We start from the raw sequence: 112,399 nt of genomic DNA on the forward strand, positions 1-112,399 counted from the left end.
GGTGGGAACCGCCGGTCAGCAGGAGATCAACTACCGCTTCGACACGATGGTCCACGCGGCGGACGACATCCTCAAGTTCAAGTACATCGTCAAGAACACCGCCCAGGAGTGGGGCAAGGTCGCGACCTTCATGCCGAAGCCCCTCTACGGCGACAACGGCTCGGGTATGCACACGCACCAGTCGCTGTGGAACGGCGGCGAGCCGCTGTTCTACGACGAGGCCGGCTACGGTCAGCTCAGCGACATCGCGCGCTGGTACATCGGCGGCATCCTGGCACACGCGCCGGCGCTGCTCGCGTTCACCAACCCGACCCTGAACAGCTACCACCGTCTGGTCAAGGGCTTCGAGGCTCCGGTCAACCTGGTCTACTCGGCCGGCAACCGTTCCGCCGCGATCCGCATCCCGATCACGGGCTCCAACCCGAAGGCCAAGCGCATCGAGTTCCGCGCCCCTGACGCCTCGGGCAACCCCTACCTCGCCTTCGCCGCACAGCTGATGGCGGGCCTCGACGGAATCAAGAACCGCATCGAGCCGCACGAGCCCGTCGACAAGGACCTCTACGAGCTCCCGCCCGAGGAGGCCAAGGACATCCCGCAGGTCCCGAACTCCCTGCTCGACTCGCTCGACGCGCTGGCGGCGGACCACCAGTTCCTCCTCGAGGGCGGCGTGTTCACCAAGGAACTCATCGAGACCTGGATCTCGTACAAGTACGAGAACGAGATCCTGCCGATGGCACAGCGCCCGCACCCGTTCGAGTACGAGCTGTACTTCGGGGTCTGACCACCTCGGAACGGCACGGAGAGGGCCCTACCGTCGCGACTGCGGCGGTAGGGCCCTTCGCGTCTCTGAAACCCGCTGCTCGTTGCGCCGTGGCGCGCTTGACCGCGTGGCATCCGGGTGATCAACTTGTGAGTCTGAGCGTCGACCGGGGGAACCATGCGCCGTAGAAGAATGACCGTGAAGACCGAGCTGCGCGCGCCGGCGGAAGACACCGCGACACAGCGATCGAACGCCGTCAGCGCGTATGCGCGGACGAACCCGTTCAAGTTCGGCCTGCTCGGCGCACTCGGTGTGCTCGTGGCGCTGGCGATCGGCGGCGTGATCGGTCAGCTCGCCACCGTGCTCGTGTACATCGGAGTGGCGGTGTTCCTCGCGCTCGGCCTCGACCCGATCGTCACGTTCATCGAACGGAGACTCCCCCGACCGGCAGCCGTCACGATCGTCGTAGCGGGCGTGATCCTCGCTTTCGCGGGCATCATCCTCGCCATCATCCCGCTCCTCGTCGAGCAGATCAGCAACCTGATCAAGGACGGCCCGCAGATGGTCGAGGACTTCATGGCCAGCGCCTGGTACAAGGACGTCAGCGGCCAGTTCGGCTCCACCATCACGGACGCCGTCCAGGGCGTTCTCGACTTCGTCCAGGACCCGGACAACTTCCTCGACATCGGAGGTGGTGTCTTCGCCGTCGGAGCGGGCATCGCGGGCGGGGTGACCGGCGTCACGATCGTCCTGATCCTGACCCTGTACTTCATGGCTTCGCTGCGGAGCATGAAGCACGTGGCCGCCCGCTTCGTGCCGGCCTACCAGCGCGACACCTTCAGCGGACTCCTCGAAGACGTCTCCGGCGCCGTCGGCCGCTATGTGATCGGCCAAGCGAGCCTGGCGCTCATCAACGGCATCCTGAGCCTGATCTTCCTCAGCATCATCGGCGCGCCCGTTCCTGCGCTGCTCGCCCTGATCGCCTTCATCGGGTCCCTGATCCCCTTGGTGGGAACGCTGACCGCGTCGATCATCAACTCGTTGATCTGCCTCTTCGCGTCACCTCTGACTGCCCTGATCGCGATCATCTACTACCTGGTCTATATGCAGATCGAGGCATACGTGCTCTCCCCCCGCATCATGAGCAGAGCCGTTGCGGTGCCGGGAGCGCTGGTGGTGATCGCCGCCGTGGCCGGTGGAACGCTGGGCGGCATCCTCGGCGCGCTCGTCGCGATCCCGGTCGCCGCGAGCATCATCATCATCGTGCAGAAGGTGACGTTCCCTGCGCAGGACCGGAAGATCGTTCCCCCGGCGACGTCGCACTGATCGGACTCCGCCGCCGTTCGCGCAAGCGGAGGGCCTAGCGGACGAGCAGAGCGCCGGGCTCCACGCGCACCTCGAAGGCGGAGACTTCCCCCATCTCCTCGCCATCGATCTCGAACATGAGCGGCGTCGCCAACTCGACGTCGATGCGCTCGACGGGAAGGTGGCGCGTGGAATCCGTGCTGACGGCTTCGTCGGTGGCGCCGAACAGACGTCGGATGCCGTTGTCCCAGACGAAGGACCGCAGCGTGTCGAGCCACTGCAGCGCCCCGTCTGCACTGACCATGAGCACATCGAGCTTGCCGTCGTCGAGCACGGCGTCCGGCAGCAGTCTGATCCCGCCCTGCACCATCCCACAGTTGCCGATCAGCATGGTGTGCCCGCGCAGGGCGACCGCCTTCTCCCCGTCGATGGCGAGAGTGATCTCGGTCATCTCGGTGCCGGCGAGGGCGCGGCCCATCGCTTCGACATAGGCGAGCCATCCGGCCTTCGACTTGAGGTCGTCGTCGGTCTCGACCAACATCTGCGCGTCGATACCAAAGCCGACCATCACGGCGAACGCATGCTCGGTTCCGTCGTACGACACCCATCCCAGGTCGATGCGACGTGCCTCGGCATCACGGATGCGTTCCAGCGCGGCGGTCACATCGTTCAGCGGGACCTCGAGGTTGCGAGCGAGAAGGTTGCCCGTCCCCTGCGGCACGATCCCGAGTGCCGTCTCCGAGCCCGCCAGCGCCTCTGCGACCGCGCGGACGGTGCCGTCGCCGCCGACCGCGATCACCAGGTCCCTGGCGTCAGCACGCGCCTCCCGAGCCATGCCGCGACCGGGGTCCTCCGGAGTCGTCTCCCACCAACGGACGTCATACGAATCGTCGAAGACGCCGGCTACCGCATCGTGCAGATCCGCCTGCTCGACCTTCGAAGGATTCCAGACGATGCCGATGCGCGCGTGAGTCATATCGTCAGCTTGGGACACGCGCCCCGATACTGCAAACTCGCGGCGCGGATTCAGCCGTAGAACAGGTCCTCGAAGGTCTTGCGTGCACGCCGTGTGACACCCAGGTAGTCCTCCTCGAGCTCGGTCGCCGACCGGTCGGGATAGCCCAGAAGGCGACCGATGGCATCCAGCTGTCGTCGATCCACCGGAAGCAGATCGCTCGTCTTGCCCGTCAGGAGGGTGATCGCCGAGCGGAGCCTGCTCGACAGTCGCCACGCCTCGCGCAGCCGCTCGGCGTCGTCTTCGGTCACGAGCCCCGCTTCGACGGCGGCATCAAGCGCGCCCAACGTCGAGGTCGTGCGCAGACCGGGAATCGCATGAGCGTGCTGGAGCTGCAGCATCTGCACCAGCCATTCGACATCGCTGAGCGTTCCGGGGCCGAGCTTCAGATGCCGCCTGGGGTCCGCGCCCTGCGGCAGTCGCTCGCCCTCGACCCTGGCCTTGATGCGCTTGATCTCGCGCGTGCTCTGGAGGTCGACCGCCTCGGGATAGCGGATCGTGTCCGCCAGCGCGGTGAACTTCTCGATCAGCTTCGTGCTCCCGGCCACGCCTCGTGCGCGCAGCAGCGCCTGCGCCTCCCACGACAACGACCAGCGACGGTAGTACTCGGTGTACGCCTCGATGGATCGAACGACGGGACCGTTGCGCCCCTCCGGACGGAGATCGGCATCGAGGTCGAGCGGGAGCCTGTGGTCGGTGACGTGCTCGCGGAGTCCGGCGACGATCTGCGTGGCGAGCTTCTGCGCGCGCTGCGGGTCGACGCCGTTCGCGTCGTACACGTAGAGGATGTCGGCATCCGAACCGAAACCGAGTTCGGCTCCTCCGAAACGCCCCATCGCGATGACGGCGAAGTCCAGATCCTCGTCCTCTGCGGGGACCACCTCGCGGAGCACGGCGCGCAGGGCGGCCTGGATGGTCGCCTCGGTGATGTCCGTGAGCGCCGTCGCCACCTCTTCGATGGTGAGTACTCCGAGGACCGCCCCCATCGCCGTACGGAGGAGCTCCCGGCGACGCAGCGCGCGCACGGCACGCAGGGCGTCGCCGATGGTCTCGTGACGCGTCTGGATCGCCCGCGCCTCCTCATCCAACGCCGCGGCTCCGCGGGGGCGCAGCCGTCCGGAGCTGTCCAGCCACGCGACCGACTCGGGGATCCACTCCAACAGCTCACCGATGTACCGCGAGGAGGAGAGCAAGCGTGTCAGGCTCTCGGCAGCGCCGGAGGAGTCCCGCAGCATCCGGAGGAACCAGGGGGTGTCGCCGAGGCGCTCGCTGATCCGCCGGAAGGCGAGGAGGGCATAGTCGGGGTCGCTCCCGTCGGCGAACCAGCGCACCATGATGGGCATCAGATGACGCTGGATGGTGGCCTTGCGAGAGATCCCGCTCGTGAGAGCGCCGATGTGACGGAGGGCTCCCGCGGGGTCGCGGAACCCGATCGCCGCCAGTCGGTCATGTGCCTGCGCAGCCGAGAGCGTGCGCTCCTCTTCGGGGAGTCCGGCGACCGCGCTGAGAAGCGGCCGGTAGAACAGCCGTGTGTGGATCTCCCGCACCTCACGCCGCACGCTCTCCCAGCGGGACCAGACCGCGCCACCGCTCTCGGCCAATCCGGTGGCACGAGCGAGCACCCGCAGCCCCGCGGGGGTTCGGGGCATGAGGTGGGTCCGGCTGAGCTCGCGCAGCTGCAGACGGTGCTCCATCAGGCGCAACACCCGGTAGTCGTCGGCGAAGGTGGCCGCGTCCGTGCGCCCGATGTATCCGCCGGCGACCAGTGCATCGAGGCTCTCGAGCGTGCCGCGCGTACGCAGCGTCTCGTCGGTGAGGCCGTGGACGAGCTGCAGAAGCTGGACCGTGAACTCGATGTCCCGGAGTCCACCGGCGCCGAGCTTGAGCTGATAGGGCACGTCTTCGGGGTCGATGTACTCCATCACCCGCTCACGCATCCGCTGGACGCTCTCGACGAAGTCCTGCCTGGCCGCGCTCGACCAGATCTTCGGTTGCACGGCAGCGATGTACTCCGCACCGAGCTCGGGGTCCCCTGCGAGGGGGCGCGCTTTGAGCAGGGCTTGGAACTCCCAGCTCTTGGCCCAGCGATCGTAGTACGCCAGATGGGAGGCGACGGAACGGACCAGTGCTCCTTGCTTGCCCTCCGGTCGGAGCGCGGCGTCCACCTCCCACAGCGGCGGCTCGATTTCGATGCCGCTCAGATTCCGCATGGTCTCGCGCGCGAGTCGGGTGGCGATGTCCATCGCCTTCGCTTCGCTCACGACGTCTTCGTCTCTGGTGCCGCCGACGAAGATCACGTCCACGTCGCTGACGTAGTTCAGTTCCCTGGCACCGGCTTTGCCCATACCGATCACGGCGAGGCGCGTGGCGGCGACCTCGTCCGTGCTCAACGACTCCTGGAGGCGCGTCCTGGCGACGGCGAGCGACGCTTCGAGTGCGGCGCCGGCGAGATCAGCGAGTGCGGCCGACACCTCGGCGACGATGGTCGCGGGCGACGGGTGCGTGAGGTCGTATGCCGCAATGGCGGCGAGGCTGCGACGGTACGCGACCCTGATCGCGACCACGGCGTCGTCATCACCCGTCTGCGCGAATCCGTCTCGCGCGCCCACCGACGCGAGCAAACGCTCTTGCATCTCCTGCGAGGTCGGCAGACCGCTGACCGAGCCTTCGAGGACCGAGAGCTGCTCGGGGTGACGGAGGAAGAAGTCGGCGAGCCCTTCCGACGCACCGAACACGCGCCACACCTGTCGACGGGTCACCTCGTCGTCGAGAAGCGCCCGCAGGGGTCCCGCATCCCGGCGCGCCACTCGGAGGAGCCCGCGCACGGCGGCATCGGGGTCCGCGGCGTCGTCTGCTTCGAGCAGCACGCCGTGCGGTCGGTCGAGGATCTCGGCGAGTTCCGTGAGGGAAGCCGCGGCCTCGCTCAGTTCCGCGAAGCCGAGCCGGGCCAGCGCCGAGAGCGAGACGGAGTCGTCCGGACGGACCATGCGCGACTCAGAGCAGCTCGAGGTTGTTCTTCAGCTCCAGCGGGGTCACCTGCCCCCGGTACGCCTCCCACTCCTTGCGCTTGTTGAGCAGTACGTAGTTGAAGACCTGCTCGCCGAGCGTCTCGGCGACGAGCTCCGACTCCTCCATGTACTCGAGGGCGTGGTCGAGGCTCGCCGGCAGAGCCGAGTAGCCCAGCGCACGTCGCTCGGCGTCGCTGAGCGCCCACACGTTGTCCTCAGCCTCGGGCGGGAGCTCGTAGCCCTCTTCGATGCCCTTCAGCCCAGCAGCGAGCATGAGCGCGTAGGCGAGGTACGGGTTCGCCGCGGAATCGAGCGCACGGTACTCGACTCGTGACGACTGCCCCTTGTTCGGCTTGTACATGGGCACCCGCACGAGCGCGGAGCGGTTGTTGTGTCCCCAGGTGATGAAGCTCGGGGCCTCGTCGCCGCCCCAGAGCCGCTTGTAGGAGTTGACGAACTGGTTCGTGACCGCGGAGATCTCGTTGGCGTGCTTCAGCAGGCCCGCGATGAAGTGGCGCCCGGTCTTGGAGAGCTGGTACTTGGCGCCCTCTTCGTAGAAGGCGTTCTGGTCGCCTTCGAAGAGCGACATGTGGGTGTGCATCCCACTCCCCGGCTGCCCGCTGAGCGGCTTCGGCATGAACGTCGCGTAGACGCCCTGCTCGATCGCCACCTCCTTGATCACGGTGCGGAAGGTCATCACGTTGTCGGCCGTCGTCAGCGCATCGGCGTACCGCAGGTCGATCTCGTTCTGTCCGGGACCGCCCTCGTGGTGGCTGAACTCGACGGAGATGCCGAGGTCTTCCAGCATGCGCACCGAACGGCGGCGGAAGTCGTGCGCCGTGCCACCGGGGACGTTGTCGAAGTAGCCGGCCGAGTCCACGGGGACGGGTCCCTCGGGCCCGAACGACGACGACTTGAGCAGGTAGAACTCGATCTCGGGGTGCGTGTAGAAGGTGAAGCCCGCGTCCGCGGCCTTCGCGAGCGTGCGCTTGAGCACATGCCGCGGGTCGGCGACGGCCGGCTGACCGTCGGGCGTCGTCAGGTCGCAGAACATGCGCGCCGTCGGATCGATCTCGCCGCGCCACGGCAGCGTCTGGAACGTGGTCGGATCAGGCTGGGCCAGCAGGTCGGACTCCTGCGTACGGGTCAGTCCTTCGATGGCGGAGCCGTCGAAGCCGATCCCCTCCGCGAACGCGCCCTCGACCTCGGCCGGGGCGATCGCCACCGACTTGAGCGTGCCGATGACGTCCGTGAACCACAGGCGCACGAACTTGACGCCGCGCTCTTCGATCGTCCGCAGGACGAAGTCCCTCTGCTTGTCCATTGCTACTCCGTGCCCTGGCCCTTTGTGTCGCCCTTGACGTCCCAGCCCTGCTCGACGGCCTCTTCCTCCGCCCAGGCGCGGGAACGCTCGCGGAGCACCTCGGGCGCGCGGCGGGCTTCCGCTTCCGTGTCGAACGGACCGATGCGATCGATGGAGGGCGAGATCATCCCGAACTCGACCTCGCCGGTCTCCGAGTTGTACCAGTACTTGTGGTCACCGTCAGTCATGGCTGCCCCTTCTTCACGTGATGTCATCGATCCTACTGGCGTGCACGGCGGTCGCTAAGCTATCCCCCATGGCAAAAGCGATCGGCGTCGACATCGGCGGCACGGGAATCAAAGCGGGAATCGTCGACCTCGAGCACGGTGTCATGGCATCCGATCGGGTGCGGGTCCCCACTCCGGCGGGCGCATCGCCGCAGGACGTGCTCGTGGCCGTGCAGACGGTCCTGAAGACCCTTGACGTGCATGAATCCACGCTTCCGCTCGGCGTGGCGTTCCCGGCGATCGTCAAGCGTGGCAAGACGCTCTCCGCTGCCAACGTGTCCAAGGAATGGATCGACTTCGACGCCGAGCGGTTCTTCCGCGACGGCCTCGGCCGCAACATCGTGTTCGTGAACGATGCGGACGCGGCCGGCGTCGCCGAGGCCCGACACGGCGCGGCCAGGGATGTGCGTGGCTTCACCCTGCTCACGACACTCGGCACAGGCATCGGTTCCGCTTTCCTCTACGACGGCATCCTGTTGCCGAACACCGAGCTCGGACACCTCAACTTCCGCGAGTACGAGTCGGTCGAGACCTACGCCGCGACGTCGGCGCGCGAACGCGAAGGCCTCACCTGGGCCGAGTGGGCGGAGCGCCTCCAGGCGTTCTACTCGCATATCGAGTTCCTGTTCAGCCCCGACCTGTTCGTGGTCGGCGGTGGCGTGTCGAAGAACGCCGGCGACTTCCTCCCGCTGCTCGACCTGAAGACGCCGATCGTCCCGGCGATCCACCGGAACAACTCGGGCATCATCGGTGCGGCGTCTCTGGCCGGCGACTGATCCCGTCCCTCCAGACACAGTGAAGGCTCCGACGACGCGGTCGTCGGAGCCTTCATCCGTCCCGCGCGGACTCAGGCGCTGGATGTCAGGCCGTGGAGCATCTTCTGGATCTGCTGCTGCACCTGCGCATCTTCGACATCGAACATCGCGTAGCTGATGCCGGCCGACTGGAGAGGTCGGTTCGGATACTTCTGATAGCTGGGAAGAACGCTCAGCAGTCGCGCTGCCATCTGCGGCGCCTGCCACGTCTTCTCCGCGAAACTCGTCATGAAGATGTCGTACCGCTCCTGCGGATCCTGCCAGAGATCGAAGAGCTCGGGCACGATCGCTGTGTAGGACGAAGGCCCGCGCCACTGATCCCGGACGTTCCAGATCGCCTTCCACTTACCGACGCGCACGGCTCCGGGGATCATCTCGGTCTCCGTCATGTAGAGCCAATGGTCTCGCGTGGAGCCGCCCTCGCCCTTCAGAAGCGCCGATTGGTCGTAACTGTCGAAGATCGTCGGCTCCCCTTCACGATCCTCGGTGGGGAGGTCCACTCCCGCCAGACTCGCGAACGTCGCCATCAGGTCGAGCGATCCGACGATCTCCGAGTTGCGACGACCGGCTTCGATGGTTCCGGGCCACCAGGCGATCGCGGGGACCCGACTGCCGCCCTCGTAGTCCGTACCCTTGGTGCCGCGGTACGGCGTGTATCCGCAGTCCGGATACACGTCCTGCCAGGCACCGTTGTCGGTGGTCCACACGACGAGGGTGTCTTCGGCGATCCCGAGTTCGCGGATCTTGTCGATGACGGCCCCCACACGGTGATCGAGCTCGACGAGTGAGTCGAGGAACTTCGACTTGCCCATCGAAGCCCCCTCGAAGTCCGGGTGCGGGATGTTGGGCTGGTGCAGCTTGGCGGTGTTCAGGTAGAGGAAGAACGGCTCATCGGCATTCGCATGGGCTTCGATGTAGTCGATCGCGCGATCCGTCGACTTCTCGTCGATGAACGGGATGTTCTCGGAACTCAGCTTCTCCACCTCGGTCGGTTCCTCCCCGGCCTTCCCGTCGAGCGCTCCGATGACGTTGCCCCACATCTTCATGGTCGCCTCGTCGTCGAACGGGAAGTCGGGGTTGAACGCCTTGTCGGTGTAGGTGTACGCGTTCAGGTGATAGAGAGTCGTGTTGTACATCTCGTCGAAGCCGTGCGCAGTCGGCATCGCGTAGTCCGCTTCACCCAGATGCCATTTCCCGATGTGGCACGTGGCGTAGTCGGCCTTCTTCAGCACGCTCGCCAGCGTCCACTCCGGGGCCGGCAGCCCTCCCCCGTCTCCGGGGAACGCGACCGTCGTCATCCCGCTGCGGATCGGGAGGCGGCCCGTCAGAGCGGCAGCGCGTCCGGGCGTGCAGCTCGGCTGTCCGTAGAAGGACATGAACTGCAGTCCCTCTGCGGCGAGTCGGTCGAGGTTCGGCGTCGGAGCACCGCGGTTCTCGCCGCCTCCGTAGCATCCGAGGTCGCCCCACCCGACGTCGTCGGACATGAAAAGAATGATGTTGGGCTTCTTCGCCATGAGCTCTCCTCCGTCGTTTCGTGCGTGATGGAGGCGAACGTAGCAAGCGGCTCCTCGTGCGGGAACCGCCGCTCACCCTTTCGGGAGGAGACGATCGATACAAGCGGTGCGAATGGGCCGACCTGTACGCCGGGTTCTGTTCCGGGGTTCTTCGCCCCTTCGACGGTCATCTCTCTCGGCGACACGTTGCCGTGGCACTCTAGCGGTCTACCCGAGGACTCGGCGAGCCGCGTCAACATCCTCTGTCTGACCTTGCTCCGGACGAGGTTTACCTGGCGGGCCATGTCACCATGTCCCCCGGTGGTCTCTTACACCACCCTTTCACCCTTACCCCTTGCGGGGCGGTCTACTCTCTGTGGCACTTTCTCGCGGATTGCTCCGGGTGGGTGTTACCCACCGCCCTGCCCTGTGGAGCCCGGACGTTCCTCGGTGCGGTTCCCCGCAACGCGACCGTCCAGTCGACCCATTCGCATACCCAGTCTACTTTCTCCCCGCGCACGCTCCCGCTACTTCTCGGCGGACTCGGCGATGCGCAGATCGAGGGGCACATCGATCGGGAAAGAGCCGAAGAGACGGGTGGTGGCGACGGACGCGGCTTCCCGGACCGCCTCAGCCGCGGTCTCCGCATGCTCCTGCGGGACGTGCAGGATCACCTCGTCGTGCAGGAAGAAGGCGAGGTGCGGCACCCGCGCGAACGGACCGGAGGCCGCGGCCGCCGTGGAAACCTCCGGGATCAGCTGCAGGCGATGACGAATCTCGGCGAGCCAGATGAGCGACCATTCCGCAGCGGTTCCCTGCACCACGAAGTTGCGCGTGAAGCGTCCCCAATCGCGTGCCCTGCGTCGGGCGAGCGCCACCACCGCCGGCTCGGCATCGGCCCCCGTCGCATCCGACTGCAGACGCATCCACTCCGTCGACGGCCGCGGCGACGAACGGCCGAGCCACGTGGACACGATTCCTCCGTCCTCACCGGTGCGTGCCGCCGCGTCGACCAACGCCATCGCGCGCGGGTACACCTTGCGCAGGCGCGGCACCAATCGTCCGCTGTCTCCCGTCGTGGCGCCGTACATCGCTCCCAGCACCGCGTACTTCGCCTCCTCCCGCGTCGCGACCGCACCGGAGTCGACGACGCCGGCGTAGAGGTCGCTCCCCCGCGCCGCGAGCGCCATCGCCTCGTCCGAAGCCATCGCGGCGAGCATGCGGGGCTCCAGCTGCGCCACGTCGGCGACGACGAGGGTCCATCCGGGATCGGCACGCACCGCAGGACGAAGGCTGCGAGGCAACTGCAGCGCTCCCCCGCCGGCCGACGCCCATCGTCCAGTGACCACGCCCCCGGGGATGTACACCGGACGGAACCGCCCGTCATGCACCCACTCGGCGAGCCAGGCCCAGCCATTGGCGCTCAGGAGCCGGGACAACTTCTTGTACGCGAGCAGCGGTTCGACGACCGGGTGATCGTGTTCAGCGAGCTCCCACCGACTCGTGGACTCGACCTGCACCCCCACGCGGTGCAACGCGCGGAGCAGCTTCTGCTGGCTGTCGAGGTGAAGGGATGCGTCCCCCAAGAGGTCTCGCACGCGATCACCGAGCTCGACCATCCGGCTCGGCACGCCTCCGGCGACCGGACGGGTGCCCAGGGTCTCGGTCAGGATCGCATCGTGCACGTCCTCATCCCAGGGAAGGCCCGCGACCCGCATCTCCTCCGCGATGAGACCGCCTGCCGACTCCGCGGCGCACAGCAGAGTGAGGCGTCCGTCCGGCGCGCCAGCGATCACCCGGCGCTGCGCACGGTATTGATCGAGCGTCGAGGCGATCGGATCGTCGCCTCGCTCATCGTCGAACACATCGAACAGCGAGGGCAACGCCACGGTGGGCTCGCGACGCTCCCATTCCGGGGAGGACGGCAGCGGAGTCTCCACCGAGGACGTGTCCCGGAGGATCGCGTGGCAGAGTACCAGATCATGACTGCGCGCGATCCGCACCCCGTCGGCGAGCAGAAGCGCGTACGTCTCCACGGCCGAACGCATGATCCATCGCGGAGCGTCGGCGGCCTCGACGGACTGCACCCACGTCGCGAGATCGTCTGAGCGCAGTGGCGTGCGGCTCTGCTCTTCGTCGTCGGCATCGAGCTCGATGGCGACGTGGTCCTGCGGCCCCAGCGAGATCAGCGCGATCCGCCGTTCGACGCCCGACGCCGGCACCGTCATGAGCGGTGCGTGCGGGCACCGCTCATGCGAGCCCGGACTCCTCGGTACGAACCAGGATGCAGCCGCACTCGGGGCACGACACGACGAGGTCGTCCGCCGCACGACGGATGTCGTTCAGGTCGGTGCTGGGGAGCAGGATGCGGCAGCCTTCACAGGTTCCCCGGGTGAGCAACGCCGCGCCCGCACTGTTCGCTGCGCGGCGCGAGTACTCGGCGAGCAACTGCGGCGGCACGCTCTCGGCGACAGCCGCACGGTCGCGGGCGAGCTGACTCCCCAGATCGGTCGCCGCCGCGACGTCGGCCTTCGCCTGGGCCGTGAGCGACGTGCCTTCGGCCGTCGTCGTCTCCAGCAGCGCCTGCTGCGCGGCGACGGAGGCCTCCGCCTCTTCGAGTCGTCCCATCACGTCGAGCTGCGCGTCTTCGAGATCGCTCTGCCGCTTGGCGAGGCTCGCCAGTTCGTGCTCGAGGGCCTGTGCGTCCTTCGGGTTCGTGGCCGTGGCGAGGCGCTCGGCATCGCGGTTCCGACGCGCCGCGACGACCGCGACGTCGGATTCGAGCCGTGTCAGTTCGGTGCGCACGTCATCGCGGGCACCGGTGAGAGCGGTCAGCTCACGGAGCTGCTCCTGACGGATGGCGACGAGTTCGGTGATGCGGCCCGCCTGACTCGGCTTCGTTCGTGCACGCTCTGCCTGCGCGATGCGCCGATCCAGGTCGGCGATGTCGAGCAGGGTGCGCTGGTTCTCGGGGCTGGCGTTCACGCTCTCAAATCTAGTCGCTACAGCGACATCCGCCCATCAGCGGACGTCTCCGTCGACGTAGAGCCACTGTCGGTCCTCGCGCACGAAGCGGCTGCGCTCGTGCAAGGAACCGCGCTCCGCACCCTGGCGCCAGAAGGCCTCGAACTCCACGACGCCCTCCCGATCGAACGGACCACCCGCCCCGCGATCCAGGACGATCAGACGCCGCCAGTGCAGCTCCGGGTCGAACTCGATGGCGTGGGGCCTCGTCGTCGGGTGCCAGGTCCGCAACAGATGCGCGGCATCGCCGAGGCGGAACGCGGTGTAGCGGGAGCGCATGAGACGCTCCGCGGTCGGGGCCGGTGCGCCTCGCAGCAACGGTGCGCAGCACCGTCCGAACACGTCTCCGGAGGAGCACGGGCACCGCGACGACTCGACAGCCGAAGCGTCATCCAGCGCCGTGTCCGCGTCCTTTGTCATCCCTCCAGCGTACGCTCGGGAGAAACGCCCAGAAGGAGAATCGTGACCACTCGACCCGTCGTCCCCTCGTTCACCGCGCACAACGGCTTCGCCCTTCCGGCCATCGGCCTCGGCACCTATCGACTGAACGGCGATAGCGGAGCGGATGCCGTCGCCGGGGGCATCGGGGCGGGCTACCGGCTCATCGACACGGCTTTCAACTACGAGAATGAGGGCTCGGTCGGCCGGGGGGTCGCCGCCGCAGAGGTGGATCGCTCGGAGATCGTCGTCACGACGAAGCTCCCCGGCCGCCACCACCCGTCCGAGAGAGCGCGCGACAGCATCGAGGAGAGCCGCTCGCGCCTGGGACTCGACGTGACGGATCTGCACCTCATCCACTGGCCGAACCCCAGCCAGGGCGAGTACGTCCAGGCGTGGGCCGCTCTGGTCGATGCACAGTCCCGTGGCGTCGTGCGGCAGATCGGCGTCTCGAACTTCCTCCCGGAACATGTGGAGCGCATCGAAGCCGAGACCGGTATCCGTCCGGTCGTCAACCAGATCGAGGTGCACCCCTACTTCCCCCAGGAGGAGCAGCTCACGTACCACCGGGAGAAAGGAATCCTCACGGAAGCCTGGAGCCCCCTCGGTCGCGCGAAGGCGCTGCTCGACGAGGCGGTGATCCGCGAGGTCGCCGCAGCGCACGCGATCTCTCCTGCCCAGGTCGTGCTCGCCTGGCACGTGGCACGGGGGACGGTGTCGATTCCCAAGGCCTCGACGCTGGAGCACCAGGTCGCGAACCTCGCCGCCGCAGAAGTCGTGCTCGACGAAGGCGAGGTCACGGCCATCACCGCGCTCGGACGTCCGGACGGACGACTGTTCGACGCGGATCCCCGGACGCACGAGGAGTCCTGACCCGGTATCGCGTCAGACGCGCTGCGTGCCGAGCACGCGAAGGAACTCGAGCTTGCCCGCCGATTCGCTCCCGGGTGCGGCGGTGAGGACGATCAGCGCCTGCGATTCGTCCTCACTGAACAGCGCCTGGCAGTCGACCTCGATCTCCCCCAGCTCCGGGTGCACCATCACTTTGTGCTGCTCGAACCGTCGGCTCACCACGTGCGCCTCCCACAGCTCCACGAATTCCGGGCTCCGGGCTGACAGCGCCTCGACGATCTCCCCCGCCCGCGACCGGGGACCCATCACCCCGTGTGCAGCGCGCAGAGCGCCGACGAGGGCACGAGCCTGTCGCGGGTGATCGACCTCGCGATATCGCCGCCGCTCGACGTCGGGATGGGCGAACCAGCGGTAGATGCCGCTCCGGTCGAGCCCGGTGAGTGCGGTCGAATCGCCCACGAGAGCGCGGGAGGCATCGTTCTGCACGAGAACTTCATCGAGGAGCGAGACGACGAATGCCGGGGTGTCGTGCAGCCGGTCGAGCACGCGGAGGATGCCGGGACGCACGTACTCGGTGAGGGGGGCGCGGTCCGGGGCACTGTGTCCGCAGAGCCGGAAGAGGTAGTCGCGCTCGTCCTCGGTCAGGCGCAGAGCACGTGCCAGGGAGGAGAGGATCTGCACGCTGGGCTGGGGTCCCCGCCGCTGCTCCAGGCGCGTGTAGTAGTCCGTCGACATGGTCGCCAGCTGTGCCACCTCTTCTCTGCGCAACCCGGAGGTCCGGCGTCGAGGTCCGGCCGGAAGTCCCACGTCGGCAGGCCGCAGTGCCTCACGTCGCCGGAGCAGGAACTCGGCCAGCGCATCACGATCCACCTCTGAAGTATCCCCCGACGTCCGCGCAGGTTCCAGGGACCGGTGATCCCTGGATGACCGCTCTCTGGAGGGACGGTTCCGGGACGCCGAGGCTGATCGTATGAACATCACCGGAAACACCATCTTCATCCCGGGCGCGACGAGCGGCATCGGCCTCGCCCTCGCCGTGCGTCTGCATGCCCGCGGCAACACCGTGATCGTGGGAGGACGCCGCGAAGACCGGCTCACAGCCATCGCCGGCGAGCATCCCGGTATCCACACGGTGCGGATCGACACGACCGACGCCGACAGCATCCATGCGGCCTCCCGAGCTGTCCTCGCAGAGCACCCCGCCCTGAACGTGCTGATCACGATGGCCGGTGTCATGCGGGCCGAGGACTGGACCACGCCCACAGGATTCCTCTCCACCGCCGAGGAGACCGTCGAGACGAACATCCTCGGGCCGATCCGGCTGATCGCCGCTTTCGTCGAGCATCTGCGCGCGCAGCCGGAAGCGACGATCATGACGGTCTCGTCCGGCCTCGCCTTCGCCCCGCTCCGCGCGACGCCGAGCTACAACGCCAGCAAGGCCGCGATCCACATGCTCAGCGAATCCCTGCGCCTGCAGCTCGAAGGGAGCAGTGTGTCGGTGCTCGAGCTGGAACCGCCGGCGGTGCGCACGCCTCTCATGCCCGGACATGAGGAGAACGAGTCCGCTATGCCGCTCAACGAGTTCATCGACGAAGTGATGGAGCTGATCGAGTCGCGGCCGAACGCCACCGAGATCCAGGTGGAACGCGTGAAATTCCTCCGCTACGGAGAGGCCCGCGGTGACTACGACCGGGTCGTCGCCACGCTGAACGCCACCGACCCGCACGGGCGCTGAGCCGACGCGGGGTGCCGGTCGCGCACCGGCGCCCCGCTCACGGGTGCAGAGACGCCGCAGCCGCCGTCAACGCGTCGGCGGACTGCCGCAGCAGCGCGAGCTCGTGGTCGGAGAACGACGTGTTGCGGATCGGGACAGCGCCCGTCGCACTGACGATCGAAGGCACCGACAGCGCGACTCCGTCGACACCGTGGAAGTCGCGCAACACCGTGCTCACGGGCATGACGGCGTGCTCGTCGTGAAGGATGGCCTCGACGATTCGCGCACTCGACAGCCCGATGGCGTAGTTCGTCGCCCCCTTGCCGAGGATGACCTTGTAGGCGGCATCGCGCACGTCGACGGCGATCTCCTGCAACTCCTCGAGGGTGAACCGGGGGTGTCCCGGCGTCTCCCACTCGAGGATCGGCACGGTGCCGATGGTCGCCCGAGACCACAACGGGAACTCCGTGTCACCGTGCTCGCCGACGATATGGGCGTGGACACTGGCCGTCGACACGCCCGCCCTCTCGGCAAGCTTCCAGCGCAGCCGCGAGGTGTCGAGCACCGTACCGGACGCGAAGATCCGCTCCGGCGGGAGTCCGGTCTCCTCCTGAGCGATCACGGTGAGCACGTCGCACGGGTTGGTGACGATCACGTACACCGCGTTCGGTGCGACCTCGAGCAGTTCGGGCATCATGCGGCGGATGATCCCCGCATTGACCTCAGCGAGCTCGATCCGGGTCTGTCCCGGCTTCTGCTTGGCTCCCGCCGTGATCACGACGACGTGCGAACCCGCGGCCACCGAGATGTCGCTGCCACCGACGATGTCGCTCGAACCCGTGAACTGCGTTCCGTGCGCGAGGTCGAGGACCTCCGCCTCGACCTTCTCGGTGGCGATGTCGTAGAGCGCGACATGACGCGCAGATCCGCGGATCAGTGCGGCGTAGGCGACGCTGGATCCCACGCTTCCCGCGCCGACGACCGTGAGCTTCGAGTTCTCGATGATCTCCATGCGCTCAGTCTCGCAGTGCAGTGCGCCTCTCCGGCAGGGGGAACGCCGTCGGAAATGCTCACAGCGCGGCGGCGACCGCCTGAGCGACCGTCGGATGAGCGAACTCGAAGCCCCCGCGCTCCAGAACCCGCGGCCGCACATCGGCGTCCGGAAGGAGCAGCGAGTCCGCTGCGTCGCCGAGGGCGAGGCGCAGAGCCCAGGCCGGCGCGGGGAGCCAGAACGGTCTGTGCATGCGCGCAGCGAGCTCCCGGCCGATGTCGTTCGCAGACGCGGGGGTCGGCCCCGTGAGGTTGACCGGTCCGGCGAGCTTCGTGTCCAGGACGTGCCGGATCCCCCGGACCTCATCGTCGAGCGAGATCCAGGGCCAGACCTGTGTTCCGCGTCCGAGAGGACCGGAGACGCCGAAGCGGGTCAGCTGGATGAGCGGCTTGAGCACTCCGCGACGATGGATCACGGGGGCGGTGCGGAGCAGCGCGACCCTGGTGTGGTCCTCGGCGCGTCGAGCCTCGGCCTCCCAGCGCACGGTCAGATCGGCGAGAAAGGTCTCACCGGCTGCGGACTCCTCCGTGAGGACTTCGCCGGGAGCGGACCCGTAGTACCCGACAGCGGACGCCGAGACCAGTGCCGGCGCATCCGAGCGCAGGGCACGCAGGGCCGTCGTCATGGTGCGGGTCGTCTGCAAGCGCGAATCGACGAGTTCCGCACGGTAGCGGCGTGTCCAGGGCAGACGGCCGACGCTGGCGCCGCCGAGCGCGACGACGGCTTCCGCACCGGCGAGCACGTCCGGATCGAGCGGACGCTCCCCCGGTGCCCATTGCGCCTCACCCGCTCCGTGCGGCGCACGACGGACCAGAACGGTGACGTCGATCCCGTCGGCGCGCAGGGAGGAGACGAGGGCTGAACCGATCAGGCCCGAGGCCCCGCTCACGACGATGCGTCGCGCCATGTGCTGCAGCTTCCTGTCCGTCGGTCGTCGAATCGTATGGTTCACCAGCGTACGCGCCGTCCCGGCGATGCCCCTAGCCGAGGTCAGTCGGCGCGACGGTAGTGCAGGGCTACCGCACCGCTACGGAACGGTGTCGACGAGACCAGCGCCAGGCGTCGAGTGGCGGGGAGCCCCCGCTCGTACAGCGTGGGACCGTGGCCCGCGATCCGCGGATGCACCAGGAACCGGTACTCGTCGATCAGGTCCAACCGGTCGAGTTCGGTCGCGAGCATGCCGCTTCCCACGAGGACCCCGTCGCGCGTCTCATCCTTGAGTCTCTGCACTCCGGCGCGCAGATCGCCGTGGATCCGGTGGCTGTTCGTCCACGGGAAATCCTGGCGTGTGGCGGAGACCACGTACTTGGGTGTGGCTTCCAGGGCGACAGCCCAGTCGCGCAGCGCCGGCGGGGCGTCCGTCTCTCCTCGCGCGACGGCGGGCCAGGCATCCTCCATCATCTCGTAGGTGGTGCGCCCCCAGAGCATCGCGCCGGATTCTTCGAGGAGACGGGTGTAATACGCGTGTGTCTCGTCGTCGGCGATGCCCACTTCGTGATCGATGCAGCCGTCGAGGGTGACGTTGATGCTGAAGGTCAGGAGTCCCATGCCGGGAGCCTAGGTCCGTGGCCGCGTGACCGCCAGAGTCCGCAGGCGTGCGGTGGGCATCGCCGGGAGATGACTCACGCGCTCCCGTCAGAGTCCGTCTTGTCGCTCGACGACGAGCTCAAGGCGTACTCGCGCACGCGGTCAGTGATGTAGGAGACCACGGTTCCCGATGTGATGCCGATGATGACGATGCCGCCCAGCATCAGGAGCACGGCGAAGAACCGTCCCGCGACGGTCACGGGGTACATGTCGCCGTAGCCGACCGTCGTCAGGGTCACGAACGCCCACCACACGGCATCGCCGAAGCTGTCGATGGTCGCATCCGGCGCGGACCGCTCCACGCTCAGCGTCGAGAGAGCGAGGAAGTAGACGAAGGTCACCGAGTATGCGGCGGAGTAGATGATCAGCTCGGTCCTCACCACGCTGCCGGTGCGGGCATGGAAGAACGGCAGTTGACGAGCGAGGTCGACCACGCGCACGGCCCGGAACACCGGAAGCAGGACCGCGAGGAGCTCCACGGGGTGACGCACGACATAGCGCCACCTGGTGCCCTTCCGAGTGAGGCACACACGGACGATGTAGTCCACGGCGAAGATGAACCACGTCAGGATCGTCGTGTTGCCGGTGACCGTCCGCACGAGCGGCGGCAGATCGGGAGCGATGACGAAGACGGAGAAGCCGATGATGAAGATGACCCCGGCGAACACGAGCGGCACACGCGCGAAGCGATCCCAGCGATCGAAAGACGAACGTGACGAATCCATGCGCCCATCTAACACGAGCGTCGCGCGCGAGGTGGGCCCTGCCGGGATCGAACCGACGACATCCACGGTGTAAACGTGGCGCTCTACCAGCTGAGCTAAAGGCCCTGGTGCCGTCAGTCTATCGGGAGGCCGATGCGCACCCGTGTCGTGGAAGAGGGATAGGCTGAATCCGGCGCGCGTTGTGCACAGCTGACAAGGCTGCCCGTGTCGCTTCCCGTTTCCTTGGCATGACCTGCCAGCTTGACGAAAGGTTCCCCCGTGACCGTGCACGACCAGGATCCGTACTCCCAGGGCCCCCTCGACAGCGATCCGGAGGAGACCGGCGAGTGGCAGCAGTCCCTCGATGAGCTGGTGGATGCCAAGGGCCACGGCCGCGGCCGCGAGATCATGCTCAGCCTGCTCAAGCGTTCCAAGGAACTGCACCTGGGCGTGCCGATGGTCCCGACGACGGACTACATCAACACGATCGCCCCGGAGAACGAGCCCGAGTTCCCGGGTGACGAAGAGGTCGAGCGCCGCTATCGGGCCTGGATCCGCTGGAACGCTGCGATCACGGTGCACCGCGCACAGCGCCCCGGCATCGGCGTCGGCGGTCACATCTCGACGTATGCCTCGTCGGCCGCTCTCTACGAGGTCGGCTTCAACCACTTCTTCAAGGGCGCTGACAACCCCGGCGGGGCCGACCAGATCTTCATCCAGGGTCACGCCTCCCCCGGCACCTACGCACGGTCGTTCCTCGAGGGACGCCTGAGCGAGGACCAGCTCGACGGTTTCCGTCAGGAGAAGTCGCACGCGCCGTACGGCATCCCCTCCTACCCGCATCCGCGTCTGATGCCGGAGTACTGGCAGTTCCCGACCGTGTCGATGGGCCTCGGCCCCATCAATGCGATCTACCAGGCGATGTCGAACAAGTACCTCGAGAATCGCGGCATCAAGGACACCTCCCAGTCGCACGTCTGGGCGTTCCTCGGCGACGGTGAGATGGACGAGGTCGAGAGCCGCGGTCAGCTCCAGGTGGCAGCGAACGAGGGACTCGACAACCTGACCTTCGTCGTGAACTGCAACCTGCAGCGTCTCGACGGTCCGGTGCGCGGCAACGGCAAGATCGTCCAGGAGCTCGAGTCGTTCTTCCGCGGCGCGGGCTGGAACGTCATCAAGGTCGTCTGGGGCCGCGAGTGGGACGATCTGCTCGCGCGCGACACCGAGGGTGCGCTGCTCAACCTGATGAACGTCACCCCCGACGGTGACTACCAGACCTACAAGGCCGAGTCCGGCGCGTACATCCGCGAGCACTTCTTCGGACGCGACGAGCGTGCCGCCGCCCTCGTCAAGGATTACTCCGACGACGACATCTGGAACCTGAAGCGCGGAGGCCACGACTACCGCAAGGTCTACGCCGCGTTCAAGGCCGCGACCGAGCACAAGGGCAAGCCCACCGTCATCCTCGCGAAGACCGTCAAGGGCTACGGCCTCGGTCCGCACTTCGAGGGGCGCAACGCGACCCACCAGATGAAGAAGATGACGCTGGACAACCTCAAGACGTTCCGCGACGCGATGCACATCCCGATCACGGACGCGCAGCTCGAGGAGAACCCCTACCTGCCGCCCTACTATAACCCGGGGCCCCAGGACGAGACGATCCAGTACATGCTCGAGCGCCGTCAGGCTCTCGGCGGATTCCTCCCCGAGCGCCGGTCGACCCATGTGGGTCTCTCGCTGCCGGACGACGCCGCGTACGCGCTTCCCAAGAAGGGCTCCGGCACCCAGGAGATCGCCACGACCATGGCTTTCGTCCGTCTGCTGAAGGATCTCCTCCGCACGAAGGACTTCGGCCACCGCATCGTGCCGATCATCCCCGACGAGGCACGCACGTTCGGTATGGACGCGTACTTCCCGACCGCGAAGATCTACAACCCGAACGGCCAGCACTACACCTCGGTCGACCGCGAGCTGCTCCTCGCCTACAAGGAGAGCCCGCAGGGGCAGATCGTGCACGTCGGCATCAACGAGGCGGGCGCGGTCGCGGCATTCACGGCTGCGGGAACCTCGTACGCCACCCATGGCGAGCCGCTCATCCCGATCTACATCTTCTACTCGATGTTCGGCTTCCAGCGCACGGGCGACGCCCAGTGGGCGGCGGGCGACCAGATGGCCCGCGGGTTCATCATGGGCGCGACGGCGGGTCGCACCACCCTCACGGGTGAAGGCCTGCAGCACGCCGATGGTCACTCGCACCTGCTGGCGGCCACCAACCCGGCGACGCTCTCGTACGACCCGGCCTACGGCTACGAGATCGCGCACATCGTGCGATCCGGCATCGACCGCATGTACGGCGGCGAGCACGAGGACCCGAACGTGATGTACTACATCACGCTCTACAACGAGCCCCTCGTGCAGCCGGCTGAGCCGGAGAACGTGGACGTGGACGGCATCGTGCGAGGCATCCACCGCGTGTCGGTCGGCGAGGGCGACGGCCCCCGCGCCCAGCTCTTCGCGTCGGGCGTCGGCCTGCCGTGGGCGCTCGAGGCGCAGGAACTCCTGAAGAACGACTGGGGTGTGATCGCCGATGTCTGGTCGGTCACCTCCTGGACCGAGCTGCGTCGTGACGGCCTCGCCGCCGACGAGCACAACTTCCTGCACCCCGAGGCCGAGCCGCGCACCGCGTACCTCACCGAGAAGCTGCAGGGCGCCGAGGGTCCGGTCGTCGCCGTGAGCGACTTCATGCACGCCGTGCAGGATCAGATCCGCCCGTGGGTTCCGAACCGCTTCGCCACGCTCGGCGCCGACGGCTTCGGTTTCTCCGACACCCGTGCCGCGGCACGACGGTTCTTCAAGATCGACGGACCGTCCATCGTGGTCCGGACGCTGCAGTCGCTCGCCGAAGAGGGGACGATCGACCGTTCGCTCGCGGCACAGGCGATCCAGAAGTACAGCCTGCACGACGTGAACGCGGGAACCAGCGGCAACGCGGGCGGCGAAAGCTGAGCCCTCGGTGACAGGATCCTCTCCTTCCGGCATGGACAAGGCCGCGACGCTCACCTGGCTGCGCCGGATCTCCGGTGACATCGCCTCGGTGACGATCAAGCGCCTGGAGGACACCCTTCCGTGGTACGCCGACATGCCACCAGCCCGCCGCTCCGCGGTCGGGCTGGTGGCCCAGGCGGGCATCACGTCGTTCATCCAGTGGTACGAGGATCCGACCTCCACCCCGTGGATCGCGGCCGACATCTTCGCCGCCGCTCCCCGGGAGCTGTTGCGCAGCGTCAGCCTCCAGCAGACGCTGCAACTCATCCGCGTGACGGTGGAAGTCACCGAGGAGCGCGTCGCCGGGCGCGGGAACGACCTGCGCGAGGCGATCCTGCTCTACTCCCGCGATGTCGCGTTCGCTGCGGCCGACGTCTACGCCAGGGCCGCGGAGGCCCGAGGGCTCTGGGACGCACGTCTCGAGGCCCTCGTCGTCGACTCGATCCTCACCGGAGAGGCCGACGAAGAGCTTCCGAGCCGCATCGCGGCGCTCGGGTGGCACGGTCACGGCGAGGTCGCTGTCCTCGTCGGTACGACACCGCCGCAGTTCGACGTGGACCTGGTCCGCCGAACTGCCAGGAAGCTCGCCGTCGATGTCCTCATCGGCGTGCAGGGATCCCGTCTCGTGCTCGTCCTCGGACGCGCGCGCGTGGACGGCCAGGAGAACGAGGAGGAGGAACTCGGGTTCCAGGAGATCGCCTCCCGCCTCGAGCCGTCCTTCGGGCCGGGCTACGTCGTCCTCGGACCCCCCGTGGCCGCGCTCGTCGATGCGAGCCAGAGCGCTCGGGCCGCCCTCGCCGGGTTCGCGGTCGCGCGTGCCTGGCGCGGTGCTCCACGCCCCGTCGAAGCCGATGATCTGCTGCCTGAGCGGGCGCTCGCCGGAGATCCGCTCGCGAAGCAGACCCTGATCGAGCGGATCTTCCGTCCCTTGCAGGCGCATTCGACCGATCTGGTCACCACGCTCTGGAGCTACCTCGACAACGGACGCTCCCTCGAGGCGACCGCGCGCGAGCTCTTCGTGCACCCCAACACGGTGCGCTATCGCCTCAAGCGCGTGAGCGAAGTCATCGGTTGGGACGCCACGGGGCCCCGCGAGGCGCTCATCCTGCAGACCGCCCTCATCCTCGGATCCATCGGCGCCGCCGAGCAGGTGCGCAAGCGGGCGCCGCTGCGACGCCCGCAGCGCTGAGCCCGTCCGCCGCCGTTCTGTACGCCACACACAAGGGTTTTTCGGAATCTTGTGATGGATCATCCACCGCTCTGCCGCAATCGTTGGCAGACTGGGTGGGTGATTGTCGTCGTATGCCCTGGTCAGGGCTCGCAGACCCCCGGTTTCCTCGCTCCTTGGCTCGAGCTCGACGGAGTGGCCGAACGCCTCGCCGCGTACTCGGACGCCGCGGAGGTCGATCTTCGCGAACACGGCACGGTGTCCGACGCCGACACGATCCGCGACACGCGTATCGCGCAGCCGCTGATCGTCGCGGCTTCGCTGATCGCCGGTGACGCACTGGTCCAGCGAGCGGGCCGACGCGCCGACGGCATCGCCGGACACTCCGTCGGTGAGATCGCCGCTCTCGTCGGCAGCAACGTCATCGACGCCGACACCGGGATGCGCCTCGTCGGCATCCGGGGCCGCGCGATGGCCGACGCCGCAGCGCAGGAGCAGACCGGCATGAGCGCTGTGCTCGGCGGCGATGAAGAAGCCCTCCTGGCGCGACTCGCCGAACTCCACCTCTCCCCCGCGAACTACAACGGCGGCGGCCAGATCGTGGTCGCCGGCGCGCTTCCGGCTCTCGCCGCTCTCGCCGAGGAACCGCTCAAGGGAACCCGCGTGGTTCCGCTGCAGGTCGCCGGCGCGTTCCATACCCGGTACATGGCCTCCGCGGTCTCCGTCCTCCGCGACGCGGTCGCCGACGTCACCCCCGCGAACCCCGACATCACGCTCTGGACCAACCGTGACGGTTCTGCCGTCACGGATGGCACCCAGGCGCTGAGCTTCCTGGTCGACCAGGTCTCGTCGCCGGTGCGCTGGGACCTCTGCATGACATCCTTCGCAGACGCCGGCGTCACCGGTGTCATCGAGCTCGCGCCCGCCGGTGCGCTGGTCGGCCTCGCCAAGCGCGGCCTCCGAGGCGTGCCGACGGTCGCCGTGAAGACCCCCGAAGACCTCGATGCAGCCGTCGCGCTGCTGAACGGAGAAGCCGCATGAGCCCCACCCTCGCCCAGGTGACCGGACCGGCATACACGCGTATCTACTCCTACGGCGCCGCGCGCGGCGAGAACGCCGTGCCGAACGAAGATCTGATCGGCCCGATCGACTCCAGCGACGAGTGGATCCGCCAGCGCACCGGCATCATCACCCGCGTCCGCGCCGACAAGAACACGGATGCGATCGACCTCGCTGCGGAGGCGGCGTCCGAAGCCATCGAGAAGTCGGGCGTGCCGGCCGATCAGGTCGACCTGGTCATCGTCGCGACCATCAGCAACCCGAAGCAGACCCCTTCCGTCTCGGCCATCGTCGCCGACCGCGTGGGCGCGAACCCCGCCGCGGCGTACGACATCAATGCCGCCTGCGCCGGCTACGCCTACGCGATCGCCCAGGCCGATGCACTGATCAAGGCCGGCGCCGCGCGCTACGCCCTGGTGATCGGCACCGAGAAGCTCTCCGACGTCGTCGACCCGACCGATCGCAGCATCTCCTTCCTCCTCGGCGATGGTGCGGGCGCAGCGCTCCTCGGCCCGAGCGACACGCCGGGGATCGCACCCGCCGTCTGGGGCTCCGACGGCTCGAAGGCCGATGCCGTGGGCATGAACGCCACGCTCACGGACTTCCGCGACGGTGTCGCGCCCTGGCCGACACTCCGTCAGGAGGGGCAGACCGTCTTCCGCTGGGCGGTGTGGGAGATGGCCAAGGTCGCCCGAGAGGCACTCGACAAGGCGGGTGTGGAGCCCACCGACATCGCCGCGTTCATCCCGCACCAGGCCAACATGCGCATCATCGACGAGTTCGCCAAGCAGCTGAAGCTCCCCGAGTCGACGGTGATCGCCCGCGACATCGAGACCACGGGCAACACCTCGGCCGCGTCGATCCCGCTCGCGAGCCACCGGCTGATGGCCGAGCACCCCGAGCTCTCGGGCGGGCTCGCCCTGCAGATCGGGTTCGGAGCAGGACTGGTGTTCGCCGCGCAGGTCGTCGTCCTTCCCTGAGAATGCGCTGACCTTCTCTAGACTGTTCCACGGTTCCGAATACAACCCGTAAGAAAGAGGAAGACCACATGGCTTTCACCAACGATGAGGTCCTCGCGGGCCTCGCAGAGCTCATCACCGACGAGACCGGCATCAACGCCTCCGAGGTCGCCCCGGAAAAGTCGTTCACCGACGACCTCGACATCGACTCCATCTCGATGATGACGATCGTCGTCAACGCCGAAGAGAAGTTCGGTGTCACGATCCCCGACGACGAGGTCAAGAACCTCAAGACCGTCGGCGACGCCGTCAACTTCATCGTCGCGGGCCAGGAGTAATCCCGGCAGGATGCCACCCCCGCACCTCGCGGGGAGTGGCATCCTCCGCCTTGCCCTCTCACCCGTTCGACTTCGTTTCGATAAGGAACCACACCCCATGACCAAGCGCATCGTCGTCACCGGCATCGGCGCCACCTCCGCCATCGGCGGAACGGCCCCGGAGAACTGGACGAACCTGCTGGCCGGCATGTCCGGCACCCGCACGCTCGAACACGACTGGGTCCAGCAGTACGAGCTGCCCGTCACCTTCGCCGCCGAGGCGATCGTCCGCCCGGAAGAGGTTCTCCCCCGCCATGAGGCGAAGCGCCTCGACCCGTCCTCGCAGTTCGCCCTGATCGCAGCACGCGAGGCGTGGGCGGATGCAGGCACCCCCGAGGTCGCCCCCGAGCGCCTCGGTATCGACTTCGCCACCGGCATCGGCGGACTCTGGACTCTCCTCGACGCCTGGGACACGCTGCGCGAGAAGGGCCCCCGTCGGGTCATGCCGCTCACGGTCCCGATGCTCATGCCCAATGCGGCCGCCGGCAACCTCTCCCTGCAGTTCGAGGCCCGCGCCTACGCGCAGACCGTCGTCAGCGCGTGCGCCTCGAGCACCGAATCGATCATCCACGCATACCACCATCTGCAGGACGGCCTCGCCGACGTCGTGATCGCCGGCGGTACCGAATCCGCGATCCACCCGATCACGATGGCTTCCTTCGCTTCGGCGCAGGCGCTGTCTCGTCGGAACGACGACCCGGCCCACGCTTCCCGCCCCGGCGCGATCGACCGTGACGGCTTCGTCATGGGCGAGGGCGCCGCGGCGCTGATCCTCGAGACCGAAGAGCACGCCAAGGCTCGCGGCGCCAAGATCTACGGCTACGTTCTGGGCGGCGGAGTCACCGCCGACGCGTACCACATCACCGGCAACGACCCCGAGGGCAACGGCGCGGCCCGTGCCGTAACGCAGGCGCTCGAAGAGGCCGGCATCACCGCTGATCAGGTCACGCACATCAACGCGCACGCGACGTCCACTCCGGTCGGCGACCCCAACGAGTACGTCGCGCTCAAGAAGGTCTTCGGAGACCGGATCGATGAGATCCCCGTCTCCGCCACGAAGGCCTCCACAGGGCACCTGCTCGGCGGCACCGGCGCACTGGAGGCCATCTTCTCGATCCTCGCGCTCCGTGACCGTGTCGCACCCCCGACGATCAACATGACCGAGCCGGACCCCGCCGTGCCGTTCCGCCTCTCGGGCGCACCCACGGCGCTCGGCGACGGTCCGCAGATCGCCATCAGCAACTCGTTCGGCTTCGGCGGACACAACGCGGTCCTCGTGGTCGCCAGCGCCGACTGACGCCACCGTGCAGCGAGAGGCCCTCCGGGATTCCGGAGGGCCTCTCTTCGCATATGCATGAGAATCCGACGGATGTCTGGCCTCCTCCTGGCGCTCGGTCATGCAGGCGTGCGCGGATCATGCACGTGTCGAGCGCACTTCGGCCCGGAAGACTCGGGACGGATCCGGGAAGAGCCCGGACGGATGTGGATGCCGCTCAGGCTGGGCGCAGTGTTCCGAGTCGCCGCGAACGAGCCTCACGCCATCGGGTGAGATACGGGAGGAAGACCCCGATCAACGGGCCGACCCCGAACGCGAAAAGCACCGTACCGACGCCCACAGGGCCTCCGAGGATGAAGCCGATCACCAGGACGCTGCCCTCGATCAGGGTGCGCACCACCCAGACGGCCCATCCGGTGCGCCGAACCAAACCGGTCATCAGCCCATCACGCGGACCGGGACCGAAGTCCGCGGCGATGTAGAGGCCGGTCGCGAAGGCCAACAGCACCAGCCCGAAGACGAACATCGGAGCCCCGATCCAGACGGACGGAGGCTGCGGGATCAGGAGCAGCGCGAGATCAGCGCTCGGCCCGACCAGGAGCGCGTTCAACACGGTTCCGAGGCCCACACGCTGACGTAGCGGGATCCACAGCAACAGGACGACGACCGAGACGATCACGGTCATGGCGCCGTAACCGACACCCGTCTGGCCGGCCAGTCCGAGCGCTAGGACGTCCCACGGCGCCACCCCGATGCCGCCGCGCACCATGAACCCGAGCGCGACGCCGTAGAGGAACAGGCCGAACACGAGCTGCAGGAGACGCTCGACGAGGTCCTTGCGGGAGGACGCCTGGATGGGGAGCAGCACGGCACGGAGGAACATGATTCCACTCTGGCTCCCGCATACAGCGCGATGCCGAGGCCACTGGCGACAAGTGGCCTGCCGATGCGAGTCCAGTTTGCGCCATGCTGGACTCATGGGATCACGACTCGTCGAACAGCTCGGGGCGCACAACGTGGCCGGTACCGCCGCGAGCGTGCTGGCCGATCGCATCCGCGCCTTGGTCCTCGACGGCCGGTTGACCGTCGGCGAACGCCTGCCCAGCGAACGCGCCCTCGCGCGGGAGCTGCGGCGGTCTCGCTCGACCATCACCCGCGCCTACGGCCTGCTGGAGGATGACGGCTACGTCACCCGGCTGCACGGGGGCAGCACGCGCGTCGCCCTCCCCCACGATCACGCAGCCCCCGGTCTCGACGCCGACGACACGGCCATCGACCTCTCCATCGCCTCCATGGACTCCACCCCCGGACTGTACGACGCCACCGTGCGGTCGCTCCCGCGGCTGGCCGCACTGCGCGGCACGAGCGGGTACTCGCTGCAAGGACTGCCGGAACTCCGAGACGCGGTCGCGCAGCGGTTCCGTGAGCGCGGAGCTCCGACATCCGCGGAGGAGATCATCATCACCTCCGGGGCGCTCAACGCGGTCAACCTGATCCTCACGGCGATCGGCCGACGGGGCGAGAGAGCGCTCGTCGAGCAACCGACCTTCCCCCACGCGCTCGAGGCTCTGCACCGCCACGGGTACCGATTGGTCCCCACGCCGGTCGACGTGGAGGGGTGGGATACACGGCACCTCAACGAGACGCTGCTCAGCGCGCGTCCTCACGTCGCCTATCTGATCCCCGACTTCCACAACCCGACCGGGGCCACCCTGCCGGACGAGGACCGCCAGCGGATCGTGACGACCTCGCGCAACGTGGGCACGCATCTGATCGTCGACGAGACGACCACGGAGTTGGACATCGACCGAGGGTGGTCGCCCACGCCGATGGCCGCCAGCGGACCCAACGTCATCACCGTCGGATCGATGTCCAAGATCGCCTGGGGAGGAATGCGGATCGGATGGATCCGTGCCGAACGCTCCGTCGTCGCGCGGCTGCTCGCGGTACGGCCTTCCTTCGAGCTCGGTACCGCACTGCTGGAGCAGTGCATCGCGATCGAGCTGCTCACGGAGATGCCCGCCCTCACCTCGCACGTGGGCCGACGTCTGCGCGCAGGACGCGCTGCCGTCGAAGCCGGCGTCGCCGGGATCCCCGGCTGGCACATGCCTCGCACACCGGGTGGGCTCTCGGCCTGGGTCGACATCGGCGGCCCGCTCTCCACCGCGCTGTCACTGGCCGCGCGTGAACGGCAGCTCATCCTGCCGCCGGGCCCACGTTTCACCACCGGTGGCGTCCTGGAACGACGGTTGCGTCTGCCCATCACCCTCCCGCCCGACCGCACCGCGGAGGCGATGACACGGTTGGCGCTGGCCTGGGAAGACGTGCGCAGGGGCACCGCATCCCGTGCCGACGACCTCGAGCACGCCGCCGTGATCTGATCCAGACGACGAGGACCCCGCCTCGTCTCCGGGGCGGGGTCCTCATCGTGCGGGGTGGGGATACGTCTTCTCAGCGTCCGGGATGATTCACCGGCATCCGATACTCACGCCTCCCCGCTCCCAGTCTCTGGAGTCGGGACTACCCGACCTTGTGAAGCCAGACGACCCTGGCGTCGTCGCTGGCGTGCCTGAAGGGCTCGAGCTCCTCGTCCCACGCGGACCCGAGGGCGATGTCGAGTTCGCGCTGCAGTTCCACCGCGCTGCCCGCGGCGATCTCCATCGCGTAGCGGATCCGGTCTTCACCGATGACGATGTTCCCGGCCGCATCGGTCTGTGCGTAGTGGATGCCGAGGTCGGGCGTGTGCAACCAGCGTCCGCCGTCGCTGCGCGGTGTCGGGTCCTCGGTGACCTCGAAGCGGAGGTGCTCCCAGCCGCGGATCGAGGTGGCGAGGGCAGCTCCGGTGCCGACCGGACCGTCCCAGTAGAACTCGGCGCGTCGCGCGCCGTTCAGCACGGGCTGCTCGGTCCAATCGAAGTTCACTGCACGCCCGATAGCGCGACCCACCGCCCATTCGAGGTGCGGGCAGAGCGCGCGAGGCGCAGAGTGGATGAACACCACTCCGCGTGCGTAAGCCGTCGCCATGATCTCTCCGTTTCATCAGGTGCGTCTTCCCCAACGACCTGAACCACGAAGTGGCGAGAATATGCGGTTGTGCGCCCATTCTCGCCGAGTTCGCCCAAAATCACAAGCATGTTATTCATGACGAAGGCCCCGGTCACCGGGACCGGGGCCTTCGGACCGCAGTCGGTCCGGAGTCTGACGAGATCAGGCCTCGCTCATGGCCTGCTTCACCTGCTGGCCCTTCGCGGCATAGTAGGCCGCGCGAGCGGCGTCCTTGCGAGCCTGCTCGGCGTACCCGAACTCGAGCGTCTCCTGGTCGACCTCGTAGTTGGGCACGTCGTCGGTGCCGTGGTACTTCTCGATGTAGGCGTCGAGCTCGGGGCCCGAGGTCCACGACGTGATGAGGCAGTAGCGCGGCTCGGTGCCGTTGTGGGTCGCCGCGTGCCACAGGCGCTGCGTGTCGACGATGAGCTGCGCTCCGGCCGGGAGCGCGATGCGGTACTCGATGCTCGGGTCCGTGCGGTTCTCGCGCAGGACGAAGTAGCTGTCCTTGTCATCGGTCAGGTTGAAGAATCCGCGCACGACCCAGCCGGTGCCGTCGGGGTTCAGACGGTTGTTGTCGTCCTGGTGGAGGTTGTAGAGGCAGTCGCCGTACGGGGTCGGCTGCAGCTCGATGACGCGGCAGCGTCCGACGTTGGCGCCCGGCTCCTGCGCGCGACGCGTCAGGTTCGGGGCCTTCTCGGTCTGCGAGTCGATCCAGACGCCGTCCTTGTCGGTGCGCGGCGGCTTGTGGTTCCAGAAACCGTTGCACTCGATGTCACCGAAAGCGCTCGCGAGCGGAGCGAAGCGGGTGTCACCCGACGACTTCCAGTCGTTGTACTCGATGTCGAGCCACTCCTTGGGGTCGAGCTCCTGGTTGTAGCTGTCGAGGACGACGAATCCCTTGTCCTCGAGGGCAGCGGACTTGATGTAACCCATGATCGAGTCATGTTCCTTTCATCGGGGGCCAGCACGTTTTAACAGGCCCTGATAAGGCAAGCCTAACAGCGAAGCCTGCGCCCCCTTCGGAGGTCGGCCGTGCATAACCGAATAGACTGATCGGGGTGCCCGGCGAAGTCTCGGCACCCGTCGCTACGGGAGGACGAGACACCAGCATGAGCACCGCGACCAACGTCGAGGCGACAGCAGTCAACACGATCGAATGGCTCGCGGCGGACACGTCGACGATCGTGGTGCCGGTGTACCAGCGCCAGTACCGGTGGGACATCGGCGGCTGCGAACGGCTCCTCTCCGACATCCGTGCTGTCGCGCGCGAAGACGACGCACACCGCCACTTCCTCGGGTCGATCCTGTCCGCGCAGGACGGCGCATCGAGGGAGTCCGACCTCATCCTCATCGACGGACAGCAGCGCATCACGACGCTCATGCTTCTCGTGGCGGCCCTGCACCATGCCATCCGCGACACCGACCCCGTGCTGGCGTCGTCGCTCGAACGCGTCCTGGTCCGCTCCGATGACCCAGGACGCACGAAGCTGCGCCCCCACGACGCCTGGGCCGAGCTCTACGAATCCGTCGTGCTCGACCGCCGCGACGACGCGGATCGCGAGTCGCGCTTCGACGACAACTACGCGTTCTTCCGCAGCCAGATCCACGTGGATGAGGTCCCCCTGATCTGGCGCGGGCTGCAGCGGCTCGAGCACGTGTCGATCACGCTCGGCGCCCGAGCGAACGCGCAGCAGATCTTCGAGAGCCTGAACTCGACCGGCGAGCCTCTGCGCGATCACGAGCTCATCCACAACTACATCCTGATGGGCCTCAGCCACGCGGAGCAGGTCGACGTCGAAGCCCGCTTCTGGGTGCCGATCGAGCACCACACGGGAGAGGCGATCGGCGCGTTCTGGCGGCACTACCTCGTCCTCGTGACGGGGCGTGAGGTCGCAGCGAACGGCGAGCACGGCGTGTACAGCGCCTTCCGGCAGTCCTTCCCCCGTGTCGACGTCGCGCATCTCCAGGCCGACGCCGAGGAGTGGCGACACCATGCAGAGATCTACGGCGTCCTGCTCGACCCGACGCGCGAGCCGGATCCGGAGATCGCGCGGCAGCTACGCCAGGTCACGACCTTCGGCCGCGCCTCCGCCCCGTTGGTGATGAGCGCCTACAGCGACCACCTCCGCGGTCTCATCGACCGCGCCGAACTCATCGAGACCCTGGAGTGGCTTCAGGCGCTGTATCTCCGTCGTGCACTGGTCAACCTGCCGTCCGAACGTCTCATCGCTCGCCTCTGCCGCGCGCGCCGCGACGGCCGTGACGCGCTCGCACGCGCGTTCGCCCGCATCACTCCGTCGGACGAGCGAGTGAGCGCAGTTCTGAAGTACAGCGAACTCCCCCGCCCCGCCTACGTCCTGGGGCGTGTGGAAGGCGTCGACGACCTCGACGCGTACGACATCGAGCACATCGCGCCGACCGTTCCGGGAGACGCCTGGTCCGGCGACGGTGAGCGCCCGTGGAGCGAATACACCGAGGATGAGCAGAACAGCCACCGGGCGCTCGCGCCGACCCTCGGCAATCTGACTCTTCTCGAGCAGCCGTTGGCGGAACGGGTGTTCGGTGCTTCCTTCTCGATCAAGCGCGTCGAGGCCTACGCCCGAAGTTCCGTGCCTGCGACGCGCGACCTCGCTGAGATCCCCTCCTGGGGCACGGCGGCCATCACCCAGCGCACCGTCGCCCTCACCGCCGAGCTGATCCGCATCTGGGCGCGCCCCGCCCTCCCGGAGATCGACGACGACGGACTCACACCGATCCTGGACGCCGTTCGGCGTCGCGGATGGCCCACCGGATGGGAGCGCGAGTTCGACTATGTCGAGTACCGCGGTGAGCGCTGGGAGGTCCCCGACGTCAAGTACCTGTTCAACCGGGTCTTCCGTCGCGCCTGGACCGACACGAGGGAGGCAGCCCTGGCTTATTGCGCGGCACACGGCGGACCGATCTACCGGGACATGGCGTGGAAGGGCCAGTGGGACCAGCTCGACGAGGGCCACTTCCTCTACATGGGCTGGGATTCCAATTACATGATGACCGCTGTGCAGGGCGTGCTCGAGGAGTCGGGCATCGCCTCAGAGGTCTTCGTCAAGTACTCCTACATCGGGAACGTGATGTGACCATGAGCACCACCGTCCGCCAGCTGCTCGACCTCACCGTCGAGGACCACACCCTCACCGTCCCCCTGGTCTGGGACGACGCCTCCGACCCCCGCACGATCGAGGTGTTCGCCCGTGTGGTCTCCCGCGCCGGCGGGGAGTCGCTCCCGTATCTGGTCTTCCTCCAGGGCGGTCCGGGCCACGAGGCGCCGCGTCCGTTCCACTCCTCGACCGCGCCCGCGTGGCTCGACGGCGCACTCGCGCACTATCGGGTGGTGCTCCTCGACCAGCGGGGTACCGGGCGCTCGACTCCGGTCGGAGATCACGACCTGGAGCGCGGTACGGACGCCGTGGCCGAGCACCTCACCCATCTGCGTGCGGACGCGATCGTGCGCGACTGCGAGGCCGTGCGCGAGCATCTGGGTGCCACCACCTGGAGCGTGCTCGGACAGTCGTTCGGCGGCTTCACCACCCTCGCGTATCTCTCCACCGACGCCTCTTCGCTCGACGACGTGTTCATCACCGGTGGCCTCAGCGCCGTCGGGCGCCACCCGGACGACGTGTATGCGCTCTGCTACGACAAGATGCGCGACGCCTCGGAGCGCTACTACCGCCGCTTCCCCGAGCATCGCGACGTGATGCGGCGCCTCGTCGAACGTGCGGATGCCGGAGACATCGTCCTGCCCGACGGAGAAGTCGTCTCACGCTCGCGGCTGCGGTCGCTGGGATCCGCTCTCGGCACCGACGACGGCTGGCAGACGGTGTGGTCGATTCTGGAACGCGACCCGTCCTCCAACGCCTTCCGGTACGACCTGATGCACGCGATGCCCTTCGACGGCCGCAACCCGCTCTACTTCGCCTTCCACGAGTCGAGCTACGCCGACGGACACGCCACGCGGTGGTCGGCTGAACGCACCGAGCCCTCCGACTTCCGCGACGACCCGACGCTGTTCACGGGCGAGCACATCCGTCGCGAGTGGACCGAGACGGTGCCCGCTTTCCAGCCGTGGCGCGATGTCACCCTCGCGCTCGCGGAGCACGAGTGGCCGAGCATCTACGATGCAGACGCGATCGCCTCATCCGGAGCGACGGGCGCCGCCGCGGTCTACGTCAACGACGTCTACGTCCCGATGGAGTTCTCCCTCGAGACGGCACGCCTGCTTCCCGACGTCACGCTGTGGGTGACGAACGAACACGAGCACAACGGACTCCGCTCCGGGCCGGTACTGTCGCGCCTGATCGACCTGGCCCACGGGCGCCGTCTGCGCTGAGCGACTCCTCCCCCTCGGGGCGGATGCCCTCGTTCCCGCTGCCGTCTACCCTGGAGGGCATGGAAGAAGGTGTGGGCGTGCTCGTCACGGTCGGCGTGCTGCTGCTCCTGCTTTCCGCCGTCATCGTCGCCATCGCGTTCGGCTTCTCGCGGATACCGATCGAGAAGAAGTACGAATCCGGCGGAGGGGGCCTCGGCGGCGCGTTCGATGCCGTCTGGTCGCCGTCTGCGCACGAGGCGGGTATCGAGCGCGACCGTCAGACGCAGCGGACCGCCCCGGCCCCATCCCCGGGCGATCCTCCGGACACGATCGACGACGGCCGGATCCGGCTCGACATCTGACGACCGGATCCGACACACACGGCCGGGCACGACGAAGGCCCCACGCTCCGAGGAGCATGGGGCCTTCGTCGTGGCAGTCGTTACTTGGACGAGCCGCCGAAGCCCTTGAAGCGCTGGTTGAACTTCTCGACGCGACCGGCCGAGTCCATGATGCGCTGCTTGCCCGTGTAGAACGGGTGCGATGCCGAGGAGATCTCGACGTCGATCACCGGGTACTCCACGCCGTCCAGCTCGATGGTCTTGTCGCTGGTGACGGTCGAACGGGTGAGGAACGTCTCGCCCGAGCCGAGGTCGCGGAACACGACTGCCTGGTAGTCGGGGTGAATGTCAGTCTTCATGGGATTCCTTAGTTGCTGCCCTGGATTGTGCCAGGGACGAGGGAAGTCTGCGGTGCAGAGAGCACCAAGGGTCGATTCTATCAGACGCTGGTCACGCAGCTGCGCGGGCGGCGTAGCGGCCGTCTTCGCTGCTGAGCACGATGGGCATGCCGAACGCCTCGGTCAGGGTCTCAGCCGTGAGCGTCTCGCCGATGGGGCCCGCCGCGACGACGGAACCCTCACGGATCAGCATCACGTGGGTGAAGCCCACGGGGATCTCCTCCACATGGTGCGTGACCATGAGCATCGCCGGGGTGGTCGGGGACGACGCGTATCCGCTGAGCAGCGCCAGAAGCTCCTCCCGCGAACCGAGGTCGAGGGATGCCGTCGGCTCGTCGAGCAGCAGCAGCTCCGGGTCGGTCATCACCGCACGCGCGATCTGCACACGCTTCTGTTCTCCGTCGCTGAGAGTGCCGAAGGTGCGGTCGGCCAGGTGGTCGAGACGCCAGTCGCCGAGAACGCGGAGGGCCCGACGCTCGTCGATGTCCTCGTAGTTCTCGTTCCAGCGGCCGAGCACCGAGTACGCAGCGGTGAGCACGGTGTTGAGGACCGTCTCGTCACGAGGGACACGCTTGGCCATCGCCGACGACGCGAATCCGATGCGCGGACGCACCTCGAACACGTCGGTGCGTCCCAGGGTCTCCCCGAGCACGGTCACGGTTCCCGACGTCGGGTGCATGAGCGTGTCGGCGAGCTGCAGCAGCGTCGTCTTGCCCGCGCCGTTCGGGCCGAGGATCACCCATCGCTGATCGTCGTCGACCTCCCAGGTCACGTGATCGATGATGTTGCGCCCCTCACGGCGCACGACGACGTCGGTGAATTCCAGAGCACTCGGCATGGTCCCAGCCTATCGGCTCAGGGCGTCAGCTCCGCGTAGAGCGCGCGCGTCGTCTCCGCGATAGATGCCCAGCTGAAGTCGCTGCGTGCACGCTCCCTCCCGGCCTCGCCGTAGGCCCGCGCCCGCTCCGGATCCATGGCCACTTCGGTGAGCACGGCGGCGAGATCGGCGACGAAGCGGTCCGGGTCGACCGGCGTGCCGGTACCGTCCTGCACCTGATCGATCGGCACGAGCCGTCCCGTGCGCCCATCCGCGACCACCTCGGGGATACCCCCGGTCGCGGTGCCGACGACGGCAGCTCCACAGGCCATCGCTTCGAGATTCACGATGCCCAGAGGCTCGTACACCGAGGGGCACACGAACGTCGTGGCGGCGGTGAGAATCGCGGAGAGTTCATCACGCGGCAGCATCCGCTCGATCCAGATCACTCCGTCGCGACTCTGTTGGAGCATCCGCACCCCCTCCTGCACCTCCGCCATGATCTCCGGGGTGTCCGGGGCCCCGGCGCACAGCACGAGCTGGACCTCAGGCGGGAGCAGCTGCGCGGCCCGGAGCAGATACGGCAACCCCTTCTGCCGAGTGATGCGCCCGACGAAGACGACGGACGGTCGCGAGGGATCCATCCCGATCGATCGCAGGAACGCCTCGTCCTGCACCGGCCGCCAGCGTTCGACATCGATGCCGTTGTGGATCACGCGCACTTTCGCGGGATCCACCTGGGGGTAGCTGCGCAGGATGTCCTCCCGCATGCCGGCGCTCACGGCGATCACGGCGGCGGCGTTCTCATAGGCGAGGCGTTCGACGCCGCTGGAGATGGCGTAGCCCCCTCCGAGCTGTTCGGCCTTCCACGGGCGCAGGGGCTCGAGGCTGTGGGCGGTGAGCACGTGCGGGATGCCGTGCAGCTGAGAGGCGAGGTGACCGGCGAAGTTCGCGTACCAGGTATGGCTGTGCACCAGGTCGGCGTCGGTGATCGCTGACACGATCTCGAGGTCCGTCCCCAGCGTCTGCAGCGCAGCGTTGGCATCAGCGAGCTCGACAGGCGTGCGATAGGCGAACGTACCCGCTTCTTCGCGCGGCTCGCCGAACGCACGCACCCGCACATCGACGTGCTCGCGGAGCGCAGCGACCAGTTCCGCGACGTGCACGCCGGCACCGCCGTAGACCGCGGGCGGGTACTCCTTCGTGATCATTTCGACTCGCATGTCTGAACGCTAGTACAGCAGCCGTGAACGCATCTATGGTGGAGCCATGTCCGCTCCAAAGAAGGTTTTCGGGATCATCCTCGCCGGCGGCGAGGGCAAGCGACTCATGCCTCTCACCGCGGATCGCGCGAAACCGGCGGTGCCGTTCGGCGGACAGTACAGACTCATCGATTTCGCGATCTCGAACCTCATCAATTCCGGTCTGCGACAGATCGTCGTGCTGACGCAGTACAAGTCCCACAGCCTCGATCGCCACATCTCTCAGACCTGGCGCATGTCGGCCCTCCTCGACTCCTACGTCACCTCGGTCCCCGCGCAGCAGCGCCTCGGCAAGCGCTGGTTCTCCGGCTCCGCCGACGCGATCCTGCAGAGCATGAACCTGATCAACGACGAGAAGCCCGACATCGTCGTGGTCATCGGCGCCGACCACGTGTACAGGATGGACTTCCGGCAGATGCTCGAGGCCCATGTCGCGTCCGGGGCGAAGGCGACTGTCGCGGGTATCCGCCAGCCGCTCGCCCTCGCCTCGCAGTTCGGCGTGATCGATGCGGACGCGGAGTCGGGAAGGATCAAGCAGTTCCTCGAGAAGCCGACCGACATCGCCGGTCTCGAGGACTCGCCGCACGAGGTGCTCGCCTCGATGGGCAACTACATCTTCGATGCCGATGCCCTCATCGCGGCCGTCGAGGCCGACGGTGAATCACCCACCTCGGGCCACGACATGGGCGGCGACATCGTCCCCTACTTCGTCGACCGGGGCGAGGCCGGGTACTACGACATGAAGCAGAACGAGGTTCCCGGGTCCTCCCCGCGTGACCGCTCGTACTGGCGCGATGTCGGAACCATCGACTCCTTCTTCGACGCGCACCGTGACCTGATCTCGACGCTGCCCGTGTTCAACCTCTACAACATGGAGTGGCCCATCCACTCGCAGGCGGTCAATTCGCCTCCGGCGAAGTTCGTGCGCGACTCCGTCGGGCGGATCGGCAACGCGATCGACTCGATCGTGTCGCTCGGCTCCGTGCTCTCGGGGACCCATCTCGAACGCAGCGTCGTCGGACCGTGGACGCTCGCCGGTGGCGGGTCGACCATCACCGACTCTGTCGTGTTCGACCACGTCCAGGTGGGTCAAGGAGCCCGCGTGCATCGTGCGATCCTCGACAAGAACGTGGTGCTGGCCGACGGCGCGACGGTGGGCGTGGATCGGGAGCGCGACCTCGCTCGTGGCTTCACGGTGACGGAATCAGGCATCACGGTGGTCGGCAAGGGCGTCTTCATCGAACGCTGAAGACGTCACGCGGCGCGTCGACCCACCGGGTGATGGATAGGCTCGACGAGTGACTGCTGCACGATTCCTCGTCGTCCTCGATGCCGATTCCACCCTCATCCGCAATGAGGTGATCGAACTGCTCGCCGACGAGGCCGGACGGCGCGACGAGGTGCAGGCTGCCACGGAGGCGGCGATGCGCGGCGAGGTCGACTTCGCGACGAGCCTGCGTTCCCGGGTCGCCGCGCTGAAGGGCGTTCCGGTGTCGGCATTCGAGCGTGTGCGCGCGCGGATCGAACCCACCCCGGGCGTGCGCGAACTCACCGCCGCCGTCCGCGCCCGCGGCGGTGTCGTCGGCGTCGTCTCCGGAGGCTTCCACGAGATCCTCGACGTGGTGGCGCCCGACCTGGGCGTGGACCGCTGGCGGGCGAACCGGCTCGAGGTGGTCGACGGCTCGCTGTCCGGTCACGTCGACGGAGACATCGTCGACGGGGCGGCGAAGGCGCGCTCCCTCCAGGAGTGGGCGGCCGATCTCGGGGTCGCGCCACACGCCACGATCGCGATCGGTGACGGTGCCAACGACCTGGCGATGATGGCCGTCGCCGGGCTCGGTTTGGCCTTCAACGCGAAGCCCGCGGTCCGTGAGGCGGCCAGCCTCGTGATCGGCCCGCAGGACCTTTCCGAGGTCATCGCGCTGCTTCCGTAGGAGAACTCCTGGCGATTGTCCGAACCCGCCACTAGCGTCGGCTCATGGACATCATCCTCATTCCCGGACTCTGACTCGACGCATCCAGCTGGGACGACGTGATCCCGGCGCTGGAGGAGGCAGGTCATCGGGTGCACCCGCTCAGCATGCCCGGACTCGGCGAAGACGCATCCGTCTCCTCCGAGATCGGCATCGCCGAGTGGATCGCTGCCGCCGCCTCCGCCGTCGATGCCGTCGACGGCGACGTCGTGGTCGTCGGGCACAGCGGCGGCGGCAATGTCGCCTGGGGTGTCGCAGACGCTCGCCCCGACCGGGTGCGCCGCGTGATCTTCGTCGACACGGCGCCGCCCGCGGACGGACACGGGATCAGCGAGTTCGACGTCGTCGACGGGGTCGTGCCGTTCCCGGGATGGGATCACTTCCCCGATGAAGACGTCAACGACCTCGATGAGGCCACGCGCGCACGGACCGCACCGCTCACGCACAGCGTCCCTGCACGGGTGCCGACGGACGGCATCGCGCTCCGCGATCCGGCGCGCTACCGTGTGCCGGTGACCCTGCTGATGGGCGACCTCGATCAGTCCGCGTTCGAGAAGGTGATCGAGCAGTGGGGCCCGTTCGCCGACGAGTTCCACGCGATCGAGTCAGCCGAAGTCGTCCGCATCGGATCCGGCCACTGGCCGCAGTTCTCCGTGCCGGAGCGGCTGGGCGGGCTCCTCAACGCCGCGATCGCGCGGTGATGCTCTCGGAATGCGTCAGTGCCCCATCCCGAGACCGCCGTCGACGGGGATGACCGCACCGGAGATGTAGCCGGCATCGTCGCCGGCGAGCCACGTCACCACCCCGGCGACCTCGTCCGGCGTGGCGAAACGGGCAGCCGGGATGTTCGCCTTGTACTGCTTCTGCGTCTCCTCCGGGAGCTCCGCGGTCATGTCGGTCTCGATGAACCCGGGAGCGACGACGTTCGCCGTGATGCCGCGAGCACCGAGCTCGCGCGTGATCGAGCGGGCGAAGCCGACCAGTGCGCTCTTGGACGCGGAGTAGTTGACCTGCCCCGCGGAGCCGTACAGACCCACGACGCTGGAGATCAGGATGATCCGGCCGAAGCGAGCCCGAAGCATCCCCTTCGAGGCGCGCTTGACCACGCGGAACGTCCCGCCCAGGTTGGTGGCCACGACGCTGTCGAAGTCGTCCTCGCTCATGCGCAGCAACAACGTGTCCTTCGTGATCCCCGCGTTCGCGACGACGATCTCGATCGGACCGAGCTGCTGCTCCACCTCGGTGAACGCGGCGTCGATCGCTGCGGCGTCGGTCACGTCCGCACGGACCGTGAGGGTGCCTTCAGGGCCCTCGCCGCTGCGCGCGGTGACGGCGACGCGGTATCCCTCGCGCACGAAGCGCTCTGCGATCGCGCGGCCGATGCCGCGATTGCCGCCGGTGACGAGGACGACGCGCTCAGCGCTCATGGGGACACTCCTGATCTGGGCAGGTGGCGCGGGGTTCCGGGCCGTCATCGATCCTACCGATGTTGCCGACGCCGGCCGCGGCACCGCGTTGACAGACACTCTGCATGCTGGGAATCTGAAATCGACGAAAGGCTTCCTCGTGAGCGACAACCGCACCCCCTCTCCCGGAGACGAGACGCCGGACAGCCCGCCGCCACCGCCCGCTCCGCCCGCACCGTCCGCGCCGCCGCCGCAGCCGGGGTACGCCCCGCCCGCGCAGCCGGGATACGGCGTCGCTCCGTCGCAACCCGGATGGGGAGCGGCACCCGTCCAGCCCGGTTACAGCCCTCCTTCGGCGCCCGGGTACCCCGTCGTCGTGTCGCGCCCCACCAGCCCGCTGGCGGTCACCTCGTTGGTCTGCGGCCTCGCCGGCATCGTGCTCTTCTGGGCGGTCATCCCGCTCCTGGCATCCGTCGCGGCGGTCATCACCGGTCACATGGCGCTCGGACAGACCAAGCGCAATCCGGGAATCGGTGGCCGAGGAATGGCGATCGCCGGACTGATCCTCGGCTATGCGGTGGTGGGCGTGGGCGTGTTCGTCCTGGTCAGCACGATCATCAGCTTCCTGTTCCTCGGGGCTTTCAGCCTGCCGTTCATCTTCGCCGGCTGAGTCCCCGAAGGGCATCCGAGGGGTCTGCATCGGCGTAGGCTGGATGCATCGTGAAGAACGCGCGTCAAGTCCCGGCCGTCACCTCACTGCCGCAGTCTCCGCGGGATGAGGCAGACCATCGTGTGCGCCGCTATGCCTTGACGATGACGATCCGCATCGTGTGCTTCGGGCTCATGGTGCTGGTCCAGCCGTACGGGTGGTACACCTGGGTCTTCGGCATCTCCGCCGCTGTCCTGCCCTACATCGCCGTGGTGTTCGCGAACGCCGGGAGCGACAGCACCGAGACCACCGCGGAATCCCCCCTGCGGGAGATCGATGCCCCGCGGCCCACGCCGCTCGACTCCGAACCATCGGCTCCGCAGATCTTCACGATCCACGAAGGCCCCAAAGAACCATGAACGACTTCGAGTGCTCGCGTGCCGGTTGCCGGAGCGCGGCGACCCGCCAGGTGGTGTGGCGCAATCCCCGTATCCATGCCGCCGATCGCGAGAAGATCTGGTTGGCGTGCGATGCACATGTCGATTTCCTCCGCGACTACCTGGCGGCGCGCGACTTCCCGGTGACCGTTCGTGATGGGGTTCCCGCATGAGCCGGCGCCTGACCCGCTGGAGCGTGTACGTGCTCATCGCGATCGGCTTCGCGATCGCTTGCGTCTTCCTCTCGAACTGGCAGTTCGAGAGGAACGAGACGCGCGCCGCGCAGATCGAGCTCGTCGAGCAGAACTACGACGCGGCTCCCGTCCCGCTGTCCGCGGTGATAGGCGAGGACGGTGCGCTCGATCCCGACGACGAGTGGCGGCCCGTCACGCTGCAGGGTGAGTATCTGGCCGATCAGGAGCTGCTGGTGCGCAACCGTCCGCACGGCGGGACGAGCGCCTTCGAGGTCTTGGTCCCGTTCCGTGACGCCGATGGGCGCATCTTCATCGTGGACCGCGGCTGGGTACCTCCGGGCGAGGGCGCCGAGCCGGACTCGGTGCCGTCGCCACCGGAGGGAGAGGTCGAGGTGACCGTGCGTCTGCGCCCGGGCGAGCAGCTTCCCGCCTCGGGACGTGGCGCGCCCGAGGGGCAGGTGCCCACGATCAACCTGCCCTCGATCGCCGAGCAGGTCGACGGCGAGGTGATCACGGGGGCCTATGGTCGGGTGATCAGCGAAGATCCCGCAGGATCCGGGTCTCTGGGAGGCTTCGACTCCCCCACCGATGACCCCGGCCCGCACCTGTCGTACGCGATCCAGTGGATCCTGTTCGCCCTCATGGGATTCATCTTCATCGGGTACATCATCCGCACGGAGATCGTGAAACACCGGGAAGAGGTCGAAGGTGTTCCTGCGCCCGTGAAGAGTCCGCGTCGCCGTGATCACGACGCCGATGTCGAGGATGAGCTGCTCGACGTGCGGTGACGCCGGGACGGACGCTCAGTCCACCCAGGGCATCGGCCGCTCCGGCAGACGCGCGCTGTCATCCGGAAAGCGAGGCAACTCCTCGCCGGCGGCGCGGAGACAGAGCCAGCGCAGCTCCCCCGGGCTGTCCGGCCGTGCTCGCCAGGTGCGGGCGACGCCCTGACCGACGCGGATCACGGTTCCGGGTCCGACCTCGACGACGTCGTCGTCGAGACCCATCTGACCGCGCCCACCGAGGAACACGTACACCTCTTCGATCTTCCTGTGCACGTGCCAGTACCCGGCCTCCTCACCCGGTTCGAGCGCGTTCGCCGTCATCCCGATGTACTGCATGGTCAGCTCGTGATCCACGACCCTTCGGCCGTCGCGCGCCCGGGCGGCGTCAAAACCTCCGTGGTGGGCACGCCACTCGTCGAGCGCCCCGATCTCGACCACCTGATAGTCACTCATGCCTGCTCCTCGATGCTCCAACCGGCGTCGGTACGGTCATAGACGATTCGTGTGTGGTGCCGGTCGGGCGCACCCTGCCAGAACTCGACACGGGTCGCGAGGAGCCTCCAGAGGACCCACTCCCCGGGCGCCACAGCGGCACGGGCCTGGGCCGAACGCGCCGCGAGGTCGGCTGCGCTCTCCTCGACGGATGCCTCTTGAATCCGTCCGCGGACACGCACGGCACGCAGGACGGGCTGCCACCAGAAGTTCAGCGCGGCCACCGGGTGCGCGTCGAGCTGGGCGGCCTTGCGCGAGGAGCGGGAACCCGCGAAGGCCCATCCGCGCTCATCCACGTCTTTGAGGATCAGCGTCCGGGCGTCGGGTATGCCGTCGAGGTCGAGCGTCGCCAGGGTCATCGCGTGCGGCTCCGGCACTCCCGTCGCGGCCGCCGTCGTGATCCACTCCCGGAAGAGCGGTACCGGGTCATCGGGACGTTCGACGGCTTCACCCGGAGGTACTGCTCCCGTGAGCGAGGGCTGCACGCGCAACCACGCACTCATCTCGGAAGGACGGGATCGCGGCTCAGTCGACATGCTCCCGACTATGCCATGAGTCGCCGAGTGGATCCGTCATCGACCTGCACAGCAGGGCGAGCGCGGTCAGGCGAGCTCGATGAGGTCCTGATACTCCTGGCTCCAGATGTCCTCGACGCCGTCGGGCAGGATCAGCACGCGCTCGGGGTTGAGCGACTGCACGGCGCCGGGGTCGTGCGAGACGAGGACCACCGCGCCCTCGTAGTGCGCGAGCGCTCCGAGGATCTCCTCACGTGAGGCGGGGTCGAGGTTGTTGGTCGGCTCATCGAGCAGCAGCAGGTTGGCGGACGACACGACGAGCGTCGCGAGGGACAGGCGGGTCTTCTCCCCACCGGAGAGCACCCCCGCCGGCTTGAGCACATCGTCCCCGGTGAACAGGAAGGAGCCGAGCACCTTGCGCGCTTCGGTCTCGGTGATGTGGGGCGCAGCAGACACCATGTTCTCGAGCACCGAACGGCTGACGTCGAGATTCTCGTGCTCCTGCGCGTAGTACCCGACCTTCAGTCCGTGACCGGGCTCGAGCTGGCCGGTATCGGGCTGATCGACGCCTGCGAGCATCCGCAGCAGCGTGGTCTTTCCGGCACCGTTGAGGCCGAGCACGACGACCTTGGACCCGCGGTCGATCGCGAGGTCGACATCGGTGAAGATCTCGAGCGAACCGTAGGACTTCGAGAGGCCGCTCGCCATCATCGGGGTCTTGCCGCACGGTGCCGGCTTCGGGAAGCGCAGCTTGGCGACCCGGTCCTCCTGACGGACCTCGTCGAGACCGGCGAGCAGCTTCTCGGCGCGGGCGATCATCTGGTGGGCGGCCGCGGCCTTCGAGGCCTTCGCACCGAAACGGGCGGCCTGCAGCTGCAGCGTCGTCGCCTTCTTCTCGGCGTTCGCGCGCTCCTTCTTGCGGCGCTCCTCATCCGCCACCCGCTGACGCAGGTAGTTCTTCCAGTTCATGTTGTAGGTGTCGATGATCTGGCGGTTCGCGTCGAGGTAGAACACCCGGTTCACGGTCTCGCCGACCAGTTCGACATCGTGGCTGATCACGATCAGACCACCCTTGTAGCCCTTGAGGAACTCTCGCAGCCACACGACGCTGTCCGCGTCGAGGTGGTTGGTCGGCTCGTCGAGGATCATCGTCTGCGCGTCCGAGAAGAGAATGCGCGCGAGCTCGATGCGACGACGCTGCCCACCGGAAAGCGTCGACAGCGGCTGGTCGAGGATGCGGTCGGGAAGGGAGAGGTTGTTGGCGATCGAAGCCGCCTCCGCCTCCGCCGCATAGCCGCCCTGACCCTCGAACTGCTCGGTCAGACGCGCGTAGCGCTTCATCGCCTTGTCGGCCACGGCGGGATCATCCGATCCCATCGCGAGTGCCGCCTCGGTCATCCCGAGGTTCAGCTGGCCGAGACCACGAGCGTCGAGGATGCGGGTGCGGGCGAGGTCTTCAGGGTTGCCCGAACGGGGGTCCTGCGGCAGGTAGCCGAGCTCGCCCGAGCGGGTCACACTGCCGCCGGACGGCAGGACGTCACCGGCGAGCACCTTGGTGAGCGTCGTCTTCCCGGCCCCGTTGCGGCCGACGAGTCCGATCTTGTCTCCGTCGGCGACACGGAACGAGACGTTCTCCATCAGCAGGCGCGCGCCAACGCGGATCTCGAGGTCGTGCACGGCAAGCACAGCGGACGTCCGTTCTTTCGGGGAGGGTGGTCGGCCGATCGGCCAGCCTCCCAGTATATGCGTCGTAGCCGGGGGCCTCGCTCAGCAAGATCAATCCGGAGAGTGACGCAGGCGATACCGCGGAGGGATGCCCACCGCCGCACCCGCCGCATAACGTGCTCGAGTGGACATCCTCAACGAGCTCATCATGCAGGCCATCGCCTCCCCCTGGCTGTACCTGGTCCTCTTCGCGGTCACGGTCATCGATGGCTTCTTCCCACCCGTGCCCAGTGAGACCGTGCTCGTCGCCGCGGCGGCCGTCACCGCGTCGACGGGCGAGGGGAATCTCCTGCTCCTCGGTGCGGTCGCGGCGGTCGGTGCCGCGATCGGCGACAACCTCGCTTTCCTGATCGGGCGGGCGATCGGCACCACACGCTTCGCCTGGATGCGGCGCCCCAGGGTCGCCGCCACCTTCGCCTACGCCCAGCATGCGCTCGACCGACGCAGCGCCACTCTGATCCTCGGCGCCCGCTACATCCCGGTGGGTCGCGTCGCCGTCAACATGTCCGCCGGCGCTCTCGGCTTCCCCTGGCGGCGGTTCCTCCCGTTGAGCCTGATCGCCGGCACCAGCTGGAGTGTGTTCAGCCTCGCGATCGGCCTGCTCGCCGGTGCCTGGATCAAGGATCAGCCGCTGCTCAGCGCCGGCCTCGGGATCGTCCTCGCCCTCGTCGTCGGGCTCGTGATCGACCGGATCGCCGCAGCCCGTCGCCGCCGCGCCCCGGCCGCGCAACTGGCAGGATGACAGTCATGGCACGCCGACGCGAGCGCACACCTTTGCGCCAACGCATCAGCCGCCGCACCGCCGCCCTCGTGGCCTTGGGTGCGGCGGCCGCGGCGCTGTACGCGGTTCTGGTGTCGCTGCAGACCGTGTTGTACGGCACACCGCTGCCCCTGTCGTTCATCCTCGGTGCCGCTCTGTGCGCTTCGCCGCTGCTCGCACTCTCCCGCCCGGCGTTGGCCATCGGCCTCTTCACGGCGGCCGCCCTCACCCTGCCCCTCACGGTCGTCACCGAGATGGCGGTCGAGTCCCCGTGGCCGTGGTCCGTCCCCGCACTCCTGACGTTCGTGCTCTTCGTGGGCGTCGTCACCTTCGTCCACGGCGGACGACTCGGCGCGTTCGCCCTGCTCCTCGGTGCGATCGCGTCGCTTCTCGCGCCGGTCATCCGCCCCGACCTGGTGGCGCGGCCGGAGTCCTCGGCGAGTGCCACAGCCGACCTCATCGTCACGACGGCGGTCGCCGCCGCGATGTTCCTCATCGCGGCTCTGGTCGCCGGTCGCGTCCGGGTCGCCGCCGAGCTGACGCGCGAGAAGGAGCACAGCGCGCTCGAGGAAGCCAGGCGCGCCCTCGTCGAGGAGCGCACCCGGATCGCCCGCGAGCTGCATGACGTCGTCGCGCACAGCATGTCGGTGATCCAGGTCCAGGCGTCGACCGCGCGGTACCGCATCCCCGAGTTGGGCGACGTGGCGACGGCCGAGTTCGACGACATCGCCGCGACCGCGCGCAGCTCGCTCACCGAGATGCGACGGATGCTCGGTGTCCTCCGAACCGAGGATCAGGGTGCCGAGCTGGCCCCCCAGCAGGGCATCGACGACATCCCTGCCCTGGTCGACAGCATCCGGCGCGCCGGTGTCGAGGTCGGCCTCGTGCTCGAAGGCGGAGACACGACGAACGCCGAACCCGCCGTGCAGATCGCCGCGTTCCGTATCGTCCAGGAAGCACTGAGCAATGCGGTCCGCCACGCGCCCGGCGCGAGGATCGCGGTGCGGTTGCACGCGGACGCTCGCACCGTCCACATCCGTGTGCACAACGCCGCGCCGCCACACCGTCCTGATGGTCACGGAGGCGGCTACGGCCTGCGTGGCATGCGGGAACGCGCCGAGATCCTCGGCGGGAGCCTCTCCGCCGGCCCCGCGGAGGACGGCGGGTGGGATGTCGACGCCGTCCTTCCCGTCGCCCCCGGTAGCACCGCCTCTTCCCTCGACAAGGAGAATCCGTGACGATCAGCGTGCTCATCGCCGACGACCAGGCCATGGTCCGCGCCGGATTCGCCGCGCTCCTCGATGCCCACGAGGGGATCCGGGTGGCCGGACAGGCATCGACCGGGGACGAGGCCGTCACCCTCGCAGCACGTCTCGATCCCGACGTGATCCTGATGGACGTGCGCATGCCCGAGCTCGACGGGATCGAGGCGACCCGACGCATCCTCGGCCCGTCGTACCCGGCCGCGCATGTCCCCAGGATCCTCATGCTCACCACTTTCGACATCGACGACTACGTGTACGACGCGCTCGAGGCCGGGGCGAGCGGATTCCTGCTCAAGGACGCGTTGCCCGAAGAGCTCGTCCACGCCGTGCGGGTCGTCGCCGGTGGAGACGCCCTCCTCGCACCGAGCGTGACGCGGCGGATGATCGAGCAGTTCGCCGGCCGCCGCCCCCGCGCGCCACGCTCCGCGACCGCGCTCGCAGAACTCACCGATCGTGAACGCGAGGTGCTCGTCCTGATCGGCAGGGGCCGCTCGAACACCGAGATCGCCGCCGACCTCTTCATCGCCGAGCAGACGGTGAAGACACACGTCGGCAAGGTGCTCGCGAAGCTGAACCTGCGCGATCGCGTGCACGCCGTGATCCTGGCTTACGACACCGGTCTGGTCGAGCCGTCGTCCTGACTCACCCCCTCGTAGGGGGTCGCAACGGCACCCGGGGGTGATGCCGCTGCGGTCACCGCATCCATAGTCTCCTGGGACACCGCTCCCGAGGAGGACTCATGGCCATCGTCCAGACGCCGCACGCCGCCGTTTCCGCGCGTCCCCGGCGCCCAGCCCGCGACACCGGGATCGACTTCGTCCGGGCGCTCTGCGTGCTGGGCGTGGTGCTCCTGCATTCGATCATGGTGGGGGTCACGGTCGCCGACCAGGGCCCTGTCTTCACCAATGCCAGCGACGGCACCGCGTGGATCGCGCCGCTCAGCTGGTTGCTCCAGGTGATGCCTCTCTTCTTCGTGATCGGCGGCTTCTCCGGACTCCTCGCCTACCGGCGGACTCGGGAGCGCGGAGGCACGGCGATCGGATTCATCGCGGGTCGACTGCACCGCCTGCTGCGGCCCGCCGTCTTCACGATCGCGGCCGTCGGGGTGGGTCTGGCACTGCTCACGGTCGCCGGGGTCCCTGCCGACCTCATCGCGACCGCGGGATTCCGCTACGGCCAACCCCTGTGGTTCCTCGGCGTGTTCCTGCTCTGCCAGACCCTGCTCCCGCTGCTCGCCTCGGCGCACGAGCGGGCTCCGCATCGTACGATCACCGTGCTGGCCGCGGCGGCGATCGCCGTCGATGTGCTGCGCGCCGTGACCGGACTGGAAGGGCTCGGCTTCCTGAACCTCGCCTTCGTCTGGATGGCCCTGCAGCAACTCGGCTTCTTCCTCGCCGACGGACGCATCGACGCGCTCCGCAGGCGCACACGGGCGGCAGCCGGATTCGGTGCGTTGCTGGTGCTCGTCGCCACGTTCGCGTCCGGCCTCTACTCCTCCGACCTGATCGCGAACATCAATCCGCCGACCGGAGCGCTCCTCCTCGTGGGTGTCGCGCACACGAGCCTGCTGTCCTTGCACCGCGAGCGGCTCGAACGTTTCAGCCGGCGACCCCGCGTCGCAGCCTTCACCGGATTCGTGACCGTCCGCACCATGACGATCTACCTCTGGCACATGCCCGTGCTGCTCGTGATGGCGGGCGTCACCGCGGTCTCTGCGATGGCCGTCGGGGACACCCTTCCCGCACTCGACAGCGCGGGCTGGTGGGCCGGCCGTCCGCTCTGGCTCGTCACCGCCCTGGCACTCACCGCACTCGCCGCCGTCGCGTTCACTCGATTCGAGGCACAGCCCGCGCCGCAGGCGACGGCTTCGCGACCGCGGCTGGTGGTCGGTGTCCTGAGCGGTCTGATCGGCATCGTGCTGCTCCTGGTGCTCGGCACCTCGGTGGCCACCGCGCTGATCGCCGTCGCACTGCTCCTCAGCGCTCTCCGCCTCTGCTCGCAGGAGAAGACCTCGCCGTCACCGGTAACGGGTGTCCTCGTCCCGGCCTAGAGGTCAACCGATACCCCGGGCCGCCAGCGCGTCACCGACCTCGTCCGCATGACGCAGGGCCAGCACGAGCAGCGGGACGACCGTGCGCACCCCCAACCGCACGCCACGGGCGCGCTCCGCCTCCCGGAGGCGCTCGAGGAACCCGGCCATCACCGGGATCGTCGTGAGGGTGAGTGAGACGGTGAGGGCCGCGGCATCGGGATCCACCCCGAAACGGTGGAGCGGCCGCAGGAAGCGACGGAGCACAGCGAGGAGGTCGGACACTCGCGTCGTGAGCGTCAAGAGACTCGCAAGGAGGAGCACGGCGACGACTCGCCCCGTGTTGACCCAGGCGGCAGAAGGCGAGACGAAGACCGCCAGAGCGACGCCGAGCACGACGACGAGCCAGCGCAGACGCCAGATCTCGACGAACGGCACCCGGAGCGGGAGACCGCCGATGGCGTACAGCGCCAGCACGAGGGTCAGAGAGACGGCGATGCTGAGCGGGTCGTGCGGGTACAGCGACAGGACGAGGGATCCGAGCGCCAGGGCCGCCAGCTTGAACGTGACACGAGCCCGATGGAGGATGCCGTGCGCGGGAATGTACAGTGCGATCATGCGCACGCCCGACGGTAGGCCTCGATCACCGTCGCCGGCTCACCCACGGTACTGACCCGCCCCTCCTCGAACAGCACGACCGCCTCGCAGCGCGCGGCCAGTTCGAGATCGTGCGTCACGACCACCACCTGGGATGGCTGCGCGAGCAGGAGATCGCCGATGCGGCGCGCGTTGCGGAGATCGAGGAGAGTCGTCGGCTCATCGGCCACGATCAACTCAGGCTCGGTGATGAGCACGGAAGCGAGCGCGAGCATCTGCTTCTGTCCGCCGGACAGACTCGACGCCGGGACATCGGCGTGGCCCGCCAGACCATGCGCGTCGAGCGCCTCGCGCACCAGCGCGTCCGCCTCTGCTTTCGGACGCCCGCGCACCGAGAGCGCGAGATCTTCAGCCGGTGTCGGCATGAGGATCTGCGCGTCGGGATTGGTGAACACGAACCCCACACGCCTGCGGAGGTCCGCCCGATCCCGCTGCGGATCGATCCCGTGTACCGACACGTGACCGCGGCTCGGTGCCACCAGCCCGTTCAGAAGTCGCACGAACGTCGACTTCCCCGACCCGTTCGCTCCGATCACGGCGATCGTGGGGGCGCTCAGCTCCAGCGTGACGTCCTCGAGCACGGAGCGACCATCGAACTCCACCGACACCCCGTCGACCGCGATCACACCGTGTGCGACCTGGGTTCGTCCTGCCATCGTCATCGCTTCCTCCGCTGCCGCGCCAGTAAACCTGAACAGTGTTCACCTGAACGCCGTTCACTATAATGGGCGCATGACCCCCGACCCCAATCCGGCCCGACACGATCGAGACAGCGTCGCCCGCAACGCGCTCGAACTCCTGGATGAGGTCGGGCTCGCGGACCTCTCGATGCGGCGCATCGCCGGTCGGCTCGACGTCCAGCCGAGTGCCCTGTACTGGCACTTCGCGAGCAAACAGGAGCTGCTCGCCGAACTCGCCGATCGCATCACGGCGTCGATCCCCCTCCACGGCACCGACGTCTTGGAGACCGCACGCGGGATCCGCGACGCCCTGTTCGCCTATCGCGACGGCGCGGAACTGGTGCTCAGCACCTATGCCCTGCAGCTCGGCTCATCGCACGCCCAGTCTGCGCTGACACAGGCGCTGCGGGCCCAGGGAGCGATCGATGCCGACGAGCGTGGTGCCGCCCTCCTGCACTTCGTCCTCGGGCACGCCACCCTCGTCCAGCAGAGAATGCACGCCGACAGTCACGGAGCACTGCTCCCCACCCCGGAGCCCGATGTCACGGCCGGGCTCGACCGGGTCTTCGACCTCGGTGTCCGCGCCCTCGCCGGCGAACTCAGCGCGCGGGCGACTCCGACGCCTCCCCGAGGCTGAGTCCGGGATCCTCGGCTACCACAGTGAGCGGTGCCGCCCCGTGGAGCGACGACCACGTACGTCTCAGCGTCGGTCCAGGGGTCAGCGATCGACGAGCGCGGCGATGCGCTCGACTGCTTCGGTGAGAATCTCCGGACTCGTGCCGAAGTTCAACCGAACGTGCCCGGCGCCTTCGATCCCGAACGCGGGGCCGAAGTGCAGAGCGACTTTGGCGTCCCTCAGGATACGTCGTGCGGGGTTCTCCCCCCATCCCAGGGCGGAGAGGTCGATCCAGGCAAGGTATCCCGCCTCGGGTATGCGATAGCGCGCGCCGGGCAGATGCGAGGCGAGCAGGTCTTCGAGGAGGACGCGATTCTCGTCCAGGGTGCGCAGCAGACCGTCGAGCCACTCATCGCTCTCTTCCGAGAACGCGGCGACGGCAGCCAGGAGCCCGAACTGCCCCGTGCGCCACTCGACTTCCACCGGAAGACCCCGCACGACCGCGGTCGTCTCCTCATCGGCCGTGACCATCAGCGCGCACTTGAGCCCGGCGAGGTTGAACGCCTTGCTGGCGCTGACCACCGCGTATCCGACCCGTCGAGCGGCGTCGCTCGCGGCGAGGAAAGGAGTGAAACCCGTCCCGGGCTGTGCGAGCGGCGCATGGATCTCGTCCGAGATGACCGCGACGCCGAACTCCTCGGCCAGGTCCGCGAGAGCAGCCAGACTCTCCCGAGCGTGCACGGTTCCGGTCGGATTGTGCGGATTGCACAGCAGCATCGCCGTCGCGCCGTCTTCGAAGGCGCCGCGGATCCCAGCGAGGTCGAGCTCCCACCCGATCCCCGTGTCGCGCAGCGGCACCCTCTCGACCTCGGCACCGGACTCGGCGACCAGGTCGTAGAAGGGCGGATACACCGGCGGGGTCACGACGACTCGCTCGCCCGGCTGGGTCACCCGACGCAGGATCTCGACGAGGCCCATGCTGACATCCGCGGTGCTGCGCATGCGGGCGGGATCCGGGGACCACCCGTACCGGCGCGCCGCGAACGCCGCGAACGACTCGGCGAGGGGTGTCCGGGAGGCCACGTAACCGGTGTCGCCGACCGCCACCGCGCGCTGCAGCGCGGCGGAGACGGCAGGTGCGAGCGGGAAATCGGTCTCTGCGACGAAGAGCGGAAGCACGTCGGCCGGGTACTCGCGCCACTTCTCGCTGCTGCGCTCACGGAGTTCTGCCAGAGGCAGCGCCTTCACCTGAAGCATTCGTTCTCCCGAGATTCGACACACGCCATCGCGGTGTCCTCCGAACCGGCGCGCGTCGATGACGCCGACCGACGGTCCTCCGTGACGGTCAGATCGCGAAGCCGAGAGCGCGCATCATGTCACGCCCGTCGTCCGTGATCCGCTCCGGACCCCACGGCGGCATCCAGACCCAGTTGATCCGGAAGCGATCGACGACGCTGTCCAGAGCCTGAGCCGTCTGGTCCTCGAGGACATCGGTGAGCGGGCACCCGGCGCTGGTCAGCGTCATGTGGATGACGAGAGCATCGTTCTCGTCATCCCAGGCGAGGTCGTAGATGAGGCCGAGGTCGACGACGTTGATCCCGAGCTCGGGGTCCATGACGTCTTTGAGAGCCTCGGTGACCGCGTCGTACTTCTCGTCCGTGAGGGTCGCTGTCATGCGATCAGCCTACGCCTCGATAGGGGCTGCAGGGTCGAGGAAACGGTCGTATCCCTCGTTCTCCAGCCGGTCGGCGAGCTCCGGGCCGCCCTCTTCCACGATCTTGCCCGCGACGACCACGTGGACGAAGTCGGGACGGATGTAACGGAGGATGCGGGTGTAGTGGGTGATCAGCAGCACGCCGAGCCCGGTGGACTCCTTCGCACGGTTGACACCTTCGGAGACGATCTTCAGCGCGTCGACGTCGAGGCCGGAGTCGGTCTCGTCGAGGACCGCGAACTTCGGCTTGAGCACCTCGAGCTGCAGGATCTCGTGACGCTTCTTCTCACCGCCGGAGAAGCCCTCGTTGACATTGCGCTGCGCGAACTTCGGGTCCATGCGCAGGTTCGACATGGCGGCCTTGACGTCCTTGGTCCACCCGCGGATCGCCGGTGCTTCGCCGTCGAGCGCGGTCTTCGCAGTACGCAGGAAGTTCGTCACCGTGACGCCGGGGATCTCCACCGGGTACTGCATCGCGAGGAACAGTCCTGCGCGAGCGCGCTCGTCGACGCTCATCTCCAGGACGTCCTGGCCGTCGAAGGTGATCGAACCGGAGGTCACCGTGTACTTCGGGTGACCTGCGATCGTGTAGGCCAGGGTCGACTTGCCGGAGCCGTTGGGGCCCATGATGGCGTGGGTCTCACCGGTGTTCATGGTGAGGTTGATTCCGTTGAGGATCGGGGTGGTCCCCGCCTCGGTCTCGACCGTCACGTGCAGGTCGCGGATCTCGAGAACAGACATTCTTCAGACTTCCTTAATCACAGTCGGATCGATGAGCACGTCGTCGCCGTCGATCTGGACGACGTAGACCGGGACGGGCTCATATGCGGGGAGATTCTGGGGCTTGCCGGTGAGCAGCGAGAAGGCCGAGCCGTGCGCCCAGCACTCCACGGTGTCTCCCTCGACGAACCCCTCGGACAGCGAGATGTCGCCGTGGGTGCAGGTGTCGCCGATGGCGTGGATGACTCCGTCACCGTCCTTGATCACGGTGATGGGCACACCACCCGGGTCGACGCGCAGAGGCGTGTCCTGCTCGAGGTCGGCGACACCGCAGACGCGTTCGGCGGTCATGCACTCACCTCGGCGAGCTCCGCCTCGATCGCCGCCAGCAACTCGGTCTCGAGAGCGGGGATGCCGAGACGCTGCACGATGTCGGTGAGGAAGCCGAGCACGACGAGTCGTCGCGCTTCTTCTTCCGTGATACCGCGGGCCTGGAGGTAGAAGAGCTGCTCGTCGTCGAAACGACCGGTGGCGCTGGCATGGCCCGCACCGAGGATGTCGCCGGTCTCGATCTCGAGGTTCGGGATCGAGTCGGCGCGCGCGCCCTCGGTCAGCACCAGGTTGCGGTTCGCCTCGTAGGAGTCGGTGCCCGTCGCGTCTGCACCGATGAGCACGTCGCCGATCCAGACGCTGTGGGCGCTCTGTCCCTGCAATGCCCCCTTGTAGAGGACGTCGCCCTTCGTGTGCGGCCCCTTGTGGTGCAGATACACCTGGCTCTCCAGGTGCTGCCCGGCGTCCGCGTACGAGAGGCCATAGAGGTACCCCTCGGAGCCGGCGCCGGCGAGCTCGACACTCGGGTTGACCCGCACGACGCCGCCACCGAAGCTGACCACGAAATGCTTGAGGGTCGCATCCGCGCCCACCCTGGCCTGGTGCGCGGCGGCGTGCACGGCGTCATCGGCCCACTGCTGCAGGCTGATGACGGTGAGCTTCGCCCCGTCGCGGACGATGATCTCGACGTTCTGCGCGTACTGCGCTGAGCCAGTGTGCTGGAGGACGACCGTCGCCGCGCTGTGCTCGAGCGCTTCGATGACGATGTGCGCATCGGCCCGACGCTCAGCGCCCAGCCCCGTGATGGCGATGAAGATCGGCTCTGCGACCTCCTCTTCACGCGGGATGCGCACATGAAGGGCCTCGGAGCTGCCCTGCCAGGCGACGGCGGCCGTGATGTCCTCCGCGAGGAAGACCTCACCACGGGGCTCCGCGCCGACGGCGAGCGGGGCGGCGATGTACTGCTCCCCTGCGCTGTGCGCGTAGCTGACGCCGTCGTTCGGTGACGCGACCTCGAACAGCGGCGTGAGCTGCGCGATCGGGGTGTGCTTCCAGTTGACCTCGCGCCCGGTGGGGGCGCCGAAGTCGGAAGGTTCGAAGGAGTGCGGCCGCTCCGAGCGGGTCTGCACCGGGACGAATCCGGCTTCTGCGACCTGGGCCGCGGGGTCGATGTGCGCGTTCGTGTGCTGCGCCTCGGCAGGCGCTGTCGTAGCGGCGGTCACTAGCCGACCGATCCTTCCATGCCCATCTCGATGAGCTTGTTCAGTTCCATCGCGTATTCCATGGGCAGCTCGCGTGCGATCGGCTCGATGAAGCCGCGCACGATCATCGCCATCGCCTCGTCCTCGGGCATTCCGCGCGACTGCAGGTAGAACAGTTGCTCCTCGCTCACCTTCGAGACCGTGGCCTCGTGGCCGAGCTGCACGTCGTCGACACGGATGTCGATCGCCGGGTAGGTGTCGGAGCGTGACTTGGTGTCGACGAGCAGCGCGTCGCATCGCACGGTGTTCGCCGAGTGGTGCGCCGCGGCGTCCACGCGCACCTCGCCGCGATAGCCGGCGCGCCCGCCGCCACGCGCGATCGACTTCGAGACGATCGACGACTGGGTGTACGGCGCCATGTGGATCATCTTCGCGCCCGCGTCCTGGTGCTGACCGGGGCCGGCGAAGGCGACCGAGAGCGTCTCCCCCTTGGCGTGCTCGCCCATCAGATAGATCGACGGGTACTTCATCGTCACCTTGGAGCCGATGTTGCCGTCGACCCACTCCATGGTCGCTCCCTCGTGCGCCACGGCGCGCTTGGTGACCAGGTTGTAGACGTTGTTCGACCAGTTCTGGATCGTCGTGTAGCGCACGCGGGCGTTCTTCTTCACGATGATCTCGACGACGGCCGAGTGCAGGGAGTCCGACTTGTAGATCGGAGCCGTGCAGCCCTCGATGTAGTGGACGTAGCTGCCCTCGTCGGCGATGATCAGGGTCCGCTCGAACTGGCCCATGTTCTCGGTGTTGATCCGGAAGTACGCCTGCAGCGGGATCTCGACATGCACGCCCTTGGGGACGTAGACGAAGGAACCGCCCGACCACACGGCCGTGTTGAGCGCGGCGAACTTGTTGTCACCCGCGGGGATGACGGTGCCGAAGTACTCCTCGAAGAACTCCGGGTGCTCACGCAGAGCCGTGTCGGTGTCCATGAAGATCACGCCCTGCTGCTCCAGGTCCTCGCGGATCTGGTGGTACACGACCTCGGACTCGTACTGAGCGGCGACACCGGCGACCAGGCGCTGACGCTCGGCCTCGGGGATGCCGAGCTTCTCGTAGGTGTCCCGGATCTCGGCCGGAAGGTCTTCCCAGGACTGCGCCTGCTTCTCCGTGGAGCGGACGAAGTACTTGATGTTGTCGAAGTCGATCTCGCTGAGGTCTGCGCCCCACGTCGGCATCGGCTTGCGCCCGAAGAGCTGATATCCCTTGAGACGGGTCTTCAGCATCCACTCGGGCTCGTTCTTGAGGGCCGAGATGCCGCGGACGACCTCTTCCGAGATACCGCGTTTCGCGATGGCACCCGCAGCGTCCTCATCGTGCCAGCCGAACTCGTACACCCCCAGACCGTCAAGCTCCGGGCGGTCGATCAGTACATCCGACATCCAACACTCTCCTCACAGGTCCCAAACGGTGTCATCCGCCCCGACACACCTGATCCCCGTCGAGTCTGCGGGAGCGGGTGCCGTTGGTGGGCCCTCATCACCGGCGCTTCCATCGCGCCTAAACTGTTGACGATGCTTCAGCGCGGTCAGCGCTCATCGCAACAATCCGATTCTACAGGTTCCGCCTGACAGACGGGCCATGCCCGCCGCGTCGCGCGCGGTCCGGAGGACTTATGCCCGAGACGATGATCCCCGCCTCCCCGAAGACGGACACGGCACCGCCGCGTTCAGCGCTGTGGGGCCGTGCGTTGACGGTCTTCGCCTGGCTCTCCTTCCTCAGCGAGACCATCATCATCGGCACCGGTGGCGCCGTGCGCCTCACCGGTTCGGGACTGGGCTGCTCGGATTGGCCGCTGTGCACTCCCGAGTCCCTCGTCCCGGTCTTCGAGGTGCAGGGCATCCACGGCCTGATCGAGTTCGGCAACCGCCTGATGACCGGCGTCGTCGGGATCATCGCGCTCGTGGTCGTGCTCCTGGTCCTGCGTCGGTACAGCGGGAAGCGCGGCCTGGTCCGGGCATTGTGGTTCGCCGTCGGCGGCATCGTGGGAGCCGTTCTCACCTACTTCCTCGTGACCCTCGTCTCCGGCTTGTCCGGAGCGGAAGAGGCTCCTCTCGCGTTCCCCTTCGCGACGGGTGTCCTCCTCCTCGCGATCATCGCGGCCGCGGTCCACTCGGTGCGCACGACCGCCGCACGACGCGATCTCGTCACTCTGGCCTGGATCGTCCTGGCAGGCGTCGTGGCACAGGCGCTCGTCGGCGGCATCACGGTCCTCACCGGACTCAACCCGTTCATCGTGGGATTCCACTACGCGTCATCACTGCTGCTGGTGTGCGTCACGGCTGCCTTCCTGGTGCGTCTGAAGACCGCGCCGGGGCCGCGCGAGCGCTCGGTGCCGACCTGGTTCGCGATCGTCACCCACCTGACCGGCCTCGTCCTGGCCATGACGATCCTGTTCGGCGTCCTGACGACGGGTTCCGGTCCGCACTCCGGTGACGCCGACGTGCTGCGCCACGGCTTCGATGCGACAGTGCTCGCGCATGTGCACTCCTGGCCGGGATACATCCTCGCCGGCCTGGTGCTGTTCTTGACGATCGCTGCCTGGGTGCTCCGTCTGGAGCCCCGGCGCTGGCTGCTCGTGCTGGTCCTCGCGATCCTCGTGCAGGTCGGTGTCGGGGTGTGGCAGGCCCGCGAAGGACTCCCCCCGGTGCTGGTCGGCATCCACATGGTCCTTGCCGCACTCTCGGCCGCGACCTACACGGTGGTCGTGCTGCGCTTGCGGCGTCCGGTCCCTGCGGAAGACTGAGGTCGCACAGGCGATGCACAGGCGCCGCATCGCCGACTCATCAGCAGGTCGGCGATGATGGCCGCATGAACAAGTCACTCTCACGAAGCATCGGCTTCTGGCTCCTGCTCGTCGTCTCCCTCGCCGCGACCGCGGTGGGTGGATGGCTGATCTCCGGTCAGATCGCCACGATGACCAGCACGCTGCTCGATGGCACCGCCACCGGCATCGAGGTGTACGTCGGACAGTCGCTCGTCGTCGTGGGCGCCGGCGTGCTCGCCGCCGGCATCGTCGGCATCCTGCTGACGCTCGGACTTGTCGCCGCGCGTTCGCTCGTCCCCGTCCCTGCTCCGGCCGTCGTCGAGACGATCGACTGGACGGTGGAAGCGGAGGAGCCGTCGACTCCGGTCGCACCCGAGTCCACCGCGGTCCCGACCACCGAGGTTCCCGCGGACGGTGCCCCCGACACAGTCGAGCCGGCGGCCGACGAGAAGACCGAGGACGACCCCTCCGTCACCCGCTGATCACCCGAGCTGGAACACGACGGGGCGGCACCGAGAGATCGGTGCCGCCCCGTCGTGTTCGAGGAGTGGTCAGAAAGGCAGCAGCGGATCGACCGCGACCGCGACGAAGATCAACGTCAGATAGGTGATCGAAGCGTGGAACACGCGCATCGGGCGAGGCTCGGTACCGCGCACCGCACGGTTGTACAGGCGATGCGACTCGTAGATGAACCATCCGCCGAACACCGCGGCGGAGACCGTGTACACCAGCCCCATGTCCGCGATCGGCACGAGCAGGAGCGAGCAGGCGACCGTGGCCCAGGCGTACAGGATCACCTGGAGGCCGACCTGCGAGGCGTTGCGCGTGACCCCGAGCATCGGGACGTCGACGTCCTCGTAGTCGTCCTTGTACTTCATCGACAGCGGCCAGTAGTGCGGCGGGGTCCACAGGAACACGAGAAGGAAGAGGATGAACGCCGGCCAGTCGAGCGAGCCGGTCACGGCGGACCAGCCGATGAGCACCGGGAAGCACCCGGCGATGCCACCCCAGACGATGTTCTGCTCGGTGCGGCGCTTGAGGATCATCGTGTAGATCACGACGTAGAAGAAGATCGCCGTGGCGGAGAGCGTCGCCGTGAGCCAGTTGGTCGTGAGCAGCAGCCAGACGGTCGAGGTGATCGCGAGCGTCCACGAGAAGACGAGTGCGCCGCGCGCACTGACCTCGCCGGTCACCAGCGGCCGATTCTCGGTGCGATGCATGTGCGCATCGATGTCGCGGTCGAGGTACATGTTGAACGCCGCCGCCGAACCTGCGCTGAGGGATCCGCCGATGACGGTGGCCAGCACGAGCCAGAGGTCCGGCAGTCCGCCCTGCGCGAGGAACATCACCGGCACGGTCGACACGAGCAGCAGCTCGAGGACACGCGGCTTGGTGAGCGTCACGTACGCCTTCACCGTGCGACCGATGGACGACTTCCTCACGGTCTGATCAGACATCGTCGAGATCTCGATCGCCTCCTCCGCGCACGTAACCGGACAACCTCTCCAGTGTATGACACGGCGTGACGTCCTCTGCGCCGTCGATCCGCGTAGCACGACAGTCGTCTTCGCTATGCTGAAAGCACTCGCGCGCCCGGCGCTGCGCACTCCCCTCCACCCGTCCCCGCGACGGTGCAGGATGCGCCAGGGAAGTTGCGGATGCGCCAGGGAATACGGGCGCCCTCGAAACTGTCGGAAAGGGCATGAACGTGTCGGAATTGCAGTGGGATGAGATCGATCGACGTGCGGTGGACACCGCCCGGATCCTGGCGGCCGATGCCGTTGAGAAGGTCGGCAACGGGCACCCCGGCACGGCGATGAGCCTCGCTCCGGCCGCGTATCTCCTCTACCAGCGGGTGCTCCGCCACGATCCGACCGACACCGACTGGCTGGGCCGCGACCGCTTCATCCTGTCCGTGGGGCACTCCTCCCTCACCCAGTACGTGCAGCTATACCTCGGCGGTTTCGGGCTCGAGCTCGACGACCTGAAGGCGCTTCGCACGTGGGGCTCGCTGACCCCCGGACACCCGGAGTACGGGCACACCAAGGGCGTCGAGATCACGACCGGACCTCTCGGCCAGGGACTCGCCTCGGCCGTGGGCTTCGCCTACGCCGCCCGCTACGAACGCGGCCTGTTCGACCCCGAAGCCGCTGCGGGCACGAGTCCGTTCGACCACTTCGTGTACGTGATCGCCGGTGACGGCGACCTGCAGGAGGGCGTCACGAGCGAAGCCTCCTCTCTGGCCGGCCACCAGCAGCTCGGCAATCTGATCGCGATCTACGACTCCAACCAGATCTCGATCGAGGACGACACCAACGTCGCCTTCACCGAGGACGTCGCGAAGCGTTACGAGTCCTACGGCTGGCAGGTCCAGGTCGTCGACTGGAAGAAGACCGGCGAGTACGTCGAAGACGTCGCCGAGCTCAACGCGGCCATCGAGGCGGCTCAGGGCGAGACCTCGAAGCCGTCGCTCATCATCCTCAAGACGATCATCGGCTGGCCCTCGCCCGGCAAGCAGAACTCCGGCAAGATCCACGGCTCCGCCCTGGGTGCCGACGAGCTGGCCGCGACCAAGAAGGTCCTCGGCTTCGACCCCGACCAGAACTTCGTGGTCGCCGACGAGGTCATCGCGCACACGCGTGGTCTCGCCGCTCGCGCTGCCGAGGCACGTGCCGCGTGGCAGGAGTCGTTCGACGCCTGGGCATCAGCCAACCCGGAGAAGAAGGCCCTGCTCGACCGGCTCGAGGCCCAGGAGCTCCCGGCCGACATCACCGGCGCGCTGCCCGTGTTCGAGTCCGGCAAGGAGGTGTCGACCCGCGCCGCATCCGGCCAGGTCATCAACGCCCTCGCCGCCGAGCTCCCCGAGCTGTGGGGCGGATCGGCTGACCTCGCCGAGTCGAACCTCACGACCATCAAGGATGCGCCGTCGTTCATCCCCACCGAGTGGTCGACCCACGAGTGGTCGGGCAACCCCTACGGACGCGTGCTGCATTTCGGCATCCGCGAGCACGCCATGGGTGCGATCGTGAACGGCATCGTGCTGCACGGCCCGACCCGCGCGTTCGGCGGCACGTTCCTGATCTTCAGCGACTACATGCGGCCCGCGGTTCGCCTCGCGGCGCTCATGGACATCCCGTCCGTCTTCGTCTGGACGCACGACTCAGTCGCCCTCGGCGAGGACGGGCCCACCCACCAGCCGATCGAGCAGCTCGCCACCCTCCGCGCGATCCCGAACTTCACGGTCGTGCGCCCGGCGGACGCGAACGAGACCTCGGCCGCCTGGCTGGAGATCCTGCGTCGCCACGGGGGCCCCGCCGGCATCGCCCTCACGCGGCAGAACATCCCGGTGTTCGAGCGCGGCGACGGTGCGGCCTCGGGTGATGTGTTCGCCTCCGCCGACAACGCGTCCAAGGGCGCCTACGTCCTGGCCGAAGCACCGAACGGAACGCCAGACGTCATCATCATCGCGACCGGCTCGGAGGTGCAGCTCGCCGTGGGCGCCCGCGAGGCGCTGGCCGCGGAAGGTGTGAACGTTCGCGTCGTCTCCGCTCCTTCGCTGGAGTGGTTCCACGAGCAGGACGAGGCGTACCGTGAGAGCGTGCTCCCGGCTTCCGTCACGGCCCGCGTCTCCGTGGAGGCGGGATCGGTGCTCGGCTGGCGCGAGATCGTCGGCGACCGCGGTCGCTCGATCGGCATCGACCACTTCGGTGCCTCCGCGGACTACAAGACCCTGTTCGAAAAATTCGGAATCACGACCGAGGCCGTCATCGCGGCCGCACGCGAGACCATCGCCGCACACAGCACCAAGGAGAACGCATGAGCACCCCCACCGCACAGCTCGCCGCCGCAGGTGTCAGCATCTGGCTCGACGACCTCTCCCGCACCCGCATCTCCTCCGGCAACCTCGCCGAGCTGATCTCGTCGCGCGACATCGTCGGAGTCACCACGAACCCGACGATCTTCGCGAACGCGATCACGGATAAGAACGACACCTCGTACGACGCGCAGGTGACCGAGCTCGCGGCATCCGGGGCGAGCGCCGAGGAGGCGGTCTTCGCCGCCACCACGCAGGACGTGGCCGCGGCACTCGACGTCTTCCGTCCGGTCTGGGAAGCGTCAGACCACGTCGACGGTCGTGTCTCGATCGAGGTCTCCCCCGACCTCGCCCACGACACCGCGGGCACCGTGGCACAGGCCAAGGAGCTGTGGGCGAAGATCGACCGCCCCAACCTGCTCGTCAAGATCCCGGCGACCAAGGCGGGTCTCCCGGCGATCTCCGAGGCGATCGGTGCCGGGATCAGCGTCAACGTCACGCTGATCTTCAGCCTCGAGCGCTACGCCGAGGTCATCGACGCCTACCTCACCGGACTCGAGACCGCGAAGGCAGCCGGCATCGACCTGTCGACCATCCACTCGGTCGCCTCGTTCTTCGTCTCCCGGGTCGACACCGAGACGGACAAGCGTCTCAGCGCCATCGGGACCGACGCCGCGGAGGCGCTCAAGAGCAAGGCGGGCCTGGCGAACGCCCGCCTCGCCTACGAGCTCTTCGAGCAGAGCTTCGCCGGTGACCGCGCCAAGACCCTGCTCGATGCCGGAGCCAACCCGCAGCGTCCGCTGTGGGCTTCGACGGGCGTGAAGGATCCCGCACTCCCCGACACCCTCTACGTGACCGAGCTCGTCGCTCAGGGCGTCGTCAACACGATGCCGGAGAAGACCCTCGAGGCGACGTTCGACCACGGCGTCGTCACCGGCGACACGATCACGGGCGGCTACGAAGAGGCCCGCGCCGTCTTCGCCGGACTCGCCGAGGTCGGCATCGACTTCACCGATGTCACCCAGGTGCTCGAGGACGAGGGCGTCGCGAAGTTCATCGACTCGTGGCACGATCTGCTGACGCAGGTCGCCGAAGGTCTGGAGTCCCAGCGATGACGTTCTCCATCCACGCATCCGGAGCCGCGCGCGCCGCGATCGATGAGACGGTGCCGAGCCTCGTCCACGATCTCGTCGCTTCCCGCATCACCGGCGGAGATCCCACGCTCTGGGGTACCGCGGCAGAGGCGGAGGCGTCGATCCGGCTCGGATGGGTCGAGGCCGTCTCGGTCTCGCGCCCCCTCGTCGCCGAGATCGTCGCCCTGCGCGACGACCTCCACGCCAAAGGGGTCACGCGGGTCGTCCTGGCGGGCATGGGAGGCTCCTCGCTCGCTCCCGAGGTCATCGCACAGACCGCAGGGGTGCCGCTGACCATCCTCGACTCGACCGCTCCCGGCCAGGTGCTCGCCGCCCTGGATGAAGGGCTCGAGGGCACCGTTCTGGTCGTGTCGTCGAAGTCCGGGTCCACGGTCGAGACCGACTCGCAGCGTCGTACCTTCGAGGCCGCTTTCCGCGACCTCGGCATCGATCCCGTGGAACGCATCGTCGTCGTGACCGACCCCGGTTCCCCGCTCGATGCGTCGGCGCGCGAAGCAGGGTACCGCGTCTTCAACGCCGACCCGAACGTCGGAGGGCGCTACTCAGCGCTCACAGCGTTCGGACTGGTGCCGACAGGTCTCGCGGGCGTCGACATCGACGAGCTGCTGAACGAAGCCGAGGCCTCGTCGCTCGAGGTGGCCGTCGACTCCGCCGAGAACCCGGCGCTCCGCCTCGGTGCGGCCATCGCCGCGACGAACCCCCGTCGCGACAAGCTCGGTCTGATCACGGACGGCACGCACATCAAGGGTCTGCCGGACTGGATCGAGCAGCTCATCGCCGAGTCCACCGGCAAGGACGGTACCGGTATCCTCCCGGTCGTCCTCCTTCCGGTCTCGCCGGAGCTCGACCCGGTGCCCGCCGACCTGCAGATCGTGCGGCTCGTCGACGACGCGAACGAGTTCCACCTGCACGAACGCTACGAGGGCGAGATCCTCGTCAGCGGGACGCTCGGCGCGCAGCTCATCGTCTGGGAGTACGCGACCGCGATCGCGGGCCACCTGCTGCACATCAACCCCTTCGATCAGCCCGATGTCGAATCGGCCAAGGTCGCTGCCCGTGGCCTTCTCGACGCACGCCCCGAGCCGACCGCCCCGGCCTTCGTCGAGAACGGCGTCGAGGTGCGTGTGTCCGACCCGGCACTCGCGGCCTCCGGCACCGTCGAGGGCGTCCTGGACGCACTCTGGGCGCAGCTCCCCGCCGACGGCTACGTGTCGATCCAGGCCTACGTCAACCGGCTCGAGGTGCCTCAGCTCCAGGGGCTGCGCGAACTGGTGGCCGCCGACTCCGGACGACCGACCACCTTCGGATGGGGTCCGCGGTTCCTGCACTCGACCGGCCAGTATCACAAGGGCGGTCCCGCGCAGGGGGTGTTCCTGCAGATCCTCGAGCGCACGGACGTCGATCTCGAGATCCCGGATCGTCCCTTCACCTTCGGGCAGCTCATCCAGGCCCAGGCCGCCGGTGACGCCGCTGTGCTCGCCGAGCACGGACGTCCCGTCGTCACGCTGACGATCACCGAGTCCTCGGACGACGTGCTCGCCCTCTTCGAAGCCGCACAGAAGTAACAGCAGGAGAATCCCCCACTGATGTCTGTTCCCCTCTCGCGCGGGCACAACCCGCTGCGTGACCCCGATGACCGCCGCCTCAATCGGATCGCGGGGCCCAGCGCCCTCGTGATCTTCGGCGTCACCGGTGACCTCTCACGCAAGAAGCTGATGCCCGCGGTCTACGATCTCGCCAACCGCGGGCTGCTTCCTCCGGGGTTCGCCCTGGTCGGGTTCGCTCGCCGGGACTGGGAAGACCAGGACTTCGCGCAGGTCGTCTACGACGCGGTGAAGGAGCACGCCCGGACGCCGTTCCGCGAAGAGACGTGGACTCAGCTGCTGCAGGGCATCCGCTTCGTCTCGGGTGAGTTCGACAACCCGGACTCGTTCCACAAGCTTCGTGAGACCGTCGAGAAGCTCGACCTCGAACGCGGCACCATGGGGAACCACGCGTTCTACCTGTCGATCCCGCCGAAGGACTTCCCGCTCGTCGCCAAGCAGCTGAAGGATTCCGGGCTCGTCGGCGAGAACAGCGACGATGACGAGCGCTGGCGGCGGGTGGTGATCGAGAAGCCCTTCGGACATGACCTCGAGTCCGCGCGTGCCCTCAACGCTGCGCTCGAAGTGGCCTTCCCGGCCGACTCGATCTTCCGCATCGACCACTACCTGGGCAAGGAGACGGTCCAGAACATCCTGGCGCTGCGCTTCGCGAACGAGTTGTACGAGCCGATCTGGAACCGCAACTACGTCGATCATGTGCAGATCACCATGGCCGAGGACATCGGCGTGGGCGGCCGGGCCGGTTACTACGACGGCATCGGCGCCGCGCGCGACGTGATTCAGAACCACCTCCTCCAGCTCCTCGCCCTGACCGCCATGGAAGAGCCGATCAGCCTGTCGGCTGCGGACCTGCGTGCTGAGAAGGAGAAGGTGCTCGCTGCCGTCCACGTCCCGGAGGACCTCTCCCTCGCCACCGCGCGTGGGCAGTACGACGGCGGCTGGCAGGGCGGCGAGCAGGTGACCGGCTTCCTGGCGGAGGAGGGGATGAACCCCGAGTCGACCACGGAGACCTACGCGGCCATCAAGCTCGAGATCGACACGCGTCGGTGGGCCGGGGTGCCGTTCTACCTGCGCACCGGCAAGCGTCTCGGACGCCGTGTGACCGAGATCGCCGTGGTCTTCAAGCGCGCACCCCAGCACCTGTTCGGGCGTGGCAACGCCTCGGAACTCGGACAGAATGCGCTCGTCATCCGGGTGCAGCCCGACGAGGGCGTCACCATCCGGTTCGGCTCGAAGGTTCCGGGCAGCGGATCCAACGTCCGCGACGTCACGATGGACTTCGGCTACGGCCACGCGTTCACCGAGGCGAGCCCCGAGGCGTACGAGCGTCTGATCCTCGACGTCCTCCTGGGCGACCCGCCGCTGTTCCCGCGGCACGAGGAGGTCGAGCTCTCCTGGAAGATTCTCGATCCCGTCGAGAAGTACTGGGCCGCCGAGGGCGGCCCGGTCGAGCAGTACGCGCCAGGCTCGTGGGGACCGGCATCAGCCGACGACCTGCTGGCCCGCGATGGACGAGTCTGGAGACGCCCGTGATCATCGATCTTCCCGACACCACCGTCAGCCAGGTCGCGAAGCAGCTGGTCAAGGTACGCGAGGAGGGCGGCGCCGTCGCTCTCGGTCGTGTCCTCACCCTGGTCATCTCCGCACGCAACGGGGTGGCCGAGGCCGCCATCGATGCCGCCAACGATGCGTCCCGCGAGCACCCCATGCGCGTCATCGTGCTCACGACCGGCGAAGGGGATTCCCGCCTCGATGCGCAGATCCGCGTCGGCGGGGACGCCGGCGCCAGCGAGGTCGTCGTCCTCCGTGCCTTCGGTGACGCCGCCAGCAACGAGGAGAGCCTGATCACCGGCCTCCTCCTGCCGGATGCTCCCGTCGTCGCGTGGTGGCCCGAAGCAGCTCCGGTCGCACCGGCGCAGTCACCACTCGGCAAGATCGCCCAGCGACGCATCACGGATGCGGCGACGGCGAGCGACGTCCGCGACCGGCTCGCCCTCCTCGGCGAGACCCACGCCCCCGGTGACACCGACCTCGCCTGGACCCGGCTGACGCACTGGCGTGAACAACTGGCGGCCGTGCTGGATCAGCCGCCCTACGAGCCGATCACCGGCGTCGAGGTCCGTGGAGCCGCGGCTTCCCCGTCCACCGCTCTGCTGGCCGCCTGGCTGCAGATGGCGCTCGAGGTTCGGGTGCGCTGGTCGTACGAGGATCCTGAGCACTGGGAAGAGGGCATCAAGTCCGTGCGCCTGACCCGTGAGTCCGGCGACATCCTGCTGGAGCGCCCGACGCCGGGCGTCGCGGTGCTCACGCAGCCCGGACAGCCGAACCACGACCTCCACCTGCCGCGCCGGACCCTTCGTGAGTGCCTCGCGGAGGAGCTGCGTCGGTTGGACCCCGATGTCCTGTACGGTCGAGTCATCACCGAGGGCTGGGAGAAGCTGGGTCCGCCCGAGACTGGAGAGTGACGTCGATGCAGGTATCATCCGCAGAGAAGCGGGTCGTGGTGGAATCCACACCTGCCGCCCTCGCCCACCGTGTCGCCGATCGATTCCTGACGCGTGTCCGCGCGCGCACGAGGAACGGTCGTCTGGCCCACATCGCCCTGACCGGCGGATCGATGGGCGGAGCGGTGTTGCGCGCGACCCTGGAAGACCCTCGGTCGGCCGAGATCGACTGGTCGCTGGTGCACTTCTGGTGGGGTGACGAGCGATTCGTTCCGCGCGATGACGCCGACCGCAATTCCCTGCAGTCGCGGCAGGCTCTGCTCGACCACATCCCGGTACCCGCCGAGAACGTGCATGAGGTGGCCGGCCCCGACACCGGGCTCACTCTGGACGAGTCTGCCGCAGCCTATGCGGCGGAGCTCGCCCGCTTCGGCACCGAAGACCACGCATGGCCGTCCTTCGCCGTGTGCTTCCTCGGAGTGGGACCCGACGGCCACGTCGCCTCGCTCTTCCCCGACCGGGATGAGGTCACGGTCACGGATGCCGCAGTGCTCGCCGTCCGTGACTCGCCCAAGCCGCCGCCGGAGCGTGTGACGCTCACACGTCCGGTGCTGAACTCGTCGAAGCGCGTCTGGCTGGTGCTGACCGGCGCAGACAAGGCCTCTGCCCTGGGTCTGGCCCTCGCCGGTGCCAGCTACACGAGCGTGCCCGCCGCCGGCGCCAAGGGACGCAAGCGCACGGTGTTCTTCGTGGACGAGGCCGCCGCCGCCGAGGTCTCCCCCGACCTCATCGATCAGGCCTACTGAACGGACATCGCGGCTGGGGTGCCGTTCTAGGGCTGTTCCGGCGAACCGGAGCGCCACGGCTGCTCGCGCGGATCCTCCGGGTTGTCCGGACGATCCGTGGCCCCGGGGGTACCGGGAGAGGCCGGAGGGGGTACGGACGTGCCGGCAGCGGCCGGTGTGGTCTGGGCCGTGTCCGGCGAGGTGCTGCCGCGCGCGATCCCCAGCTCCTGGCTCTCGCTGAGCACCTGCGGGTGGTAGCGGGCGAGCCCGACGACTCCCCACACCGCGATGGCGCCCGCGATCACGAAGATCGCCATCACCCAGGGGGGAGCTGCCGCGGCTTCGCCGAGGACGACCATGCCGATGACGACGGCGACGAGCGGATCGACGACCGTGAGCCCGGCGATGACGAGGTCGGGCGGACCCGAGCTGTACGCGGTCTGCACGAAGTAGCCACCGACGGCTGCTGCGGCGACGAGCGCGAGCACGCAGATCGCCGTGATCCACTCGAACTGCCCGGCCTCGATGCGCTTGATGACGACCTTCGCGAGCGTGGCGACGAAACCGTAGAGCACGCCGGCGCCGATCACGTAGAACAGCGCACGCATGCGGTGCCGGAGGATGAGCCAGCCGCCGCCGAGGATGATGATGACCACCAGGAGCAGAGCGAGGATCACGAAGAGCTCACGATCGGTCACCTCCTGCTCGGTTGCATAGATCGCCGCGAAGAAGACGAAGAGGAAGATGCCGCCGACGCAGCACACGATGGCGGTGAGCGACTGTTTCGTCGGAGCGTGACCGGAGACCCGCGCATTCAGGAGGGTCGTGATCACGAGAGCGATCGCCCCGAGGGGCTGGACGACGATCAGCGGGGCCTTCACCAGAGCCGCGAGCTGGCAGACGACGGCGAGCCCGAGCATCAACGTGCCGATGAGCCACGACGGCCGCGTCAGCAGGCGTCGGATCTGGTCGAAGCTGAGTCCTGACGCGCCGTCGGAGCCGCTGAGACGCTCGACCTTCTCCACGCCGCGGTGCTGATACTGCGCTCCCAGCGACATGAAGACGGCGCCGGCGAGGGCGAGAGGGATCCCCAGAAGCAGACCGGGGTTCTGAAAGGCGCCGACGAGCTGGTCGCCGACGTCGTCCACCGCGTTCATCCACACCCCAGCAGTCACGATATGAGCCTACCTGCCGCATCGTGCCGACTAGGGTTGTGACGTGGCTGTACTACCGATTCGCATCATGGGCGACCCCGTCCTGCACTCCCCCGCTTCACCCGTCGACGAGATCACGGACGAGATCCGCACCCTCGTCGAGGACATGTTCGAGACGATGGACACCGCCCCGGGCGTCGGGCTCGCCGCGCCTCAGGTCGGCGTCCCCCTGCGCATCTACACCTATGCCTACGTCGACGACGACGACGAGCCCTGGCGCGGCGTGCTCATCAATCCGGAGCTCTGGATGGTTCCCCTGGAGCCAGGCGACCCCGACCCGGAACTGGAGTCGGAGGGCTGCCTGTCTTTCCCCGGCGAGCGGTTCCCGCTTCGACGCTCCGAGCGCGTCCGCGTCACAGCGACCGACCTCGACGGGCAGCCTGTCTCGATCGACGTGGACGGATGGCGTGCCCGCATCATGCAACACGAGTTCGACCACCTCGACGGCATCCTCTACGTGGATCGCCTCTCCGACGGGGACTGGAAGACCGTGCAGAAGATCGCGCGCAAGCGTGGATGGGGACGCCCGGGCGCGAGTTGGATGCCCGGCGTGGACGACCTCGAAGGATGACCCGAATGAAGCTCCATCCCGGACTCTCCCTGTTCCTCGCCACCGGCGCCCTGACCCTCTCGGTCGTTCTGACCGGTTGTGGTGGATCCGCCTCCGCACCGGAGCCGAGCTCGACGGCGGACGGCGTGGAGACCGAAAACGTCACGACTCCTGCCGTGCAGGTCGGCGATTGCCGCCTCGAAGCCGCCTCCGGGATGCCCGAGGACGCCGAGGTCGTGCCGTGCGACGAACCGCACGACGAAGAGGTCTTCCACCAGGTCACCGTGCTGGAGGAGGACTTCAGCGTCGAAACGGTCGACGCATACACGACGGAGTGCGTGGGTGAGGCGTTCACCGAGTTCGTCGGGATCGCGCGAGAGGAGTCGGCACTCATCGTCTATCTGATCCCCCCCACGGCCGAGACCTGGGACCAGCCCGACGGACGCGTGCTCTCCTGCCTGCTCGCCGATCCGGCCGGCCCCGTCGAAGGAACGCTCGAGGGCGCGGCCCGCTGACCCTCCGCACCGGGTGCGCAGAGCGCCCATGGGAATGACGAAAGCCCCCTCCGAAAAGGGGGCTTTCGTCATTGGCTCCCCGGCTTGGACTCGAACCAAGAACCTGCCGGTTAACAGCCGGCTGCTCTGCCAATTGAGCTACCGAGGAATGCGCCCGCTGCGCGGGCAACTCGACAAGCTTAGCAAACTCCCGACGTAGTTCATGACACCGGGGCGCCGTTCGCGTATGCCGGGCGTGTCGGCGTCAGCGCCGCGAATCCGACTCCGCGTTCGGCACCCAGAGCAGATCCCGGCCGACTCCGCGGGCGACCACATGACCGCCACGGAGCATGAGAGTCTCGGCGTTCAGTTCGCGGATGAAGTCCGCGTCGTTCGTGACGAGCAGCGCAGCCATCGACTGTTCCTTGCGGCGTCGGGTGATCGCATCGAAGACCACGGGGCGGACCTCGAGGTCGAGGTTGGCGAGCACCTCGTCCGCGATGAGCACCCGCGGCTCGAGGACGAAGGAGCGGGCGATCGCCACGCGCTGACGCATACCGGCGCTGAGCTCATAGGGGAACTTCGCCGCCGTCCCGAGCGGAAGGTGGAGTTCGTCCAGCAGCGTGGCCACGCGGATCGACAGAGCCTTGGTGTTGACCCGCCGTTCGCGGATCAGGATCGGTTCGGCGATCACCTCGTTGACCGTCAGGCGCGGCGGAAGATCGGCGCCCGCCCCTTGGGGGACGAAACCGGCGCGATAGGTGAGGATCCGGTGCTTGCGTCCGGGGCGGCGGACGTTCACCCCGCACACCTGTGCGCTGCCTCCGACGACCTTCACCGAGGGATCGGTGGAGCCGGCGAGGGCCGCCACCAGCGTCGACTTCCCGGATCCGGTCGGCCCCGCGACGCAGATGAGCTCCCCGGGCGCGAGCGAGAACGTGACACCGTCGACGGCCCGCGTCGGCATGCCATGACCGATCCGGTCGATCACCAGATCGGAGCAATCGATGGCGTTCTTGGGTTCGGGCTTGCGGGACATGTCTCCATCCTGCCCGCTGCGCGATGCCGCGCGGGGTTACGACTCGGCGAAGCGTTGACGCTCGGCGTCGATGTCGCGCAGGCGCATGCGCAGCGCACGTCCGCCGTCGGAGTCTGCGGGCACACGCTGCACCGCCCCGAGGAGCTCCTGCTTCTCGGACTCGAGCTGGCGCAGCACGAGTCTGCGGGCCAGGTCTGACACGGTCGCGACGGCCCGCTCCTCGTCGCGCGCAGGGAACGGAGTCATCAGCAGTTCACCGGCGAGCGAACGATACGGCTCACGCACCGCGTTCACCGCCTCCGTCACCCAGCCCGCCCTCGTCCGATCCGGCGCCCCCACCACGGCTTCGCGCACCGCGTCCAGCCCCGGAGTGCGGAACGGCACGGCCAGTGCCCTGCTCAGCAGTGCCTGGTCGACCTGATGCCCGTACTGCAGGGCGCCCATCAGGGCGTCGCGCTCAACGGCCACATCGGGGCTGCGCGGCAGAGTCGCCAGCGTGACCGGCGCCATCACGGGCGCACCCGTCGCCCCATCGACCTGTTGCGGAGCCTCCCGACGCACCGGCGGAGCCATCGAGGCACCGCGGGCCGCGCGCTCGACCTCGCTGCGCACCTCGGTCGGATCCATCCCGAGCCGGCGTGCCAGGACCCGTTCGTAGCCCGGGCGCAGAAGCCGGTCGCGGATCTCCGCCACGATCGGTGCTGCGGCGCGAAGAGCACCGACGCGTCCTTCCACCGTGCCGAGGTCGAAGCCGGCCAGCTTGCGGTCGATCGCGAACTCGAACATCGGCTGCTTCTTGTCCATCAGTCCGCGCACGGCGGCGTCGCCCCGCTGGAGTCGCAGATCGCACGGGTCGAGCCCATCCGGTGCGACCGCGACGAAGGTCTGTGCGTTGAATCGATCGTCCTCGGTGAACGCACGCAGCGCCGCCTTCTGACCGGCCTCGTCGCCGTCGAACGTGAACACGACCTCCCCCGAGGCGTTGTCGTCGCCCATCACACGACGCAGCACCTTGATGTGTTCGGTGCCGAACGCCGTGCCACAGGTCGCGATGGCCGTCGTGAGACCGGCCAGGTGGCACGCCATCACGTCGGTGTACCCTTCGACCACCACGACACGTCGAGGATCACCCCGCGCGATGTCCCGCTTCGCGAGGTCGAGTCCGTAGAGGACCTGCGCCTTCTTGTAGATCGGGGTCTCCGGGGTGTTCAGATATTTGGGCCCGTTGTCGTCATCGAAGAGCTTGCGCGCGCCGAATCCGATCGTCTGACCGGAGACGTCGCGGATGGGCCACACCAGACGCCCACGGAACCGGTCGTAGACCCCCCGCTGTCCGGTCGAGACGAGTCCTGCCGTGCTGAGTTCCTCGCGGGTGAACCCCTGCGCCGTGAGGGCCTTGAGCATCCCGTCCCACCCGCGCGGCGCGAACCCCACTCCGAAGTGCGCGGCGGCACCGGCGTCGAATCCGCGTTCTCCCAGGAAGCGACGGCCGGCCTCGGCGTCCGGCGACAGCAGCTGCGCCCGGAAGAACTCCGCCGCCGCCGTGTTCGCCGCGTAGAGGCGACTTCGACCGCTCGTCTCCGGGGCCGCTCCCCCGTCTTCGTAGTGCAGGGTGTATCCGATGCGTCCGGCCAGGCGCTCGACGGCCTCAGTGAAGCTGATGTGATCCATCTCGCGCAGGAACGAGTACACATCGCCCGACTCGCCGCAGCCGAAGCAGTGGTAGTAGCCCACCTGCTGACGCACGTGAAAGCTGGGGCTCTTCTCATCGTGGAACGGGCACAGGCCCTTGAGCGATCCCACGCCGGCCGACTTGAGAGCGACCCGCTCACCGACGATGTCCGCGATGTTCGTGCGCGCCTTGACCTCGTCGACGTCGGCCTGCCGGATGCGTGGCATCAGTGCGCCCCTTCGGCGACGGGTCGCCGCTCAGCGTGCGCGCGTGCACCGGGTCGTGCGTGACGCGGGGTCCAGATGCCGACCTCGGCCGGATCGATCTCCCCGACCAGGCGATTGTGCCAGTCGATCGCGCTCTGGTCGGTGAGGCTGGCGATCTGATCGACCACGACCCTCGCACGCTGGGCATCGTCCTCGGCCGCCACGAAGTCCGCGGCGAACGCGGGCTCGAGAACGTCCGAACCGGCGGACCACAGCGCATCCGTCGACCAGAGCGCGTCGGCGAGACGCTTCAGCACCCGCCGCTGCTCCTTGTAGACGCCTTTTCGCGCTTCGATCGTCACGATCGCCTGGCCCATGATCCCCTTCAGGACAGCGATCTCGACCTCGACCACCCGCGGCACGATCACGTGCGCGTTGTAGCGCACGAGTGCGGTCGAACCGTAGGCGTCTTTGGTGGCGGAGACCGACGCGCGGGCGAAGCGGCCGATCAGGTCGCTCGTCAGGTTCTTCAGGCGGGCGAGAGCCTGACGGGAACGGTCGAACGACGCGAGCCACATCGGCTGGGATGCCAGGCGATACAGGGCATCGGCGAGTTCGTCCCTGGTGAAGTCGTATCCGACCCACTGCTGGATGCGTCCGACGAGGGCATCGTGGGCGAGGGGGTCCGCGAGCTGGGCGACATCGACGTAGCCGTTGACGATCGCGTCCTCGAAATCATGCACCGAGTAGGCGATGTCGTCGGAGAGATCCATGATCTCCGCCTCGATGCAGCGCAACCGACCAGGCGCGCCTTCGCGCATCCAGCGGAAGACGGCCTCGTCCTCGGGATACACGCCGAACTTCAGGCGGCCCCCGGGATCCGGCACGGGGCTGTCCACCGTCCACGGATACTTGCACGTCGCGTCGAGGCTCGCACGGGTCAGGTTCAGGCCGACGGAGCGGTCATCATCGTCGAGGACCTTCGCCTCGAGCCGGGTGAGGATGCGCAGCGACTGCGCGTTGCCCTCGAAGCCGCCGATGTGCTCGGCCCACTCGTTGAGTGCCCGTTCGCCGTTGTGACCGAACGGCGGGTGTCCCAGATCGTGGCTGAGACACGCGGTATCGACGACATCCGCGGAGACGCCGAGTGCCACCGCGAGTTCCCGTCCGACCTGGGCCACCTCGAGCGAGTGGGTCAGTCGGTTGCGCGCGAAGTCCGCCGTGCTCGCGGGGCTCAGCACCTGCGTCTTGGCGGCGAGACGGCGCAGCGCGGCCGAGTGCAGCACGCGAGCGCGGTCTCTGGCGAAGTCGTTGCGCTCGGATCGATGGGTCTCGGCGAAGAAGCGCTCGGCGTCTCGCGCATCGTAGCCGTCGGCGCGAAGCCCGACCGGGGAGTCAGCCGCCACTGTTCTCGATCTCCGCTCCACGCATCATCTCCGAGGCGGAGGACGCGAGCTCGCGCGACTCCAACCACTTGTCCGGCAGCGCCGTGCGCTTGGGGTGTCCTGCCCGTCCGCGCTGGCCCTCCGCGTCCGCGCCGGGGTACGGCGCCGTGTGATCGAGCCGTCCGAGCAGCTCGTCGATCTCCGCCAGGCTGGACGCGGTGGCGAGTCCCGTCCGGATGTCCCCACCGACCGGATACCCCTTGAAGTACCACGACACGTGCTTGCGCACATCCCGGCAGCCCCGGTCCTCGTCCTCGAAGAACTCGACGAGCAGTTCGGCATGTCGGCGGAAGGCGTCCGCCACGAAGCCGAGCGTCGCGTCGACGACCTTTCCCTCGCCCCCGAATGCCGTGGCGAGTTCGCCGAACAGCCACGGGCGTCCGAGACAACCGCGACCGACCACGACCCCGTCGCAGTCGGTCTGGGCCATCATCCGCACGGCGTCGTCGGCCGACCAGATGTCGCCGTTGCCGAGCACCGGGATGCTGGTGACGGCCTGCTTCAGCTCACCGATGGCGTTCCAGTCTGCGTGTCCGGAGTAGAACTCGCCCGCGGTGCGCGCGTGCAGCGCGACAGCAGCCGCGCCGGCATCCTCGGCGGCTCGACCGGCATCGAGGAACGTCAGGTGATCCTTGTCGATGCCCTTTCGCATCTTGACGGTGAGAGGCACATCCCCGGCGGCTTTGACGGCCTGATCGACGATGTCTGCGAACAGCTTCGACTTCCAGGGCAACGCCGCTCCCCCGCCGCGACGGGTGACCTTCGGCACGGGACACCCGAAGTTGAGGTCGATGTGATCGGCGTGGTCTTCGGCGACGATGATGCGCACCGCTTCCGCGATGGTCTTCGGGTCGACGCCGTAGAGCTGGATGGAGCGCGGGGTCTCGGACTCGTGGTGCCTGATGAGTCGCATCGTCGTCTCGTTGCGTTCGACGAGTGCGCGCGAGGTGATCATCTCGCTCACATAGAGTCCGGCTCCGTACTCACGGCACAGACGTCGGAATGCGGTGTTCGTGATCCCCGCCATGGGTGCGAGGACGACCGGCACGTCGAGATCGATCGGACCGATGCGAAGGGGGCGGGCGGTGGTGGCGAGAGTCATGTCGTCTCTATTCTCCCAGACGCGGAGCCGAGAGGGATGCGGCGATCTAAGCTGTGGATATGACCGAATCCTCGCTCCGCACGATCCCGTTCACCGACGCGAAGGGCGAGCAGAAGACGCTCGACGATCTCGGCGCCGATGTGGTGCTGGTGGTGAACGTCGCGTCGAAGTGCGGCCTCACGCCCCAGTACGAACAGCTCGAGGAATTGCAGCGTCTCTACGGTGACCGCGGGTTCACCGTGGTCGGGTTCCCGTGCAACCAGTTCTTCGGTCAGGAGCCGGGTTCGGTCGATGAGATCCTCGAGTTCTGCTCGACCACCTACGGCGTGAGCTTCCCTGTCACCGACAAGGTCAAGGTGAACGGCAAGAACGCCGCCGAGCTCTACAAGGCACTCAAGGAGACCCCCGATGCCGGCGGGAAGGCCGGACGGGTGGAGTGGAACTTCGAGAAGTTCCTCGTGCTGCCGGACGGGGACGTCCTGCGCTTCCGTCCGAAGCAGAAGCCGGACGCCCCCGAGATCGTCAGCGCGATCGAAGCGGCGCTGCCCCGCTAGACCGCGGCGGCCTCCGCCTCGGTCTCCCCGCGCTTCGCCCAGAGATCGCGAAGGACGTTCTCGAATGCGGCCGGCGGCTGCGCACCGCTGATGCCGTACTGGCCGTCGACGACGAAGAACGGCACCCCTTGGATGCCGTAGGCGCGCGCCTGAGCCTGGTCCTGACGCACGGCGGGCAGGTACTGCTCACTCTCCAGCGCCGCACGAGCACGGTCGGCGTCGAGACCGACCTCGACAGCGAGCGCGACGAGATCGTCGATGCGCCCGACATGCTTGCCCTCGGTGAAGTAGGCGGACATGAGCCGCTCCTCCATCTCGTGCTGCAACCCCTCGGCCTTCGCGAAGTGGAGCAGCTCGTGCGCCTTCACCGTGTTGGTGTGCTGCAGCAGATCGAAGCGGTACTGGAGCCCCGCGTCGGCGGCGACACCGGTCACGTTCGCCAGCATCTGCTCGACCTGGTCGCGGGGCATGCCCTTGTGGCCGGCGAGGAAGTCGATCTCGTCCCCGTCGAAGTCGACGGGGGTGTCGGGTGAGAGCTCGAACGAGTGGAACGTGATGTCGACCTGCGGCGCATCCGCGTCGGCAGCTACGGCTTCGAGACCCTTCTCGAGGTTGCGCTTGCCGATGTAGCACCAGGGGCAGGCGATGTCGGACCAGATGTCGATGGAGATGGGTTCAGTCACACTTTGATCCAACCGCATGCGCCTGTGAGCTATTCCGCTGCTGCGGGGACCGGCGGATAGGATTCTCGGATGCTCTTCGTGGACGACCCGCTCCCCTTCCGCCCGAAGCGGGTGCTGGTGGCAGGGGTGTCCGGGTCGGGGAAGACCACACTGGCAGGTCGCATCGCGGAGATGTGGGACCTTCGTCACGTCGAGATCGACGGGCTGTTCCATGGGCCGGGCTGGACTCCGAGGCCGGAGTTCCTCGACGACGTACGCGCCTTCGCGTCGGACGACCGCTGGATCACCGAGTGGCAGTACACGAGCAAAGGCACGGATGCCGTCCTCACCCCGCGCGCGCAGCTCGCGATCTGGCTCGACTATCCGTATCCCGTGGTGCGCAGACGTCTGATCAGGCGCACCCTGGCCCGCGGCGCCCTGCGACGAGAGCTCTGGAACGGCAACCGCGAGAAGGGGCCGTGGAACATGCTCAGCCGCGATCCCGAGAAGAACATCCTCGCGTGGCAGACGGCCACGCTCCACAAGTGGGCCGAGCGCTTCCCCGCGTTGCAGGACGACTTTCCCCACCTCACGATCGTCCGGCTGCGTCATCCGCGGGAGACGGAGCGGTGGCTGCGCTCTCAGGCTGAGGCGTCCGGGGTGTCGATCGCGCCCCCGAAGCGACGGTCGCGCGCCACGTAGATCCCGATCGCCCGCCACAGCTCCTCCCGGGAGAAGTCCGGCCAGAGCGTGTCGAGGAACACCATCTCGGCATACGCCGACTCCCAGAGCAGGAAGTTCGAGGTGCGCTGTTCCCCGGAGCTGCGCAGGAACAGGTCGACGTCCGGCATGTCGGGCACATACAGGTGGCGGCGGACCATTTTCTCGCTGATCGCCTTCGGCTTCACGCGTCCGGCAGCGACATCCTCGGCGATGGCTCGCATCGCGTCGACCAGCTCCACCCTTCCGCCGTAGTTCACGCACATCGTGAGGGTGAGGACGTCGTTGCCGCGGGTCAGCTGCTCGGCGTACTGCAGCTCCTTGATGACGCTTCCCCAGAGCCTCGGCTTGCGCCCCGCCCACCGGATGCGCACGCCCCACTCGTTCAGCTGATCGCGTCGCCGGTGCAGCACGTCACGGTTGTATCCCATGAGGAAGCGGACCTCTTCGGGGGAACGCGCCCAGTTCTCCGTCGAGAAGGCGTACACGGAGAGGTGCTTCACGCCGGCCTGGATCGCACCGGCGACCACGTCGAGGAGCACCTCCTCCCCTGCCTTGTGACCTTCGATGCGATTGAGCCCCCGGCGATTCGCCCACCGACCGTTGCCGTCCATCACGATCGCCACGTGCTCCGGCACCGCAGCGAAAGCGGGAGGATACACACCGGTCCAGTCCAAGGGACGATACGGAACGGCGTCTTTGTGCGTGTACGGCTTGGGAGTCACCGTGCTCCTTCGGAGGGGATGTCGGACACATGCGCGAGCGAGCGGATGCCGCGCTCCAGGTGCCATTGGGCATAAGCGGAGACGAGGCCGGAGGCTGCGGCCGTGTCGGCGTGCGAAGCGGCATCGATCACGTCCCACTCCCCCGCGAGGAGGGAGCGGAGCAGCGCCAGCGTCCTCTCGGCGACGCGCGGGCTTCCCGCCGGAGCGCAGTTCTCGCACACCACTCCGCCCAGCTGTGCGACGAACCGCGCATGCGGGCCGGGGACGCCGCATCGGGCGCACTCGTCGAGGGACGGCGCCCACCCCGACAGGGACATCACCCGCAGCAGGTAGGAGTCGAGGATGCTCCGTGCTCCGTGTTCGCCGCGCGACAGAGCACGCAGTCCGCCGACGAGGAGCAGGTACTGGTCGGAGGTCGCTTCGGCATCGCTCAGCCGATCGGCCGTCTCCACCATGGCGTTCGCCGCGGTGAAGCGGTCGTAGTGCGCCGCGATGTCCGCGCCGTAGGAGCCGAGCGACTCGGCCTGCTGCACGATGTCGAGCGAGCGTCCCTGGTAGAGCTGCACATCGGCCACCATGAACGGCTCGAGCTTGGCGCCGAACTTCGACGAGGTGCGGCGCACCCCCTTCGCCACCGCACGGACCTTGCCATGACGTCGGGAGAGCATCGTGACGATGCGATCCGCCTCACCGAGTTTGTGGGTGCGCAGGATCACCGCTTCGTCTCGATAGGTGGGCACCCTTCGATTATCCTCCGTGCGCGAGAATGGACGCGTGACCGAACCGCTCTTCATCATTCCGCTGTGGGCGGACCTGCTCGGCGTCGGCCTGGGCGGGGTCCAGGGTGCGATGTTCGCCTCGGGGTTCCAGGGCCAACGCCGGCTCGACTGGCTCGGTGTCGCCATCATCGGGATCATGATCGGGATGGGCGGCGGTCTGATCCGCGACATCCTGCTCGGGCAGACGCCCGCGACCCTGCAGAACCAGTGGTACCTCGTGACGGCCGGTGGTGCGGCCCTCTTCGGGATGCTGCTCGCCGGCCTCTTCACCCGGCTGAACACCGCGATCGTGGTCCTCGACGCCGTCGTGATCGGGATGTTCGGCGCGTTCGGGACGAGCAAGGCTCTCGCGTTCGGAATCCCCGAGGTCCCGGCCGTGTTCATCGGGGTCTGCGCCGCGGTGGGCGGAAGCGTCCTGCGCGACATGCTCATGGGGCTGCCGACCGCGATCATGCACGTCGGATCCCTCTATGCGGTGGCCGCCGGCGCGGGGTGCACCTTCATCGTGATCGCCGTCGCACTGGGGATGCCGATCACGCTCGCGGCGATCATCGGGATCGCGGTCACCGCCGTCATCCGCGTCCTCGCCGTCACCTTCGACGTCTCCCTTCCGGAGCAGCGCCGCATCTACCGCCGCAAGGTCGCCGCGGAGACGGGTGCGATCGCGATCGTGAAGCCCAGCGCCGACCTCTGAACCTCGGCTTCCGGGATGCGGCGCGGCAGCAGACGATCAGAGTGATCCGAATGCGAAACGGGAAACGCCCCCGGTACAAGGCCGGGGGCGTTCCACGTCGGAGATCAGACCGCTGCGAGCTCGTGCTGCCGAGTGCGGATCGAACGGTTCACACCCGACACGATCGCCTTGAGCGACGCCGTCGAGATATCGCCGTCGATACCGACACCCCACAGCCGCTGGTCGCCGACCTGCAACTCGACGTAGGCCGCGGCCTGCGCGTCGCCGCCCGCGCTGAGAGCGTGCTCGACATAGTCGTACACCGTGATGTCGAAGCCCTGGCCGCGCAACACCTCGACGAAGGCGGCCACAGGTCCGTTGCCGTTCCCCGACACGGCCACCTGTTCGTCATCGTCACGCAGGACGACATCGAGCACGACGTCACCCGACATGTCGCTGCGGGTTTGCGTGGCGAGCAGCTCGAAGCGCCCCCACTTGGCCGTCGAGTCATCGGCAGGCAGATACTCGTCGTTGAAGATCGACCAGATCTGGTCGGACGTGACTTCACCGCCTTCGGCATCGGTCTTGGCCTGCACGACCCCCGAGAACTCGATCTGCAGCTTGCGCGGCAGGTCGATCGCGTGGTCCGACTTCAGCAGGTAGGCGACTCCGCCCTTGCCGGACTGCGAATTGACGCGGATGACCGCCTCGTACGAACGTCCGAGGTCCTTCGGGTCGACCGGCAGATAAGGAACGGCCCACTCGATCTCGTCGACCGTGACGCCCTCGGCGGTCGCCCGCGCCTCCATCGCCTCGAAGCCCTTCTTGATCGCATCCTGGTGCGATCCGCTGAAGGCGGTGAAGACCAGGTCGCCGGCCCACGGGCTGCGCTCCGGCACGGGGAGCTGGTTGCAGTATTCGACCGTGCGCTTGACCTGGTCGATGTCGCTGAAGTCGATCTGCGGGTCGATGCCCTGCGTGAAGAGGTTGATGCCCAGAGCCACGATGTCGACGTTGCCCGTGCGCTCGCCGTTGCCGAACAGGCATCCCTCGATGCGGTCGGCACCCGCCATGTAGCCGAGCTCCGCGGCCGCGATCGCGGTGCCGCGGTCATTATGCGGGTGCAGGGAGAGGATGACGTTCTCGCGGTGGTTCAGGTGCCGGCTCATCCACTCGATGGAGTCGGCGTAGACGTTCGGAGAAGCCATCTCGACGGTGGCCGGCAGGTTGATGATCACCTTGCGGTCCGCCGTCGGCTCGAACACCTCGATGACCTGGTTGCAGATGTCGACCGCGAACTCGAGCTCAGTACCCGTGTAGCTCTCGGGCGAGTACTCGTAGTACACCTTCGTGTCGGGGATCGTCTTCTCGAACTTCCGACACAGGCGCGCTCCTTCGAGCGCGATGTCGATGATGCCCTGCTTGTCGGTGCGGAAGACGACCTCGCGCTGCAGCACGCTCGTGGAGTTGTAGAGATGCACGATGGCCTGCTTCGCACCGGCGATCGACTCGTAGGTGCGCTCGATGAGGTGCTCGCGGGCCTGGGTCAGCACCTGGATGGTCACGTCGTCCGGGATCAGGTTCTCTTCGATGAGCTGACGGACGAAATCGAAGTCGGTCTGGCTCGCCGACGGGAAACCGACCTCGATCTCCTTGTAGCCCATGCTCACGAGCAGCTCGAACATGACCCGCTTGCGCTCCGGCGACATCGGGTCGATCAGAGCCTGGTTGCCGTCGCGGAGGTCGACGGCGCACCAGCGGGGAGCCTCGGTGATTCGGGCGTCCGGCCAGGTGCGGTCGGGCAGGTGGACGTTGATCTGCTCGTGGAACGGCCGATACTTGTGGATCGGCATCGCGGACGGGCGCTGAGTGTTCTGCATGATGGGGCTTCTTCTCTTCGTCAAAATGAACGGGCCAACACAAGCGCCGCGACGAGGGAGGCCCTAGCTTGAGGACTCGTCGCGGCAGCTAAGAAGAAGCAGACCGCCGAAAGGCATGTCGTCATGCTAGCAGGGAACACGCCTCCACTTCGACGAATCTGAGACGATTGCGCGCCGCGCGACACTTCCCGCACATGAGCACATCGCTACGTCCTCTGGCCCTCGCCGCGGTATCCGCCGTCGGTCTCCTCTTCCTCGGCGGTTGCGCGTTCGTCCCAGGACCCGCGGCGGCACCCACGAGCACCACGGTTCCGTCCGATCAACGGCTGGAAGAGGCGCACCCCGCGCCGCCGGAGGGGCGTGTGGTCGGGGTGGGCATGGTGCTGGACGCGAGCGGGGACGTGCAGTTGTGCCTGGGGGCGATCATGGAGTCCTACCTGCCGCAGTGCCACGGCGTGCCGTTGGACGGCTGGACCTGGGACGGCGTCGAAGGCAGCAACGACAGCGGCGAGACGACCTGGGGCGACTATGCGGTGTACGCCACCTACGACGGCGAGCGACTCACCCTGACCGATCCGCCGATCATGGCCGCACTGTACGACTCGATCGCTCCGGAGGATCCGACGGGAGGAGTCGACGGCGCGACTCCCGAGGATGAGCTCGCACGGGTCCAAGACGACATCGCGGCACGCCTCGGCACGGAAGCGGTCACGGTCGGGACGGATCGCGGATATGTCTGGGTACAGGTCGTCTGGGATGACGGCGCGATCCAGGAAGCGATGGACGCCGAGTACGGAGAAGGAGTGGTGGTCGTCAGCTCCGCACTTCGCGAGACCGACTGACCTCCGGGATCAGAGCCAGCTTCCCTCCGGGATGTCCCGTCGCCAGGAGGCGGTGGGCGTCTTGGGCTCCCTCGAGCGGGAAGGTCTGCGCGAGGGGCACCACGAGGTCGCCGTTCTGGGCCAGCGCGATCAGCTCCCCCCGCACCTCGTCGCGGAAGCGGGCACTGGCCGGCTGGGAACCCGCGATCGCGAGGAACCCAGCGGCCTCGGCGCGACCGGGGGCCGCGATCGTGACGATGCGGCGAGGGGCGGACACGAGAGCGAGCGACACGTCCACGGCCTCGTCCGTACCGACAGCATCGAGTGCCGCCGAGATGGGCCCCGCCGCCACCTCCCTCACGCGATCGGCGAGCCCCGTGCCGTAGCGGACAGGTATGCCGCCGAATCGGGTCACCTCATCGAAGCGGTTCTCGCTCGCCGTACCGATCACACGGATGCCTCGCAGCCGGGCCTGTTGCAAGACGCTCACCCCGACCGCGCCTGAGGCACCGTGGAGGAGGATGGTCTCCCCTGGCGTCGCCCCGGTGACCGCGAGCATCTCGGCGGCCGTGGTGCCCACGAGCAGCAGGTTCGCCGCCTCCGGATGCGAGAGGGTCGACGGTTTCGCGAACACCTTCTCTGCGGGAACGGTGAGTGCCGTCGCGTATCCGCCCCGCACCCGGAAAGCCACGACCTCATCGCCCTCCGACACGGTCCCGGAGCCGATCCGCGTGTCCGGTCCGATCGCGATGATCTCACCGGAGACCTCGTAGCCGATCGGGACCGGAAGAGCGGAGTCAGACCTCGCCGCGGCGACGTGTTTCGCGTCGGCCGGGTTCACCCCCGCGGCGCGCACACGGATCGTCACCTCACCCGCCGTCGGCGGCGGAAGGCTGACGTCGGTGAACGCCCATGCCTCGGGCGAGCCCCACGACGTGGCGACCCAATGTCGTGCTTCGAGGAGCTTCTTCGACGTCGACATCGGCGGACTCGCTCAGGCGGCGCAGCGAAGGTTGTTCACGGTACCGGACACGTTCGCCCAGTTTCCGGCACTCACCGTCTTCAACACGGTGGCACCGTTGCGTGCCTGGACATATCCGGCACTGCGCGCATTCGCCACGGACCGCACGGTGAAGCTCGGCGGCACGGTGTTGACTCCGCAGCCTCCGAACGAAAGCGAACCTCCGGCCAGGGAGAGCGCGTTGTATGCGCAGAACCTGCCGGTCGCACAGCTCCCGACGGAGCGCGCCGTCAGGTCCGATGCCGACGGCACGCTCAGAGCCATGTCCAGCGCCGGCCACACGGCGTGAGTCGCATCGACGATCACACCACCGGGGACCTCGTCGAGTATCGCCGCGACCAGCGGGTCCACGTCATGATCATCGCGCGCCGAAGCCATGGTCGGCACCGTTGCCCACGCCAGGACGGCGCCGAACAGGACGGCCGCCAGCACGGTGCGGAGCTTCATCGGACGGTGTCCTCATCGAGGTCCCACATCCGGTAGGAGATGATGGCGCCCGCGGAGAACACCCCGTCATCCTTCAGCACCGTGCGTTCGATGCCGACGATCCGACCGGTCTCGCGCGACACCAGGACCAGGTCGCTCACGGCCTCGTCCGGTGACAGGACGCGGATGCCGGCCACCGGTCGGCCCAGTCGATCCGTCGTCGTCCCGAGAGCTTCGCCGCCGCCCGTCTCCGCGAGCAGAACGAGCAGTTCCTCGTGCTGCGCGTCGGTCAGCGTCCACTGGTCGAGCGCCGTGGTCATCGCCGTCTCCACGTCGAAGGCCGTCGGATCCTCCGGCATGCCGAACGCGCGGAGCATGGCGACCATGTCCTCGCCGGTCTCGCCGGGAACCGTCTTCCACGGGGTCTCGAAGTCGCCTTCTCCCATGATCAGATCGGTGACGACCTCGCCGCTGCTGGTGACCTCGGCCCCATTGCTGGCGACCGCGTCTTCCGGATCGTACGGAACACCCGCGATGATGATCATCCGTCCGGAGCCGTCGGGCTCCCAGGTAAGCGTCGACAGTTGGGGGACGACGGTCGTGGTCTTGGTGTCGACCTCGACCGAGAATCCCCACGAGGCCGTCCTGACCGTGCGCGAAGGAATCGAAGGTCCCGTCGAGTTCGCGAGGGCGACGCCCGCCTCATCGACGATCTGGGCGACGGTCGACGAGCCGCTGAAGTCGAGCGGCGACGGCGTTCCGGCGACGGCGGCACCCTGCGGTGCGAAGACGGCGAACGCCAGAGCCGCGGACGCCGCGACCGCGGTGAGACCGCCGGCCCACCCGAGCGTGCGCGCGCGACGTCGTTTCGGAGCACGCGTCGTGCGGAGGATGCGATCGCGGGTCGCGAGTGCCCGTACATCCGGCGACGCGTCACGAGGCGTGGAAGCAGGGTCGGCGTCGGTCAGCATGCGCTCGAGCACCGCGTTCTGCGTGATCACCCGTCATCACCCCCTCCCAGGCCCAGCTCCGCACGCAGGCGATCCTGTGCTCGGCTCAGCCTCTTCCGCACGCGGAACTCGGAAGCGCGCAACAACTGCGCGATCTCCCCCACCGCGAGTCCATCCCAGTACGTCAGCATGATGATACGCCGTTGTTCCTGAGTGAGGACACCCAAAGCACGGATGACTTCGAAACGACCCTGTCGGCCGGATTCCTCGTCCTCCCCGAAGACCCCCTGATGCACGGCCTCGAGCGCACTGTGCGGCATCGACTTCGGTCCGACACGCGCACGCAGGTGCCGGTCGGCGACGCGGAGCAACCAGACCCGGCCGGGTGGACGAGCAGGCCGGAGCCGGGTCCACGCGCTCAGGAAGACCTCCGAGACGATCTCGGTGACTTCCTGGTCATCCGCGACGACACCTTCGATGTGGTGCCGCACAGCTGCCCAGTGCTCATCGAACACTCGGATGAAGACCTCGTCGCGCAGCGGATTCGGGTCTTCGCTGCGATCGTTCATGTCGCCGGGGTCGGCGGCCTTCCCGCCGCCATCGACGTGTGACCTGCTCGCATGTCAGAAGCCGAGTCTGCCGAGTTGCTTCGGGTCGCGCTGCCACTCCTTCGCGACCTTGACATGCAGGCCCAGGAACACACGGGTGCCGAGCAGTTCCTCGATACCGCTACGGGCACGAGCTCCCACCTCGCTGAGACGCTTGCCCTTGTGACCGATGATGATCGCCTTCTGGCTATCACGTTCCACCACGATCGAGGCGTGCACGTCGGTCAGGTCGGTGCCCTCGCGCGGCGCGATGTCGTCGATCACGATCGCTATCGAGTGCGGGAGCTCGTCACGCACTCCTTCGAGCGCTGCTTCGCGGATCATCTCGGCGATGCGGTCGTCCTGGGACTCATCCGTCGTGATCCCCTCCGGATACAAGGCGGGGCCCTTCGGCATCAGCAGCAGGATCTCGTCGGAGAGCACATCAAGCTGATCGCGGGTGAGTGCCGAGAGCGGGATGACCGCTGCCCAGTCCTCGCGCAGAGCATCCACCTCGAGCAGCCTCGCGGTGATGTCGTCACGGGCCGCCGCATCGGTCTTCGTCACGATCGCGATCTTCTTCGCCCGCGGGTAGCCGTCGAGCGAAGCCGCGATCCGTCGGTCCCCCGGGCCGACCTTCTCATTGGCCGGGACGCAGAATCCGATCACGTCGACGTCACCGAGCACCTGCTCCACGAGGTCGTTCAATCGTTCGCCGAGCAACGTGCGCGGCTTGTGGATCCCCGGGGTGTCGACGATGACGAGCTGCCCTTCCGGGCGGTTCACGATGCCGCGGATGGCGCGCCGTGTCGTCTGGGGCTTCTCGCTGGTGATCGCGATCTTCTCGCCGACGAGAGCGTTCGTCAGCGTCGACTTGCCGACGTTGGGTCGACCGACGAACGTCACGAACCCGCTTCGGGTTTCCTCAGTCATCGTCTCGCTCTCCTTCATCCTGCGTCGCGACAGGTTCCCCTGCCGCCCGTTCCACGAACACCGTCGCGATCCCGCGACCACGACCACGAGATGCCCCACCCGTCAGAACCAGCCCTGCCACGGTGGCCGTCGCGCCGGGCTGCGGAACCTGCCCCAGCGCCTTGCCGAGCAAGCCGCCGATCGAGTCGACGTCTTCATCCTCGAGTTCGAGGCCGAAGAGATCGCCCACGTCTTCGAGGGAGAGACGCGCACTCACGCGGTATCGTCCGTGACCGAGATCGACGAATTCTGCGGATACCTGATCGTACTCATCCGAGATCTCTCCCACGAGTTCCTCGATCAGGTCCTCCAGCGTCACGAGCCCCGAGATTCCTCCGTGCTCGTCGATCACCAGGCACACGTGCACGGCGTCGCGCTTCATCTGCTGCAGCAGCGTCTCCGCGCGCATGGACTCCGGCACGAAGGTCGCAGGCCGTGCGATCGGCCGGATCGACGCGGCCCGCCAGGCGCTGTCATCGCGATACGCGAACTGCACGAGGTCCTTGAGATACAGAACGCCGACGACGTCATCCGCGTCATCATCCACGACCGGCATCCTCGAGACGCCGCGGTTCAGGAACAGCGACATCGCCTCGTCGGTCGTGGCGGTCGCATCGACCGTCACCATCTCGGTCCGGGGCACCATCACGGCGCGGACGAACTGATCGGTGAAATCGAACACCGAGTGGATGAGGTCGCGATCGTCTTCCTCGATGAGGTCGTTCGAGGCGGCCTCGTCGACCATGCTGAGCAGCTGATCCTCGCTGGTGAAGGAGCTGCGACCGGTGCCCGGCGTGACCCTGTTGCCCAGCACCACGAGCGCCTGGGCGAGCGGGCCGAGGATGATGCGGAGGCCGCGCACGATCGACGCGGTCCGGCGGATCATGCCTTCGGCGTGCTGGCGGCCGAAGGAGCGCGGACTCGCACCGACGAGCACGAACGTGATCGCCGTCATCAGCACGGCGGCGGCGAGCATCGCCCACCAGTTGTTGTCGATGAGGATCGTGAACGCGACCGTCACGAGGACGGCTGCGGTGACCTCCGCCAGCACGCGGATGAAGGCGACGGCGTTGACGTGCGCATCCAGATCGGCGGCGATGCGTCGCAGAGCCTTCGCTTTGCGCCCCTCATTCGCCATATCGGCGAGACCGACGCGAGAGGTGACACCGTACGCGGCATCGATCGCGGCCATGAGACCGCCGAAGGCGACCAGCAGGACGGCTCCGATGAGCAGGAGGACGGCCGTCATCGGCGGCGTTCGGACGCGGCGAAGCCCTGGATCAGCTCCTTCTGCAGTCCGAACATCTCACGCTCCTCGTCGGGTTCAGCATGATCGAAGCCGAGGAGGTGGAGCAGCCCGTGCGTGGTGAGCAGGATGAGCTCGTCCATCAGCGTGTGCTTCGCCGCCTGAGCCTGCGTCTCGGCCACCTGGGGGCACAGCACGATGTCGCCCAGCAGTCCCGGAGCGGTCGGACGGTCCTCGGTGCCGGGACGGAGCTCGTCCATCGGGAAGCTGAGCACGTCGGTGGGACCGGGCTCGTCCATCCACTGCACGTGAAGCGCCTCCATGGCACCCTCGTCCACGAGGACGATGGCGACCTCGGCATCCGGGCTGACGTGGAGCTGCGCGAGGTTGTAGTCCGTGAGCCGCTGCAGCACGGTCTCGTCGACGTCGATGGCCGACTCGTTGTTGATCTCGATCATGAGAGTCCTCGTTTCGGCATGCGGTCCCGCGGTCCGGGGCGCTGCGCCCCTCGGCGGTCGGCCCTGTTGGCGAACTCGGCGGCCTGTTCGCGTTCGAAGCGCTGGGCGGTGCGCTTCTCGTCGTACTCGCTGTACGCGTCGACGATGCGGCCGACCAACGAGTGCCGCACGACGTCGGCGCTCGTGAGCCGCGCGAAGTGGATGTCGTCGATACCGTCGAGCACACGCGTCACGAGTCGGAGACCGGACGAGCCCTGCGGGAGGTCGACCTGGGTGATGTCGCCCGTCACCACCATCCGCGTGCCGAAGCCGAGACGGGTGAGGAACATCTTCATCTGCTCGGGCGTGGTGTTCTGGGCCTCGTCGAGCACGACGAAAGAATCGTTCAGCGTGCGCCCGCGCATGTACGCGAGCGGAGCGACCTCGATGGTCCCCGTCGCCATCAGACGCGGGACGATCTCCGGGTCCATCATCTCGTTGAGGGCGTCGTACAACGGCCGCAGGTACGGGTCGATCTTGTCGGTGAGCGTGCCGGGAAGGAACCCGAGCCGCTCCCCCGCCTCGACCGCGGGGCGCGTGAGGATGATCCGGGTGACCTCCTTGCGCTGCAGCGCCTGAACGGCCTTCGCCATCGCGAGGTAGGTCTTGCCGGTACCAGCAGGGCCGATGCCGAAGACGACCGTGTTCTCCTCGATCGCGTCGACGTACTCCTTCTGGCCGAGGGTCTTCGGACGGATCACCTTGCCGCGCGTCGTCAGGATCGCCTCACCGAGCACCTCGCTGGGACGCGGTCCCCCCTCCTGACGCAGCATGCGTGCGGAACTGGAGACGTCGCTCGGAGCCAGATCGTGCCCGGCCCGGGTCATCGCGAGCAGCTCCTCCACGAGCGTCTTCGCCTTCCCGACCGCGTCGGTGTCACCGCCGAGGGTGATCTCGTTCCCGCGGACGAGCACCTGGACGTCAGGATGCTCCCTCTCGAGCATCCTGAGCAGACGGTCCTGCGGGCCGAGCAGCTGCACCATGGCGACCCCGTCGGCATAGATCGTCTCGACGGACTCGGGAGGCCGGCCGCCCAGGCTGCGCTCCTGCGGTTCGTGATTCTCAGGCACCGACACTCTTCTCAGTCAATCCTCCGGCCAGCACATGCGCATGGACGTGGAAAACGGTCTGTCCGGCACCGGCGCCGGTGTTGAAGACGAGGCGGAAGTCGCCGTCGTCGCTGTGCTCCGCAGCCAACTCCGTGGCGAACGCGACCATCTCGGCCAGGAGCGACGGGTCTCCGGCAGCAAGCTCGGTGACGTCGCGGTAGTCGGCGGACTTGGGTACGACGAGCAGGTGCACGGGAGCCTGCGGAGCGATGTCCCGCAGCGCGAAGACCCGCTCCGTCTCCCCGAGGATCTCGGCAGGGATCTCCCCGTTCAGAATGCGCGTGAAGATCGAGGGTTCCGTCATGTGCTCAAGTCTACTGATCGCGGCATGCCCGCTCCCTGCCGCCTCGGCGCCGGAGGTCACCAGCGTCCGAGGGTCACGGAGAGCACGGCGATCGCGGCCGGACCTGCCGTCGATGTGCGCAGCACCGTGTCGCCGAGACGCACGCGCTCGGCACCCGCCTCGGTGAGCCGGTCGAGTTCCTCGTCCGAGATCCCGCCTTCCGGCCCCACCACCAGCATCAGATCGCGGCCATCGGCTTCGATCTCCGACAGGCGCACCGCCGCAGTGGGGTCGAGCACGAGGAGACGCTGTGAGCTCGCACGTTCGGCGAGTCGTCTCGTCGACACCGGCGCGACGACGTCCGGAAGCCACGCGCGGTGGGCCTGCTTGGCGGCTTCGCGGACGATGGTCGCCCACCGCTCGCGGCCCTTCACCGCCTTCGGCCCTTCCCAGCGGGAGACACTGCGCGCTGCCTGCCAGGGCACGATCTCGTCGACTCCGAGCTCGCAGGCCGCCTGCACGGCGAGCTCGTCCCGGTCGCCCTTCGCCAGCGCCTGGACGAGGGTGATCCGCGGAGACGGAGCCGGGTGCTCTGAGCGCCGGGCGATTCGCACCTCCACGCGTGTCGGGGAAACCTCCTCCGCTGCACCGGTCAGCCACACTCCTGCTCCGTCGCCGACGGTTACCTCTTCACCGACCCGAAGTCGACGGACGACGGCCGCGTGCTTCGCCTCGGCCCCGGTCAAGGAGACGACATCGCCGGCGACCGCGTCCGATGCCGACTCGACCACGAAGTGCAGCGCCATGATCAGTGGCTGCGGAAGCGATCGCGGAGCTTCGAGAAGAGGCCCTGCTGGAACTGCGCGAGCTGGGGGTCCGGGGCCTTGGTCTTCTTCGCGAAGTCCTCGATGAGAGCCCGCTGCGCCGAATCGAGCCTGGTCGGGGTGAGCACCTGGACGCCGACGCGCAGATCACCGCGCTGCGTGCCACGGAGCGGGGTGATGCCTCGCCCCTTGATGGTCAGCACGTCACCGGACTGCACGCCGGCCCGGATCTCGAGATCGACCTCACCATCCAGTCCCTGGATCGTGGTCTCGGTGCCGAGGATCGCGTCGGTCATCGACACTTCGAGCGTCGCGAGCAGGTCATCGCCGTCACGGCTGAACGCCGGGTGGGCGTTGACCGTCACCTCGACGTACAGATCTCCGTTCGGACCGCCCGCCTTGCCGACCTCCCCGGAACCGGGGAGCTGGAGGCGGAGTCCGGTCTCGACGCCGGCCGGGATGTCGAGGGAGACCGTCCGACGCGAGCGCACGCGTCCCTGCCCGCCGCAGGTGCCGCACGGATGCGGGATGGTGGTGCCGTACCCCTCGCAGGTGCCGCACGGCTGGGAGGTCACGACGTTGCCGAGGAGGCTCCGCACCTGTCGCTGCACGTGCCCCGAGCCACCGCAGATGTCGCACGTGACGGGCGAGGTGCCCTCCTGGCAGCAGGACCCCTGACAGGTCTCGCACAGCACGGCCGTATCGACCTCGATGTCGCGATGCGCGCCGAACACCACATCGCCCAGGTCGAGGGACACCCGCACGAGTGCGTCCTGCCCGCGCTCCCGACGCGAACGCGGACGCGCGCCGCGTCCACCGCCCTGCGACGCGCCGAAGAACGTCTCGAAGATGTCCCCGAAGCCGCCGAAGCCGCCGAAGTTGCCGGCAGCGCCGTCCCCGCCGCCCATGTCGTAGCGGCGACGCGAGTCGTCATCGCTGAGGACGTCGTACGCGTGGGTGACGAGCTTGAAGCGCTCCGCTGCGTCTTCACCGGGATTCACATCCGGGTGCAGCTGTCGCGCAAGACGTCGATACGCCTTCTTGATCTCGTCGGTGGAAGCGTCCCGGGACACCCCGAGAACCTCATAGTGGTCCGCCACAATCGCCTTTCTGCGTGTGTTCTCTCGGCGGCCGCGTTAGCGGCCGGCCTCGTCTTCGTCGAGCATCCGCGACAGGTAGCGGGCTACGGCCCGTGCTGCGGCGAGGTTGCTCGGGTAGTCCATGCGCGTCGGCCCCATGACGCCGACTCGCGCCGTACCGCTGGGGGCGGCGTAGTTGCTGGCGACGATCGATGCCTCACCGAGGCCGAACGGCGCGTTCTCCGTGCCGATGCTGGCCGCGAGTCCGTGCTCGTCGGTCACCATCTCGCTCATCAGCCGCAGCAGCGTCACCTGCTCCTCGATCGCTTCGAGAAGCGGATGGATGCTTCCACGGAAGTCCTGTTCTCGACGTGCGAGGGTGGCGGCACCCGCCATCACCAGACGCTCCTGCCGGAACCCGCCGAGTTCATCCATCACGACACCGGCGATCGAGCGCAGCACGCGATCCTTGGCCACTTCATCCGCCGCGAGCAGCCCCTGAAGCCGATCGGATGCCTCCCCGATGCCCTGCCCCGTGATCAGCGCGGACAGGCGCGCCCGCAGCACCGCCATCTCGGCCTCGTCGATCGCCTCCGGCAGCATGGCCACACGCTGCGACACTCCCCCGGCGTCGGTGACGAGGACGATCAGGAGCCGATTGGGCGCCAGCGCGACGAGCTCCACGTGCGTGACGTGTGCGCGGGCGAACGAGGGGTACTGCGCGAGTGCGACCTGGCCGGTGAGCTGGGTCAGCACCCGGACCGTGCGCACCATGAGGTCGTCGAGGTCGGCCGGCTCGCCGAGGAACGACTCGATGGCGGACCGCTGCGCCGAGGAGAGCGGTCGCAGCTGCGCGAGATGATTCACGAAGACGCGATAGCCCTTGTCGGTGGGCACCCGCCCCGAAGACGTGTGCGGCGCCGTGATGAGTTCTTCGTCTTCGAGCAGCGCCATGTCGTTGCGGATGGTCGCCGCGGAGACCCCGAAGGAGTGGCGGTCCACGATGGAACGGCTGCCGACGGGTTCGTGGGTCTCGACGTAGTCCTGCACGATCGCGCGGAGAACCTGGAGTCCTCGCTCTGTGACCATCGCCTTCCCTTCCGCTGGCACTCGGACGTTCAGAGTGCCAATCCTACCCCGTACAGCTCGGTGATCTCCGTACTGCAGACGCACAACCCTAGGATGACGCTCATGACCACCTCAGCCCAGGCCACCCTGTCGCGCGGCATCGTCCGCGGCACCGAGGAGGGCGGGGTCGTCCGCTACCTCGGCATTCCCTATGCGCAGGCGCCGTTCGGGGCGAACCGATTCCGCGCCCCCCAGCCGGTCGATGCCTGGTCCGGCATCCGCGACGCCACCCGCATCGGCCCGACCTCACCGCAGGTGCCGTACGCGGGTCCGATCGGCGAGCTGCTGGGGTCGGTGATCCTCGACGGTGACGACATCCTGACCGCGAACGTGTGGGCTCCGACCGACGCGTCCGATGCCCCCGTGCTGCTGTGGATCCATGGCGGAGCGCTCGAGCGGGGCACCGCCGCGCTGCCGCTCTACGACGGGGCGGTGTTCGCCAGGGCGGGCATCGTCTTCGTCTCCATCAACTACCGTCTGGGTTCCGAGGGCTTCTCCGTCCTCGACGGCGCCCCCCGCAATCTCGGTCTGCGCGACGCCGCCGCGGCCGTGGAGTGGGTGCACCGCGAGATCTCGGCGTTCGGCGGGGATCCGTCGCAGATCACGGCGATGGGGGAATCGGCGGGCGGCGCGATCGTCGCGGCCTTGCTCGCCCGAGACGATTCACGCGCTCTCATCAGTCGCGCGATCATCGAGTCGGGCCCGCTCCAGGCGCAGACCCCGAAGAAGGCGGGACGTGTGACGGCGCAGCTCGCGAAGCGCCTCGGGGTCCGCGCCGATCGGGACTCGTTCGCCGCGCTCTCGCCCGCGCAGCTCCTCGACGCGAGGAGAGAACAGTCCGCAGGCTCGTCTCCGCTCGGCGGCGCACCCGGCTTCCAGATCGCGATCGATCCGGACAGCCTTCCGCGGTCCCCACACGAGGTCCTCGGCGAGATCGACACGCCGCTGCTCATCGGCAGCAACACCGACGAGTACCGATTGTGGTTCCCGCCCGAGGCGCTCGCCGGCATCGGCGAGTTCAAGCTGCAGGCCGCACGTGTCCTCTCGCGCATCCCGCGCCGCGCGGTGTCCGAGTACCGGTCCGCTTTCCCCGGAGCGAACACGGGAGAGGTCTTCGGGCAACTCGTCACCGACATGATGCTGCGCGCACCGCTGAGCCGTGTGGCATCCGCACGCCCCGAGAGCACGCACGTCTACGAATTCGCGTGGCCCAGTCCCATTCGAGACCTCCGAGCGGCGCATGCGCTCGAACTCGGCTTCGTGTTCGACCGGCTCGAAGATGAGGAGGCGCGCCGACTCGCCGGCACCGCGGCACCGGGCACACTCGCGACCGAGATGAACACAGCCTGGGTCGGGTTCGTGAGCGGCGGAGATCCGGGCTGGCCCGTGTACGGCTCCGAGCGTCGCACGCGGGTGTTCGATACGGTCAGTGCGACGGTGCCGCAGCGCCGCACCGCGGGCATGGACCTGCTTCCGGGCTGACAGCGCTCCGGCGTCAGTCGGTCAGCGCACGTACCACGGCATCTGCGAGGAGCCGCCCTCGCAGAGTCAGTTGGATGCGCCCCCGGATCGCGGCCGCAGGGTCGACGAGGCCATCGGCGATGAGGCCCGCGACCCGGCTCCGGTTCCCGGCGGGCACCTCATCGACGGCGATCCCCTCGCGGATCCGGCTGAGCAGCAGGATCCGCTCCAGCGTGCGCGACTCCACATCGGGGCGCTCGGTTCCCGCCGCCGGCGACTCGGATGCCGCGAGCCTCTGCGCGTAGGCGGCCGGGTGCTTCACGTTCCACCACCGCAGACCGGCCACGTGGCTGTGCGCACCGGGGCCGAACCCCCACCAGTCAGTCCCCCGCCAATAGGCCAGGTTGTGCCGCGAGCGTCGATCCGGAGTGCGCGCAAAGTTGCTCACCTCGTACCAATCGAAACCCCCGGCCCCGAGGCGGGCATCGGCGAGCTCGTACATGTCGGCCTGCAGGTCATCGTCCGGCGTCGGGACCTCGCCCCGACGAATCTGGCGCGCGAGCTTGGTGCCGTCCTCGATGATGAGCGCGTACGCCGAGATGTGGTCGGGCTCGAGGTCGAGTGCCGCATCGAGAGATGCCTCCCAATCCGCGAGCGACTCCCCCGGTGCACCGTAGATCAGGTCGACGCTCACCGCCAGTCCGGCGTCCTTCGCCGCAGCCACCGCGGTGCGCACGTTCTCGGGGCGGTGCGTGCGATCGAGGGCCGCGAGCACGTGGGGAACGGCGGACTGCATGCCCACCGACATCCGCGTGACGCCGGCGTCGGCGAGTGTGCGGGCGACCGCGGGGGTCACGGTGTCGGGGTTCGCCTCGACGGTCACCTCCGCCCCGTCCGCGAGGCCGAAGGCTCCGGTCGCCGCCTCGAGCATGCGGGCGAGATCTCCCGCGGGGAGGAGTGTCGGAGTGCCACCCCCGAAGAAGACCGTGTCCATCGGACGCAGTGCCCCGGCATCAGCCAGCACCCGACGGGCGAGCGCGATCTCGGAGATCAACGTCGATGCGTAGTCTTCCTGCTTCGCCCCGCGCAGCTCGGTCGAGGTGTAGGTGTTGAAGTCGCAGTAACCGCAGCGCACGGTGCAGAACGGAATGTGCAGGTAGGCGGAGAACGGGACGTTCGGGTCGATCACGATGTCGGAGGGAAGATGCCCGTCCGTCGGCGCCGGATCTCCGAGAGGGAGCGGTCCCGCCATCAGACGGGGGTCGCGTAGAGCGGCGAGATCGCCCGCAGGTAGCGCGCGAACAGCTCGCGGCGACGACGCTTCATGAGGGCGGGAATCGTCCGGTAGATGAGGGCGTTCGGTGCGTCGAACGCTCGCACGGTGAACCACACCTCGTCGTTGTCCTCACGCCAGTCGACGTCGAACGACTCCTCACCGCTGACGACGGACCCGCCGACGGTGCCGAGGACGAATCCGATGCGCCGGGTCTCTTCCGTGACCGAGATCACGCGGAGCTCGGCGTCGGCGCGCATCCCCGCGACTCGTCCGCGCAGGTGCAACGTCATCCCTGCACCGACGAACGGCATGCCCTCGGCGTCGTAGCGGGGCTCGACATCGCGCTTGCTCGGGGCGATCGGATTCCCCTCGGCGTCGAAGCTCACGCCCGCGTATGCGGGTCCGGGTGCCGGCCGCACGTCTTCGACCGAGAGCCCGGCAGCGCGCTGCGCCGTCCAGGACAGGAGAGCTTCCCCGGCGGTCTGGAACCGCTCGACGCCGCTGCCGATCCGCCAGGATTCCTCCGCCGGGATGCTGCGCTCCGGCGGGTAGTGCATCAGATCGGGCGCATGGGTCGCACCCACGGCCGCATAGTCCACCGTGTCGTCTCGGAAAGTCCCGCGCCGCATGACCTCCACCCTACTTCGCGTTGCCTGAGCGAACACCCCCACGCGCCGCACGAGGTCACATGCCGGCTCCGAACCGCTCAGCGCGGGCTCTCCGCCTCCGCTGCCCTGGCCGCCTCCTGGACGATCCGGACGTACTCGGCGTGGGTCGAGCGCTGCATCCTCCGCAGCGCAGGCGCGAGCATCCGCCAGAACCAGGTCGAAGGGCGCGAGACGGACCGGGCGGTGAACACGCCCCGCTCGTCGATCCGGAACGACTCCTCGCCGTAGATCGGATGCCCCGGACGGGTCTCGTAACCGAAACCACTCGCGTCGGCCCAGACGACGCGCACGGGCTCCGCGAGGCGGATGCCGAAGACACGCTTGGCGAGCACGCCCTCGAGTTCAGGCATCGGTGCACCCGCAGGTGTCTCGAAACCCGCGCGCCGCTTGAACTCCCACGTGCTCACCAGCGCCGCGACCGCGTCGCGTACCGCCGGTGCCACGGTGGTCGAGTTCTCCTCGCCGAGCATGCCCTCGGGCACGGCGACGAGCGGATGACGCGTCATCCCCCGCGGATACGCGGGCAGCGGCACGACTACTTCTTGTCCTTGCCTTCGACGTCTCCCGAGAGCGCGGCGATGAACGCCTCCTGGGGGACCTCGACGCGGCCGACCATCTTCATGCGCTTCTTGCCCTCCTTCTGCTTCTCGAGGAGCTTGCGCTTACGGGTGATGTCGCCGCCGTAGCACTTCGCCAGCACGTCCTTGCGGATCGCCCGGATGGTCTCACGGGCGATGATGCGCGCGCCGATCGCCGCCTGGATCGGGACCTCGAACTGCTGACGAGGGATGAGCTTGCGCAGGCGCTCGGCCATCATCGTGCCGTAGGCGTAGGCCTTGTCCCGGTGGACGATCGAGCTGAAGGCGTCGACCTTCTCGCCCTGGAGGAGGATGTCGACCTTGACGAGGTCGGCTTCCTGCTGTCCGGAGGGTTCGTAGTCGAGAGAGGCGTAGCCCTGCGTCTTGGACTTCAGCTGGTCGAAGAAGTCGAACACGATCTCACCGAGCGGCATGTTGTAGCGCAGCTCGACACGCTCCTCGGAGAAGTACTCCATTCCGAGCAGGGTGCCGCGGCGCGACTGGCACAGCTCCATCACGGTGCCGACGTAGTCCTTCGGCAGCAGGATCGCGGCCTTCACCATGGGCTCCGAGACCGATCCGATACGCCCGTCCGGGTACTCGCTCGGGTTGGTCACGGTGACCGTCTCGCCCGTGTCGCTGGTGAGCACCTCGTAGATCACGCTGGGCGCGGTCGTGATGAGGTCGAGTCCGAACTCGCGGGCGAGGCGCTCCGTGACGATCTCCAGGTGGAGCAGACCGAGGAAACCACAGCGGAAACCGAAACCGAGCGCGACCGAGGTCTCGGGCTCGTACTGGAGCGAGGCGTCCGAGAGCTTGAGCTTGTCGAGAGCCTCGCGGAGTTCCGCGTAGTCACTGCCGTCGATCGGATAGATACCGGAGAAGACCATCGGCTTCGGGTCGGTGTACCCCGGCAGAGGTTCCGATGCCGGCTTCCGAGACGTGGTGATCGTGTCTCCGACCTTCGACTGGCGAACGTCCTTCACACCTGTGATCAGGTAGCCCACCTCGCCGACGCCGAGCCCCTTGGTCGGGGTCGGCTCCGGGCTCGACACGCCGACCTCGAGCGCCTCATGGTTGGCCCCGGTCGACATCATCTGGATGCGCTCGCGCGGCGAGAGGCTGCCGTCCACCATGCGCACATACGTGACGACACCGCGGTACGCGTCGTACACCGAGTCGAAGATCATCGCGCGGGCGGGCGCATCCGCGTCGCCGACCGGAGCCGGGATGTCCTGGACCAACCGGTCGAGCAGTTCCTCGACGCCGACGCCGGTCTTGCCCGAGACGCGCAGCACATCCTCGGGCTTGCCTCCGATGAGCGAGGCCAGCTCCTTCGCGTACTTCTCGGGGTCGGCGGCCGGCAGGTCGATCTTGTTCAGCACCGGGATGATGTGGAGGTCGTTCTCCAGCGCGAGGTACAGGTTCGCGAGCGTCTGCGCCTCGATTCCCTGCGCCGCGTCGACGAGCAGGATGGCTCCCTCGCAGGCGGCGAGGGAACGCGAGACCTCGTAGGTGAAGTCCACGTGGCCGGGGGTGTCGATCATGTTCAGGGCCACGGTCTGACCGTCGAGCTCCCACGGCATCCGAACCGCCTGGCTCTTGATGGTGATCCCGCGCTCGCGCTCGATGTCCATGCGGTCGAGGTACTGGGCCCGCATGTCTCGGTCCGAGACGACGCCGGTGATCTGGAGCATCCGGTCGGCGAGCGTCGACTTGCCGTGGTCGATGTGGGCAATGATGCAGAAATTGCGGATCTGCGCAGCCGGCGTCGAGGCAGGCTGGAGAGGTGTGAGAGCGCGTGGGGACATGTCCCCCCGATTCTACGGTGAGGCGATGCGAATCCCCGATTCCGGTATTCCCGGATTCCAGCATTCCGGTGATAGTCTCCCGAAGTTGCCTGGGAAATTCCGTGACACCGGATCCCGCAAGCGATAAGACTCCATCACAGACCCCGTGGCGGTTGTCGCATCGCAGAGTTCGGTGGATGGCGATTCCGTAATCCAACTGACTCAGCGTTGCGTCGGCTGATCCCGAGCGCGTCTGTAGAAGAGAAAGACTGACCCCTTGATCAAGTACCTCCTGCGCCGAACACTCGGCTGGCTGCTCATGATCGTGGTCGCGACGAACCTCACGTTCTTCCTCGCGTGGGGATTCCTCGACCCGCGCAGCAACTACGTGGGGCGACGCCCACCCCTGACGCCGGAGCAGATCGACAACGTCCTGATCCCGCGCAACCTCAGCGACACCGTGCCGCTCATGGAGCGGTGGTGGAACTGGTTCAGCGGCATCCTGTTCCGCTGGGACTGGGGCACGAGCCCCACCGGGCAGTCGGTCAACGAGCAGGTCGCCTACCGCATGTGGGTCAGCGCGGAGCTCGTGCTCGGTGCGACGATCATCGCCGCCGTGCTCGGCATCTGGCTGGGTGTCTACACCGCGTCCCGCCAGTACAAGCTCGCCGACCGCATCGGGCAGGCGACCTCGATCATCACGATGAACCTGAACATCATCGTCGCCGGTCTCGGTGTCGTTCTTCTCGCGATCGCCCTCAACGAGTGGACAGGGGTGCGGATCTTCTACGTCACCGGCTCCTCCAGCCCGGGCGTGACCGGATTCTTCCCGACGATCATCGATGCACTCCAGCACGTCACGCTGCCGACGATCGCTCTCGTGCTGGTCGGATACGCCCAGTACCACTTCCTCCAGCGCTCGCTCCTGTTGGACAACATCAACGCGGACTACGTGCGCACCGCTCGCGCCAAAGGACTGACCAAAGCCCAGGCGGTGCGCAAGCACGCCCTCCGTACGTCGCTCATCCCGGTCGCGACCCAGGTCGCCTTCACGATCCCGACGATCTTCACCGGCGCGATCCTGACCGAGTCGATCTTCGCCTGGCAGGGCATGGGTCGCTATTTCCTCGACACCATCAACCAGAACGACATCAACGGCGTGGTGGCGGTCGCCGCGTTCGGCGCCGTGCTGACGGCGATCGGCGCGGTCCTCGCGGACATCGTCGTCGTCGTCCTCGACCCGCGAGTGAGGGTGAGCTGATATGACCACCGAAATGATCGATCCGCTGGTCGAGCCGTCCACCGAGGCAGCTCCCCGCAAGTCCCTCTCGAAGTGGACGCTCTACACGCGCCGCTACATGCGCAACAAGCCGGCCGTCGGGGGCGTCGTCGTCCTGCTCGTCCTGATCCTGTTCGCGACACTCGCCCCGGTGTTCTCCCCGTACGCCGTCAACGATATGGACTTCCTCGCGCTGAGCACGCCGCCCTCCGCAGCGCACTGGTTCGGAACGAACGGCGCCGGCAATGACACCTACACCCAGACCGCGATCGGGCTGCAGCGCTCGCTCATGATCGCAGTCACGGTGTCGGTCGGAACCACCATCCTGTCGGCCCTCGTCGGCACGGCTGCCGCCTATTTCCGCGGCTGGTTCGAACGCATCGCCCTGCTGGTCATCCACTTCATGATGGTGGTCCCCACCTTCCTGATGCTGTCGGTCATCTCGAACGAGTCCGGCGGCGTCTGGTGGGTGATCGCGCTCGTGATGATCTTCGTGACCTGGTTCTTCCCCGCACGCATCATCTGGACCATGGCTCTGTCGCTTCGCGAGCGGGAGTACGTGCAGGCGGCGCGCTACATGGGCGTCCGCGGCACACGCATCGTCCTGCGACACCTGGTCCCCAACATCGGCTCGCTGCTCGTGATCAACTTCACGCTCGGCATCGTCGCCGCCGTCACATTGGAGACCGGCCTGTCGTTCATCGGCTTCGGGGTGAAGATCCCGGATGTCTCCCTCGGATCGCTGATCGGGGAGGGCAGTACGTCGATCACGAGCTCCCCGTGGCTGTTCTACTTCCCGGCGTTGGCGCTCACGCTGCTGACCGTGTCGATGGCGTTGATCGCCGACGGCCTGCGTGACGCGCTCGACCCCACTTCGGCTGCAGGAGGCCGCGCATGAGCCCCGTACTGTCCGTCCGCGACCTCACCGTCAGCTTCGCGTCCGAAGCCGGCCGCGTCGATGCCGTTCGCGGCGTCTCCTTCGATCTGGAGGCCGGCAAGACCCTCGGCATCGTCGGTGAGTCCGGCTCCGGGAAGTCCGTCACCTCACTGGCCGTCATGGGCCTGCTCGACGAGAACGCGAAGATTTCCGGCTCGATCCTGTTCGATGGACAGGAGCTCCTCGGAAAGACCGACGCACAGCTCTCCAGGATCCGCGGCAACGGCATCTCGATGATCTTCCAGGATCCGCTGACCTCGCTGACGCCCGTGTACACGATCGGGTCCCAGTTGATCGAGGCACTCACGGTGCATCGCAACCTCAGCGTCAAGGAGGCGAACGCCCGGGCGATCGATCTTCTCAAGCTCGTGGGCATCCCCGAGCCCGAGAAGCGGATGAAGGCGTTCCCCCACGAGTTCTCCGGAGGAATGCGTCAGCGCGTGGTGATCGCGATCGCGATGGCGAACGACCCGAAGCTGATCATCGCCGACGAGCCGACGACCGCGCTCGACGTCACGATCCAGGCGCAGATCCTCGACCTGATCGACAAGGCGCAGGCCGAGACCGGCGCCGCTGTCATGATGATCACGCACGACATGGGCGTGGTGGCCCGCACCGCCGACGATGTGATGGTGATGTACGCCGGCAAGCCTGTGGAGCAGGCCCCCGTCCGCGAGCTGTTCCACCAGACGAGGATGCCGTACTCCATCGGCCTCCTCGGCGCGATCCCCCGCGTGGACAAGGCCGAGAAGGAGCCGCTCACCCCGATCGTGGGTAACCCGCCCCTCCTGATCAACCTCCCCGACGCCTGCCCCTTCGCCGACCGCTGCCCGATCGTGATGGATGCGTGCCGGACGCGTGAGCCGGAGCTCCTCCCCGTCCTGACCAGCGGAGGCGAGGCACATCGCGCTGCCTGCATCCGTTCGAACGAGATCGAGGACGGCGGCATGCTCGGCGGGCTGCCGGTGTATCCGGTCAGGGAGGCGCCGGAGAGCGAACTCACCCGCCTGCCCCGCGAGGAGCGTCCCATCACGCTCGAGGTGAAGAACCTCACCAAGACCTTCCCGTTGCTGAAGGGCGCCTTCCTCAAGCGCAAGGTCGGCGAGGTGCATGCCGTCAAGGGCATCAGCTTCGACGTCCGCGAAGGCGAGACCATGGCGATCGTGGGCGAGTCCGGGAGCGGGAAGACCACGACGCTGCTGCAGATCATGGACATGGTCAAGCAGTCCGAGGGTGACATCGTCATCGCCGGGACGAGTGTCAACGACATCCGCAGCCACAAGGTGGAGCGGGCGTTGCGGCGCGACATCCAGATCGTGTTCCAGGACCCGATGGGTGCTCTCGACCCGCGCATGACGGTCGCGGACATCATCTCCGAGCCGCTGACGGCCATCGGCACCCCGAAGGCGGAGGTGAACCGACGCGTCGGTGAGTTGATGGATCTCGTGGGCCTCAACCCGGCGCATCGCGATCGGTTCCCGCAGGCGTTCTCCGGCGGGCAGAGGCAGCGCATCGGCATCGCCCGCGCACTGTCGACGAACCCCAAGATCGTGGTGCTCGACGAGCCGGTGTCGGCGCTCGACGTGTCGATTCAGGCGGGCGTCATCAACCTCCTGGACGATCTCAAGGTCAAGCTCGGCCTGTCGTACCTCTTCGTGGCTCACGACCTCTCCGTGGTGCGTCACATCGCGGATCGGGTCGCCGTCATGTACCTGGGCGACTTCGTGGAGCACGGCGACGTGGACGACGTCTTCGACAACCCCCAGCATCCCTACACCAAGGCGCTGCTGTCCGCGATCCCGGTCCCCGACCCCGACATCGAGCGGACGCGGCAGCGGATCGTCTTCGACCCGGAGACCACCTCGGGCCTGTCGAACGTCTCCTGACCGGAGGTGGGTCACCGTCCGATAACGGTTAGGCGGCATTCACCGTCGTCCGGTATGCCGGAATGCTGGACGAACTATTCTCCCCTTATGACACGCCGAAAGGCGAAAGGAGCACCATGAAGCAGTACAAGCTGATGGGAGCGCTGGCACTCACCGGCGCTTTCGCACTCGCGCTCAGCGGGTGCGCTGCCGGCAACAGCGGCAGTGGCGACAGTGGCGACAACGGCGAGAAGACCGACGTCGAGATGGCGGACTACAACCCGCAGCCTCGCGAGAACCTCCAGGAGGGTGGCGAGGTCAACTTCGCGATCCGTGAGGTGCCGCCGCAGCTGAACGCCTTCAACAGTGACGGCAGCGCCGACACCGCACGCATCGCCGCGTGGTACACGCCGCAGCTGATCCTGATGGAGCCGGACGGCACGCAGTACAAGAACGACAACTACCTCGACGAGTGGAAGCACGAAGTCAAGGACGGCAAGACGGTCCTGACCTTCACGTTCACCGACGAGGCCCACTGGAACGATGGCACGGACATGGACTGGACCGCCATCGACGCCACGTGGAAGGCCAACCGCTCCTACGACGAGGGCTTCAACCCGAACGCCACCGACGGGTACAAGGACATCGAGTCCGTCGAGCAGGGCGACACCGCCAAGACGGCGATCGTCACCTTCAAGGGCGAGTTCGCCTGGCCGCAGATGCCCTTCAACGGTGGCGTCATCCACCCGGCACTCGCAGACCCGGACACCTTCAACGAAGCGATGATCGAGAACCCGCACCCGGAGTGGGGCGCCGGTCCCTACACGGTCGACGAGTATGACGCGACCAAGGGCTACATCTCGTTCAAGCCGAACCCCGAGTGGTGGGGCGACGCTCCGCTGCTCGACAAGGTCACCATGACGGGTATGGACGGCCAGGCCGGCGTCAACGCCTTCAAGAACGGCGAGGTCGACATGGTGGAGACGGGCTCCCAGGAGCTCATCGACCAGGTCAAGGACGTAGACGGTGCCAAGGTCTACCGCGCGCAGCAGACCGCCAACACGATCCTGCAGGTCGACTCCTCCAAGCCGCAGTTCGAGGACGTCAAGGTCCGCGAGGCGTTCTTCAAGGCCATCAACATCGACCAGCAGAAGCAGATCGCGTGGAACGGCCTCGGCTATGAAGAGGACCCGGCCGGCTCGCTGACCCTGTTCTCGTTCCAGCCCGGCTACACCGACTCGATGAAGGCCGCGGGCTGGGAGTTCGATGTCGAGGGTGCCAAGAAGCTGCTCGACGAGGCCGGCTGGACCGAGGGTTCGGACGGCATCCGTGAGAAGGACGGCGTGAAGCTCTCGGTGGTCTACCCCATCTGGAGCGACACGGCGACGCAGAAGGCTCTCGCGCAGTCGCTGCAGGCGCAGGAGAAGGAGGTCGGCATCGACGTCCAGGTCGAGGTCCGTCCCGCCAGCCAGTTCTCCTCGGACTACACCTCGAAGAACTGGGATGTCTCCGGTCTCCGCTTCACCTCGTCCGACCCGTTCGGTGCCGCCTGGTTCTGCCAGCTGTACTGCTCGGACTCGGGTCTCAACCTGTCGGGTGTCGGTGACGCCGAACTCGACGCCGAGATCAAGGACAAGGTCGAGTCGCAGTCCGACCCCGAGGCTCAGACCGCAGCCGCGATGGAGCTCGAGCCCGAGATCTACAAGCGCTGGGGCCTGATCCCGCTGTACAACGGCCCGCAGATCTACACGGTCCAGGAAGGCCTCGCCAACCTGACGCCGGAGCCCTACGTGGGTCTCGACCTGTTCGGCATCCAGCCCGTCGAGAACGTCGGCTGGGAGAAGTAACATCCTCTGACGTTCGCGTCGAAGCGGGGCCGGTGGTTCATCCACCGGCCCCGCTTTCTTTATGCTGTTCGCGTGAGCACCCAGATCGTCCTCGTGCACGGCATCCGCACGTCCGCGACGATGTGGCGCGCACAGACCACGTATCTCGACGAGCAGGAGTATGCGTCGACCGCGGTCGATCTCCCCGGGCACGGGAGCCGCATGGACGAGGACTTCACGCTGCACGAAGCGCTCCACACGATCGATGCCGCCGTACGTGCGGCAGCGGAGAAGGGCCCCGTCGTGCTCGTGGGGCATTCGATGGGTGGGCTGCTGTGTCTCGCCTACGTCGGCGGGGCACAGCGACCGCCGGTGGCCGCGCTCGTCGCGGCGTCGTGCACCTCGCTCCCCCACGGTGCGGGACTTCGCGCCTATCGCCTCTTCGCCCGGGCGGTCGACTCGCTCCCCGATCGCGGTATGTGGCTGACCGGTCGCGTCCTCGAGGCCACCATCCCCACGGAGACCAGATCCGACTTCGCCGCCGGTGGATATGCGCTGGACATGCAGGACACGGCGCTGCGCAGCCTCGCCGCGCTGGACATCGCCGCCGCGGTCCCCCGGATCGCGGTCCCGCTCTGGTTCGTGAACGGGCAGTACGACCAGCTGCGTCTGAACGAGTCCTTGTTCCGACGTCTCGCGCCCCATGCGGAGCTCCTCATCGTGCCCCGCACGACGCACCTGGTCACGGCGATGCGGCCACGGGTCTTCAATGCCGTGCTGCAGCTGGCCATCGCGACGGTGGAAGAGGAGCAGCCCGGCTCATGAGCGCGACGGCTTGCGCGCGAACGCGGTGAGCAGTCCTCCCACCAGCGACAGCACGGCAGCAGCGACGAAGACGAGCCAGAAGCCGCCGACGAGAGCGACCAGTGCCGCACCGAGCACCGGTCCGATCAGCTGTCCCAGGGCTGCGGTGACGTTGACGATCCCGAGGTCCCTGGCGTGATCCTGTGCGTCAGGGAGCAGGTCGGCCGCGAACGCGAGACCGACCGTCGAGAAGGCTCCGTACCCCAATCCCATGAGAGCCGCGGCCACCATGGTCATCTCGAACGTGGGCACCAGGGCGATCGCCACGCCCGAGGCCGCCTGGACGACGGTTGCGGCGACGGTGAGCGTGCGCCTGTTCCCTGTCCGGTCCGACACGATGCCGGTGACCACGGAAGCGAGCACGACGAACACGGTGTACACCACGATCAGCAGCAGGAGATTGTCCTGAGCGGCAGCGGTCGGCTGACCGAGACCATGCAAGAGGAAGAAGAGGAACAGCGCGGTGCCGAGAGCATTGCCGACGTTCGTCACGAGGCGTCCCGAGAGCATCCAAGCGAAGTCGCGGTCGCGGAGGGAGGCGAGCGGTCGGCGTCCGCCAGGTTTCGGCCGCAGCGCCTCGGTACTCGGCGGGTCGGGCAGCAGCAGGGCCGCACCGGTGCCGACGACGGCGATCACCGCGGCGAGCAGCAGATAGCCGGCGCGGACGTCGAGCCCGAGCAGTACCACCAGTCCGACACCGAGCACGATGCCCACCGCCTGACTCGATCCCACCGCTGCGGACGCCGCGCCGCGCTGCGTCGAGGGCAGCTGGTCGGCGATGAGCGCCGTGAAAGCTGCGGAGGAGACGGCGACGCCGATCGACACACCGACCCAGCCCGCGCCCACGGCCCAGGGTCCCTCGGCGAAACCGGTGAGGATGAGACACACGGCGGTGAGCAGAACGCCCCCGAGGGCCCAGGGGCGTCGGCGGTGGCGTCCCGCGGCCGCACGATCAGAGAGCGCCCCGGCGGCGGGACCCGCGACGATACCGGCGAGTCCCCCGATCCCGAGGACGAGCCCCGAAGACACCACGCCGCGGATCCAGTCGTCTTCGGGAGTGTCGAGCTGCAGAGGAAGCAGCAGTTGCACGGGGGTGAGCTGCACCGTCCAGATCGCGAGCCACGCCAGCGTGAACACCGACATCCATCGTGCGCCCGCCTTGACCGTGCGGGGGCCGGAGACGCCGGTCACCGCGCCTCCTCCGCGGCGATGGAAGCCGCCCGCGACCGCGCGATGAGGTCGCGATACCACTCGTACGACGCTTTGGGTGTGCGCTCGCCCGTCTCGAAGTCCACGTGCACCAATCCGAACCGTTGGGTGTACCCGTCGGCCCACTCCCAGTTGTCCAGGAGCGACCACACCGTGTACTCCTCGACGGGCACCCCGGCGTCGATCGCCTCGCCAACCGCCGCGATGTGACCTGAGAGATAGTCGATGCGATCGGTGTCGTCCACGAGCGCAGCCCGCTCGGGCTCAGGGAAGGACGCCCCGTTCTCTCCGATGATCACGGGCGGGAGATGCGGATGCCGCGTGTGCAGGTCGATCAGCAGATCGCGCAGGGCACCGGGCATAATGGGCCACTCGGGTCCGAAGCCGGTGACGGGGACGCCGGGGGTCGGCACGATGTCGAACGGTATCGGGCTTCCCTCCGCCGCAGCGGTGACCGTCGTGGGGTTGTAGAAGTAGATGCCGTAGAAGTCGATCGACCGTGCGATCTCCTCCAGATCCCCGTCGCGCACGGGCAGCGGTGGCAGCCCGAGTGCCTCGAGATCCGGATAGTGGCCGGCGAGGAGCGGTTCGCTGAAAACGCGGTTGTGGATCACGCCGTACACGGCGGCGGCCTGGTGGTCCTCGGCGGTGTCGCGGAGCGGGAGGACCCAGGTGTGATTGTTCACGAGGCCGACGGAGGCGGCGCCGTGGCCGTGCAGCACCGTAGCCGCACGGGCGTGCGCGAGGAGCTGATGGTGGGCGGTGGGCAGGGCGCCGAAGAGCAGTTCCTTCCCGGGAGCGAGCGCGCCGACCGCATACCCCTGCAACGTCGTCATCGCCGGCTCGTTGAGCGTGTACCACTGCTCGACGCGATCGCCGAGACGGGCGGCGACGATGGTCGCGTAGTCGGCGAAGCGCTCGGCCGTGTCGCGCTGGAGCCAGCCACCGTCGGCCTCGACCTCGCTGGGCATCTCCCAATGGAACAGGGTCGGAAACGGTGCGACCCCGGCCTCGAGCAAGTGGTCAACCAGCCGGGAGTAATGGTCGAGCGCCGCGCGGTCCCCCGAGCCCCGACCTCCGGGTTGCACGCGTGCCCACGGGATGGAGAACCGGTAACGGTCGAGGCCCAGCCCCGCGGCGAGGGCCACGTCGGACTCCGGTCGTCGGTAGCTGTCACATGCAGGGTCCGCCGTCGACCCGTCGATGATCGCGCCCGGCCGTTCGAGGAAGTCGTCCCAGATGGAGCGCCCGGTCGACCCCGTGGGACGGGCCCCCTCGATCTGGAAGGCCGAGGTCGCTGCGGACCAACGGAGCCCGACGGGCACAGACGGACGATCACGTGCAGGGATCATGGGGCTCCTTGACATCGATGTCGGGACAGTGATGATTCTGCACCCGGTACCATCGATTGCGCGACCGAGTTTCGCATTCTGCTCGCCGTTTCGCGCGAGCGCCCCGTCTGCTGGTAGACTCGACTCTTGGCTTGCGTGTGGGTTCTTCCCTCACGACCGCTGTGCAGCAGCCCTCTTCTGCTGCCGGCATTCCGAACACTCCTGTACAGAAAGCGTCCACACGTGGCAAACATCAAGTCGCAGATCAAGCGCAACAAGACCAACGCGAAGGCACACGAGCGCAACAAGGCCGTGAAGAGCGAGCTCAAGACCCTCATCCGCTCCACCCGCACGGCAGTCACCGCCGGCGACAAGGCAGCAGCCGAGGCCGGCCTGAAGAAGGCTTCCGTCAAGCTCGACAAGGCCGTCAGCAAGGGTGTCCTGCACAAGAACCAGGCGTCGAACCGCAAGTCGTCGCTCGCCAAGCAGGTCGCTTCCCTCTGAGCCGAAGCTTCTCAGGAAGGCCCGTCCCGTTCATCGGGGCGGGCCTTCTTCGTCCCCTCGGGTTCGAGGCCCCCGCGGGATCGAGAAAGCGGGGGACGGTTACTCGCCGAAGGGCTGGCGCGTGGCGATCACGGTGACCATGCGCTCCAGGGCGAAGATCGGGTCGCGGGCCGCTCCCTTGACCTCACCATCGGCTCGGGCTGTCGCCTGGATGGCCATCCCGAGAGAGCGCTCGTTCCAGCCGGCGAGGTCGCGGCGGGCGCGATCGACCTGCCAATCCTTCATCCCCAGGCGTTGCGCGAGCTGTCGGCTGGGCTCGCGGTTGCCTGCCACGCGCGCCATCGTCCGGAGCTTCATCGCGAAGGCGGCGACCATCGGCACCGGGTCGGCGCCGGACGACAGCGCGTGCCGGAGCGCGACGAGCGCTTCGCCGTAGCGGCCGGCGATCGCCGTATCCGCGACGACGAACGCCGAGACCTCGACGCGACCGCCGTAGTACTTCGTGACGATCTCTTCCGAGATGTCTCCGTCGACGTCGCCGATGAGCTGCTGGCAGGCCGCCGCCAGTTCGGTCAGGTCGTCCGCGAACGCGGAGACGAGCGCACGCAGGGCTGCCGGCGCGATGCGCTTCTTGGCCGCCCGGAACTCTCCGGCGGCGAAGTCCACTCGGTCGCTGTCGCGCTTGACCGCCGGGCAGGCGATCTCGATGCCTCCGCCGGTACCGGCGCGAAGAGCGTCGAGCAGCTTCTTGCCACGCACGCTGGCGCCCGTGTGGCGAAGGATGACCGTCGCCCCCTCCTGGGGGTTGTCGAGGTACGACACGGCCTCCTGGATGAAGGCGTCGGAGCACTTCTCGACACCCGAGACGCGCACCAGTCGCGGTTCTCCGAACAGCGAGGGAGAAGTGAGGGACAGCAGTGTGCCCGGGGCGTAGTCGTCGGCCCGCACGTCACTGACTTCGAGTGCAGGATCTTCCGCGCGCAGGTAGTCGCGCACGCCGGCGATCGCACGCTCTGCGCACACCTCTTCCGGCCCCGAGACGAGCACGATCGGCGCGGGGTGCGGTTCGCGCCACGGCACCTGCGGGATCTTGGTGGGCTTCGCACCACTGCGAGAGGGGGTACGCGAAGCTGCCATGGGTCCAGCCTACCGGCGCTCACCGACACCGCTCGGCTGGCATTCTCCTCACTCCTCACCTGCACGCTCCGTCCACACCTGCAGTTCGTCGCCGTGCACACCGAGCAGGATCCTCCCCTGCTGGTCCGTGCGCAGATCCTGCGCCCCGGTCGCTGTCAGTAGGTCGAGAGTCTCGACACGCGGATGACCGTAGTCGTTGTCCGCACCGACGCTGAACAACGCCACCCGGGCCCGAAGCGCCTCGTACAGGCCGGGGTCCTGATCCGCGCTGCCGTGATGGGCCACCTTGACCACGTCGTACCCGCCGAGGTCTGCCGCACGCATCAGCATGCGCTGGGAGGCCGCAGCGAGGTCTCCGAGGAACAGCGATCGCGGCACTCCTCCCCCGTCGAACTCCATCACCACACTGGCGTCATTGCCTGAGGGAAAGACAGGAGACCCGCTCCGGGGCCAGAGGACACGCCACGTCGCCTCCCCGAGTTCGCCCTGCTGTCCTGCCCAGGCCTCGTCGACACGTGCACCGCCGTCGAGGAGCGCGGCAAGGAGGCGCCGCTCGGAATCCTCGGTGACGGGTCCGTGCAGCACCGCGTCCACCCGACCGACGACGGCGGTGGTCCCGCCGACGTGGTCGAGGTCGAAATGTGTCAGGACGAGGAGGTCGATCCGCTCCACCCCGAGAGATCGCAGACACGCTTCCAGCGGTTCCGGCGCCGGCCCGGTGTCGATCAGTGCGACGCCGTCGCCGGAGCGCACGATCAGCGCATCTCCTTGACCGACGTCGCACGCGGCGACGGACCATCCCTCCGGCGACGCCACGGTCGCGAGCGGACCGTCGAGGAGAATGCGGGCACCGGCGAGCGACGACACGATGATGAGGACCGCCGCCGCGCCGCGTCGCAGGAACACCATCGCACGCACGGTGGCCGGCCGGCGCGGAACATCAGCGGATCGGAGGAGGACGACCGACATGCACACGCTGACGAGTGCCACCAATGCCGCGCTGCCGAACCCCGCCGGAAGCAGCAGCTGCGCGTTCGGCAGTCGCGCCGTCGTCGTGGCGGTCGTCGCGATCCAAGCGGCGGGAAGCCAGGACGCCGCTGTCAGCAGATCAGCGAGGAACGGCAACGGCGCAGCAAGACACGCCAGCAGACCGATCACCGTGGCGATCGGTGCCGCCGGAGCGGCGAGGAGATTCGCAGCGACCCCGATCAGCGATTGCTGCTCTGCGAACAAGGCGATGATCGGCCCGCATGCCAGTTGCGCGGCGAGCGGGACCGCGATCGCCAGCGCCACCGTGTCGGGCATGACTGTCGCCAGCCCCCGGGCAAGAGGCGGGGCGAGCAGTATCAACGCCCCGGATGCCGCCACCGAGAGCGCGAAACCCGGTGACGTCGCGAGCCACGGATCGGCGAGGAGTATGCCCACGGTGCACAGGCAGAGCATGCCCGCGCCCGCACTCGGACGTCCGAGCAGCACGGTGAGCATCCCGGTGGCCGCCATGACCGCTGCGCGGATGACGCTCGGCTCCGGAGTGACCAAGACGACGAACCCGGCCAAGCCCGCGAGGGAGAGCACGACGCGCAATGCGCGCCCTCCTCCGCACAACGCCGTCAGCCCGAAGAGCGCGACGACGACGATCGCGCAGTTCGCCCCGGAGACGGCCGTCAAGTGGCTGAGTCCACTCGTGCGCATGTCGTCGTTCAGCTCCGGGGTGACCGCCCTGGTGTCGCCCACCGCGAGCCCCGGCAGCAGACCGGCACCGGGTTCGGGCAGACGCAACGACCGGGCGACGAAGGCGTGCTTGAGGGTCGCCGCAGCAGCGAACACGCCACCCGCTGGCTCGACCACCTCCGCCTCGCTCGCGAAGACGACCAGGGTGGCGCGCTCCCCCGCGTCCGTCGCGGACGCCTCCCCCACGACGCGGATCCGTGCACCGAGTTCGAACCCGTCGCGCGGTTCGATGCCGATGCGCACCGGTGCAGCCGCAGCCTCCGTCTGGCCCGGGGGTCCGACGGCAGCGGTGGCTGCATCGAACCACTGACGTCCGTCCTGTCCGATCGATGCGGAGGACGTGACGTCGGCGACGATCTCGACGACACGGCCTCCCTCTTCCGACACCCGCTCGCGCACAGGTTGCGCGAATCCCACTGCCAGAGCGGTGCCTGCGGCCGCGGAGAGCACGACGACGAGAACCCCACCGCACGCGGACGGCCGCGCGCGCGAGCCGCGGCGGTGGAGAAGATGCGCCACGACAGCCACCGCTCCGGTTCCGCAGAGGGCCGCGCACCCCCACGCCGCCGCGGGGAGCAGCACGCACAACAGCGCCACCGCCCAGACCGCGACGGCGAGAGGCAGCAGCCGCAGGTCACGACGCCTCACACCCGTGCGCCATCCCGAATGCCGGCGAGAAGCTTCTCCCCGATGCCGGGGACGGCGAGCAGGTCGTCCACGGAACGGAAGCGACCGTTCTCTTCCCGCCACGCGATGATCCGTGCCGCGAGTGCCGGACCGATGCGCGGGAGAGTCTCCAGCGCCGCCTGGTCCGCGGTGTTGAGATCGATCCTGTCGTCCCCGGCAGGGGCGGCTCCCGACTCGGCAGCAGCGGCGCCGACCGTCGGCACGATGATCTGCTCGCCGTCTTCGAGCAGCCGCGCAAGATTGACCGCCGCGAGGTCGGCGACGTCCGTGGTCCCGCCCGCAGCCGCCAGGGCGTCGACGAGTCGCGCGTCCGGATCGAGCACGTAGAGACCGGGAGCCGCCACCGCGCCGAGCACGTGGACGTAGAGCTCTCCGG

The 112,399-nt window shown here is 67.9% G+C and carries 109 protein-coding genes, 2 tRNA genes, 1 other RNA gene and 1 pseudogene (2 of these 113 only partly in view); 48 read left to right on the top strand and 65 right to left on the bottom strand.

Features of this window, described 5'->3' with window-relative positions; translation table 11 throughout:
* Positions 1-781: the 3' portion of a type I glutamate--ammonia ligase gene (glnA, locus tag E0W80_RS02180; RefSeq protein ID WP_047520093.1), read on the top strand. 644 nt of this gene lie to the left of the window's left edge; only the last 781 of its 1,425 coding nucleotides appear in the window; the start codon falls outside the window, past its left edge; the stop codon is at positions 779-781.
* 171 nt (positions 782-952) lie between these two features.
* Entirely contained in the window at positions 953-2,086 is a 1,134-nt protein-coding gene (locus tag E0W80_RS02185; RefSeq protein ID WP_131491139.1) for an AI-2E family transporter, read from the top strand.
* A 34-nt stretch (positions 2,087-2,120) separates the two neighbouring features.
* Here the strand turns inward: E0W80_RS02185 and E0W80_RS02190 are convergent, their stop codons facing one another.
* From E0W80_RS02190 to E0W80_RS02205, 4 genes are read right to left on the bottom strand one after another with little or no spacing between them, the layout of a single operon-like run.
* Positions 2,121-3,041: a diacylglycerol kinase family protein gene (locus tag E0W80_RS02190; protein ID WP_131491140.1), complete on the bottom strand. Its 921-nt coding sequence runs from the start codon at positions 3,039-3,041 to the stop codon at positions 2,121-2,123.
* Positions 3,042-3,091: 50 nt separating this feature from the next.
* On the bottom strand, positions 3,092-6,067 hold the full coding sequence (locus E0W80_RS02195) for a bifunctional [glutamine synthetase] adenylyltransferase/[glutamine synthetase]-adenylyl-L-tyrosine phosphorylase (RefSeq protein WP_131491141.1): 2,976 nt from the start codon (positions 6,065-6,067) through the stop codon (positions 3,092-3,094).
* A gap of 7 nt (positions 6,068-6,074) precedes the next feature.
* Positions 6,075-7,412, bottom strand: coding sequence for a type I glutamate--ammonia ligase (glnA, locus tag E0W80_RS02200; protein ID WP_047520084.1), 1,338 nt, complete (start codon positions 7,410-7,412; stop codon positions 6,075-6,077).
* 2 nt (positions 7,413-7,414) lie between these two features.
* Positions 7,415-7,639, bottom strand: coding sequence for a hypothetical protein (locus E0W80_RS02205; RefSeq protein WP_047520082.1), 225 nt, complete (start codon positions 7,637-7,639; stop codon positions 7,415-7,417).
* Positions 7,640-7,707: 68 nt separating this feature from the next.
* Here E0W80_RS02205 and E0W80_RS02210 point away from each other — a divergent pair, with 68 nt between their 5' ends.
* The gene (locus E0W80_RS02210) at positions 7,708-8,454 is read left to right on the top strand and encodes a polyphosphate--glucose phosphotransferase (protein ID WP_047520080.1); all 747 of its coding nucleotides are present in this window, start codon (positions 7,708-7,710) and stop codon (positions 8,452-8,454) included.
* Positions 8,455-8,525: 71 nt separating this feature from the next.
* On the opposite strand, the gene E0W80_RS02215 is transcribed toward E0W80_RS02210, so the two are convergent.
* The 5 genes from E0W80_RS02215 to E0W80_RS02235 form a co-directional block, all read right to left on the bottom strand.
* Entirely contained in the window at positions 8,526-10,007 is a 1,482-nt protein-coding gene (locus E0W80_RS02215) for an arylsulfatase (protein ID WP_131491142.1), read from the bottom strand.
* Between the two features lie 109 nt (positions 10,008-10,116).
* An RNA gene (gene rnpB, locus E0W80_RS02220) (RNase P RNA component class A) lies at positions 10,117-10,473 on the bottom strand.
* 40 nt (positions 10,474-10,513) lie between these two features.
* Positions 10,514-12,214 (bottom strand): bifunctional 3'-5' exonuclease/DNA polymerase, encoded by a 1,701-nt coding sequence (locus E0W80_RS02225; RefSeq protein WP_131491143.1) that lies wholly within the window; start codon positions 12,212-12,214, stop codon positions 10,514-10,516.
* Positions 12,215-12,236: 22 nt separating this feature from the next.
* A complete protein-coding gene (locus E0W80_RS02230; protein WP_047520074.1) occupies positions 12,237-12,971 on the bottom strand; it encodes a C4-type zinc ribbon domain-containing protein in 735 nt (244 codons plus the stop codon).
* 36 nt (positions 12,972-13,007) lie between these two features.
* Positions 13,008-13,430: a YchJ family metal-binding protein gene (locus tag E0W80_RS02235; RefSeq protein ID WP_131491144.1), complete on the bottom strand. Its 423-nt coding sequence runs from the start codon at positions 13,428-13,430 to the stop codon at positions 13,008-13,010.
* A 42-nt stretch (positions 13,431-13,472) separates the two neighbouring features.
* On the opposite strand from E0W80_RS02235, the gene E0W80_RS02240 reads away from it, so the two are divergent.
* On the top strand, positions 13,473-14,321 hold the full coding sequence (locus E0W80_RS02240) for an aldo/keto reductase (protein ID WP_131491145.1): 849 nt from the start codon (positions 13,473-13,475) through the stop codon (positions 14,319-14,321).
* Positions 14,322-14,333: 12 nt separating this feature from the next.
* On the opposite strand, the gene E0W80_RS02245 is transcribed toward E0W80_RS02240, so the two are convergent.
* Positions 14,334-15,170, bottom strand: a complete 837-nt coding sequence (locus E0W80_RS02245) for a helix-turn-helix transcriptional regulator (RefSeq protein ID WP_131491146.1) — start codon at positions 15,168-15,170, stop codon at positions 14,334-14,336.
* 100 nt (positions 15,171-15,270) lie between these two features.
* Between E0W80_RS02245 and E0W80_RS02250 the strand changes: the two genes are divergently transcribed.
* The gene (locus E0W80_RS02250) at positions 15,271-16,035 is read left to right on the top strand and encodes an SDR family NAD(P)-dependent oxidoreductase (protein WP_131491147.1); all 765 of its coding nucleotides are present in this window, start codon (positions 15,271-15,273) and stop codon (positions 16,033-16,035) included.
* Between the two features lie 37 nt (positions 16,036-16,072).
* Here the strand turns inward: E0W80_RS02250 and E0W80_RS02255 are convergent, their stop codons facing one another.
* The 5 genes from E0W80_RS02255 to E0W80_RS02275 form a co-directional block, all read right to left on the bottom strand.
* Positions 16,073-17,026, bottom strand: coding sequence for an L-lactate dehydrogenase (locus tag E0W80_RS02255; RefSeq protein ID WP_131491148.1), 954 nt, complete (start codon positions 17,024-17,026; stop codon positions 16,073-16,075).
* A gap of 58 nt (positions 17,027-17,084) precedes the next feature.
* Positions 17,085-17,972: a TIGR01777 family oxidoreductase gene (locus tag E0W80_RS02260; RefSeq protein ID WP_131491149.1), complete on the bottom strand. Its 888-nt coding sequence runs from the start codon at positions 17,970-17,972 to the stop codon at positions 17,085-17,087.
* Positions 17,973-18,055: 83 nt separating this feature from the next.
* Positions 18,056-18,613: a dihydrofolate reductase family protein gene (locus E0W80_RS02265; protein ID WP_131491150.1), complete on the bottom strand. Its 558-nt coding sequence runs from the start codon at positions 18,611-18,613 to the stop codon at positions 18,056-18,058.
* Positions 18,614-18,687: 74 nt separating this feature from the next.
* Positions 18,688-19,377, bottom strand: a complete 690-nt coding sequence (locus E0W80_RS02270; protein WP_131491151.1) for a potassium channel family protein — start codon at positions 19,375-19,377, stop codon at positions 18,688-18,690.
* Positions 19,378-19,409: 32 nt separating this feature from the next.
* Positions 19,410-19,482, bottom strand: a tRNA-Val gene (locus E0W80_RS02275).
* 153 nt (positions 19,483-19,635) lie between these two features.
* On the opposite strand from E0W80_RS02275, the gene aceE reads away from it, so the two are divergent.
* The 6 genes from aceE to E0W80_RS02305 all read left to right on the top strand — a co-directional run bounded on the left by aceE (position 19,636) and on the right by E0W80_RS02305 (position 27,261).
* A complete protein-coding gene (gene aceE / locus E0W80_RS02280; RefSeq protein ID WP_131491152.1) occupies positions 19,636-22,362 on the top strand; it encodes a pyruvate dehydrogenase (acetyl-transferring), homodimeric type in 2,727 nt (908 codons plus the stop codon).
* 31 nt (positions 22,363-22,393) lie between these two features.
* A complete protein-coding gene (locus E0W80_RS02285) occupies positions 22,394-23,590 on the top strand; it encodes a PucR family transcriptional regulator (protein WP_047520064.1) in 1,197 nt (398 codons plus the stop codon).
* 99 nt (positions 23,591-23,689) lie between these two features.
* Positions 23,690-24,610: an ACP S-malonyltransferase gene (locus E0W80_RS02290; RefSeq protein ID WP_131491153.1), complete on the top strand. Its 921-nt coding sequence runs from the start codon at positions 23,690-23,692 to the stop codon at positions 24,608-24,610.
* Positions 24,607-25,608: a beta-ketoacyl-ACP synthase III gene (locus E0W80_RS02295; RefSeq protein WP_131491154.1), complete on the top strand. Its 1,002-nt coding sequence runs from the start codon at positions 24,607-24,609 to the stop codon at positions 25,606-25,608. The genes E0W80_RS02290 and E0W80_RS02295 overlap by 4 nt, the downstream gene beginning before the upstream one ends.
* A gap of 68 nt (positions 25,609-25,676) precedes the next feature.
* On the top strand, positions 25,677-25,925 hold the full coding sequence (locus E0W80_RS02300; protein WP_120776183.1) for an acyl carrier protein: 249 nt from the start codon (positions 25,677-25,679) through the stop codon (positions 25,923-25,925).
* A gap of 97 nt (positions 25,926-26,022) precedes the next feature.
* Positions 26,023-27,261, top strand: coding sequence for a beta-ketoacyl-[acyl-carrier-protein] synthase family protein (locus tag E0W80_RS02305; RefSeq protein ID WP_131491155.1), 1,239 nt, complete (start codon positions 26,023-26,025; stop codon positions 27,259-27,261).
* Between the two features lie 196 nt (positions 27,262-27,457).
* Here E0W80_RS02305 and E0W80_RS02310 read toward each other — a convergent pair whose 3' ends face one another.
* The gene (locus tag E0W80_RS02310; RefSeq protein WP_131491156.1) at positions 27,458-28,123 is read right to left on the bottom strand and encodes a hypothetical protein; all 666 of its coding nucleotides are present in this window, start codon (positions 28,121-28,123) and stop codon (positions 27,458-27,460) included.
* 94 nt (positions 28,124-28,217) lie between these two features.
* Between E0W80_RS02310 and E0W80_RS02315 the strand changes: the two genes are divergently transcribed.
* A complete protein-coding gene (locus E0W80_RS02315; RefSeq protein ID WP_131491157.1) occupies positions 28,218-29,621 on the top strand; it encodes a PLP-dependent aminotransferase family protein in 1,404 nt (467 codons plus the stop codon).
* 139 nt (positions 29,622-29,760) lie between these two features.
* Here E0W80_RS02315 and E0W80_RS02320 read toward each other — a convergent pair whose 3' ends face one another.
* Both E0W80_RS02320 and E0W80_RS02325 read right to left on the bottom strand, forming a co-directional pair.
* Positions 29,761-30,264 carry a DUF3145 domain-containing protein gene (locus E0W80_RS02320; RefSeq protein WP_028501717.1) on the bottom strand — a complete coding sequence of 168 codons (504 nt, stop codon included), beginning with the start codon at positions 30,262-30,264 and terminating at the stop codon, positions 29,761-29,763.
* Positions 30,265-30,447: 183 nt separating this feature from the next.
* Entirely contained in the window at positions 30,448-31,221 is a 774-nt protein-coding gene (locus E0W80_RS02325) for a hypothetical protein (RefSeq protein ID WP_047520053.1), read from the bottom strand.
* A gap of 176 nt (positions 31,222-31,397) precedes the next feature.
* On the opposite strand from E0W80_RS02325, the gene E0W80_RS02330 reads away from it, so the two are divergent.
* From E0W80_RS02330 to E0W80_RS02340, 3 genes are read left to right on the top strand one after another with little or no spacing between them, the layout of a single operon-like run.
* Complete coding sequence (locus E0W80_RS02330) at positions 31,398-33,401, top strand: DUF262 domain-containing protein (RefSeq protein WP_131491158.1); 2,004 nt, start codon at positions 31,398-31,400, stop codon at positions 33,399-33,401.
* Between the two features lie 2 nt (positions 33,402-33,403).
* Positions 33,404-34,651, top strand: a complete 1,248-nt coding sequence (locus E0W80_RS02335) for an alpha/beta fold hydrolase (protein WP_165875375.1) — start codon at positions 33,404-33,406, stop codon at positions 34,649-34,651.
* A gap of 59 nt (positions 34,652-34,710) precedes the next feature.
* On the top strand, positions 34,711-34,992 hold the full coding sequence (locus tag E0W80_RS02340) for a hypothetical protein (protein ID WP_047520047.1): 282 nt from the start codon (positions 34,711-34,713) through the stop codon (positions 34,990-34,992).
* A gap of 80 nt (positions 34,993-35,072) precedes the next feature.
* On the opposite strand, the gene E0W80_RS02345 is transcribed toward E0W80_RS02340, so the two are convergent.
* The 3 genes from E0W80_RS02345 to glgA all read right to left on the bottom strand — a co-directional run bounded on the left by E0W80_RS02345 (position 35,073) and on the right by glgA (position 37,409).
* Complete coding sequence (locus E0W80_RS02345) at positions 35,073-35,330, bottom strand: type B 50S ribosomal protein L31 (RefSeq protein WP_047520045.1); 258 nt, start codon at positions 35,328-35,330, stop codon at positions 35,073-35,075.
* A 91-nt stretch (positions 35,331-35,421) separates the two neighbouring features.
* Positions 35,422-36,207, bottom strand: a complete 786-nt coding sequence (locus tag E0W80_RS02350; RefSeq protein ID WP_047520043.1) for an ABC transporter ATP-binding protein — start codon at positions 36,205-36,207, stop codon at positions 35,422-35,424.
* Between the two features lie 17 nt (positions 36,208-36,224).
* A complete protein-coding gene (gene glgA, locus E0W80_RS02355) occupies positions 36,225-37,409 on the bottom strand; it encodes a glycogen synthase (protein ID WP_131491160.1) in 1,185 nt (394 codons plus the stop codon).
* Positions 37,410-37,455: 46 nt separating this feature from the next.
* On the opposite strand from glgA, the gene E0W80_RS02360 reads away from it, so the two are divergent.
* The 3 genes and pseudogenes from E0W80_RS02360 to E0W80_RS02370 all read left to right on the top strand — a co-directional run.
* Positions 37,456-38,697 (top strand): glucose-1-phosphate adenylyltransferase, encoded by a 1,242-nt coding sequence (locus tag E0W80_RS02360; RefSeq protein WP_131491161.1) that lies wholly within the window; start codon positions 37,456-37,458, stop codon positions 38,695-38,697.
* Between the two features lie 49 nt (positions 38,698-38,746).
* A complete protein-coding gene (gene serB / locus E0W80_RS02365; protein ID WP_131491162.1) occupies positions 38,747-39,382 on the top strand; it encodes a phosphoserine phosphatase SerB in 636 nt (211 codons plus the stop codon).
* A gap of 89 nt (positions 39,383-39,471) precedes the next feature.
* Positions 39,472-40,122: pseudogene (locus E0W80_RS02370) on the top strand (alpha/beta fold hydrolase); the annotation flags it as partial.
* 15 nt (positions 40,123-40,137) lie between these two features.
* Here the strand turns inward: E0W80_RS02370 and E0W80_RS02375 are convergent.
* Entirely contained in the window at positions 40,138-40,848 is a 711-nt protein-coding gene (locus E0W80_RS02375) for a beta-ketoacyl-ACP reductase (protein ID WP_047520033.1), read from the bottom strand.
* Positions 40,849-40,987: 139 nt separating this feature from the next.
* Here E0W80_RS02375 and E0W80_RS19295 point away from each other — a divergent pair, with 139 nt between their 5' ends.
* From E0W80_RS19295 to E0W80_RS02395, 4 genes are read left to right on the top strand one after another with little or no spacing between them, the layout of a single operon-like run.
* The gene (locus tag E0W80_RS19295) at positions 40,988-41,497 is read left to right on the top strand and encodes a DUF4190 domain-containing protein (protein WP_205802290.1); all 510 of its coding nucleotides are present in this window, start codon (positions 40,988-40,990) and stop codon (positions 41,495-41,497) included.
* 50 nt (positions 41,498-41,547) lie between these two features.
* A complete protein-coding gene (locus tag E0W80_RS02385; RefSeq protein WP_047520031.1) occupies positions 41,548-41,895 on the top strand; it encodes a DUF3099 domain-containing protein in 348 nt (115 codons plus the stop codon).
* Entirely contained in the window at positions 41,892-42,086 is a 195-nt protein-coding gene (locus E0W80_RS02390; protein ID WP_047520029.1) for a hypothetical protein, read from the top strand. Before E0W80_RS02385 ends, E0W80_RS02390 begins: the two co-directional genes overlap by 4 nt.
* Positions 42,083-42,895 carry an SURF1 family protein gene (locus E0W80_RS02395; RefSeq protein WP_131491164.1) on the top strand — a complete coding sequence of 271 codons (813 nt, stop codon included), beginning with the start codon at positions 42,083-42,085 and terminating at the stop codon, positions 42,893-42,895. Before E0W80_RS02390 ends, E0W80_RS02395 begins: the two co-directional genes overlap by 4 nt.
* Before the next feature lie 15 nt (positions 42,896-42,910).
* Here E0W80_RS02395 and E0W80_RS02400 read toward each other — a convergent pair whose 3' ends face one another.
* The 3 genes from E0W80_RS02400 to E0W80_RS02410 all read right to left on the bottom strand — a co-directional run bounded on the left by E0W80_RS02400 (position 42,911) and on the right by E0W80_RS02410 (position 45,585).
* Positions 42,911-43,345, bottom strand: a complete 435-nt coding sequence (locus E0W80_RS02400) for a cupin domain-containing protein (protein ID WP_131491165.1) — start codon at positions 43,343-43,345, stop codon at positions 42,911-42,913.
* On the bottom strand, positions 43,342-43,920 hold the full coding sequence (locus E0W80_RS02405) for a pyridoxamine 5'-phosphate oxidase family protein (RefSeq protein ID WP_131491166.1): 579 nt from the start codon (positions 43,918-43,920) through the stop codon (positions 43,342-43,344). Before E0W80_RS02405 ends, E0W80_RS02400 begins: the two co-directional genes overlap by 4 nt.
* 66 nt (positions 43,921-43,986) lie before the next feature.
* On the bottom strand, positions 43,987-45,585 hold the full coding sequence (locus E0W80_RS02410) for an ABC-F family ATP-binding cassette domain-containing protein (protein WP_047520019.1): 1,599 nt from the start codon (positions 45,583-45,585) through the stop codon (positions 43,987-43,989).
* A 163-nt stretch (positions 45,586-45,748) separates the two neighbouring features.
* Here E0W80_RS02410 and E0W80_RS02415 point away from each other — a divergent pair, with 163 nt between their 5' ends.
* The 4 genes from E0W80_RS02415 to E0W80_RS02430 all read left to right on the top strand — a co-directional run bounded on the left by E0W80_RS02415 (position 45,749) and on the right by E0W80_RS02430 (position 49,699).
* Positions 45,749-46,366: a VTT domain-containing protein gene (locus E0W80_RS02415; RefSeq protein ID WP_131491167.1), complete on the top strand. Its 618-nt coding sequence runs from the start codon at positions 45,749-45,751 to the stop codon at positions 46,364-46,366.
* Between the two features lie 5 nt (positions 46,367-46,371).
* On the top strand, positions 46,372-47,622 hold the full coding sequence (locus tag E0W80_RS02420; RefSeq protein WP_131491168.1) for a histidine kinase: 1,251 nt from the start codon (positions 46,372-46,374) through the stop codon (positions 47,620-47,622).
* Positions 47,619-48,290 (top strand): response regulator transcription factor, encoded by a 672-nt coding sequence (locus E0W80_RS02425; RefSeq protein ID WP_131491169.1) that lies wholly within the window; start codon positions 47,619-47,621, stop codon positions 48,288-48,290. Before E0W80_RS02420 ends, E0W80_RS02425 begins: the two co-directional genes overlap by 4 nt.
* 98 nt (positions 48,291-48,388) lie before the next feature.
* The gene (locus E0W80_RS02430) at positions 48,389-49,699 is read left to right on the top strand and encodes an acyltransferase (protein ID WP_131491170.1); all 1,311 of its coding nucleotides are present in this window, start codon (positions 48,389-48,391) and stop codon (positions 49,697-49,699) included.
* 3 nt (positions 49,700-49,702) lie between these two features.
* On the opposite strand, the gene E0W80_RS02435 is transcribed toward E0W80_RS02430, so the two are convergent.
* Both E0W80_RS02435 and E0W80_RS02440 read right to left on the bottom strand, forming a co-directional pair.
* Positions 49,703-50,296 (bottom strand): CbiQ family ECF transporter T component, encoded by a 594-nt coding sequence (locus E0W80_RS02435; protein ID WP_131491171.1) that lies wholly within the window; start codon positions 50,294-50,296, stop codon positions 49,703-49,705.
* Positions 50,293-50,991, bottom strand: coding sequence for an ABC transporter ATP-binding protein (locus E0W80_RS02440; RefSeq protein ID WP_131491172.1), 699 nt, complete (start codon positions 50,989-50,991; stop codon positions 50,293-50,295). The genes E0W80_RS02435 and E0W80_RS02440 overlap by 4 nt, the downstream gene beginning before the upstream one ends.
* Positions 50,992-51,067: 76 nt before the next feature.
* Between E0W80_RS02440 and E0W80_RS02445 the strand changes: the two genes are divergently transcribed.
* Complete coding sequence (locus E0W80_RS02445) at positions 51,068-51,652, top strand: TetR family transcriptional regulator (protein ID WP_052193278.1); 585 nt, start codon at positions 51,068-51,070, stop codon at positions 51,650-51,652.
* An 81-nt stretch (positions 51,653-51,733) separates the two neighbouring features.
* On the opposite strand, the gene E0W80_RS02450 is transcribed toward E0W80_RS02445, so the two are convergent.
* From E0W80_RS02450 to sufB, 6 genes are all read right to left on the bottom strand, one after another.
* Complete coding sequence (locus E0W80_RS02450; protein ID WP_131491173.1) at positions 51,734-52,888, bottom strand: aminotransferase class I/II-fold pyridoxal phosphate-dependent enzyme; 1,155 nt, start codon at positions 52,886-52,888, stop codon at positions 51,734-51,736.
* Between the two features lie 88 nt (positions 52,889-52,976).
* The gene (locus E0W80_RS02455; RefSeq protein ID WP_021200756.1) at positions 52,977-53,306 is read right to left on the bottom strand and encodes a metal-sulfur cluster assembly factor; all 330 of its coding nucleotides are present in this window, start codon (positions 53,304-53,306) and stop codon (positions 52,977-52,979) included.
* 9 nt (positions 53,307-53,315) lie between these two features.
* Positions 53,316-54,086, bottom strand: a complete 771-nt coding sequence (sufC, locus tag E0W80_RS02460; protein ID WP_047520007.1) for a Fe-S cluster assembly ATPase SufC — start codon at positions 54,084-54,086, stop codon at positions 53,316-53,318.
* Between the two features lie 3 nt (positions 54,087-54,089).
* On the bottom strand, positions 54,090-54,416 hold the full coding sequence (locus tag E0W80_RS02465) for a non-heme iron oxygenase ferredoxin subunit (RefSeq protein WP_131491174.1): 327 nt from the start codon (positions 54,414-54,416) through the stop codon (positions 54,090-54,092).
* Positions 54,413-55,618: a Fe-S cluster assembly protein SufD gene (gene sufD, locus E0W80_RS02470; RefSeq protein WP_047520003.1), complete on the bottom strand. Its 1,206-nt coding sequence runs from the start codon at positions 55,616-55,618 to the stop codon at positions 54,413-54,415. The genes E0W80_RS02465 and sufD overlap by 4 nt, the downstream gene beginning before the upstream one ends.
* Entirely contained in the window at positions 55,618-57,036 is a 1,419-nt protein-coding gene (gene sufB / locus E0W80_RS02475) for a Fe-S cluster assembly protein SufB (protein ID WP_131491175.1), read from the bottom strand. The genes sufD and sufB overlap by 1 nt, the downstream gene beginning before the upstream one ends.
* Before the next feature lie 233 nt (positions 57,037-57,269).
* Here sufB and E0W80_RS02480 point away from each other — a divergent pair, with 233 nt between their 5' ends.
* Positions 57,270-58,400 carry a COX15/CtaA family protein gene (locus E0W80_RS02480; protein ID WP_047519999.1) on the top strand — a complete coding sequence of 377 codons (1,131 nt, stop codon included), beginning with the start codon at positions 57,270-57,272 and terminating at the stop codon, positions 58,398-58,400.
* 65 nt (positions 58,401-58,465) lie between these two features.
* Complete coding sequence (locus E0W80_RS02485; RefSeq protein WP_131491176.1) at positions 58,466-58,903, top strand: tetraspanin family protein; 438 nt, start codon at positions 58,466-58,468, stop codon at positions 58,901-58,903.
* A gap of 69 nt (positions 58,904-58,972) precedes the next feature.
* Here E0W80_RS02485 and E0W80_RS02490 read toward each other — a convergent pair whose 3' ends face one another.
* A complete protein-coding gene (locus E0W80_RS02490; protein ID WP_131491177.1) occupies positions 58,973-59,878 on the bottom strand; it encodes a heme o synthase in 906 nt (301 codons plus the stop codon).
* A 251-nt stretch (positions 59,879-60,129) separates the two neighbouring features.
* Here E0W80_RS02490 and tkt point away from each other — a divergent pair, with 251 nt between their 5' ends.
* From tkt to pgl, 6 genes are read left to right on the top strand one after another with little or no spacing between them, the layout of a single operon-like run.
* Positions 60,130-62,241, top strand: coding sequence for a transketolase (gene tkt, locus E0W80_RS02495; RefSeq protein WP_131491353.1), 2,112 nt, complete (start codon positions 60,130-60,132; stop codon positions 62,239-62,241).
* Complete coding sequence (gene tal / locus E0W80_RS02500; RefSeq protein WP_131491178.1) at positions 62,238-63,350, top strand: transaldolase; 1,113 nt, start codon at positions 62,238-62,240, stop codon at positions 63,348-63,350. Before tkt ends, tal begins: the two co-directional genes overlap by 4 nt.
* Positions 63,347-64,954, top strand: a complete 1,608-nt coding sequence (locus E0W80_RS02505) for a glucose-6-phosphate isomerase (RefSeq protein ID WP_131491179.1) — start codon at positions 63,347-63,349, stop codon at positions 64,952-64,954. The genes tal and E0W80_RS02505 overlap by 4 nt, the downstream gene beginning before the upstream one ends.
* Positions 64,955-64,975: 21 nt before the next feature.
* Positions 64,976-66,526, top strand: a complete 1,551-nt coding sequence (gene zwf, locus E0W80_RS02510; protein WP_047519990.1) for a glucose-6-phosphate dehydrogenase — start codon at positions 64,976-64,978, stop codon at positions 66,524-66,526.
* Positions 66,523-67,458, top strand: coding sequence for a glucose-6-phosphate dehydrogenase assembly protein OpcA (locus E0W80_RS02515; RefSeq protein ID WP_047519988.1), 936 nt, complete (start codon positions 66,523-66,525; stop codon positions 67,456-67,458). Before zwf ends, E0W80_RS02515 begins: the two co-directional genes overlap by 4 nt.
* A 5-nt stretch (positions 67,459-67,463) precedes the next feature.
* Positions 67,464-68,243, top strand: a complete 780-nt coding sequence (gene pgl / locus E0W80_RS02520; protein ID WP_194239242.1) for a 6-phosphogluconolactonase — start codon at positions 67,464-67,466, stop codon at positions 68,241-68,243.
* Positions 68,244-68,269: 26 nt separating this feature from the next.
* Here pgl and E0W80_RS02525 read toward each other — a convergent pair whose 3' ends face one another.
* Entirely contained in the window at positions 68,270-69,379 is a 1,110-nt protein-coding gene (locus tag E0W80_RS02525) for a DMT family transporter (protein WP_131491354.1), read from the bottom strand.
* Between the two features lie 61 nt (positions 69,380-69,440).
* Here E0W80_RS02525 and def point away from each other — a divergent pair, with 61 nt between their 5' ends.
* Positions 69,441-70,007, top strand: a complete 567-nt coding sequence (gene def, locus E0W80_RS02530; protein ID WP_131491181.1) for a peptide deformylase — start codon at positions 69,441-69,443, stop codon at positions 70,005-70,007.
* 5 nt (positions 70,008-70,012) lie between these two features.
* Positions 70,013-70,501, top strand: coding sequence for a hypothetical protein (locus tag E0W80_RS02535; RefSeq protein ID WP_131491182.1), 489 nt, complete (start codon positions 70,013-70,015; stop codon positions 70,499-70,501).
* Positions 70,502-70,573: 72 nt separating this feature from the next.
* Here the strand turns inward: E0W80_RS02535 and E0W80_RS02540 are convergent.
* From E0W80_RS02540 to dusB, 5 genes are all read right to left on the bottom strand, one after another.
* Positions 70,574-70,649: transfer RNA gene (locus E0W80_RS02540), tRNA-Asn, on the bottom strand.
* 96 nt (positions 70,650-70,745) lie between these two features.
* On the bottom strand, positions 70,746-71,519 hold the full coding sequence (locus E0W80_RS02545; RefSeq protein ID WP_131491183.1) for an ATP-binding cassette domain-containing protein: 774 nt from the start codon (positions 71,517-71,519) through the stop codon (positions 70,746-70,748).
* A 36-nt stretch (positions 71,520-71,555) separates the two neighbouring features.
* On the bottom strand, positions 71,556-73,418 hold the full coding sequence (gene dnaG / locus E0W80_RS02550) for a DNA primase (RefSeq protein WP_131491184.1): 1,863 nt from the start codon (positions 73,416-73,418) through the stop codon (positions 71,556-71,558).
* Complete coding sequence (locus tag E0W80_RS02555; RefSeq protein WP_131491185.1) at positions 73,418-74,803, bottom strand: deoxyguanosinetriphosphate triphosphohydrolase; 1,386 nt, start codon at positions 74,801-74,803, stop codon at positions 73,418-73,420. Before E0W80_RS02555 ends, dnaG begins: the two co-directional genes overlap by 1 nt.
* Positions 74,793-75,944 carry a tRNA dihydrouridine synthase DusB gene (gene dusB, locus E0W80_RS02560; protein ID WP_131491186.1) on the bottom strand — a complete coding sequence of 384 codons (1,152 nt, stop codon included), beginning with the start codon at positions 75,942-75,944 and terminating at the stop codon, positions 74,793-74,795. Before dusB ends, E0W80_RS02555 begins: the two co-directional genes overlap by 11 nt.
* A gap of 59 nt (positions 75,945-76,003) precedes the next feature.
* Between dusB and E0W80_RS02565 the strand changes: the two genes are divergently transcribed.
* Positions 76,004-76,498 (top strand): glutathione peroxidase, encoded by a 495-nt coding sequence (locus tag E0W80_RS02565; RefSeq protein WP_047519974.1) that lies wholly within the window; start codon positions 76,004-76,006, stop codon positions 76,496-76,498.
* Here the strand turns inward: E0W80_RS02565 and E0W80_RS02570 are convergent.
* Positions 76,495-77,181, bottom strand: a complete 687-nt coding sequence (locus tag E0W80_RS02570; protein WP_047519972.1) for a DsbA family oxidoreductase — start codon at positions 77,179-77,181, stop codon at positions 76,495-76,497. The genes E0W80_RS02565 and E0W80_RS02570 overlap by 4 nt on opposite strands.
* A 69-nt stretch (positions 77,182-77,250) precedes the next feature.
* On the opposite strand from E0W80_RS02570, the gene E0W80_RS02575 reads away from it, so the two are divergent.
* Positions 77,251-77,862: an AAA family ATPase gene (locus E0W80_RS02575; RefSeq protein ID WP_131491187.1), complete on the top strand. Its 612-nt coding sequence runs from the start codon at positions 77,251-77,253 to the stop codon at positions 77,860-77,862.
* Here the strand turns inward: E0W80_RS02575 and E0W80_RS02580 are convergent.
* The gene (locus E0W80_RS02580) at positions 77,802-78,605 is read right to left on the bottom strand and encodes an isoprenyl transferase (protein ID WP_131491188.1); all 804 of its coding nucleotides are present in this window, start codon (positions 78,603-78,605) and stop codon (positions 77,802-77,804) included. The genes E0W80_RS02575 and E0W80_RS02580 overlap by 61 nt on opposite strands.
* Complete coding sequence (recO, locus tag E0W80_RS02585) at positions 78,602-79,345, bottom strand: DNA repair protein RecO (RefSeq protein ID WP_047519966.1); 744 nt, start codon at positions 79,343-79,345, stop codon at positions 78,602-78,604. Before recO ends, E0W80_RS02580 begins: the two co-directional genes overlap by 4 nt.
* A gap of 34 nt (positions 79,346-79,379) precedes the next feature.
* Between recO and E0W80_RS02590 the strand changes: the two genes are divergently transcribed.
* Positions 79,380-80,078, top strand: a complete 699-nt coding sequence (locus E0W80_RS02590; RefSeq protein WP_047520132.1) for a TRIC cation channel family protein — start codon at positions 79,380-79,382, stop codon at positions 80,076-80,078.
* Between the two features lie 104 nt (positions 80,079-80,182).
* On the opposite strand, the gene leuA is transcribed toward E0W80_RS02590, so the two are convergent.
* Complete coding sequence (gene leuA, locus E0W80_RS02595; RefSeq protein ID WP_131491189.1) at positions 80,183-81,937, bottom strand: 2-isopropylmalate synthase; 1,755 nt, start codon at positions 81,935-81,937, stop codon at positions 80,183-80,185.
* 194 nt (positions 81,938-82,131) lie between these two features.
* Between leuA and E0W80_RS02600 the strand changes: the two genes are divergently transcribed.
* Complete coding sequence (locus E0W80_RS02600; RefSeq protein WP_131491190.1) at positions 82,132-82,779, top strand: hypothetical protein; 648 nt, start codon at positions 82,132-82,134, stop codon at positions 82,777-82,779.
* Here the strand turns inward: E0W80_RS02600 and E0W80_RS02605 are convergent.
* The 12 genes from E0W80_RS02605 to hrcA all read right to left on the bottom strand — a co-directional run bounded on the left by E0W80_RS02605 (position 82,751) and on the right by hrcA (position 92,841).
* Positions 82,751-83,740 carry an NADP-dependent oxidoreductase gene (locus tag E0W80_RS02605; protein WP_131491191.1) on the bottom strand — a complete coding sequence of 330 codons (990 nt, stop codon included), beginning with the start codon at positions 83,738-83,740 and terminating at the stop codon, positions 82,751-82,753. The two genes, E0W80_RS02600 and E0W80_RS02605, sit on opposite strands and share 29 nt — an antisense overlap.
* Positions 83,741-83,752: 12 nt before the next feature.
* Positions 83,753-84,226, bottom strand: coding sequence for a hypothetical protein (locus E0W80_RS02610; RefSeq protein WP_131491192.1), 474 nt, complete (start codon positions 84,224-84,226; stop codon positions 83,753-83,755).
* Positions 84,223-85,206 carry a hypothetical protein gene (locus E0W80_RS02615; RefSeq protein ID WP_240740435.1) on the bottom strand — a complete coding sequence of 328 codons (984 nt, stop codon included), beginning with the start codon at positions 85,204-85,206 and terminating at the stop codon, positions 84,223-84,225. The genes E0W80_RS02610 and E0W80_RS02615 overlap by 4 nt, the downstream gene beginning before the upstream one ends.
* Positions 85,203-85,724: a sigma-70 family RNA polymerase sigma factor gene (locus tag E0W80_RS02620; RefSeq protein ID WP_131491193.1), complete on the bottom strand. Its 522-nt coding sequence runs from the start codon at positions 85,722-85,724 to the stop codon at positions 85,203-85,205. The genes E0W80_RS02615 and E0W80_RS02620 overlap by 4 nt, the downstream gene beginning before the upstream one ends.
* 54 nt (positions 85,725-85,778) lie before the next feature.
* Positions 85,779-86,675, bottom strand: coding sequence for a GTPase Era (gene era / locus E0W80_RS02625; protein WP_240740436.1), 897 nt, complete (start codon positions 86,673-86,675; stop codon positions 85,779-85,781).
* Positions 86,668-87,963, bottom strand: a complete 1,296-nt coding sequence (locus E0W80_RS02630; protein WP_047519951.1) for a hemolysin family protein — start codon at positions 87,961-87,963, stop codon at positions 86,668-86,670. The genes era and E0W80_RS02630 overlap by 8 nt, the downstream gene beginning before the upstream one ends.
* Complete coding sequence (gene ybeY / locus E0W80_RS02635; protein ID WP_047519949.1) at positions 87,960-88,418, bottom strand: rRNA maturation RNase YbeY; 459 nt, start codon at positions 88,416-88,418, stop codon at positions 87,960-87,962. Before ybeY ends, E0W80_RS02630 begins: the two co-directional genes overlap by 4 nt.
* On the bottom strand, positions 88,415-89,440 hold the full coding sequence (locus E0W80_RS02640; RefSeq protein ID WP_131491356.1) for a PhoH family protein: 1,026 nt from the start codon (positions 89,438-89,440) through the stop codon (positions 88,415-88,417). Before E0W80_RS02640 ends, ybeY begins: the two co-directional genes overlap by 4 nt.
* Positions 89,441-89,519: 79 nt before the next feature.
* Positions 89,520-89,870, bottom strand: coding sequence for a histidine triad nucleotide-binding protein (locus tag E0W80_RS02645; protein ID WP_047519947.1), 351 nt, complete (start codon positions 89,868-89,870; stop codon positions 89,520-89,522).
* A 56-nt stretch (positions 89,871-89,926) separates the two neighbouring features.
* Positions 89,927-90,655 carry a 16S rRNA (uracil(1498)-N(3))-methyltransferase gene (locus E0W80_RS02650; RefSeq protein ID WP_131491195.1) on the bottom strand — a complete coding sequence of 243 codons (729 nt, stop codon included), beginning with the start codon at positions 90,653-90,655 and terminating at the stop codon, positions 89,927-89,929.
* 2 nt (positions 90,656-90,657) lie between these two features.
* Positions 90,658-91,773, bottom strand: coding sequence for a molecular chaperone DnaJ (gene dnaJ / locus E0W80_RS02655; RefSeq protein WP_131491196.1), 1,116 nt, complete (start codon positions 91,771-91,773; stop codon positions 90,658-90,660).
* A gap of 36 nt (positions 91,774-91,809) precedes the next feature.
* Positions 91,810-92,841 carry a heat-inducible transcriptional repressor HrcA gene (gene hrcA, locus E0W80_RS02660; RefSeq protein ID WP_047519941.1) on the bottom strand — a complete coding sequence of 344 codons (1,032 nt, stop codon included), beginning with the start codon at positions 92,839-92,841 and terminating at the stop codon, positions 91,810-91,812.
* A 102-nt stretch (positions 92,842-92,943) separates the two neighbouring features.
* On the opposite strand from hrcA, the gene E0W80_RS02665 reads away from it, so the two are divergent.
* Positions 92,944-94,362, top strand: coding sequence for a carboxylesterase family protein (locus E0W80_RS02665; protein ID WP_240740437.1), 1,419 nt, complete (start codon positions 92,944-92,946; stop codon positions 94,360-94,362).
* Between the two features lie 13 nt (positions 94,363-94,375).
* Here E0W80_RS02665 and hemW read toward each other — a convergent pair whose 3' ends face one another.
* The 4 genes from hemW to lepA form a co-directional block, all read right to left on the bottom strand.
* A complete protein-coding gene (gene hemW / locus E0W80_RS02670) occupies positions 94,376-95,593 on the bottom strand; it encodes a radical SAM family heme chaperone HemW (RefSeq protein WP_131491198.1) in 1,218 nt (405 codons plus the stop codon).
* Positions 95,593-96,246: a DUF1990 family protein gene (locus tag E0W80_RS02675; RefSeq protein WP_047519935.1), complete on the bottom strand. Its 654-nt coding sequence runs from the start codon at positions 96,244-96,246 to the stop codon at positions 95,593-95,595. Before E0W80_RS02675 ends, hemW begins: the two co-directional genes overlap by 1 nt.
* A 77-nt stretch (positions 96,247-96,323) precedes the next feature.
* On the bottom strand, positions 96,324-96,818 hold the full coding sequence (locus E0W80_RS02680) for a DUF1990 family protein (protein WP_205802292.1): 495 nt from the start codon (positions 96,816-96,818) through the stop codon (positions 96,324-96,326).
* 2 nt (positions 96,819-96,820) lie between these two features.
* The gene (gene lepA, locus E0W80_RS02685) at positions 96,821-98,674 is read right to left on the bottom strand and encodes a translation elongation factor 4 (protein ID WP_047519933.1); all 1,854 of its coding nucleotides are present in this window, start codon (positions 98,672-98,674) and stop codon (positions 96,821-96,823) included.
* A gap of 256 nt (positions 98,675-98,930) precedes the next feature.
* Here lepA and E0W80_RS02690 point away from each other — a divergent pair, with 256 nt between their 5' ends.
* The 5 genes from E0W80_RS02690 to E0W80_RS02710 all read left to right on the top strand — a co-directional run bounded on the left by E0W80_RS02690 (position 98,931) and on the right by E0W80_RS02710 (position 105,385).
* Positions 98,931-99,914: an ABC transporter permease gene (locus E0W80_RS02690; protein ID WP_131491199.1), complete on the top strand. Its 984-nt coding sequence runs from the start codon at positions 98,931-98,933 to the stop codon at positions 99,912-99,914.
* Between the two features lies 1 nt (position 99,915).
* A complete protein-coding gene (locus tag E0W80_RS02695; RefSeq protein ID WP_240740438.1) occupies positions 99,916-100,830 on the top strand; it encodes an ABC transporter permease in 915 nt (304 codons plus the stop codon).
* Positions 100,827-102,755 carry an ABC transporter ATP-binding protein gene (locus E0W80_RS02700; RefSeq protein WP_131491200.1) on the top strand — a complete coding sequence of 643 codons (1,929 nt, stop codon included), beginning with the start codon at positions 100,827-100,829 and terminating at the stop codon, positions 102,753-102,755. The genes E0W80_RS02695 and E0W80_RS02700 overlap by 4 nt, the downstream gene beginning before the upstream one ends.
* Before the next feature lie 116 nt (positions 102,756-102,871).
* Positions 102,872-104,581, top strand: coding sequence for an ABC transporter family substrate-binding protein (locus E0W80_RS02705; RefSeq protein WP_131491201.1), 1,710 nt, complete (start codon positions 102,872-102,874; stop codon positions 104,579-104,581).
* Positions 104,582-104,653: 72 nt separating this feature from the next.
* Positions 104,654-105,385, top strand: a complete 732-nt coding sequence (locus E0W80_RS02710) for an alpha/beta hydrolase (RefSeq protein ID WP_131491202.1) — start codon at positions 104,654-104,656, stop codon at positions 105,383-105,385.
* Here the strand turns inward: E0W80_RS02710 and E0W80_RS02715 are convergent.
* Together E0W80_RS02715 and E0W80_RS02720 are read right to left on the bottom strand one after the other, a co-directional pair.
* On the bottom strand, positions 105,380-106,615 hold the full coding sequence (locus tag E0W80_RS02715) for an MFS transporter (RefSeq protein WP_131491203.1): 1,236 nt from the start codon (positions 106,613-106,615) through the stop codon (positions 105,380-105,382). The two genes, E0W80_RS02710 and E0W80_RS02715, sit on opposite strands and share 6 nt — an antisense overlap.
* Positions 106,612-107,985, bottom strand: a complete 1,374-nt coding sequence (locus tag E0W80_RS02720) for a family 1 glycosylhydrolase (RefSeq protein WP_131491204.1) — start codon at positions 107,983-107,985, stop codon at positions 106,612-106,614. The genes E0W80_RS02715 and E0W80_RS02720 overlap by 4 nt, the downstream gene beginning before the upstream one ends.
* Positions 107,986-108,207: 222 nt before the next feature.
* Here E0W80_RS02720 and rpsT point away from each other — a divergent pair, with 222 nt between their 5' ends.
* On the top strand, positions 108,208-108,468 hold the full coding sequence (rpsT, locus tag E0W80_RS02725; protein ID WP_047519918.1) for a 30S ribosomal protein S20: 261 nt from the start codon (positions 108,208-108,210) through the stop codon (positions 108,466-108,468).
* A gap of 99 nt (positions 108,469-108,567) precedes the next feature.
* Here rpsT and holA read toward each other — a convergent pair whose 3' ends face one another.
* The 3 genes in view from holA to E0W80_RS02740 are tightly spaced (at most 48 nt apart) and all read right to left on the bottom strand, a layout consistent with a single transcriptional unit that may run on beyond the window.
* Positions 108,568-109,605, bottom strand: coding sequence for a DNA polymerase III subunit delta (gene holA / locus E0W80_RS02730; protein WP_131491205.1), 1,038 nt, complete (start codon positions 109,603-109,605; stop codon positions 108,568-108,570).
* A gap of 48 nt (positions 109,606-109,653) precedes the next feature.
* On the bottom strand, positions 109,654-111,984 hold the full coding sequence (locus E0W80_RS02735) for a ComEC/Rec2 family competence protein (RefSeq protein ID WP_240740439.1): 2,331 nt from the start codon (positions 111,982-111,984) through the stop codon (positions 109,654-109,656).
* Positions 111,981-112,399, bottom strand: the 3' portion of a protein-coding gene (locus E0W80_RS02740) for a ComEA family DNA-binding protein (protein WP_131491206.1). 184 nt of this gene lie beyond the right edge of the window; only the last 419 of its 603 coding nucleotides appear in the window; its start codon lies off the right edge, out of view; the stop codon is at positions 111,981-111,983. Before E0W80_RS02740 ends, E0W80_RS02735 begins: the two co-directional genes overlap by 4 nt.

The sequence above is a fragment of the Microbacterium sp. PI-1 genome, from assembly GCF_004337555.1.
Taxonomy (GTDB): domain Bacteria; phylum Actinomycetota; class Actinomycetes; order Actinomycetales; family Microbacteriaceae; genus Microbacterium; species Microbacterium aurugineum.

Bases quoted from the DNA above. Each gene is read 5' to 3' on its own strand.
- E0W80_RS02185 (WP_131491139.1), top strand. From the start codon at position 953: ATGACCGTGAAGACCGAGCTGCGCGCGCCGGCGGAAGACACCGCGACA.
- E0W80_RS02190 (WP_131491140.1), bottom strand. From the start codon at position 3,041: ATGACTCACGCGCGCATCGGCATCGTCTGGAATCCTTCGAAGGTCGAG.
- E0W80_RS02195 (WP_131491141.1), bottom strand. From the start codon at position 6,067: ATGGTCCGTCCGGACGACTCCGTCTCGCTCTCGGCGCTGGCCCGGCTC.
- glnA (WP_047520084.1), bottom strand. From the start codon at position 7,412: ATGGACAAGCAGAGGGACTTCGTCCTGCGGACGATCGAAGAGCGCGGC.
- E0W80_RS02205 (WP_047520082.1), bottom strand. From the start codon at position 7,639: ATGACTGACGGTGACCACAAGTACTGGTACAACTCGGAGACCGGCGAG.
- E0W80_RS02210 (WP_047520080.1), top strand. From the start codon at position 7,708: ATGGCAAAAGCGATCGGCGTCGACATCGGCGGCACGGGAATCAAAGCG.
- E0W80_RS02215 (WP_131491142.1), bottom strand. From the start codon at position 10,007: ATGGCGAAGAAGCCCAACATCATTCTTTTCATGTCCGACGACGTCGGG.
- E0W80_RS02225 (WP_131491143.1), bottom strand. From the start codon at position 12,214: ATGACGGTGCCGGCGTCGGGCGTCGAACGGCGGATCGCGCTGATCTCG.
- E0W80_RS02235 (WP_131491144.1), bottom strand. From the start codon at position 13,430: ATGACAAAGGACGCGGACACGGCGCTGGATGACGCTTCGGCTGTCGAG.
- E0W80_RS02250 (WP_131491147.1), top strand. From the start codon at position 15,271: ATGAACATCACCGGAAACACCATCTTCATCCCGGGCGCGACGAGCGGC.
- E0W80_RS02255 (WP_131491148.1), bottom strand. From the start codon at position 17,026: ATGGAGATCATCGAGAACTCGAAGCTCACGGTCGTCGGCGCGGGAAGC.
- E0W80_RS02260 (WP_131491149.1), bottom strand. From the start codon at position 17,972: ATGGCGCGACGCATCGTCGTGAGCGGGGCCTCGGGCCTGATCGGTTCA.
- E0W80_RS02265 (WP_131491150.1), bottom strand. From the start codon at position 18,613: ATGGGACTCCTGACCTTCAGCATCAACGTCACCCTCGACGGCTGCATC.
- E0W80_RS02270 (WP_131491151.1), bottom strand. From the start codon at position 19,377: ATGGATTCGTCACGTTCGTCTTTCGATCGCTGGGATCGCTTCGCGCGT.
- E0W80_RS02285 (WP_047520064.1), top strand. From the start codon at position 22,394: ATGGACAAGGCCGCGACGCTCACCTGGCTGCGCCGGATCTCCGGTGAC.
- E0W80_RS02295 (WP_131491154.1), top strand. From the start codon at position 24,607: ATGAGCCCCACCCTCGCCCAGGTGACCGGACCGGCATACACGCGTATC.
- E0W80_RS02300 (WP_120776183.1), top strand. From the start codon at position 25,677: ATGGCTTTCACCAACGATGAGGTCCTCGCGGGCCTCGCAGAGCTCATC.
- E0W80_RS02305 (WP_131491155.1), top strand. From the start codon at position 26,023: ATGACCAAGCGCATCGTCGTCACCGGCATCGGCGCCACCTCCGCCATC.
- E0W80_RS02310 (WP_131491156.1), bottom strand. From the start codon at position 28,123: ATGTTCCTCCGTGCCGTGCTGCTCCCCATCCAGGCGTCCTCCCGCAAG.
- E0W80_RS02315 (WP_131491157.1), top strand. From the start codon at position 28,218: ATGGGATCACGACTCGTCGAACAGCTCGGGGCGCACAACGTGGCCGGT.
- E0W80_RS02320 (WP_028501717.1), bottom strand. From the start codon at position 30,264: ATGGCGACGGCTTACGCACGCGGAGTGGTGTTCATCCACTCTGCGCCT.
- E0W80_RS02325 (WP_047520053.1), bottom strand. From the start codon at position 31,221: ATGGGTTACATCAAGTCCGCTGCCCTCGAGGACAAGGGATTCGTCGTC.
- E0W80_RS02330 (WP_131491158.1), top strand. From the start codon at position 31,398: ATGAGCACCGCGACCAACGTCGAGGCGACAGCAGTCAACACGATCGAA.
- E0W80_RS02335 (WP_165875375.1), top strand. From the start codon at position 33,404: ATGAGCACCACCGTCCGCCAGCTGCTCGACCTCACCGTCGAGGACCAC.
- E0W80_RS02340 (WP_047520047.1), top strand. From the start codon at position 34,711: ATGGAAGAAGGTGTGGGCGTGCTCGTCACGGTCGGCGTGCTGCTGCTC.
- E0W80_RS02345 (WP_047520045.1), bottom strand. From the start codon at position 35,330: ATGAAGACTGACATTCACCCCGACTACCAGGCAGTCGTGTTCCGCGAC.
- E0W80_RS02350 (WP_047520043.1), bottom strand. From the start codon at position 36,207: ATGCCGAGTGCTCTGGAATTCACCGACGTCGTCGTGCGCCGTGAGGGG.
- glgA (WP_131491160.1), bottom strand. From the start codon at position 37,409: ATGCGAGTCGAAATGATCACGAAGGAGTACCCGCCCGCGGTCTACGGC.
- E0W80_RS02360 (WP_131491161.1), top strand. From the start codon at position 37,456: ATGTCCGCTCCAAAGAAGGTTTTCGGGATCATCCTCGCCGGCGGCGAG.
- E0W80_RS02375 (WP_047520033.1), bottom strand. From the start codon at position 40,848: ATGAGCGCTGAGCGCGTCGTCCTCGTCACCGGCGGCAATCGCGGCATC.
- E0W80_RS02390 (WP_047520029.1), top strand. From the start codon at position 41,892: ATGAACGACTTCGAGTGCTCGCGTGCCGGTTGCCGGAGCGCGGCGACC.
- E0W80_RS02395 (WP_131491164.1), top strand. From the start codon at position 42,083: ATGAGCCGGCGCCTGACCCGCTGGAGCGTGTACGTGCTCATCGCGATC.
- E0W80_RS02400 (WP_131491165.1), bottom strand. From the start codon at position 43,345: ATGAGTGACTATCAGGTGGTCGAGATCGGGGCGCTCGACGAGTGGCGT.
- E0W80_RS02405 (WP_131491166.1), bottom strand. From the start codon at position 43,920: ATGTCGACTGAGCCGCGATCCCGTCCTTCCGAGATGAGTGCGTGGTTG.
- E0W80_RS02420 (WP_131491168.1), top strand. From the start codon at position 46,372: ATGGCACGCCGACGCGAGCGCACACCTTTGCGCCAACGCATCAGCCGC.
- E0W80_RS02430 (WP_131491170.1), top strand. From the start codon at position 48,389: ATGGCCATCGTCCAGACGCCGCACGCCGCCGTTTCCGCGCGTCCCCGG.
- E0W80_RS02435 (WP_131491171.1), bottom strand. From the start codon at position 50,296: ATGATCGCACTGTACATTCCCGCGCACGGCATCCTCCATCGGGCTCGT.
- E0W80_RS02440 (WP_131491172.1), bottom strand. From the start codon at position 50,991: ATGGCAGGACGAACCCAGGTCGCACACGGTGTGATCGCGGTCGACGGG.
- E0W80_RS02445 (WP_052193278.1), top strand. From the start codon at position 51,068: ATGACCCCCGACCCCAATCCGGCCCGACACGATCGAGACAGCGTCGCC.
- E0W80_RS02450 (WP_131491173.1), bottom strand. From the start codon at position 52,888: ATGCTTCAGGTGAAGGCGCTGCCTCTGGCAGAACTCCGTGAGCGCAGC.
- E0W80_RS02455 (WP_021200756.1), bottom strand. From the start codon at position 53,306: ATGACAGCGACCCTCACGGACGAGAAGTACGACGCGGTCACCGAGGCT.
- sufC (WP_047520007.1), bottom strand. From the start codon at position 54,086: ATGTCTGTTCTCGAGATCCGCGACCTGCACGTGACGGTCGAGACCGAG.
- E0W80_RS02465 (WP_131491174.1), bottom strand. From the start codon at position 54,416: ATGACCGCCGAACGCGTCTGCGGTGTCGCCGACCTCGAGCAGGACACG.
- sufB (WP_131491175.1), bottom strand. From the start codon at position 57,036: ATGTCGGATGTACTGATCGACCGCCCGGAGCTTGACGGTCTGGGGGTG.
- E0W80_RS02480 (WP_047519999.1), top strand. From the start codon at position 57,270: ATGCCCGAGACGATGATCCCCGCCTCCCCGAAGACGGACACGGCACCG.
- E0W80_RS02485 (WP_131491176.1), top strand. From the start codon at position 58,466: ATGAACAAGTCACTCTCACGAAGCATCGGCTTCTGGCTCCTGCTCGTC.
- E0W80_RS02490 (WP_131491177.1), bottom strand. From the start codon at position 59,878: ATGTCTGATCAGACCGTGAGGAAGTCGTCCATCGGTCGCACGGTGAAG.
- tal (WP_131491178.1), top strand. From the start codon at position 62,238: ATGAGCACCCCCACCGCACAGCTCGCCGCCGCAGGTGTCAGCATCTGG.
- E0W80_RS02505 (WP_131491179.1), top strand. From the start codon at position 63,347: ATGACGTTCTCCATCCACGCATCCGGAGCCGCGCGCGCCGCGATCGAT.
- zwf (WP_047519990.1), top strand. From the start codon at position 64,976: ATGTCTGTTCCCCTCTCGCGCGGGCACAACCCGCTGCGTGACCCCGAT.
- pgl (WP_194239242.1), top strand. From the start codon at position 67,464: ATGCAGGTATCATCCGCAGAGAAGCGGGTCGTGGTGGAATCCACACCT.
- E0W80_RS02525 (WP_131491354.1), bottom strand. From the start codon at position 69,379: ATGAACGCGGTGGACGACGTCGGCGACCAGCTCGTCGGCGCCTTTCAG.
- E0W80_RS02535 (WP_131491182.1), top strand. From the start codon at position 70,013: ATGAAGCTCCATCCCGGACTCTCCCTGTTCCTCGCCACCGGCGCCCTG.
- E0W80_RS02545 (WP_131491183.1), bottom strand. From the start codon at position 71,519: ATGTCCCGCAAGCCCGAACCCAAGAACGCCATCGATTGCTCCGATCTG.
- dnaG (WP_131491184.1), bottom strand. From the start codon at position 73,418: ATGCCACGCATCCGGCAGGCCGACGTCGACGAGGTCAAGGCGCGCACG.
- dusB (WP_131491186.1), bottom strand. From the start codon at position 75,944: ATGACTCTCGCCACCACCGCCCGCCCCCTTCGCATCGGTCCGATCGAT.
- E0W80_RS02565 (WP_047519974.1), top strand. From the start codon at position 76,004: ATGACCGAATCCTCGCTCCGCACGATCCCGTTCACCGACGCGAAGGGC.
- E0W80_RS02575 (WP_131491187.1), top strand. From the start codon at position 77,251: ATGCTCTTCGTGGACGACCCGCTCCCCTTCCGCCCGAAGCGGGTGCTG.
- leuA (WP_131491189.1), bottom strand. From the start codon at position 81,937: ATGCAGAACACTCAGCGCCCGTCCGCGATGCCGATCCACAAGTATCGG.
- E0W80_RS02600 (WP_131491190.1), top strand. From the start codon at position 82,132: ATGAGCACATCGCTACGTCCTCTGGCCCTCGCCGCGGTATCCGCCGTC.
- E0W80_RS02605 (WP_131491191.1), bottom strand. From the start codon at position 83,740: ATGTCGACGTCGAAGAAGCTCCTCGAAGCACGACATTGGGTCGCCACG.
- E0W80_RS02610 (WP_131491192.1), bottom strand. From the start codon at position 84,226: ATGAAGCTCCGCACCGTGCTGGCGGCCGTCCTGTTCGGCGCCGTCCTG.
- E0W80_RS02620 (WP_131491193.1), bottom strand. From the start codon at position 85,724: ATGAACGATCGCAGCGAAGACCCGAATCCGCTGCGCGACGAGGTCTTC.
- era (WP_240740436.1), bottom strand. From the start codon at position 86,675: ATGACTGAGGAAACCCGAAGCGGGTTCGTGACGTTCGTCGGTCGACCC.
- E0W80_RS02630 (WP_047519951.1), bottom strand. From the start codon at position 87,963: ATGACGGCCGTCCTCCTGCTCATCGGAGCCGTCCTGCTGGTCGCCTTC.
- ybeY (WP_047519949.1), bottom strand. From the start codon at position 88,418: ATGATCGAGATCAACAACGAGTCGGCCATCGACGTCGACGAGACCGTG.
- E0W80_RS02640 (WP_131491356.1), bottom strand. From the start codon at position 89,440: ATGGTGCAGCTGCTCGGCCCGCAGGACCGTCTGCTCAGGATGCTCGAG.
- E0W80_RS02645 (WP_047519947.1), bottom strand. From the start codon at position 89,870: ATGACGGAACCCTCGATCTTCACGCGCATTCTGAACGGGGAGATCCCT.
- E0W80_RS02650 (WP_131491195.1), bottom strand. From the start codon at position 90,655: ATGGCGCTGCACTTCGTGGTCGAGTCGGCATCGGACGCGGTCGCCGGC.
- hrcA (WP_047519941.1), bottom strand. From the start codon at position 92,841: ATGGTCACAGAGCGAGGACTCCAGGTTCTCCGCGCGATCGTGCAGGAC.
- E0W80_RS02665 (WP_240740437.1), top strand. From the start codon at position 92,944: ATGACCACCTCAGCCCAGGCCACCCTGTCGCGCGGCATCGTCCGCGGC.
- hemW (WP_131491198.1), bottom strand. From the start codon at position 95,593: ATGGCGGGACCGCTCCCTCTCGGAGATCCGGCGCCGACGGACGGGCAT.
- E0W80_RS02675 (WP_047519935.1), bottom strand. From the start codon at position 96,246: ATGCGGCGCGGGACTTTCCGAGACGACACGGTGGACTATGCGGCCGTG.
- lepA (WP_047519933.1), bottom strand. From the start codon at position 98,674: ATGTCCCCACGCGCTCTCACACCTCTCCAGCCTGCCTCGACGCCGGCT.
- E0W80_RS02695 (WP_240740438.1), top strand. From the start codon at position 99,916: ATGACCACCGAAATGATCGATCCGCTGGTCGAGCCGTCCACCGAGGCA.
- E0W80_RS02700 (WP_131491200.1), top strand. From the start codon at position 100,827: ATGAGCCCCGTACTGTCCGTCCGCGACCTCACCGTCAGCTTCGCGTCC.
- E0W80_RS02705 (WP_131491201.1), top strand. From the start codon at position 102,872: ATGAAGCAGTACAAGCTGATGGGAGCGCTGGCACTCACCGGCGCTTTC.
- E0W80_RS02720 (WP_131491204.1), bottom strand. From the start codon at position 107,985: ATGATCCCTGCACGTGATCGTCCGTCTGTGCCCGTCGGGCTCCGTTGG.
- holA (WP_131491205.1), bottom strand. From the start codon at position 109,605: ATGGCAGCTTCGCGTACCCCCTCTCGCAGTGGTGCGAAGCCCACCAAG.